This is a genomic window from Arthrobacter sp. UM1, from assembly GCF_020483305.1.
GTDB lineage: Bacteria > Actinomycetota > Actinomycetes > Actinomycetales > Micrococcaceae > Falsarthrobacter.
Map to the genome: position 1 here is coordinate 1 of NZ_JACWAB010000002.1, position 113,840 is coordinate 113,840.

The 113,840-nt window shown below is 71.0% G+C and carries 94 protein-coding genes, 3 tRNA genes and 1 riboswitch (1 of these 98 running past the window's edge); of the genes, 50 read left to right on the forward strand and 47 right to left on the reverse strand.

Annotated elements, in window-relative coordinates; all coding sequences use genetic code 11:
- On the forward strand, positions 1–696 hold a 696-nt coding region (locus H9I38_RS03385), incomplete at its 5' end, for a hypothetical protein (protein WP_226337349.1).
- Between the two features lie 151 nt (positions 697–847).
- Here H9I38_RS03385 and H9I38_RS03390 read toward each other — a convergent pair.
- From H9I38_RS03390 to H9I38_RS03400, 3 genes are read right to left on the reverse strand one after another with little or no spacing between them, the layout of a single operon-like run.
- Positions 848–1,693 (reverse strand): ABC transporter ATP-binding protein, encoded by an 846-nt coding sequence (locus tag H9I38_RS03390; protein WP_226337350.1) that lies wholly within the window; start codon positions 1,691–1,693, stop codon positions 848–850.
- On the reverse strand, positions 1,686–2,786 hold the full coding sequence (locus H9I38_RS03395) for a FecCD family ABC transporter permease (RefSeq protein ID WP_226337351.1): 1,101 nt from the start codon (positions 2,784–2,786) through the stop codon (positions 1,686–1,688). The genes H9I38_RS03390 and H9I38_RS03395 overlap by 8 nt, the downstream gene beginning before the upstream one ends.
- A complete protein-coding gene (locus H9I38_RS03400) occupies positions 2,783–3,838 on the reverse strand; it encodes a FecCD family ABC transporter permease (RefSeq protein WP_226337352.1) in 1,056 nt (351 codons plus the stop codon). The genes H9I38_RS03395 and H9I38_RS03400 overlap by 4 nt, the downstream gene beginning before the upstream one ends.
- Positions 3,839–3,890: 52 nt before the next feature.
- Between H9I38_RS03400 and H9I38_RS03405 the strand changes: the two genes are divergently transcribed.
- A complete protein-coding gene (locus tag H9I38_RS03405; RefSeq protein WP_226337353.1) occupies positions 3,891–4,946 on the forward strand; it encodes an ABC transporter substrate-binding protein in 1,056 nt (351 codons plus the stop codon).
- 32 nt (positions 4,947–4,978) lie between these two features.
- Here H9I38_RS03405 and H9I38_RS03410 read toward each other — a convergent pair whose 3' ends face one another.
- On the reverse strand, positions 4,979–7,297 hold the full coding sequence (locus H9I38_RS03410) for a bifunctional alpha,alpha-trehalose-phosphate synthase (UDP-forming)/trehalose-phosphatase (protein ID WP_226337354.1): 2,319 nt from the start codon (positions 7,295–7,297) through the stop codon (positions 4,979–4,981).
- A gap of 174 nt (positions 7,298–7,471) precedes the next feature.
- Between H9I38_RS03410 and H9I38_RS03415 the strand changes: the two genes are divergently transcribed.
- Both H9I38_RS03415 and H9I38_RS03420 read left to right on the forward strand, forming a co-directional pair.
- Complete coding sequence (locus tag H9I38_RS03415) at positions 7,472–8,380, forward strand: DsbA family protein (RefSeq protein WP_226337355.1); 909 nt, start codon at positions 7,472–7,474, stop codon at positions 8,378–8,380.
- Positions 8,381–8,456: 76 nt separating this feature from the next.
- Positions 8,457–8,533 (forward strand) — tRNA-Thr (locus tag H9I38_RS03420).
- Between the two features lie 9 nt (positions 8,534–8,542).
- On the opposite strand, the gene H9I38_RS03425 is transcribed toward H9I38_RS03420, so the two are convergent.
- Positions 8,543–9,121 (reverse strand): acyl-CoA thioesterase, encoded by a 579-nt coding sequence (locus H9I38_RS03425; RefSeq protein ID WP_226337356.1) that lies wholly within the window; start codon positions 9,119–9,121, stop codon positions 8,543–8,545.
- 103 nt (positions 9,122–9,224) lie between these two features.
- Between H9I38_RS03425 and H9I38_RS03430 the strand changes: the two genes are divergently transcribed.
- From H9I38_RS03430 to H9I38_RS03440, 3 genes are all read left to right on the forward strand, one after another.
- Positions 9,225–9,301: transfer RNA gene (locus H9I38_RS03430), tRNA-Val, on the forward strand.
- 242 nt (positions 9,302–9,543) lie between these two features.
- Positions 9,544–10,620, forward strand: a complete 1,077-nt coding sequence (locus H9I38_RS03435; protein ID WP_226337357.1) for a lipid II:glycine glycyltransferase FemX — start codon at positions 9,544–9,546, stop codon at positions 10,618–10,620.
- A 129-nt stretch (positions 10,621–10,749) separates the two neighbouring features.
- Positions 10,750–12,393, forward strand: coding sequence for a threonine/serine ThrE exporter family protein (locus tag H9I38_RS03440; protein WP_226337358.1), 1,644 nt, complete (start codon positions 10,750–10,752; stop codon positions 12,391–12,393).
- Between the two features lie 68 nt (positions 12,394–12,461).
- On the opposite strand, the gene H9I38_RS03445 is transcribed toward H9I38_RS03440, so the two are convergent.
- Entirely contained in the window at positions 12,462–13,196 is a 735-nt protein-coding gene (locus H9I38_RS03445; protein WP_226337359.1) for a uracil-DNA glycosylase, read from the reverse strand.
- A gap of 85 nt (positions 13,197–13,281) precedes the next feature.
- Between H9I38_RS03445 and H9I38_RS03450 the strand changes: the two genes are divergently transcribed.
- From H9I38_RS03450 to H9I38_RS03465, 4 genes are all read left to right on the forward strand, one after another.
- Positions 13,282–13,677, forward strand: a complete 396-nt coding sequence (locus H9I38_RS03450) for a DUF3263 domain-containing protein (protein ID WP_226337360.1) — start codon at positions 13,282–13,284, stop codon at positions 13,675–13,677.
- Positions 13,674–14,267 carry a LytR C-terminal domain-containing protein gene (locus H9I38_RS10925; RefSeq protein ID WP_226337361.1) on the forward strand — a complete coding sequence of 198 codons (594 nt, stop codon included), beginning with the start codon at positions 13,674–13,676 and terminating at the stop codon, positions 14,265–14,267. Before H9I38_RS03450 ends, H9I38_RS10925 begins: the two co-directional genes overlap by 4 nt.
- A gap of 256 nt (positions 14,268–14,523) precedes the next feature.
- Positions 14,524–16,149, forward strand: a complete 1,626-nt coding sequence (gene groL / locus H9I38_RS03460; protein WP_226337362.1) for a chaperonin GroEL — start codon at positions 14,524–14,526, stop codon at positions 16,147–16,149.
- A gap of 157 nt (positions 16,150–16,306) precedes the next feature.
- Positions 16,307–17,245 (forward strand): ribonuclease HI family protein, encoded by a 939-nt coding sequence (locus tag H9I38_RS03465; RefSeq protein ID WP_226337363.1) that lies wholly within the window; start codon positions 16,307–16,309, stop codon positions 17,243–17,245.
- Positions 17,246–17,283: 38 nt separating this feature from the next.
- On the opposite strand, the gene H9I38_RS03470 is transcribed toward H9I38_RS03465, so the two are convergent.
- Positions 17,284–17,574 (reverse strand): WXG100 family type VII secretion target, encoded by a 291-nt coding sequence (locus H9I38_RS03470; protein ID WP_226337364.1) that lies wholly within the window; start codon positions 17,572–17,574, stop codon positions 17,284–17,286.
- A 438-nt stretch (positions 17,575–18,012) separates the two neighbouring features.
- Between H9I38_RS03470 and H9I38_RS03475 the strand changes: the two genes are divergently transcribed.
- Entirely contained in the window at positions 18,013–18,888 is an 876-nt protein-coding gene (locus H9I38_RS03475; protein WP_226337365.1) for a hypothetical protein, read from the forward strand.
- A gap of 117 nt (positions 18,889–19,005) precedes the next feature.
- Complete coding sequence (locus H9I38_RS03480) at positions 19,006–19,671, forward strand: trypsin-like serine protease (protein WP_226337366.1); 666 nt, start codon at positions 19,006–19,008, stop codon at positions 19,669–19,671.
- Here H9I38_RS03480 and H9I38_RS03485 read toward each other — a convergent pair.
- The 3 genes from H9I38_RS03485 to H9I38_RS03495 all read right to left on the reverse strand — a co-directional run bounded on the left by H9I38_RS03485 (position 19,668) and on the right by H9I38_RS03495 (position 22,155).
- Complete coding sequence (locus H9I38_RS03485; protein ID WP_319002171.1) at positions 19,668–21,161, reverse strand: HAMP domain-containing sensor histidine kinase; 1,494 nt, start codon at positions 21,159–21,161, stop codon at positions 19,668–19,670. The two genes, H9I38_RS03480 and H9I38_RS03485, sit on opposite strands and share 4 nt — an antisense overlap.
- Before the next feature lie 3 nt (positions 21,162–21,164).
- Positions 21,165–21,875: a response regulator transcription factor gene (locus H9I38_RS03490; RefSeq protein ID WP_226337367.1), complete on the reverse strand. Its 711-nt coding sequence runs from the start codon at positions 21,873–21,875 to the stop codon at positions 21,165–21,167.
- Positions 21,876–21,939: 64 nt separating this feature from the next.
- Positions 21,940–22,155: a hypothetical protein gene (locus tag H9I38_RS03495; protein ID WP_226337368.1), complete on the reverse strand. Its 216-nt coding sequence runs from the start codon at positions 22,153–22,155 to the stop codon at positions 21,940–21,942.
- A 152-nt stretch (positions 22,156–22,307) separates the two neighbouring features.
- Between H9I38_RS03495 and H9I38_RS03500 the strand changes: the two genes are divergently transcribed.
- Positions 22,308–22,691 carry a cold-shock protein gene (locus H9I38_RS03500; protein ID WP_226337369.1) on the forward strand — a complete coding sequence of 128 codons (384 nt, stop codon included), beginning with the start codon at positions 22,308–22,310 and terminating at the stop codon, positions 22,689–22,691.
- Positions 22,688–23,500 carry a DUF3027 domain-containing protein gene (locus H9I38_RS03505; RefSeq protein ID WP_226337370.1) on the forward strand — a complete coding sequence of 271 codons (813 nt, stop codon included), beginning with the start codon at positions 22,688–22,690 and terminating at the stop codon, positions 23,498–23,500. Before H9I38_RS03500 ends, H9I38_RS03505 begins: the two co-directional genes overlap by 4 nt.
- Here H9I38_RS03505 and serC read toward each other — a convergent pair.
- Complete coding sequence (serC, locus tag H9I38_RS03510) at positions 23,476–24,594, reverse strand: phosphoserine transaminase (protein WP_226337371.1); 1,119 nt, start codon at positions 24,592–24,594, stop codon at positions 23,476–23,478. The two genes, H9I38_RS03505 and serC, sit on opposite strands and share 25 nt — an antisense overlap.
- 210 nt (positions 24,595–24,804) lie before the next feature.
- Between serC and H9I38_RS03515 the strand changes: the two genes are divergently transcribed.
- From H9I38_RS03515 to H9I38_RS03525, 3 genes are all read left to right on the forward strand, one after another.
- Positions 24,805–25,509 (forward strand): metal-dependent transcriptional regulator, encoded by a 705-nt coding sequence (locus tag H9I38_RS03515; protein WP_226337372.1) that lies wholly within the window; start codon positions 24,805–24,807, stop codon positions 25,507–25,509.
- A 264-nt stretch (positions 25,510–25,773) separates the two neighbouring features.
- Positions 25,774–25,947, forward strand: a riboswitch (cyclic di-AMP (ydaO/yuaA leader).
- A 160-nt stretch (positions 25,948–26,107) separates the two neighbouring features.
- Entirely contained in the window at positions 26,108–26,986 is an 879-nt protein-coding gene (locus tag H9I38_RS03520) for an NlpC/P60 family protein (protein ID WP_226337373.1), read from the forward strand.
- 165 nt (positions 26,987–27,151) lie between these two features.
- Complete coding sequence (locus tag H9I38_RS03525; RefSeq protein ID WP_226337374.1) at positions 27,152–27,646, forward strand: HNH endonuclease; 495 nt, start codon at positions 27,152–27,154, stop codon at positions 27,644–27,646.
- A 74-nt stretch (positions 27,647–27,720) separates the two neighbouring features.
- On the opposite strand, the gene H9I38_RS03530 is transcribed toward H9I38_RS03525, so the two are convergent.
- Genes H9I38_RS03530 through H9I38_RS03540 form a run of 3 tightly spaced genes read right to left on the reverse strand, consistent with a single transcriptional unit; the run spans position 27,721 to position 30,054 of the window.
- The gene (locus H9I38_RS03530) at positions 27,721–28,620 is read right to left on the reverse strand and encodes an amino acid ABC transporter ATP-binding protein (protein ID WP_226337375.1); all 900 of its coding nucleotides are present in this window, start codon (positions 28,618–28,620) and stop codon (positions 27,721–27,723) included.
- Positions 28,607–29,272, reverse strand: a complete 666-nt coding sequence (locus H9I38_RS03535) for an amino acid ABC transporter permease (RefSeq protein WP_226337376.1) — start codon at positions 29,270–29,272, stop codon at positions 28,607–28,609. The genes H9I38_RS03530 and H9I38_RS03535 overlap by 14 nt, the downstream gene beginning before the upstream one ends.
- A complete protein-coding gene (locus tag H9I38_RS03540) occupies positions 29,269–30,054 on the reverse strand; it encodes an amino acid ABC transporter substrate-binding protein (RefSeq protein ID WP_226337377.1) in 786 nt (261 codons plus the stop codon). Before H9I38_RS03540 ends, H9I38_RS03535 begins: the two co-directional genes overlap by 4 nt.
- Before the next feature lie 200 nt (positions 30,055–30,254).
- On the opposite strand from H9I38_RS03540, the gene H9I38_RS03545 reads away from it, so the two are divergent.
- The 3 genes from H9I38_RS03545 (at position 30,255) to glmS (ending at position 34,286) form a co-directional block, all read left to right on the forward strand.
- A complete protein-coding gene (locus tag H9I38_RS03545) occupies positions 30,255–32,111 on the forward strand; it encodes an ABC transporter ATP-binding protein (RefSeq protein WP_413463510.1) in 1,857 nt (618 codons plus the stop codon).
- A gap of 68 nt (positions 32,112–32,179) precedes the next feature.
- Positions 32,180–32,440 carry an HU family DNA-binding protein gene (locus H9I38_RS03550; protein WP_226337378.1) on the forward strand — a complete coding sequence of 87 codons (261 nt, stop codon included), beginning with the start codon at positions 32,180–32,182 and terminating at the stop codon, positions 32,438–32,440.
- A 10-nt stretch (positions 32,441–32,450) separates the two neighbouring features.
- Positions 32,451–34,286, forward strand: a complete 1,836-nt coding sequence (gene glmS / locus H9I38_RS03555; RefSeq protein ID WP_226337379.1) for a glutamine--fructose-6-phosphate transaminase (isomerizing) — start codon at positions 32,451–32,453, stop codon at positions 34,284–34,286.
- 17 nt (positions 34,287–34,303) lie between these two features.
- On the opposite strand, the gene H9I38_RS03560 is transcribed toward glmS, so the two are convergent.
- On the reverse strand, positions 34,304–35,212 hold the full coding sequence (locus H9I38_RS03560; RefSeq protein ID WP_226337380.1) for a DUF6314 family protein: 909 nt from the start codon (positions 35,210–35,212) through the stop codon (positions 34,304–34,306).
- A 75-nt stretch (positions 35,213–35,287) separates the two neighbouring features.
- Here H9I38_RS03560 and H9I38_RS03565 point away from each other — a divergent pair.
- A tRNA-Arg gene (locus tag H9I38_RS03565) sits at positions 35,288–35,360 on the forward strand.
- Between the two features lie 266 nt (positions 35,361–35,626).
- On the opposite strand, the gene H9I38_RS03570 is transcribed toward H9I38_RS03565, so the two are convergent.
- From H9I38_RS03570 to H9I38_RS03585, 4 genes are read right to left on the reverse strand one after another with little or no spacing between them, the layout of a single operon-like run.
- Positions 35,627–35,806, reverse strand: a complete 180-nt coding sequence (locus H9I38_RS03570) for a hypothetical protein (RefSeq protein WP_226337381.1) — start codon at positions 35,804–35,806, stop codon at positions 35,627–35,629.
- Between the two features lie 23 nt (positions 35,807–35,829).
- Positions 35,830–36,630 carry an ABC transporter ATP-binding protein gene (locus H9I38_RS03575; RefSeq protein WP_226337382.1) on the reverse strand — a complete coding sequence of 267 codons (801 nt, stop codon included), beginning with the start codon at positions 36,628–36,630 and terminating at the stop codon, positions 35,830–35,832.
- Entirely contained in the window at positions 36,627–37,694 is a 1,068-nt protein-coding gene (locus tag H9I38_RS03580) for a FecCD family ABC transporter permease (RefSeq protein WP_226337383.1), read from the reverse strand. The genes H9I38_RS03575 and H9I38_RS03580 overlap by 4 nt, the downstream gene beginning before the upstream one ends.
- A gap of 3 nt (positions 37,695–37,697) precedes the next feature.
- Entirely contained in the window at positions 37,698–38,885 is a 1,188-nt protein-coding gene (locus H9I38_RS03585) for an ABC transporter substrate-binding protein (RefSeq protein WP_226337384.1), read from the reverse strand.
- Between the two features lie 429 nt (positions 38,886–39,314).
- Here H9I38_RS03585 and ykgO point away from each other — a divergent pair, with 429 nt between their 5' ends.
- Positions 39,315–39,437, forward strand: coding sequence for a type B 50S ribosomal protein L36 (gene ykgO / locus H9I38_RS03590; RefSeq protein WP_226337385.1), 123 nt, complete (start codon positions 39,315–39,317; stop codon positions 39,435–39,437).
- An 18-nt stretch (positions 39,438–39,455) separates the two neighbouring features.
- Positions 39,456–40,274 (forward strand): inositol monophosphatase, encoded by an 819-nt coding sequence (locus H9I38_RS03595; RefSeq protein WP_319002172.1) that lies wholly within the window; start codon positions 39,456–39,458, stop codon positions 40,272–40,274.
- A 70-nt stretch (positions 40,275–40,344) separates the two neighbouring features.
- Here the strand turns inward: H9I38_RS03595 and H9I38_RS03600 are convergent, their stop codons facing one another.
- Positions 40,345–41,769 carry a helix-turn-helix domain-containing protein gene (locus H9I38_RS03600; RefSeq protein ID WP_226337387.1) on the reverse strand — a complete coding sequence of 475 codons (1,425 nt, stop codon included), beginning with the start codon at positions 41,767–41,769 and terminating at the stop codon, positions 40,345–40,347.
- Positions 41,770–41,946: 177 nt separating this feature from the next.
- Here H9I38_RS03600 and pxpA point away from each other — a divergent pair, with 177 nt between their 5' ends.
- From pxpA to H9I38_RS03625, 5 genes are all read left to right on the forward strand, one after another.
- Positions 41,947–42,696: a 5-oxoprolinase subunit PxpA gene (pxpA, locus tag H9I38_RS03605; RefSeq protein WP_226337388.1), complete on the forward strand. Its 750-nt coding sequence runs from the start codon at positions 41,947–41,949 to the stop codon at positions 42,694–42,696.
- Positions 42,697–42,782: 86 nt separating this feature from the next.
- Entirely contained in the window at positions 42,783–43,019 is a 237-nt protein-coding gene (locus H9I38_RS03610) for an acetyl-CoA carboxylase (protein ID WP_226337389.1), read from the forward strand.
- A complete protein-coding gene (locus H9I38_RS03615; protein ID WP_226337390.1) occupies positions 43,019–44,455 on the forward strand; it encodes an acetyl/propionyl/methylcrotonyl-CoA carboxylase subunit alpha in 1,437 nt (478 codons plus the stop codon). The genes H9I38_RS03610 and H9I38_RS03615 overlap by 1 nt, the downstream gene beginning before the upstream one ends.
- Positions 44,452–45,339 carry a 5-oxoprolinase subunit B family protein gene (locus H9I38_RS03620; RefSeq protein ID WP_226337391.1) on the forward strand — a complete coding sequence of 296 codons (888 nt, stop codon included), beginning with the start codon at positions 44,452–44,454 and terminating at the stop codon, positions 45,337–45,339. Before H9I38_RS03615 ends, H9I38_RS03620 begins: the two co-directional genes overlap by 4 nt.
- The gene (locus tag H9I38_RS03625; protein ID WP_226337392.1) at positions 45,329–46,306 is read left to right on the forward strand and encodes a biotin-dependent carboxyltransferase family protein; all 978 of its coding nucleotides are present in this window, start codon (positions 45,329–45,331) and stop codon (positions 46,304–46,306) included. Before H9I38_RS03620 ends, H9I38_RS03625 begins: the two co-directional genes overlap by 11 nt.
- 50 nt (positions 46,307–46,356) lie before the next feature.
- Here H9I38_RS03625 and H9I38_RS03630 read toward each other — a convergent pair whose 3' ends face one another.
- A complete protein-coding gene (locus H9I38_RS03630) occupies positions 46,357–47,259 on the reverse strand; it encodes an NADP-dependent oxidoreductase (protein WP_226337393.1) in 903 nt (300 codons plus the stop codon).
- Positions 47,260–47,512: 253 nt separating this feature from the next.
- Between H9I38_RS03630 and pcrA the strand changes: the two genes are divergently transcribed.
- From pcrA to sucD, 3 genes are all read left to right on the forward strand, one after another.
- A complete protein-coding gene (pcrA, locus tag H9I38_RS03635) occupies positions 47,513–50,188 on the forward strand; it encodes a DNA helicase PcrA (protein WP_226337394.1) in 2,676 nt (891 codons plus the stop codon).
- Between the two features lie 198 nt (positions 50,189–50,386).
- Complete coding sequence (gene sucC / locus H9I38_RS03640; RefSeq protein ID WP_226337395.1) at positions 50,387–51,559, forward strand: ADP-forming succinate--CoA ligase subunit beta; 1,173 nt, start codon at positions 50,387–50,389, stop codon at positions 51,557–51,559.
- Positions 51,560–51,578: 19 nt separating this feature from the next.
- Positions 51,579–52,493, forward strand: coding sequence for a succinate--CoA ligase subunit alpha (sucD, locus tag H9I38_RS03645; RefSeq protein WP_226337396.1), 915 nt, complete (start codon positions 51,579–51,581; stop codon positions 52,491–52,493).
- A 93-nt stretch (positions 52,494–52,586) separates the two neighbouring features.
- Here sucD and H9I38_RS03650 read toward each other — a convergent pair whose 3' ends face one another.
- From H9I38_RS03650 to H9I38_RS03665, 4 genes are all read right to left on the reverse strand, one after another.
- Positions 52,587–53,441, reverse strand: a complete 855-nt coding sequence (locus H9I38_RS03650) for a hypothetical protein (protein WP_226337397.1) — start codon at positions 53,439–53,441, stop codon at positions 52,587–52,589.
- Complete coding sequence (locus tag H9I38_RS03655) at positions 53,438–54,331, reverse strand: hypothetical protein (protein WP_226337398.1); 894 nt, start codon at positions 54,329–54,331, stop codon at positions 53,438–53,440. Before H9I38_RS03655 ends, H9I38_RS03650 begins: the two co-directional genes overlap by 4 nt.
- A gap of 5 nt (positions 54,332–54,336) precedes the next feature.
- Positions 54,337–55,254 (reverse strand): hypothetical protein, encoded by a 918-nt coding sequence (locus H9I38_RS03660; RefSeq protein WP_226337399.1) that lies wholly within the window; start codon positions 55,252–55,254, stop codon positions 54,337–54,339.
- A gap of 86 nt (positions 55,255–55,340) precedes the next feature.
- Positions 55,341–58,658, reverse strand: coding sequence for a DEAD/DEAH box helicase (locus H9I38_RS03665; protein ID WP_226337400.1), 3,318 nt, complete (start codon positions 58,656–58,658; stop codon positions 55,341–55,343).
- A gap of 96 nt (positions 58,659–58,754) precedes the next feature.
- On the opposite strand from H9I38_RS03665, the gene H9I38_RS03670 reads away from it, so the two are divergent.
- Complete coding sequence (locus tag H9I38_RS03670; protein WP_226337401.1) at positions 58,755–59,960, forward strand: LOG family protein; 1,206 nt, start codon at positions 58,755–58,757, stop codon at positions 59,958–59,960.
- 95 nt (positions 59,961–60,055) lie between these two features.
- Here the strand turns inward: H9I38_RS03670 and H9I38_RS03675 are convergent, their stop codons facing one another.
- Entirely contained in the window at positions 60,056–61,177 is a 1,122-nt protein-coding gene (locus H9I38_RS03675; RefSeq protein ID WP_226337402.1) for a VIT1/CCC1 transporter family protein, read from the reverse strand.
- A gap of 234 nt (positions 61,178–61,411) precedes the next feature.
- Complete coding sequence (locus H9I38_RS03680; RefSeq protein ID WP_226337403.1) at positions 61,412–62,980, reverse strand: MFS transporter; 1,569 nt, start codon at positions 62,978–62,980, stop codon at positions 61,412–61,414.
- Positions 62,981–63,327: 347 nt separating this feature from the next.
- Between H9I38_RS03680 and H9I38_RS03685 the strand changes: the two genes are divergently transcribed.
- Positions 63,328–63,954 (forward strand): TetR/AcrR family transcriptional regulator, encoded by a 627-nt coding sequence (locus H9I38_RS03685; RefSeq protein WP_226337404.1) that lies wholly within the window; start codon positions 63,328–63,330, stop codon positions 63,952–63,954.
- A gap of 146 nt (positions 63,955–64,100) precedes the next feature.
- Here H9I38_RS03685 and H9I38_RS03690 read toward each other — a convergent pair whose 3' ends face one another.
- Both H9I38_RS03690 and H9I38_RS03695 read right to left on the reverse strand, forming a co-directional pair.
- The gene (locus H9I38_RS03690) at positions 64,101–65,909 is read right to left on the reverse strand and encodes an amino acid transporter (protein WP_226337650.1); all 1,809 of its coding nucleotides are present in this window, start codon (positions 65,907–65,909) and stop codon (positions 64,101–64,103) included.
- 260 nt (positions 65,910–66,169) lie between these two features.
- On the reverse strand, positions 66,170–66,391 hold the full coding sequence (locus tag H9I38_RS03695) for a hypothetical protein (protein WP_226337405.1): 222 nt from the start codon (positions 66,389–66,391) through the stop codon (positions 66,170–66,172).
- 891 nt (positions 66,392–67,282) lie between these two features.
- On the opposite strand from H9I38_RS03695, the gene H9I38_RS03700 reads away from it, so the two are divergent.
- From H9I38_RS03700 to H9I38_RS03720, 5 genes are all read left to right on the forward strand, one after another.
- Positions 67,283–71,179, forward strand: a complete 3,897-nt coding sequence (locus H9I38_RS03700; RefSeq protein ID WP_226337406.1) for a Pls/PosA family non-ribosomal peptide synthetase — start codon at positions 67,283–67,285, stop codon at positions 71,177–71,179.
- Positions 71,180–71,206: 27 nt separating this feature from the next.
- Entirely contained in the window at positions 71,207–72,688 is a 1,482-nt protein-coding gene (locus tag H9I38_RS03705; RefSeq protein WP_226337407.1) for a heparan-alpha-glucosaminide N-acetyltransferase domain-containing protein, read from the forward strand.
- A gap of 131 nt (positions 72,689–72,819) precedes the next feature.
- On the forward strand, positions 72,820–73,851 hold the full coding sequence (gene speB, locus H9I38_RS03710) for an agmatinase (protein WP_226337408.1): 1,032 nt from the start codon (positions 72,820–72,822) through the stop codon (positions 73,849–73,851).
- A complete protein-coding gene (locus H9I38_RS03715; RefSeq protein WP_226337409.1) occupies positions 73,848–75,536 on the forward strand; it encodes a thiamine pyrophosphate-binding protein in 1,689 nt (562 codons plus the stop codon). Before speB ends, H9I38_RS03715 begins: the two co-directional genes overlap by 4 nt.
- A gap of 46 nt (positions 75,537–75,582) precedes the next feature.
- Positions 75,583–76,713, forward strand: a complete 1,131-nt coding sequence (locus H9I38_RS03720) for an App1 family protein (RefSeq protein WP_226337410.1) — start codon at positions 75,583–75,585, stop codon at positions 76,711–76,713.
- On the opposite strand, the gene H9I38_RS03725 is transcribed toward H9I38_RS03720, so the two are convergent.
- The gene (locus H9I38_RS03725) at positions 76,710–78,269 is read right to left on the reverse strand and encodes a succinic semialdehyde dehydrogenase (protein WP_226337411.1); all 1,560 of its coding nucleotides are present in this window, start codon (positions 78,267–78,269) and stop codon (positions 76,710–76,712) included. The two genes, H9I38_RS03720 and H9I38_RS03725, sit on opposite strands and share 4 nt — an antisense overlap.
- Positions 78,270–78,327: 58 nt before the next feature.
- On the opposite strand from H9I38_RS03725, the gene H9I38_RS03730 reads away from it, so the two are divergent.
- Positions 78,328–79,557, forward strand: coding sequence for an alanine racemase (locus H9I38_RS03730; protein ID WP_226337412.1), 1,230 nt, complete (start codon positions 78,328–78,330; stop codon positions 79,555–79,557).
- Positions 79,554–80,891, forward strand: a complete 1,338-nt coding sequence (locus H9I38_RS03735; protein WP_226337413.1) for a D-arabinono-1,4-lactone oxidase — start codon at positions 79,554–79,556, stop codon at positions 80,889–80,891. The genes H9I38_RS03730 and H9I38_RS03735 overlap by 4 nt, the downstream gene beginning before the upstream one ends.
- A gap of 852 nt (positions 80,892–81,743) precedes the next feature.
- Here H9I38_RS03735 and H9I38_RS03740 read toward each other — a convergent pair.
- Positions 81,744–82,943 (reverse strand): glycosyltransferase family 4 protein, encoded by a 1,200-nt coding sequence (locus H9I38_RS03740; protein ID WP_226337414.1) that lies wholly within the window; start codon positions 82,941–82,943, stop codon positions 81,744–81,746.
- Positions 82,944–83,181: 238 nt separating this feature from the next.
- On the opposite strand from H9I38_RS03740, the gene H9I38_RS03745 reads away from it, so the two are divergent.
- From H9I38_RS03745 to H9I38_RS03755, 3 genes are all read left to right on the forward strand, one after another.
- Complete coding sequence (locus H9I38_RS03745; RefSeq protein WP_226337415.1) at positions 83,182–84,471, forward strand: DUF6350 family protein; 1,290 nt, start codon at positions 83,182–83,184, stop codon at positions 84,469–84,471.
- Positions 84,472–84,569: 98 nt separating this feature from the next.
- On the forward strand, positions 84,570–85,895 hold the full coding sequence (locus H9I38_RS03750) for a hypothetical protein (RefSeq protein ID WP_226337416.1): 1,326 nt from the start codon (positions 84,570–84,572) through the stop codon (positions 85,893–85,895).
- Positions 85,896–86,068: 173 nt separating this feature from the next.
- Positions 86,069–88,075 carry an ATP-binding cassette domain-containing protein gene (locus H9I38_RS03755; protein WP_226337417.1) on the forward strand — a complete coding sequence of 669 codons (2,007 nt, stop codon included), beginning with the start codon at positions 86,069–86,071 and terminating at the stop codon, positions 88,073–88,075.
- 96 nt (positions 88,076–88,171) lie between these two features.
- On the opposite strand, the gene H9I38_RS03760 is transcribed toward H9I38_RS03755, so the two are convergent.
- The gene (locus H9I38_RS03760) at positions 88,172–88,711 is read right to left on the reverse strand and encodes a hypothetical protein (RefSeq protein ID WP_226337418.1); all 540 of its coding nucleotides are present in this window, start codon (positions 88,709–88,711) and stop codon (positions 88,172–88,174) included.
- A 51-nt stretch (positions 88,712–88,762) separates the two neighbouring features.
- Here H9I38_RS03760 and purN point away from each other — a divergent pair, with 51 nt between their 5' ends.
- Positions 88,763–89,392 (forward strand): phosphoribosylglycinamide formyltransferase, encoded by a 630-nt coding sequence (gene purN / locus H9I38_RS03765; protein WP_226337419.1) that lies wholly within the window; start codon positions 88,763–88,765, stop codon positions 89,390–89,392.
- Positions 89,393–89,404: 12 nt separating this feature from the next.
- Here purN and H9I38_RS03770 read toward each other — a convergent pair whose 3' ends face one another.
- Positions 89,405–90,796, reverse strand: coding sequence for an MFS transporter (locus H9I38_RS03770; RefSeq protein ID WP_226337420.1), 1,392 nt, complete (start codon positions 90,794–90,796; stop codon positions 89,405–89,407).
- A 156-nt stretch (positions 90,797–90,952) separates the two neighbouring features.
- Between H9I38_RS03770 and purH the strand changes: the two genes are divergently transcribed.
- Both purH and H9I38_RS03780 read left to right on the forward strand, forming a co-directional pair.
- On the forward strand, positions 90,953–92,566 hold the full coding sequence (gene purH / locus H9I38_RS03775) for a bifunctional phosphoribosylaminoimidazolecarboxamide formyltransferase/IMP cyclohydrolase (RefSeq protein WP_226337421.1): 1,614 nt from the start codon (positions 90,953–90,955) through the stop codon (positions 92,564–92,566).
- Positions 92,567–92,747: 181 nt separating this feature from the next.
- Positions 92,748–94,316 carry a dihydrolipoyl dehydrogenase family protein gene (locus H9I38_RS03780; protein ID WP_226337422.1) on the forward strand — a complete coding sequence of 523 codons (1,569 nt, stop codon included), beginning with the start codon at positions 92,748–92,750 and terminating at the stop codon, positions 94,314–94,316.
- Here H9I38_RS03780 and H9I38_RS03785 read toward each other — a convergent pair.
- The 8 genes from H9I38_RS03785 to H9I38_RS03820 are packed head-to-tail and all read right to left on the reverse strand — an operon-like array spanning position 94,313 to position 102,518.
- Positions 94,313–94,669 (reverse strand): hypothetical protein, encoded by a 357-nt coding sequence (locus H9I38_RS03785; RefSeq protein ID WP_226337423.1) that lies wholly within the window; start codon positions 94,667–94,669, stop codon positions 94,313–94,315. The two genes, H9I38_RS03780 and H9I38_RS03785, sit on opposite strands and share 4 nt — an antisense overlap.
- A 57-nt stretch (positions 94,670–94,726) precedes the next feature.
- Positions 94,727–95,623 (reverse strand): HpcH/HpaI aldolase family protein, encoded by an 897-nt coding sequence (locus H9I38_RS03790; RefSeq protein WP_226337424.1) that lies wholly within the window; start codon positions 95,621–95,623, stop codon positions 94,727–94,729.
- Positions 95,608–96,432, reverse strand: a complete 825-nt coding sequence (locus H9I38_RS03795) for a 2-keto-4-pentenoate hydratase (protein ID WP_226337425.1) — start codon at positions 96,430–96,432, stop codon at positions 95,608–95,610. The genes H9I38_RS03790 and H9I38_RS03795 overlap by 16 nt, the downstream gene beginning before the upstream one ends.
- Positions 96,432–97,529: a 3,4-dihydroxyphenylacetate 2,3-dioxygenase gene (gene hpaD / locus H9I38_RS03800; protein ID WP_226337426.1), complete on the reverse strand. Its 1,098-nt coding sequence runs from the start codon at positions 97,527–97,529 to the stop codon at positions 96,432–96,434. The genes H9I38_RS03795 and hpaD overlap by 1 nt, the downstream gene beginning before the upstream one ends.
- A 33-nt stretch (positions 97,530–97,562) precedes the next feature.
- Positions 97,563–99,056 carry a 5-carboxymethyl-2-hydroxymuconate semialdehyde dehydrogenase gene (gene hpaE, locus H9I38_RS03805; protein WP_226337427.1) on the reverse strand — a complete coding sequence of 498 codons (1,494 nt, stop codon included), beginning with the start codon at positions 99,054–99,056 and terminating at the stop codon, positions 97,563–97,565.
- A gap of 29 nt (positions 99,057–99,085) precedes the next feature.
- Positions 99,086–99,769, reverse strand: coding sequence for a GntR family transcriptional regulator (locus H9I38_RS03810; protein WP_226337428.1), 684 nt, complete (start codon positions 99,767–99,769; stop codon positions 99,086–99,088).
- Positions 99,766–101,277 (reverse strand): fumarylacetoacetate hydrolase family protein, encoded by a 1,512-nt coding sequence (locus tag H9I38_RS03815; protein ID WP_226337429.1) that lies wholly within the window; start codon positions 101,275–101,277, stop codon positions 99,766–99,768. The genes H9I38_RS03810 and H9I38_RS03815 overlap by 4 nt, the downstream gene beginning before the upstream one ends.
- 32 nt (positions 101,278–101,309) lie before the next feature.
- Positions 101,310–102,518: a hypothetical protein gene (locus tag H9I38_RS03820; protein WP_226337430.1), complete on the reverse strand. Its 1,209-nt coding sequence runs from the start codon at positions 102,516–102,518 to the stop codon at positions 101,310–101,312.
- A gap of 207 nt (positions 102,519–102,725) precedes the next feature.
- On the opposite strand from H9I38_RS03820, the gene H9I38_RS03825 reads away from it, so the two are divergent.
- Positions 102,726–103,100, forward strand: coding sequence for an ectoine synthase (locus H9I38_RS03825; RefSeq protein ID WP_226337431.1), 375 nt, complete (start codon positions 102,726–102,728; stop codon positions 103,098–103,100).
- A 53-nt stretch (positions 103,101–103,153) separates the two neighbouring features.
- Here H9I38_RS03825 and H9I38_RS03830 read toward each other — a convergent pair whose 3' ends face one another.
- The 5 genes from H9I38_RS03830 to H9I38_RS03850 form a co-directional block, all read right to left on the reverse strand.
- Positions 103,154–104,236 carry a Gfo/Idh/MocA family protein gene (locus H9I38_RS03830; RefSeq protein WP_226337432.1) on the reverse strand — a complete coding sequence of 361 codons (1,083 nt, stop codon included), beginning with the start codon at positions 104,234–104,236 and terminating at the stop codon, positions 103,154–103,156.
- 142 nt (positions 104,237–104,378) lie between these two features.
- Entirely contained in the window at positions 104,379–105,467 is a 1,089-nt protein-coding gene (locus tag H9I38_RS03835; protein WP_226337433.1) for a sugar-binding protein, read from the reverse strand.
- Positions 105,468–105,512: 45 nt separating this feature from the next.
- Entirely contained in the window at positions 105,513–106,793 is a 1,281-nt protein-coding gene (mmsB, locus tag H9I38_RS03840) for a multiple monosaccharide ABC transporter permease (protein WP_226337434.1), read from the reverse strand.
- A gap of 23 nt (positions 106,794–106,816) precedes the next feature.
- Positions 106,817–108,391, reverse strand: a complete 1,575-nt coding sequence (mmsA, locus tag H9I38_RS03845) for a multiple monosaccharide ABC transporter ATP-binding protein (protein WP_226337651.1) — start codon at positions 108,389–108,391, stop codon at positions 106,817–106,819.
- 171 nt (positions 108,392–108,562) lie between these two features.
- Positions 108,563–109,729 carry an ROK family transcriptional regulator gene (locus tag H9I38_RS03850; RefSeq protein ID WP_226337435.1) on the reverse strand — a complete coding sequence of 389 codons (1,167 nt, stop codon included), beginning with the start codon at positions 109,727–109,729 and terminating at the stop codon, positions 108,563–108,565.
- Positions 109,730–109,834: 105 nt separating this feature from the next.
- On the opposite strand from H9I38_RS03850, the gene H9I38_RS03855 reads away from it, so the two are divergent.
- Positions 109,835–110,977, forward strand: coding sequence for an FAD-dependent oxidoreductase (locus tag H9I38_RS03855; RefSeq protein ID WP_226337436.1), 1,143 nt, complete (start codon positions 109,835–109,837; stop codon positions 110,975–110,977).
- Here H9I38_RS03855 and H9I38_RS03860 read toward each other — a convergent pair.
- Positions 110,934–112,319 (reverse strand): alpha/beta hydrolase, encoded by a 1,386-nt coding sequence (locus H9I38_RS03860; protein ID WP_226337437.1) that lies wholly within the window; start codon positions 112,317–112,319, stop codon positions 110,934–110,936. The genes H9I38_RS03855 and H9I38_RS03860 overlap by 44 nt on opposite strands.
- A 171-nt stretch (positions 112,320–112,490) precedes the next feature.
- Here H9I38_RS03860 and H9I38_RS03865 point away from each other — a divergent pair, with 171 nt between their 5' ends.
- Positions 112,491–113,840 carry the 5' portion of a pyruvate dehydrogenase gene (locus tag H9I38_RS03865; protein WP_226337438.1) on the forward strand. The gene runs 396 nt beyond the window's last position, so only the first 1,350 of its 1,746 coding nucleotides appear in the window; it begins with the start codon at positions 112,491–112,493; its stop codon lies off the right edge, out of view.

Below are 113,840 nucleotides of genomic sequence, written 5' to 3' on the forward strand. Positions count from 1 at the left end.
CCTTGCTGGGTGGCTGTTCTGGGGGCGGGCCTTCCCCCGTTTAACACGAGCTTCGGCGTGCCCGCTACGGCGCACCCCCGCCACGAAGAGCCCCCGAGCGGCAGCCCGGTTCGTGTGGCAGCAGACCCGCGCAACCGACTGCGTAAACTCGACCCCATGGAACCGCTGTTCTCGCACGCCCCGGACCCTGTGGAAGAACCCGGCTGGACCGAGGCCCCCGTCGAAACCGAGGTCCTGCACTGCGACCTGCCCCGCGACCTCGTCGAGTGCGCATCGGGTTTCGTCGAATACCTCAACCTCTGGTGGCCTGCCGAGCTGCTCCCTGAATCGGCTGAGGGGGCGGCTCTTGAAGGGTCGGACATCATCGCGATGACCTCTGACGGGCACACTCTCCTCTGGGGCTCCGTCTCCGCAGAGCAGACCGGGGACGCGGCGAACCCGGGTCTGCTCTTCTGCATCTCACCGGCCGGCGAAGACGAGGCGCGGTCGGCCCGGCAGTCGCGTGAAGGGCTCGGGCTCGTGCTGAGTCTGTCTGAGTCGCCGGCAGCCGGGGACTCAGACACGCCTTCTGACACCACACGGCTCCATGCCGTGCTGAGAACGGGTGGAGGGCCGAATGCCGCCCTGAGCCCGGATGCGGCTCAGCGCATCGCGGCGTCGTATGCCGGATTCATGGGCTCTGCTGTGCAGGGTTAACGTCTTCTCTCACCCGTCTGTCCGCCGGAGGGAGAGCTTCGTCTGCGAGCTCCTGGGGCGCCCCCGTCAGCACTCCTTCACCGCCAGGGGCGTGCGATTCTCTGCAATGAAGGCCTTAATCGGACGCCTCCGCTCCCCGGGGGGAGGGGCGTCACCGCACCATGGCCCGTGGGCGCTCCAGCATGGACACGTCGGGGGCGCTCAGCCGCCTCGGAATGATGAGGCGGTCACCGGTCTCCGGATCCGGGAGGACGCGCGCGTCGATCTCGAACACGTCGCGCAGCAGCGTGTCCGTCAGAACCTCGTGGGGCGTGCCCACCGCGTGGATTCCTCCGCGGGCGAGCACCACGAGGTGGTCCGCATAGCGGGCGGCCTGCTGGAGGTCGTGCAGCACGGCCACGCAGGTGCGCCCCTGGTCCGCGCTCAACGCCCGGACCAGCTCCAGGAGCGCGTACTGGTGGGCGATGTCGAGGAACGTCGTCGGCTCGTCGAGGAGGATCGTGTCCGTCTGCTGGGCGAGCACCATGGCCATCCACACCCGTTGGCGCTGTCCGCCGGAGAGGTCCTGGACGCGCTCCTCCTGAAGTGAGGCGACCCCGGCGGCGTCGAGGGCGGCGGTGACCGCGGCCTCGTCGTCGGGCCCCCATTGGGAGAGGAAGGTCTGGTGAGGGTGGCGTCCGCGGCTGACGAGCTCGAAGACGGTGATGTCCTGGGGCGTCGTCGCGCCCTGGGGGAGGAGAGCGAGCCGCCGGGCGGCCTCGCGAGCGGAGAGACGGCGGAGGTCGTCTCCGTGGAGGAGCGCGGTGCCGGACACGGGCGTCAGGATGCGGGCGAAGGCCTTGAGGAGGGTGGACTTGCCGTAGCCGTTCGGGCCGATGACGGCGGTGAAGCGCCCGGTGGGGATGTCGAGGGTGACGTCCTCGAGCACGGTGCGGCGGTCCCACGCGAGCGTGAGGCTCTCGGCGCGCAGGGCCGGTGCGGGGGCGTGGTCAGTCATGCGGGCTCCTTGGTCGACTGGGGGCGGAAACGGGCCGGAGCGAGGGCCGCCGCTGCCGGGAGGCGAGCAGGGCCATGAGGTAGAGCCCGCCGAGCGTGACGGTCACGAGTCCCACGGGCAGCTGGACCGGGGCGAAGAGCCTCTGAGCGCAGAGGTCGGCGAGCAGCAGGAGGGCGGCTCCTGCGGCGGCTGTGCTGGCAAGGTGTGGCCGCGGAGAACGGGTGAGCCGCTGGGCGATATGCGGCGCGGCGAGCGCGATGAAGGAGATCGGCCCCGCGAGCGCTGTGCAGACCGCCGTCAGCAAGACGCCGGCTGCGAGGAGCAGCAGGCGAGGAGCTGTGCGGGGGAGCCCGAGGGCGGTGGCGGACTCGTCCCCGAGGCCCAGCAGGGAGAGCGTCCGTCCGGCGCCGGCACTCAAGGCGAGCAGGAGGGCCAGGAGCGCGCAGGCCGGAAGAGCGCTCTCCCAGCGGATTCCGTTGAGCGTTCCGGCGCCCCACGTGGCGGCGGAGAGGGCGGTCTCCTGGTCCCCGCGGAGGATGAGCCACCGGTTGAACGCGGAGAGCATCATGCTCACGCCGAGGCCCACGAGGATGAGGCGGAGGCCGTCGAACCCCTGCTTCCAGGACAGGACGCCGACGGCGGCCGCCGCGGCCGCGCCCCCGATGAGCGCCCCGAGCGAGACGGCCCCGAATCCGGAGTGGCCGAGGAGCAGGGCTGTCAGCACCCCCGTGTAGGCGCCGGTGTTGAACCCGATGATGTCCGGCGAGCCGAGCGGATTGCGGGTCAGCGCCTGGAACAGCGCGCCCGAGACGGCCAGCGCGGCGCCCACCGCCGCGGCCGAGAGTGCTCGGGGCAGCCGCCACTGGAGCACGACGGTTCCCGAGAAGCCCGCGTCCTCGCCGGTGAGGGCGCCCAGAGCCGTGGAGGGCGTGACGCCGGCCCCCGGCCAGAGCAGCGTGGCGCCGAGGAGGGCGACGCCGGCGAGGAGGAGCGCCGCCGTCGTCCACAGGCTCCTCGTGTGGCCCAGCCGGCTCACGGGGCCCAGGCGGACGCGGAAGCGCCCCGGGAGCGGAGGTGCAGGAGCGCGGGTCACAGGGCGGCCGCCTTTCGGCGGCGGGCGAGGCCCACGAGCACGGGGGCTCCGATGAACGCGACGACGACGCCGGCGGGCAGCTCTCCGGGGAGGAGGCATCGGCCGGCGATGTCGGCGGCGAGGAGGATGCAGGGGCCGATCGCCGTCGAGAGGAGGAGGACGCCGCGCTGGCTGGGCCCGGCGATGCGCCGGGCGGCGTGCGGCGCCATGAGCCCGAGGAACACGAGCACGCCGACGGCGGCGGTAGCCGAGCCGGCGAGCACGGTCACCGCGGCGATGCAGAGCAGCCTCGTCCGGCGGACGGGGGCGCCGAGGGAGACGGCGACGTCGCCGCCGAGAGAGAGGGCGTCAAGGTGCCGGGCGGCGAGGAGGGTGAGCGCGGATCCGGCCGCCAGCCCGGCGGCCGCCACGGGCACCGCGGAGGGGTCCGCGGCGGAGAGGCTGCCCGTCATCCAGGCGCGGAGGCGGTCGAAAGACTGCGGATCTACGAGCGCCAGCCCCTCTCCAATGCCGCTGAGGACGGCGCTGAGGGCCACGCCCGCGAGGACGAGGGGCACGGGGTCCGCGCCGCGGGTTCCGCCGCCCGCGAGCACCACGATGAGCCCGGCCGCGAGCGCGCCCGCCAGGGCGAACCACACGTAGCCTGTCGCCGAGGTGACGCCCAGGAGGGAGATGGCGACGACGGCGCTGAACGCGGCCCCCGCGTTGATCCCGAGGGCGCCCGTGTCCGCCAGCGGGTTGCGCGTCACGGACTGGACGAGCGCGCCGCCGAGGCCCATGGCGGCTCCCGCGAGCAGGGCCAGGAGGGTGCGGGGAAGACGCGATCCGAGGATGACAGCGGTCTCGGCGGACGGGGCGGAGGCGGCCTGGGCCTCGGAAGAGAGCGCGCCCGGGTTCAGGACGCCGGCGCCGAGGGCCCTGAGGACGTCCCCGGCGGGCACGGCGCGCGCGCCGAGCATGAGCCCCGCAGCGGAGAGCACGGCGGCCGCGAGGACGAGCGCCGCGAGGGCGCGCGCGATCGCGATCCGGCGGCGCCGGACGGGTGAAGACATTAGGGCATTCCTCAGTTGCGTAATGGAGTCTAATTAAGGATAGCCTTGGCTTATGACCTCAGTGAAATCGTCTGAACAGCGCCTCGGGCGCCTGCGCCGCGCGTCTCTCGCGGCCCTCGCCGCCTCCTCCCTCCTCCTTGCCGGCTGTGCCGCGCCGTCCCGGGACGCGGGATCGTCCTCGAACGGGTCCGGGGACTCGAAGGTGGCCACCGGAGGAGCCCAGTTCTCCACCGCGGACAAGGAGACCGCCAAGCTCGGGAGCGACGCGAAGCCGGGGCAGTTCCCCCGCACCGTCAAGCACGCGCTCGGCGAGACGGAGATCAAGGAGCGGCCGCAGCGCGTCGTCGTGCTGGACACGGGCGAGCTCGACGACGTCCTCAGCCTCGGCATCACCCCGGTGGGCATGGTCACCACGAAGGGCAAGAACGCGGTTCCGTCCTACCTCGCGGACAAGGTCAAGGACGTCAAGACGGTGGGCACCATCAACGAGCTCAACCTCGAGGCCATCGCGGAGCTCAAGCCGGACCTGATCGTGGGCAGCAAGCTGCGCGCGGACAAGGTCTACGGGCAGCTCTCGGACATCGCGCCGACGGTCTTCTCCATCCGCCCGGGCTTCCCGTGGAAGGAGAACTTCCTGCTCGTGGCGGACTCGCTCGGCCTGGAGAAGGAGGCCGAGGGGGTCCTCAACCGCTACGCGCAGCGCGCGGCGGGCATCAAGAAGGCCGTCAAGCCGGGGACCCGCGTCTCGCTCGTGCGCTTCATGCCGGGGCGCATCAGGCTCTACGCCAACAAGTCGCTCATCGGCGTCATCCTCAAGGACGCGGGGCTGGCGCGCCCGGAGAAGCAGGACGTGGACGAGCTCGCCGTCGAGGTCTCGCCGGAGAACATCGGGGAGGCGGGCGGAGACGTCCTCTTCTACTCGAGCTACGGGCAGCCGGACGCCACGGGGGAGTCGAAGGTGACGTCCGGGCCGGCGTGGAAGGGCCTTGCGCCCGTCAAGGCGGGCAAGGCCTACGCGGTCGAGGACGACGTCTGGTTCCTCGGCCTCGGCCCCACGGGCGCGGATCGGATCCTCTCCGACCTGGAGTCCAAGCTCGCCGGGAAGTGACGCGCCTCTGAGGGGCGCAGCGGGCCCGCCGATCAGCCCTTCCGGCCGTCTCGGCGGGCTCGGAGCACCTCCTCGAGGAAGGCCGCGACCTCCTCAGGGTCGTTGAGCCGGGCGGCGGCGGCCGTGGCGCCGGGGCCGACCTTGACGCCGACGTCCGGCTCGCCCTCGCCCTGCTCGAGGACGGCGAACGCGTTCTCGTCCGTCACGTCGTCCCCCATGAACAGGGTGGAACTCGGGTTGTAGGCCTCGCGGAGGTACTCGATGCCCTCGCCCTTGTGGGCCTTGAGGACCGCGATCTCCACGACCGACTTGCCCCGGGAGACGTGCGCCTTGGGCACCTCGACGTAGACGCGCTGCATCGCCTCGACGCTCGCGTGCTCCTGCATGTCCTGGGGCACCTGGCGCACGTGGAGGACGACGCCGGCCGGCTTGATCTCCACCCAGGCGCCGTTGTGCTTGCGGGCCACGGACTTCAGGACCCGCTCCGCCTTGGCGAGCGTCTGCTCCTGCTCGTCCGTCAGCGTCAGGCCGGAGCCCTGGTCCGAGCCGGGCAGGTGTTGCTCGGCGCCGTGCGAGCCGATGAGGGCCACGTTCCGGTGGGGGTCCGCGCAGGCGCGCAGCGAGGCGAGCGAGCGTCCGGAGACGAAGGCCACCTGGACCCCCTCGACCTCCGCCAGCGCGTCCAGCACCTCCTTGGTCTTCGGCAGGGGGCGGGCGTCTTCCGCCCGGGCGACGATCGGCGCGACGACGCCGTCGAAGTCCAGCGCCACGAGGAGGCGCTCGGCCTCCGTCAGCCGGCGGAGCGTCTCCTCCCGGAGCCGGTCCGCGAGCGGGAGGCCGTGGGTCTCGTCCGCATTGGCGACGACGGCGCGAGCCGGCTCGCCCGAGGGCTCCAGCTCGTCCTCGGGAGAGGAGCCGTCCGCGGGCGTGGTGCTCTCCAGCCGCTCGAGGAAGTCCGAGGACCAGCGGTCGATGTCATTGGCCAAGACCTGCCTCCTGAGGCGTTTCATCCGGCGCTGGCTCTCGTCAGCGGACATGGTGAGGGCGCGGACGATGTCGTCCTTCATGCCCCCGATGTCGTGAGGGTTGGTCAGGATCGCGGCGCCGAGCTCGTCCGCCGCGCCCGCGAACTCGCTGAGCACGAGCGCGCCCGAGTCGTCCTGGCGCGCGGCCACGTACTCCTTGGCCACGAGGTTCATGCCGTCGCGCAGCGCGGTCACGAGCATGACGTCCGCCGCGAGGTAGAGGGCCACCATCTCCTCCATCGGATAGGAGTGGTGCAGATAGCGGATGGCCGTGTGCTCGAGCGTGTCGAAGTTGCCGTTGATGCGCCCGACGGCGAGCTCCACGTCCTCCCGGAGCTGCACGTACGAGCTGACGCGCTCGCGGCTCGGGCTCGCGACCTGGATGAGGGCCGCGTCCTCCACCTTGACCTTGCCGTCGTTGAGCAGCTCGCCGTACGCCTTGATGCGGTGGCGGATGCCCTTGGTGTAGTCGAGGCGGTCCACGCCGAGGACCACCTTGCGGGCCCCTCCGAGGCTCTCGCGGATCCGCTTGGCGCGCTCGATGACCTTCGGGTCGTTCGCGAGGCGGGTGATGACGTCCGCGTCGATGGAGATGGGGAAGGTGTCCGCCTCCACCCGCCGGGTGCGTCCGTTGCTCATCTCGATCTCGATGCGCTTGTTCTTGACCGGGCGCTGGGCGAACCGGCGGACGCAGCGGAGGAAGTTGGCGGTGTCCGTCTGGCGCTGGAAGCCGAGGAGAGATGCGCCGAGCATGCCCTCGAGGGCCTCGCGCCGCCAGGGGAGCTGAGCGAAGAGCTCTGCCGGCGGGAACGGGATGTGGAGGAAGAAGCCGATCTTGAGGTCCGGGCGCAGCTGCCGCAGGAGGGCCGGGACAAGGAGGAGCTGGTAGTCCTGGACCCAGACCGTGGCGTTCTGCGCCGCCACCCGGGCGCACTCGCGGGCGAACCGCTGGTTGACCTCCCGATACGCCTCCCACCAGGTGCGGTGGTACTCCGGGGGAGCGATGACGTCGTGGAACAGCGGCCACAGCGTCGCGTTGGAGAAGCCCTCGTAGTAGGTGCTCACCTCGGCGGCGGAGAGGGCGACGGGGACGAGCCGCATGCCGTCGTGGTCGAAGTCCTCGAGCCGCTCGTCAGGGGCGCCGTGCCAGCCCACCCACGCGCCGCCGTTGCGCTGCATGAGGGGGTGCAGGGCGGTCACGAGTCCGCCGGGCGAACGGCGCCACTGGTCCGTCTGGCCCGCTGAGCCGGCGACTCGGTCCACGGGCAGGCGGTTGCTGACGACGACGAGGTCGAAGGTCTGTGGTGCGATGCGAGAACTCGGCATGATCCCCTCACTGCGTTGGCGGACTCCCACTGGACACACTAGTGCGAATGAACCGCCCGCGGGGTGGGACGGAGTCTCTTTTGAGATTTCTCCCGGAGATCGCTCGTATCATGGGGGAAGGCCAATCGCGCCGCCCCGCGGCGCCTCCCGACGAGAATCCGAGGTTCCCGACGCATGTCCGAGAACAAGCCGAACCCCTCGCACACGGCGAAGCCGGGTGCGAACAGCGGCCAGACCGGGCTGACGCCCCGCGAGGTGGCGGCCAAGCACAGGCAGAGCGAGCTGCGGCGCGAGCGGTCCCGCCGCGCTGTCATCGGAGGCGCGATCATCGCCGTCGTCGCGGCGATCGTCATCATCGCGGCGCTCCTGTTCAAGAAGAACAACGAGGACAGCCAGGCGGACGTCCAGTCCAAGGGCCCGGCGCCTGCGTACGGCAACCAGTACGGCGGCGTCGTGCTCGGCAAGGGCGGCAAGCTCCAGAAGGCCGGCGGCTTCCAGGTGGACCCGGGCACGGTGGGCCCTGCCGCCAAGGAGGCTTCGTCCAAGGCGCCGTCCGGCTCCGCGCCCACCAAGAAGGGCGGCCCCGGCCAGATCATCGTCTACGTGGACATGCTCTGCCCGCACTGCGGCGAGTTCGAGAAGATGTTCGGGGACTACCTCGCCGGCCTCGCGGACAAGGGCACGGCCACGGTCGAGTACCGCGTCATCTCGATCCTGGACCAGTCGGTCAACCAGAACTACTCCACGCGCGCGGGCGGCGCCATGATGTCTGTGGCGGACAAGTTCCCGGACAAGTTCGTCCCCGCCATGCGGGCCATGTTCGAGCAGCAGCCGAACGAGTCCGCGGGCGCGGGCAACGACAAGATCAAGGAGATCCTCAAGGGCGCGGGCGTCCCCGGGGAGATCGAGAAGATGGTGGACAACGGAGACTTCCGCTACTACACCACGTTCGCGAACAAGCTGGCGGCCCACGAGGGCGTCTCGGGCACCCCGAGCATCTACGTCGAGGGCTCCAAGTGGGACCCGCAGGCGGACAGCGACTTCCAGAAGTTCGTCGAGGAGCGCCTCGCCGCTCGCAAGTGAGGCCTAGGCCTCCGCTAGGATGAACGAGTCCGTCTCCGGACGGATCCCTCATCCGCCGGCGCGCTGCGCCGGACCCGCCTCCTTAGCTCAGCTGGCCAGAGCATCTGTCTTGTAAACAGAGGGTCGCCGGTTCGAATCCGGCAGGGGGCTCCACTGCCGCCGTCACACGCGGCGCTTCTCATCCGGCCGTTCCGCGTCCCACTCGTTCGGGGCGGGCCGCCGCGATCCCGGAAGGGCCACGCTCTGCCGCCAGTCGAGGAGCCACTGCGGGACGTGGTTGCGTCCCTCCGGGGCGGGATCGCCCAGGGCCAGCAGGTCCTCCACCGGAACCGGCCCCTCGTCCGAGGTCATGCGCGTGCAGATGTACCCGCGGGCGAAGACCTCGCCGTCCGCCACCATCCGCTGCTCGAAGTACACGGCCTTCTCATCCGTGCCGAGCAGGCGAGTCTGCATCTCATACCGCTTGCCGAGGTTGAGCGGCTTGCGGAAGCTGATCGTCTCGGCGGACACCACAGGGCTGTATCCGCGGCGACGCGCCTCGTCGAAGGCGCCGCTGCGCACGAGCAGGTCGAACCGGCCGAGGTCGAAGAGCGTGAAGTACACGCCGTTGTTGATGTGCACGGCGAGGTCCACGTCCATGGGGAGGGCCCGCATGCGGACGGACGAGGTGTCCCAGAGCGAGAGCGCGGGACGCCGCCGGGAGATCGCCAGGCTGAAGAGGGTGCGCAGAAGGTAGTGCATGCGCGTCAGCCTACCGGCGCGGAGGAAAGGGCTCCTGCGCGTCGGCGCACAGCCCCCGATTACCGCATGAGGGCGGCTGTGCACTATGATGGGTAACCGTTGCGCTTCCTTAGCTCAGTTGGTTAGAGCGCTCGCTTCACACGCGAGAGGTCGCTGGTTCGAGTCCAGTAGGAAGCACCACGTCACCACTCGGGGCGGTCCCTTCAGGGGCCGCCCCGAGCTGTGTGCTCTTCCGGACGGCGCAGAAGGCTGTCCGGAGCTTCCCGGACATGTGCACGCCCTGAGAGCCGGGTGGCGTTGTCCACAATCCCGGCCGGCCCCGTGGCCGGGGCACGGGCCTCAGAGTAAGCTCGATGAGGTGAGCCGTCCACGCGGCTCGCACACGTCCCCCGTCATCGGCGAAGAACGGATCAAGCAGCCCCATGGTGGAATTTTCGGCGCGCTTTGCGACAGCCCAGGAGATCGTGGCGTGGGATGACCACGTCGTGCAGAACCCCAACGGGGGCAACCTCCTGCAGTCCGCCTCGTTCGCGGACGTGAAGTCGCAGTTCGGGTGGAAGCCCCGCTTCCTCGTCCTCGAGGCGGAGGGCGCCGCGCCGAGCTTCAACCTGGTCCTGGAGAAGTCCGTGCCGCCGCTCGGCACGTTCTGGTACATGATCAAGGGGCCGGACGTGGGAGACCCCTCGCACGTGGTTCCCGCGATGGACGCGGTCAAGCGGATGATCCGCGAGCAGCGCCTCGGCGTCTTCGCCGTCAAGATCGAGCCGGACATCGTCGCGGGGGAGGAGGTCGCCGAGACCTTCGCCAAGGCCGGCTACGTCAAGGGCCCGGACATCCAGCCCAATGACCACACCGCCATCCTGGACACCACGCCGGACGAGCAGCCCCTCCTGCGCTCCCTCCACTCGCGAGGCCGCAACGCGGTCCGCCGCGCGCTCCGAGAGGGCGCGGACGCGCAGCGCGTGGAGCCCACGGAGGAGAACTTCCGCATCATGTTCGACCTGATGAACCAGGTCCAGGACCGGAACACGCTGCGCCTGCGCCCCTTCGAGTACTACCGCCGGTTCTGGCAGAACTTCGTGGACGCCGGGCAGGGCCGCCTCTACTTCGCGTATGAGGACGGCAAGCCCGTGGTCGGCGCCTTCGTCATCAACTACGGCCGCAAGGGCACGTACAAGGACGGCGGCTCGGTGAGCCGGCGCCGTCAGTACGGCGACTCGCACCAGCTCCAGTGGCGCGCCATCCTGGACCTCAAGGAGGAGTTCGGGATCACGGAGTACGACTTCTGCGGCACGCCTCCGGCGGACGAGCTGAAGAACCCGGAACACCGCCTCTACGGGCTCGGTCTCTTCAAGACGAGCTTCACCAAGACGGTCGTGGACTTCGTGGGCGCCTATGACGTCGTCGTCGACCCTCTCCGGTACCGGGCATGGAGCACGGTCGGGGAGAAGGTCGCCCGCAACCTCTGGGACCGCAAGCACCGCCAGCCGTTCTACTGATCCGAGGCGCCGTGAGAGCGGCGCGCCTTCGGACGCTCGGACGGGCGCAGCCCTGCGCTGCGCTCGCCCGCACTCTGCCCGCCGAGCCGTGAGGCCCGGACGCCACGCCGGACACGTGAGGAGGACTCCATGCACCACGATTCCCCGACATCGCCGCAGGAGCGCCTCGCTGCGCTGGCTGGGCGGGACCCCGAGCTCTCCACGGGGCCGGTGCAGCACCCGGAGGCCTCGCCGGAGGACGAGGTCCGGCCGCACTCCGCACAGACCCAGGCCGTGGCCGCCGCGGGGCCGGACCCCACTCACGCCCTGCCCACCACCCCGCAGCGCCTGGACGCCGCCGCGATGCGGGCCTCGGCGCGCTCGCGGAGCTTCCTTCTGCGCATGGTGCAGGGGGAAGCCCCGCCCACGCAGGCGATGGACATCGTGGAGCGTCTCGCCGGCTCGCCGTACGCCCGTCCCGCGGCGCGCCTGCCCGCTCCCGAGACCTCGACGATCGGCACGTACGAAGGCGCCCGCAAGACGCTGGACCTCTCACTGCAGCTCGCCGAGGTCATGTTCCGCTACGGTGCCGGCGCGCTCGAGGTGGAGACGAGCATCATCGCGGTGACGGCGGCGTACGGGCTCAAGGACGTGGACGTGGACATCACCAACCAGTCCGTCCAGCTCAACTACTCGCCGCAGGGCCAGACGCCCATGACGGTGCTGCGCGTGGTGCGCTCGTGGACCAACAACTACGCCGGACTGGTGCTCGTCCACGAGCTGGTCACGCGGATCGTCGAGGGAGGCGTGAGCCGCTCGGACGCGAGCCTGCAGCTGCGGGCCATCACGCGCCGGCCCAAGCCGTTCCCGAAGTGGATGGTGACCCTTTCGGGCGCCCTCTTCTGCGGCGCGATCGTCCTGCTCATCGGCGGGCACTGGCCTGAGAGCCTGGTGACGGCCCTCTCGATCATCGTGGCGGGCCTGACCACCCGGAAGCTCGGCCAGTGGCGGGTCCCGGACTTCTACTCCACGGCCGTCAGCGCGTTCGTGGTCACGGCGTTCGCCATGGGCATGTACTGGATCTTCGGAGACCGGTTCTCGCCGGTGGTGGCCGTGGCCGGCGGGCTCGTGCTCATGCTGCCGGCCGGACGAACGGTGGGGTCCGTGCAGGACGCCATCAACGGCTTCCCCGTCACGGCAGCCGGGCGCCTGCTTTCAGCGATGCTGACGTTCGGCGCCATCGTCGTCGGCATCGCGGTGGCGGTCTCGGTGGCCACGATCAGCGGCGTCGGGAAGCTGGACGTCACCCAGCAGGCGCTCCCGGACCTTCCCTTCTGGGCGACGGCGATCGTGGTGTTCGTCGCCGGCATGCTGATCGTGGTCTACGAGCAGAGCCAGGTGCGCCTGCTCATCCCCACCGCCGTGGTGGCCGTCTCCGGGTTCGTGGCCTACGTCTTCTTCCAGCACATCGGCTTCGGCCCGCGCCTCACGCCGGCGCTCGCGGCCACGGTGGTCGGATTCTTCGGGCGCATCTTCGCCCTGCGGATGGGGGCCCCGCAGCTGGTCATCGCCGTCCCCGCGGTGCTCTACCTGCTTCCGGGACTCGCGATCTTCCGCGCCATGTACACGCTCACCATCGAGGACTCGGCCTTCCAGGGCGTGGCCGGGCTGGCGAGCGCCTTCATGGTCATCCTGGGCCTGGCCGCGGGCACGGTGGCCGGCGACAACCTCGCGCGGCCCTTCACCCGCTCCACCGAGGGCTCCGTGGCCCGCCGCCGCGGTCGCCGCCGCTGACACCGCCTCCGGGCGCTTTTCTCCGGATACTCCCGCCGGCTCCGGAGCCCGGCCGCCGGGGAAGGTCGTCAGAAGAGGACCGGCTCGCTCTCGTGGTCCGCCTCCGCGTCGATGAGCGAGCCCACCCAGTCCACCGGAGCCCTGCCGTGCTCCTCGAGGTGGCGGTTGGCGGCGCTGAACGGCCGGGATCCGAAGAAGCCGCGGCTCGCGGAGAGAGGAGAGGGGTGCGGCGACTGGAGCCGCTTGGTCAGCGGCGACTGGGGCAGAGTGTCCCCGACCTTCTGCGCATGGCGTCCCCACTCGATGACCACGAGCGGAGTGCCCGCCTCCGCGTTGACCCCGGCGACGGCCGCCATGGCGCGCGTGGTGAGCTCCTGCCAGCCGAGACGCTGATGCGAACCCGGCGACCCAGGACGGACGGTCAGCACGGTGTTGAGCAGGAGGACGCCCTGCGCGAGCCAGCCGGAGAGGTCTGCCGTGGCGCCCCGAAGCCGCTCGCGCTCGTGGGGGAGATCCGCGGCGAGCTCGTTATAGATGTTGGCGAGGCTCTTCGGCAGCGGCGCCACGTCCCGGGCGGCCGAGAAGGCGAGTCCCATCGCGTGCCCGGGAGTGGGGTAGGGGTCCTGGCCGACGACGACGCACCGCACCGAGCCCGGCGCCAGGCTGAGCGCCGCGAGGGCCCTCTCCCTGCCCGGCAGGAAATCGGGGCAGTCCGCTTCGGCCTTTTCCAACAGCTGCTCGGCTCGCTCGGCGATGCCCGGCACGAGCCGCGACCAGTCGGGGTGCATGAGGCGGTCCGTCATCTGCTCTCCTTGCAGGCCTCTCGCCGGCCTCGGGCTGAAGGTCCGCGTCTTGGCCGGGGCGTTCTCGGATTCTAAAGTAGACCCTATGCCCTCCTCCTTCGCTCCCCGCCCCCGTGCTGACGGCCCGGAGGACGGGGGCGACGGCAAGGGGCCCCGCCCGAGCGGCCTCACGGCGCAGGAGCGCGAGGTGCTCCGGATCGAGTCCCAGGCGTGGAAGTACGCCTCGGCCAAAGAGCGGGCGATGCGAGAGCGGGCCGGCCTCTCGCCGACCGACTACTACCTCCTGCTGCGTGAACTGGTCCAGGACGACCGGGCGCGCCGTGAGTTCCCAGCCCTGCTCGCTAGACTCGCGGAGAGGATGGACCGCGCGGCGTCGAGGTACGGCCTCGGCAGGCGCGGCGCCGCTCCGCAGACGGGCGGAGCGCATCCGTGGGACGAGACGCCGGGCCGCACTCCGGCCTGGGATGAGGAGGGGCAGTGAGCGAGAGCGAGACCGGGGACCGCTATGACCTGATCCCCGAGGACCCCCGCCATGTGGGCCAGCACCGCGAGGAGCCGTACGAGCCCGCCGTCGGCTGGAAGGCATTCGTGCTCGTGGGCGCTGCGGCGCTGCTCCTTGGCTTCATCGCCGCATTCGTGCTCCCCGTCCTCGGATTCACGCCGAAGGCGCAGTCGCCCCAAGCGCAGACGGCCCAGGGGCAGAGCCCCTCGGGTGCAGCACGACCCTCGACGGCGCCGAGCGCGCACGTGGCCCCGCTGCAGACCCAGGGACCGCAGGCGAGCGCTGACCCCGCTCTGCGCAAGGCCACCGTGGACGTCTTCGACGCTTCGGGCGGAGCGCGCGAGAAGGACGTCGCCGCCGAGGTCGCCGGCAAGGGGTGGGTCGTCGGAGAGCTCGGCGCCTGGAACGGCGGGGACCCGGGGCGGACCACTGTCGTGTACGGGGCGGCGTCGTCGCGCGCGGCGGCTCAGCTGCTCGCCTCGGACCTCGGCGGAGCGGAGGTCAGCCAGGACTCCTCCGTGGGGAGCCGCCTGCAGGTGGTGGTCTCGGGCGGATACGGCGCGGGCTGACCCGGAGCCCTGGCAGGCGCACGGGAGCCGCTCTGCCCAGGGCGGACCGTTCTTGCACTCGGTGGGGGCGAGTGCTAACAATTGAATTAGCACTCTGGGCTCGGGACTGCTAAGCCAGCGGCCGCCGGACGCCCAGGGGAATCGCGATTTCACTCAGATGAGGCGGCCCGCGCAGGCGGGCGCCGTCCGTCGCGGGCATCCGGGCGGGATCCACGTTTCGCTTGCACATCACTGTCCTGAAAGGACTGCAGAACACATGGCAAAGATGATTGCTTTTGACGAAGAGGCGCGGCGCGGCCTTGAGCGTGGTCTCAACACCCTCGCCGACGCGGTCAAGGTGACCCTCGGCCCGCGCGGCCGCAACGTCGTCCTGGAGAAGAAGTGGGGCGCCCCCACCATCACGAACGACGGCGTCTCCATCGCCAAGGAGATCGAGCTCGAGGATCCGTACGAGAAGATCGGCGCGGAGCTCGTCAAGGAGGTCGCCAAGAAGACGGACGACGTCGCCGGTGACGGCACGACGACGGCCACCGTCCTCGCCCAGGCGCTCGTCCGCGAGGGACTGCGCAACGTCGCGGCCGGCGCTGACCCGCTCTCGCTGAAGCGCGGCATCGAGAAGGCCGTCAAGGCCGTCACGGAGGAGCTGCTCTCCTCGGCCAAGGAGGTCGAGACCAAGGAGCAGATCGCGGCCACCGCCTCGATCTCCGCCGGTGACAAGCAGATCGGCGAGCTCATCGCCGAGGCGCTCGACAAGGTGGGCAAGGAAGGCGTCATCACCGTCGAGGAGTCCAACGCGTTCGGCCTGGAGCTCGAGCTCACCGAGGGCATGCGCTTCGACAAGGGCTACATCTCCGGCTACTTCGTCACGGATGCGGACCGCCAGGAGGCCGTCCTCGAGGATCCGTACATCCTCATCGTCAACTCGAAGATCTCCACCGTGAAGGACATGGTGGGCATCCTCGAAAAGGTCATGCAGTCCGGCAAGCCGCTGCTCATCATCGCGGAGGACGTCGAGTCCGAGGCGCTTGCCACCCTCGTGGTCAACAAGATCCGCGGCACGTTCAAGTCCGTGGCCGTCAAGGCGCCGGGCTTCGGCGACCGCCGGAAGGCGCAGCTCGCGGACATCGCGATCCTCACGGGCGGCCAGGTCATCTCCGAGGAGGTCGGCCTCAGCCTGGAGAACGCCTCGCTGGACCTGCTCGGCCAGGCCCGCAAGGTGGTTGTCACCAAGGACGAGACCACGATCGTCGAGGGCGCGGGAGACGCGGACTCGATCAAGGGCCGTGTGGCTCAGATCCGCGCCGAGATCGAGAACTCGGACTCGGACTACGACCGTGAGAAGCTCCAGGAGCGCCTTGCCAAGCTGGCCGGCGGCGTGGCCGTTCTCAAGTCCGGCGCCGCCACCGAGGTGGAGCTCAAGGAGCGCAAGCACCGCATCGAGGACGCCGTCCGCAACGCCAAGGCGGCTGTGGAGGAGGGCATCGTCGCCGGCGGCGGCGTCTCCCTCATCCAGGCGGGCGAGGCTGCGTTCGGCAAGCTCCAGCTCACGGGTGACGAGGCCACGGGCGCCAACATCGTCAAGGTCGCCGTGGACGCGCCGCTCAAGCAGATCGCGTTCAACGCCGGCCTTGAGCCGGGCGTCGTGGCGGACAAGGTGCGCAGCCTGACCCCGGGCCACGGCCTCAACGCCGCCACGGGCGAGTACGAGGACCTCCTGGCCGCCGGCGTCGCCGACCCGGTCAAGGTGACCCGCTCCGCTCTCCAGAACGCCGCCTCGATCGCGGGCCTGTTCCTCACCACGGAGGCCGTGGTGGCCGACCGTCCGGAGAAGAACGCCCCGGCCGCCGGCGCCGACGAGATGGCGGGCATGGGCGGCTTCTAAACCCGTTCCACGGGGTTCCGGGCCGGTTGCCGGCCGGCCCCGGAACAGCATCCGGCAAGGCCGCCGCGCAGACCGCAAGGTCGGCGCGGCGGCCTCGCTGTGTCTGGAGCCGGCTCCGCTTCCCGCGCCTGGACGGGCGCCTGAAATACTGGGGTCCATGAAGATTGTTGCTGCCGCAGACGGATCCGCCCTCGGAAACCCCGGTCCCGCGGGCTGGGGCTGGTACATCGACGACGACCACTGGGCCTCCGGCGGCTGGCCCCGCGGCACCAACAACATGGGCGAGCTCATGGCCGTCCTGGACCTCCTGCGCCAGACCCGGGGCGTGTCCGAGCTGGAGGTCCTCTGCGACAGCCAGTACGTCATCAACTCGGTGACCAAGTGGATGCCCGGCTGGAAGCGCAAGGGGTGGAAGAAGGCGGACGGCAAGCCCGTGCTCAACGTGGATCTCCTCAAGGAGATCGACAAGGAGATGGCCGGGCGCAGCGTCACCTTCACCTGGATCAAGGGGCATTCCGGTCACTCGCTCAACGACGCGGCGGACCGGAAGGCGAACGGCGCCGCTCAGAAGTTCGCGCGAGGCGAGGGCGGCAGCGAAGGCCCCGGATACCGTCAGGCTGGCACGCCCGAGGTCGAGGAGACGAGCCGGGCGGCCGAACCGGACGGGCAGGAGGACCTCTTCTCCGGCTCCGGCGAGGAGCGTGCTCTGCCGCTGGAGGCCCCGTTCCCCTCGGAGGAGGACCGCAGCGACGAGCAGCAGGTCCTGCGCCTGGAGAAACAGCTCATGGATCCTGCTGTCCGAGCGGACCGCGGTGAGGCCGCCTCCCTCCTGCATGCTGACATGCAGGAGATCGGCTCTTCCGGACGCCTCTGGGGCCGCGAGGACCTTCTGGCCGCCATGGAAGGCGAGGCCCCGGGGCCGGTGCCGGAGGTGGACGTGCTCACCGCCCGGGACCTGGCCCCCGGCCTCATCCAGATCGTCTACCGGGCCACGGACGAGGACCGCGCAGTCCTGCGGACCTCGCTGTGGCTGAGGGCAGGCGGCCGCTGGCAGATGATCTGGCATCAGGGCACCGAGGAGTCAGCCGACCTCTGACTTCCTGAGACCCGTGGGGCCTCGCGTGCGCGCAGCGCTCAGGCGGCGAACAGCGCCGCGTTGCGAGCCTCCGTCTCCGCATAGGTGCGAGAGGCCTCGCTGAGGGCGGCGTTGATGTGCGCCAGAGACTCCTCGACGCGCGACTGCGTGGCGCGCCACTCGCCGATGAGGGTCTGGAACATGGCCGACGCGGAGCCGCCCCACGAGTCTTGGAGGCCCTGAAGGCTCGACTGCATCTGATTCACCTCGCTCTGCACCCTCGCAATGGTTCCCTGGACCTGCGCGCTGTGAGCGGCGAGCGCCTCGCTGTCCACGCTGAAGACGGCCATGACTTCCTCCTCGGAGTCGATTCGAGCGGCCCGCCCCTTGTCCGGAAGCCGAGCCTGCCGGGTTCCTCCCGGCCCTCTCACTGTGCCGAGACGGGCGGCCTGCGCGAGCCGCGAAGACCCGCGAATGTGGACAACTTTCTGACGCGAGGTCCTCGCGCGGGGATCCGGGTCACGGCCGAGCCCCGATCTGTACCGGTCTAGATGTCTGTTCGGATATCCTGATGCTACCGATCAGTAGCCAGCGCTCCGCCGAGGCTGGGCGCTTCTTCCGCGCGATACGGCCGCAACAGCGGGAGGCGGATTTTCGGAATCGGTCTCGAAGTGAGTGCAGACCTGGCTTTTGAAAAACGGAAATATCGTTAACAAATCGGCGTGGCTCCGATATCCATTAACCAGTCACCAGCGCCGCCCGGCGCTGAAACCCTGGGGGGAGATCCAATGCCTGCACGTCGCAGCCGCCTGCTGACGGCCGCGCTGTTCATCTGGGCCGCCGGCTGGCTGGTCGGCACAGTGAGGGCCGTGGGCTGCCTCGCGGGCCGGCAGCTGCATGCCGACCCGAACACGGCGGACGCGTTCTCACTGTGCGCAAGGTGCCTCGAGGTCGCGCTGACCGCCGCAACTCTCGTGGCGCTGACCGTCCTCACCGTGAAGACGGCCTCGGACCAGCCGATCAGCCGACTCGGCTTCTTCCTGCCCAGGACGGCGCCTCAGGTGCGCAGGACCGTGGTCTCAGCGGCCCTGTACTGGGTGGTCATCTCGCTCGGGTTCTTCGCGGCCACCTCGTTCAACGTCATGGTCAACACGCCGGTTCCGCCTCAGCACGCCGCGAGGCTCGGGGACCCGGCCACAAGCGTCCTCGACGCCGTCTCCTCGGTCATCGCCGGTCCGATGGAGGAGGCCTTTCTTCCCTCGGCGCTCGTCTTCTTCCTCGTGGAGTCGCGAGTCGCCCGTCCTCTGATCTGGGTGGTGGTCATCGCCGCGCGGGTCTCGTTCCACCTCTACTACGGGTACTCGTTCGCCGTCGGAATCGCGGTGTGGGCGGTCTTCGCGATCCTCTTCTGGAACGCGACCCGGAATGTCCTCGCCATGGCTGTGATGCACTCGGCGTTCAATCTCGTCTCAGTGCCCAATCTCCATTTCCACAACCTCATTCCGGCGCTTTCCCTTGCGGGAATCGCGATCCTCGTGCTCCTCGTCTTCCACCGTGAGGCCCTTCAGCAGATGGACCGGATCTCCTCGGCCGCCAACCTGCGTCTCGAACCGCCCTCCTTCCTGCGGAAGCCGGTCCGGAGGAGCGGGGTCCGGGTGGCCTGAGAGGCCTCGGGCGCGCGGCTGCGCGCCGAGCAACGCGAATCCCGGGGCATCGGTGACGGGGATCGTGCACGGGCATACTCTTCGACTGCACGGCCACCCCAGATGAAAGGCATCCGCATGAAACTCCAGAAGGCCGCAGCCGCTTCCGCTGCCGCGCTCCTCACAGCCTCCCTCTCCGTCGCGGCGGCGCCCGGCGCGCACGCCGAGGAGGACAGCGGGATCGACCTCGGCTCGAGCCCCCTCGCCAACGGCGCTCCCATCACCATGGTGAACAACGGTCGCGTCGTCGGCACCTGCACGGCGACGGTCACCTCGACGCAGTACGTCCTCACCGCCGGCCACTGCGCCTCGAAGGGGCTCACGGTCCGCTACAACGGCAAGGACGTCGGCACGGTCACCGCCTCCGGCATGCGCAACGGGTACGACATCGCCAAGATCACGCTCAAGCCGGGCGTCGAGGTGGAGACCGCCCCGGCGATGCCGGGCTACAGCCCCCGCCTCGGAGACAGCGTCACCAAGCTCGGCATGAACAGCGGCTTCAGCGCCGGCACGGTGACCGACCCGTCCCTGCGCTCGGTGACCTCCCGCGAGTCGGTCACCCGCCCGCTCGACGGCCCTGAGGTCAGGGTGGGGGTCTGGACGGCCAAGCTCATGAGCGTCTCGGGAGACTCGGGCGGGCCGGTCATGGTCGACGGCCAGGTCGTCGGCCTCGTCAAGGGCGGAGCCGACGCGTACACGACGACGGTCACCCCGCTCGGCCCCGGACTCGCCTCGCTGCGCTAGTCCTCGTCCGCGAAGACCTCGTCGCCGTCGTCGTCGAAGTCCTCGTCCATGGGCCGGTGGGGGAGGGCCACGGTGAAGGTGGCGCCCCCGCCCGGCGTCGAGGTGAGGCGGACGCTGCCGCCGTGCTGGGCGGTGATGGCCGCGACGATCGCGAGACCGAGGCCCGTGCCTCCTGTCTCGCGGTGGCGGGACTCGTCCGAGCGGTAGAAGCGCTCGAAGATGCGCGCCTGGTCCGCCTCGCTGATGCCCGGGCCGTGGTCCCGGATGCGGATGACGGACTCTGGCTCGGCGAGACCGTCGTTCATGAGGCCCACCCCGATCTCGATGGGGGTGCCCTCGGGCGTGTAGCGCATCGCGTTGGTGACGAGGTTCGCGATGACCTGGCGCATCCGAGCGTCGTCCGCGACGACGGGGGCGGAGCGCGGCCCCTCTCCCTCCTCGAGGCCCGTGAGGGAGACCGGGTGCGCGGATCCGGAGACCCGTGCGTCCTGGGCGGCGTCCGCGGCGAGGATGTAGAGGTCCAGGGGCTGGAGGTCGAGCGGGCGCTTCTCGTCCGCCCGGGCGAGCGTCAGGAGGTCCTCCACGAGGCTGCCCATGCGCTTGGACTCGGACTCGATCCGGCTCATGGCGGCCGCGACGTCCTCCTCGCTGCGCATGGCGCCCTTGCGGTACAGCTCTGAGTAGCCGCGGATGGTCACGAGCGGCGTGCGCAGCTCATGCGAGGCGTCCGAGACGAAGCGCCGCATGCTCGCCTCCGTCTGCGCCTGGGCGGAGAACGCCTGCTCGATGTGCGCGAGCATCGCGTTGAGCGAGCGGGAGAGACGGCCCACCTCGGTGGACGGGTTCTCCACCTCGACGCGCTGGGACAGGTCTCCGTCCGCGATCTTCGCGGCGGTCCTCTCCACGCGCTGCAGCGGCGAGAACGCGCGCGTCACGACGAGATAGGCGATGAGCGTGGCCGTCAGGGTGGTGATGAGGCCGATCGAGGAGATGAGCGCCGCCGCGTTCTTGGACACGATCTCCGTGCGGTCCATGGACTGCCCGACGACGAGCACCTTGTCCGGCGCCCCCGGCACGTCCGAGACGACCACTCTCCAGCCGGGGGAGCCCAGCTGCGTTCCCTTGACCGTGAAGCCCCGTCCGCTGTGGGAGCGGAGCTCGTTGAAGCTGTACGCGTTGAGGTCCGGGATGTCCGTCACGTCCGCCTGGACGGTCTGGGCGACGACGACGCTGTCCCGGCTCATGATGGCGCCGTAGGTGCGCAGGAGCTCGTTGTTGCTGTTGCGCCCGTTCTGGTGGCCCGAGTACAGGATCTGCTCCATCGAGTGGGCGGAGTCCTTGAGCTCGGCGTCCGTGCGCTGGATGAGGCTGTTCCTCAGCATGACCACAGAGAGCAAGCCCGTCACGGTCACCGTGGCGAACGTGAGCACCGTGGTGATCGCGACGAGCTTGGTCCGCAGGGACGTGGCCCGCCAGAAGGAGAGCAGCAAGGGCTAGCGCTTGTCTGCAGTCCGCAGGAGGTAGCCGACGCCGCGCTTGGTCTGGATGAGCGGCGGGAGGTCCTTGTTCGCGTCGATCTTCCGGCGGAGGTAGGAGATGTAGGACTCCACGATGGAGGCGTCCCCGTTGAAGTCGTACTCCCACACGTGGTCCAGGATCTGGGCCTTGGAGAGGACCCGGTTCGGGTTCATCATGAGGTAGCGCAGCAGCTTGAACTCGGTGGGGGACAGGTCGATCACCTGTCCCGCGCGGCGGACCTCGTGAGCGTCGTCGTCCAGCTCCAGGTCGTCCACCCGGAGGACCGCCTCGTCATCCTCGAACGGATGGGTGCGGCGGAGCACGGCGCGGATGCGCGCCACGACCTCGTCCAGGCTGAACGGCTTGGTCACGTAGTCGTCTCCGCCGACCGTGAGGCCCTGCACCTTGTCCTCCGTGCCGTCCTTCGCGGTGAGGAAGACCACGGGGAACTGGCGACCGGCGGCGCGCAGGCGCCGGGTGATGCTGAAGCCGTCCATGTCCGGGAGCATGACGTCCAGGACCGCGAGGTCCGGCTCGTCTGCCTCCACCGCGGCGAGGGCGTCCCGGCCGTTGGCCGCCGAGACGACGTCGAAGCCCGCGAAGCGGAGGGACGTGGTGAGGAGCTCGCGGATGTTCGGCTCGTCATCGACGACGAGGAGCTTTGCTTCGGCTGCTTGAGTGTTCACAGTCCCTATTATCAACAGGCGAAACTGTGAATCAACGGGGCGATATCAGATCGTGATCAGGGAGTCAGGTGAGTCTTCGCTGGACGGCCCCGAGGACGACCGTGAGCACCACCGCGACGAGCGCCACGGGCAGGAGAATGAGGAACGGCATCACGAGGCCGTGGGGCACGTGCTGGTGCATGAGTCCCATGACGGTGACGACGACGACCGCGACCAGGCCGAGCACGGCGCTGACCGCTGCGACGCCCATGAGCAGGCGGCGTGCCACGGAGAAGTTCATCCCCCTATGGTATTCCCTCGGACGGAGGCCGCGCCTGTCCGCTGCCGGTACGCTGGAGGGGTCAATGGGCGTGCAGCACGGCTCCGCCCCGTATGGTTTCCGCGCGCGGCCCCCAGAGGCGCCGCAGCGCGACGAAGAGTCAGGCAGGAAGAATGCCATTCGGCAGAGTGAAGTGGTATGACGCCGCGAAGGGCTTCGGCCGCCTTGCGGCGGAGGACGGACAGGACGTCTTCCTCCACGTCTCGGCCCTGGAGCCGGGCGCCTCGGCCCCGGCTGCGGGGACGCGCATGGAGTTCGACGTCGCCCAGGACCGCCGCGGCGCGCAGGCGCTGCGCGCCCGCGTCGTCGAGCAGGCGCCGAGCGTGGTGCGCAACTCCCGCAGGTCCGCCCAGGACATGGCCGCCGTGACGGAGGACCTCATCAAGCTGCTGGACGGCGTCTCCAACGGGCTGCGCCGGGGCCGGTACCCCGAGGGCCCGCACGCGAAGAAGACGGCGGCGCTGCTGCGCGCTGTCGCGGACCAGATCGACGCATGAGCCGGGAGGCGGAGCAGACGGTGACCGAAGAGCAGAGCGCGGCGGAGGCCGCGGAGAAGTCCCAGGGCGCTGTGTCGCCGGCCGGAGAGGGCCGCGCGGCGGCGGAGGAGACGGCCCCGGAGCAGGCGAAGGAGCCGAAGGGAGCCGAGGAGCCCGCGGAGGCCCCGAAGACGGGCGGCTCCACAGCCGTCAAGCGCCCCCGGCGCCGTACTCCGAAGCCGGACGCCCTCATCGCGGAGAGCGTCGAGCTCGCGCGGGCGGCGCTCGTCGAGGAGTTCCCCGGCGAGGCCATCGGCGAGCACGCGGGGGCTGCTGTCGACGACGAGCGGGTCATGACCCACCGCTTCGAGGGATCGAAGCGCGGGTACCGGGGGTGGCAGTGGTACGCGACCCTGGCCCGGGCGCCCCGCGCCAAGAAGGTCACGGTCTGCGAGCTCGGACTCCTTCCGGCCGAGGACGCCCTCCTGGCGCCGGAGTGGGTGCCGTGGTCCGAGCGGGTCCGCCCCGAGGACTCCGAGACGCCCGCAGACGCGGCGGACGCCGGCCAGGCCGGGGCCGAGGGGTCGGATCAGGGCGCGGCCGCCCCCGGCCAGGACGCGGAAGACCAGGATTCGGACGTCCGGGGCCCGGAAGGAGCGGGTCCAGACGGACCGGACTCGGGCCGGGGCGAGGAGTCCGCGGCCTCGAGCGAACCGACCGAGCAGGACACCGAAGGCGCGCACGATCCGAGCGCGGCCGAGATCGAGGCGAGCGTCTCCGTCAAGCGGCGTTCGCGCCGCCGTCGCTACCGGACCCGCTCGAGGACGTAGTCCACGCAGCGCAGCAGCGCGGCGACGTCGGACGGCTCGATGGCCGCGAACGTCGCGATCCGCAGCTGGTTGCGGCCGAGCTTGCGGTACGGCTCGACGTCGAGGACGCCGTTGGCCCTCAGCGTCGAGGCGAGGGCGGCGGCGTCCACGGACTCGTCGAAGTCCACGGTGGCGATGACGGGGGAGCGCTCCTCCGGGCGGCGCACGAACGGAGTGGCGAGCTCGTGCTGCTCGGCCCAGGCGTAGACGAGCCCGGAGGACCGGGCCGTCCGCTCCGCCGCGCCGGCGAGGCCGCCGATCTGCTCGAACCAGTCCAGCTGGGCGTCCAGCGTGACGAGCGTGGCGAGGGCGGGCGTGTTGTACGTCTGGTCCTTGCGGGAGTTGTCCAGCGCCGTCTTGAGGCTGAGGAAGTCCGGGATCCAGCGGCCCGAGGCCGCGATCGACTCGATCCGCTCGACCGCCGACGGCGAGACGAGCGCCAGCCACAGCCCGCCGTCCGATGCGAAGTTCTTCTGCGGAGAGAAGTAGTAGACGTCCGTCTGGGCGAGGTCCACGGGGACGCCGCCCGCCGCCGAGGTGGCGTCCGTGAGGTGCAACGTCCCCTCCGCGCCGGGCACGCGGGACACCTCGGCGACGACGCCGGTGGACGTCTCGTTCTGCGGCCAGGCGTAGGCGTCCACGTCAGCCGCCGCCCGGGGAACGGGGCGGGTGCCCGGCTCCGAGGAGATGACGTCCGAGGCCTCGAGGAACGGGGCCGAGTCCGTGGCCTTGGCGAACTTGGCTCCGAACTCGCCGAAGCTGAGGTGCTGGGCCTTCCGCTCCACGAGGCCGAAGGCGGCGGCGTCCCAGAAGGCCGTGGCTCCGCCGTTGCCGAGGACGACCTCATAGCCCTCGGGGGCGCTGAAGAAGCGTTCGAGCTTCTCCCGGATGCCCCCGACGAGGGACTTCACGGCGCTCTGGCGGTGGCTCGTGCCGAGGAGGCCCGGCTGGGCGGCGGCGAGGGCGTCCAGCTGGCCGTCCCGGACCTTCGAGGGACCGGCGCCGAAGCGTCCGTCCGCGGGGAGGAGGTCAGCGGGGATCTCGAGTGCGCTCATGGTGGTCCTTCGCAGGGTCGTGCGTCGTCGTTCACCCCTATTCAGCCACAGAGGCGGGGGCGGATGCAGGAGGCGTCCAGCCGGTGAGCGCTTCTGCGGGGTGTGTAGCCTTGGCTAGAATGCCGAGAAGGAGTCGAGCCGCGCGGCCGCGCCGCCGCTGCGAGGCCGCTTCGGCGATCGGGACCCACTTCTTCGTGAGGAGCACGACAGGTGTCTGAACTCATCGACACGACCGAGATGTACCTGCGCACCATCCTTGAGCTCAAGGAAGAGGGCATCCCGGCGCTGCGGGCGCGCATCGCAGAGCGCCTGCACCACTCGGGCCCGACGGTCTCGCAGACGATCGCCCGCATGGAGCGGGACGGCCTCGTCGAGGTGACGAGCGACCGCCACCTCGAGTTCACGGACGAGGGCCAGCGGCTCGCCACGGAGGTCATGCGCAAGCACCGGCTCGCGGAGCGGCTGCTCGCAGACGTGATCGGGCTGGACTGGGAGTACGTCCACGATGAGGCCTGCCGCTGGGAGCACGTCATGAGCGAGCGCGTGGAGCGCCGGCTCATGGAGCTCCTCGAGTCGCCCACGGAGAGCCCCTACGGCAACCCGATCCCGGGGCTCGAGGCGATCGGCGGACGCAGCGCCGGCGCGTTCGGAGAGGGCGTGGTGACGGCCACCGCCGCCGTGGCGAAGCGGGGCTCCGCCGCGGTGCGGGGCACGGTCGCACGCCTCGCCGAGCCGATCCAGGTGGACATGGAGCTGCTCGGGCAGCTGCGGGAGTTCGGGATCTGCCCGGGCGCCTCTGTGAGTCTCGTCTCCAACGGCGACTACGTGACCGTGGAGAGCGAGGGCGCGAAGGACGCGCTGGACCTCCCGGTCGAGGACGCCTCGCACCTCTTCGTCCGGCTTGACCGCGCCTGAGGGCGCGCTCTCGGCCTCCTGACGGGCCGGTCCGCCCCGCTTCCTGCTGGGCGCAGTCTGCACCGGCGCGGTGACACGGCAACGGATCGTAACCATAATGTGACAATTGGGGGCGGGGTGTTGTAGCTTTGATACTTGGAAGTCATCCGATCGGATGACATCCCGCCCGCCGGATGCCGAGCCTTGTCAATCGGCGGGATGACCTCGGAATCCTCCGGAGTGCACGCATGGCTCGGGCCCTGGCGGCTCAGGCCCAGTGTGCGCCTCCAGGGGATTCCGGCCCTGACAAGGGCGGGGGACCCAATCACGGCCGAACTTCGGCCTAGGGGTGAAGCCGTAAGGTCACGAAACGGTAACGGCCGTTCCGGGGCCGAATCCGGCCGGGTGACTCCCATCCGAACCCGACAGCTCACCTCGCAGGCATGTGGGAGGCAAAGCTTCGCAGTGGAAGCTCTCAGACAGAGGGCTTTGGGCGGACCACGGCTTCTGACAACAACAACTCCATAGGCAAATGCACACTCGGCTGGATCCGGACTAGAACTCCACGGACCAGCTCCGCAGCGAAACTGCTGCGTGAACAAACGAAAGAGAGCTCACGTTGTCGAAGAGCACCAACAACTCGCTGTCCGCCATCGCGAAGGCAGTGTCTGAGAACGCAGGCGGCGCCACGCGCCAGGCCGCCGTCATCGCCGCCGCATCCGGCCTCGTCCTGTCCGGCGGCCTCGCAGCCCACGCTGCGACCACCCCGGAGGCCGCCCCGGCCGCTCCGGTCGCCCACAAGGCCGCCGCCCCGCAGCAGAGCGCCCCCAAGGCCGCTGCGAAGACCCAGGCCAAGCCCGCCGCCAAGAAGGCCGCCCCGAAGAAGGCCGCTCCGAAGCGGGCCGCCCTCAAGGCTGTCTCCGAGGCTCCGGTCCAGGCCCCGCAGGCCGAGGCCCCGGCCCAGGCCCCCGTCCAGAAGCAGGCCGCTTACCAGGCCCCCGCGCAGCCGCAGGCCGCCTCCCAGGCTCCGGCTCAGCAGCAGGCCCCGGCCTACCAGGCCCCGAAGCGCGCCGCCTACCAGGCTCCGGTCCAGCAGCAGGCCCCGGTGGCCAAGACGGCCAACTACTCCGCTCCGGCCCAGCCGGCTGCGGCCAAGACCGCCGGTTACTCGGCGTCCGGCAAGGGCGCCACGATCGCCGCGTCCGCCCGCTCCCAGGTCGGCGTCGCCCAGGACTGCACCGCGCTCGTCTCCAACGCGCTCGCTGCCGCCGGCATCCACCACCACGGCTGGCCGGCCAGCTACATGAGCCTCGGCTCGGTCACGTCCAACCCGCAGCCGGGCGACCTCATCTACTACGACAACGCCGGTGCGGGCATCCCGCACATCGCCGTCTACATCGGCAACGGCCAGGCCGTCCACGGCGGCTGGAACGGCGGCCAGACGGTCATCGCCCCGGCCAACCTCGGCTCCGGCCCGGTGTACATCCACGTCGGCTAAGACGCCCCGGCGCGTCAGCGCTGTTCACGGAAAGGCCCCGCACTGTTCAGTGCGGGGCCTTTCCCATGCCTGCGGGACGTGCAAGACTCCAGGTGTCGGCTTCGGCCGTCCGTTCCTGACCCGCGCCCGTCTCTGCCAGGCGGAGCGCCCATCGAGGGAGACCGCATGCGCACGCTAGTCCTCAACGCAGGCTTCGAGCCGCTGGCCGTGGTGACCTTCAAGAGAGCCATCGTGCTGGTGCTCCACGGGAAGGCCACCGTGATCGCCCAAGACGACACGCCCGTCGTCGGGGTACGGGCCGACTACGCCCGGCCGAGCGTCATCCTGCTCAACCGGTACGTGCGCAGACCCTACCGGCGGGCCGTGACCGTGACGCGCCGCGGCGTGCTCCGGCGGGACCTCCACCGCTGTGCCTACTGCGGAGGGCATGCGACCACCGTGGACCACGTCCAGCCCCGCTCCCGCGGTGGAAAGGACGCATGGGAGAACCTTGTGGCCTGCTGCCTGCCCTGCAACAACCGCAAGGGGGACCGAACGCTGGAGAGCCTCGGCTGGAGGTTGGGGTTCGAGCCGAAGGAGCCGCACGGTCCCGTCTGGCACATCAAGGAGCTCGAGAAGCCCGCCGAGGCCTGGGAGGAGTTCCTCGCCCCGGCGGCGTGAGGTCCGCGCCGTGCGAGGTGCCATCCGCGCCGTGTGAGGTTCGGGCCTGGTGCCTGCCTGCGGCGTGTGAGGCGTTACTCGCCGGGGTGCGTGAGGCGGCGGACGAACTGCTGGGTGCGCGCCTGCGCGGGACGGCCCAGGACCTCCGAGGCCGCTCCGCTCTCGACGACGACGCCCTGGTCCATGAACACGACCTGCGAGGCCACCTGCCGGGCGAACTGCAGCTCGTGGGTCACGATGAGCATGGTCCAGCCCTGTTCGGCGAGCTCCCGGATGACGCGCAGGACGTCCCCCACGAGCTCGGGGTCCAGGGCGGAGGTGGGCTCGTCGAAGAGGAGGAGCGCAGGCCTCAGGGCGAGGGCGCGCACGATGCCCACGCGCTGCTGCTGTCCTCCGGAGAGCTCGTGCGGGTAGGCGTCCGCCTTGTCCCGCAGCCCCACGCGGGCCAGGAGGTCGAGGGCCTCCGCCTTCGCCTCCTCCCGGTTCCGCTTCTGGACGAGGATGGGCCCCTCGATGACGTTCTGGAGCACGGTGCGGTGGGGGAAGAGGTTGTACTGCTGGAAGACCATCGCCGTCGCGCGCTGGAGGTCCGCCTCGCGGCGCCTCCGCTCCCTGGGGGAGACCCGCTCCGAGAAGTCCACGGAGACGGGCTCCGCGACGCCCTCGGCCCCGCTGAAGCGGATGACCCCGGCGTCCGGCTCCTCGAGGCCGATGAGGCAGCGGAGGATGGTCGTCTTGCCGGATCCGGAGGGGCCGATGAGGGCGACGACGTCGCCGCGCTCGACGGTGAGGTCGATGTCCCTCAGGACCGTGTGGTCTCCGAAGGACTTGGCGAGGCCGCGGACGGAGAGGAACGGCTCGCCGCCGTTCGGGCGGGAGGCGTTCTCGGCGGCGCCGTTCGGACGGGCGCCGTCCTCGCGGGAGACGCCCCTCCGGCCGCGGGCGGACGGGGATGCTGCGCTACTTGGCGACATGGCGGGAGAGCCTCCGCTCGATGAAGGGCTGCGGCACGGACAGGGCCATGCAGATGATCCAGTAGATGAGGCCCGCCTCCATGTAGATGAGGAGGAACTCGTTGGAGAAGGCCGCCACGTCCTGGGCCTTGCGGAACAGCTCGGCCACGGTGACGAGCGAGGCGAGCGAGGTGTCCTTGACGAGCGAGATGAACGTGTTGGACAGCGGCGGCACCGAGAGGCGCGCGGCCTGCGGGAGGATGACGCGCCGGAGCGTGAGGGAGCGGCTCATGCCGATGGTGTGCGCTGCCTCCCACTGCCCGCGGGGCACGGACTCGATGGCCGCGCGGATGACCTCGGCCGCGTAGCCGCCCACGTTCATGGACAGCGCGATGGTGATGGTGGTCCAGGGGTCCAGCGTGATGCCGAGGTTCGGCAGCCCGTAGAAGATGACGAAGAGCTGGACGAGCATCGGCGTGCCCCGGATGACCGAGACGTACGCGCGGGAGAGCCACGCGAGCGGCGTCACGCGGCTGATCCGCATGACGGCCAGGACCAGCGCGATCACGAGTCCCAGCGCGAAGGACAGGAGCGCCAGCGGGATGGTGACGAGCAGGCCCGCCTTGAGGATCGGCCAGAAGGACTGGAGGACCAGCTCCCAGTTCGGGGTCACGCCTTCTCCGAGACGTCCGTGCCGAAGTACTTCTTGGAGAGCTTGGCGAGCGTGCCGTTCTTCTTGAGCGTCTCGAGCGCCTTGTTCACGGCGTCCCGCAGCTCCGTCTCGTCCTTGCGGAACATGAGGGCGGAGGCGCTCTCCGTCTTGTCCTCGGCCACGATCTTGACGCCGGCGGCCGGGTTGGACTTGAGGTAGTCGAGGACCGTCAGCTTGTCGTTGACCGTGGCCTCGACCCGGCCCTGCTTGACGAGCTCGACCGACTGCGCCCACCCCTCGACGGGGGTGATGACGGCGCCGGCCTCCTTAGCCTGCTTGCCGAAGTTCGAGGTGGAGGACTGGGCGAGCTTCTTGCCCTTCAGGTCCGCGAAGCTCGAGATGGAGGAGTCCGCCTTGGCCACGACCACGCCCTTGGAGTGCGAGTACGGGGTGGAGAAGATGTACTTCTGCTCGCGCTCGGGGTTGATGCCGACCTGGTTGGCGATGACGTCGAACCGCCGGGCGTCCAGCCCTGCGAAGATCGCGTCCCACTGCGTCTCCTGGTACTCGGCCTTGACGCCGAGCTGCTGGGCGACGGCGTTCATGACGTCCACGTCATACCCGGAGAGGGGCGATCCCGCCTGGGCGTGGAACGTGAAGGGCTTGTAGGTGCCCTCGGTGCCCACCTTGATGGAGCCCGCCTTCTTGATCGAGTCCACGCTGGCCTTGTTCTGGCCGCACGCCGCGAGGGCCAGGGAGGCGATCGAGGCGAGTCCGAGCGCGGAGAATTGACGGCGGTTCATGCGAGCTTCTTTCTGAGCGGGGGCGCGGTGCTCCGGGCGGGTCCGGAGCGCGACAGCGAGCAAACGTCGCTGAGGGAAAACCACGTCAACCCTAGCCCTATTCCCCGCGGCTCAGACAGTCAGTGTTACGAAATGTTACGAGCGTTCGGCGGGGGCGGAATCCCGCCGGCTGGCCCGACGCGGAGCGGATAATGGTGCCGGTGAGCATGGAACGCGCGGCAATGCACCAGATGATGAGGTCGAGCCGGGACGGCGAGGCCCGTCCCGTCTCCCGCGAGACCATGCGGCGGATCTTCGCGTTCGCCAAGCCCTACCGCGGGCGGCTCGCGGCCTTCCTGGCGGTCTCCCTCCTCTCGGCTCTGCTCTCCGTGCTGACGCCTGTCCTGGCCGGCCGCGTGGTGGACCAGATGGTCCTGGGCGGGGACCGCGGGGTGATCGTGCTCATCGCCTCGGTCATCGCCGTCGTCGCCCTCGTGGACGCCGGGGTGGGGCTGCTGGGGCGCTGGCTGTCCGCGGCGATCGGCGAGGACGTCATCCTGGACCTGCGGACCCGGGTCTACGACCACGTCCAGCGCATGCCCGTGGCGTTCTTCATGCGGACCCGGACGGGCGCGCTTGTCTCCCGGCTCAACGCGGACGTGCTCGGGGCGCAGCGGGCGTTCGCGACGACGCTCTCCGGCGTGGTCACCAACGCCGTCACCGTGCTCCTGACGCTCGGGGTCATGGTGAGCAAGTCCTGGCTCGTGGCGGTCCTGACGCTCGTGCTGCTGCCGGTGTTCCTGCTGCCCTCGCGCCGGATCGGCGGGCGGCTCGCGGGCCTGCGGCGCGAGGCGAGCGACCACAACGCCGCGATGACCACCCAGATGACCGAGCGCTTCTCCGCGCCGGGCGCCACGCTCGTCAAGCTCTTCGGCAGCCCCCGCGCCGAGTCCCGCGAGTTCGAGGCGAGGGCGCGCCGCGTGAGGGACATCGGCGTGAAGTCCTCCCTCATGCAGCAGGTCTTCCTCACGCTGCTGACGCTCGTCTCCGCGCTGGCGCTCGCGCTCGTCTACGGCGTGGGCGGCTGGTTCGCGGTGGACGGGACGCTCAACCCCGGCGACGTCGTGGTCCTGGCCCTCCTCCTGACGCGCCTCTACGGCCCGCTGACGCAGCTCTCCAACGCCCGCGCGGACCTCATGGGCGCGGCGGTGAGCTTCGAGCGGGTGTTCGAGATCCTCGACCTCGCGCCCCTCATCCGAGAGCGCGACGACGCCAGGCCGCTCCCTCCCGCGCCCCTCGGCCTCGCCTTCAAGGATGTGCGCTTCGCCTATCCCAGCGCCCAGGACGTGTCCCTCGCCTCGCTCGAGTCCGTGGCCGTGCTGGACACCCGCGGCGGCGAGGAGGTCATCCACGGGGTGGACTTCGAGGTGCGCCCCGGCCAGACGGTGGCGCTCGTGGGCTCCTCGGGTGCGGGCAAGTCCACGATCGCGCAGCTCGCGGCACGGCTCTACGATGTGACGTCCGGCTCGGTGCGGCTCGGCGGCGTCGACGTCCGGGACCTCACGTTCGAGGCCCTGCGCGAGGGGATCGGCATGGTGACCCAGGACGGTCACCTCTTCCACGAGTCCATCCGCGCGAACATCGCGCTCTCGAAGCCGGACGCGAGCGACGGCGAGCTCTGGGCCGCCCTCCGCGGAGCCCGGCTCGAGGACCTGGTCCGCTCCCTGCCGGACGGCCTGGACACGATCGTGGGCGAGCGCGGCTACCGGCTCTCCGGGGGCGAGCGCCAGCGCATGACGATCGCCCGCGTGCTCCTCTCCCGTCCCGGCGTGGTCATCCTCGACGAGGCGACGGCGGCGCTCGACTCCACCAACGAGGCCGCGGTCCAAGCCGCCCTGGGGGAGGCGCTCGAGGGCCGGACCGCGCTCGTCATCGCCCACCGCCTCTCCACGGTGCGGACGGCGGACGAGATCCTCGTCATCGAGGGCGGCCGCATCGCCGAGCGCGGCACGCACGCGGAGCTGATGGCCCGCGGAGGCCGGTACGAAGAGCTGTACCGGACGCAGTTCGCGGAGTAAAAGATCCGTTCTGCCCGAATTCGGGCAGATTCTTGGAGATTCCGGATCCCTCTCCAAGAATGGCAGTCATGTCAGACCGGGAGCTCGTCGAGCGGATCGCCCAGACCACGGGCCTGCCGCCGAATGTCGCGGAGCGAGTGGTGGACGACGTGCTCGCGTGGCACTCCGAGTCCGTCGAGGACTACGTGAGGCGCCGCCACGCCCGTCTCCAGCTGTTCGGGACACGGAACGCCGAGGCGTTCCGGACCATCGCGGAGGAGCTGAGGCAGCGGCCCTTCGCCGCGCCCGAGCTCTCGGAGCGCCAGCTGCGGCGCATCGTCTACGGGTGAGGAGAGACCCATGTGCGGAATCGTCGGATACATCGGCGGCCAGCCGGCCGCGCCCTTCCTGGTGGAGGGCCTGACCCGCCTCGAGTACCGCGGCTACGACTCGGCGGGCATCGCCGTGCTCAGCCGCGACGCGAAGGCCAAGGAGAAGACCACGGCGGTGCGGACCGTGGGCCGCGTCCGGGAGCTCGAGGCCGCTCTGCCGAAGCGCCTGGCGGGCCGGGTCGGGATCGGGCACACCCGCTGGGCCACGCACGGCCCCGCCGCGGAGCGCAACGCCCACCCGCACCGGTCCGCGGACGGGCGCATCTCGGTGGTGCACAACGGCATCATCGACAACGCCGCGAGCCTCCGCGCCGCTCTCGAGGACGCGGGCGTCGAGTTCGCGAGCGACACCGACACGGAGGTCGTGGCCCACCTCGTGGCCCGCTCCGAGGCGGACAGCCTCGAGGCGGCCGTTCTCGAGGCGCTGGGGCGGGTCTCCGGGACCTATGCCCTGGCGGTCATGGACGAGCGGCACCCGGACAGGATCGTCGTGGCCCGCAGCGGCTCGCCGCTCATCATCGGGGTGGGGGACAAGGAGATGTTCATCGCGAGCGACGCCGCCGCCCTCGTCCGGCACACGGACCGCGCGGTCCATCTCGACGACGGCGAGCTCGCGACCGTCACCGCCACCGGATTCCACACCTTCGACCAGTACGCCAACGCCACCGAGCGGACGCCGGTCCAGCTCGCCGTCGCCGTCGAGGACCTCGAGCTGAGCGGTCACGAGCACTACATGTCCAAGGAGATGAGGGAGCAGCCCGAGGCGGCCGAGACGGTGCTGCGGGGGCGGCTCGACGAGCGGTTCGCCACCGCTCGGCTCGACGGGCTCATGCTGGACCCCCGCGAGCTGCGCTCCTTCCGGCGGGTCAAGATCCTCGGCTGCGGCTCCGCGTACTACGTGGGGCAGATGGGCGCGCAGATGATCGAGGACCTCGCCCGCATCCCCGCGGACGCCGAGGCCGCCTCCGAGTTCCGGTACCGGCAGCCGATCATCGAGACGGACACCCTGTATGTGGTGGTCAGCCAGAGCGGCGAGACGGCGGACACGGCGTTCGCGGTCAACGAGATCCGGCGCAAGGGCGGCCGGGTGGTGGGGCTCGTCAACGTCGTCGGCTCCACGATCGCGAGGGAGGTCGACGGCGGGATCTACCTCCACGCCGGCCCCGAGATCGCGGTGGCGTCCACGAAGGCGCTCACGAACATGGGCCTCGCGTTCGGGCTCCTCGCCCTGCACCTGGGGCGCCTGCGGGACCTCTCCCACGCGGACGGCCTGCGCATCCTGCGGGGGCTCGAGCGGATTCCGGGGCAGATCCGCGAGGTGTTCGAGTCCGAGGAGCGGATCCGCGAGGTGGCCGGGCGCATCGCCGGCGCGCAGAGCGCGTTCTACATCGGGCGGGTCCGGGGCTTCCCGGTGGCCCGCGAAGGGGCGCAGAAGTTCAAGGAGATCAGCTACGTCCACGCGGAGGCCTACCAGACGAGCGAGCTGAAGCACGGGCCGCTCGCGCTCATCACGCCCGAGATGCCGACCATCGCCGTCATCCCCGACGACGAGCTCGCCGAGCGCAACATCGCCGCCGCCGAGCAGGTCCTGGCGCGGAAGGGGCCGCTCGTGGCCGTCTCCCATCCGGGGGTGGACCTGGCCCGGCTCGGCGTCGAGACGATCACCGTGCCGAAGAACGAGCCCGAGCTCGATCCGATCCTCCTCACCATCCCCACGCAGCTGCTGGCCTACCACGCGGCGGTGGCGCTGGGGCACGACGTGGACAAGCCGAGGAACCTCGCCAAGTCCGTGACGGTGGAGTAGGGGCCGTCGTCGTCGGCTCAGCCGAGGAGGTCCGGGAGGATGCGCTCGCGGAGCAGGGGCGCGAGGGCGTGGTCCTGGCCGTCCGAGCCCGCGACGCGCCCCGAGTCCAGAGCCTGGCGCTGAGCCGCGGGGGACAGGACGACAAGGTCCTCGATTTCGGCGGCGGGGCTGTACGGGGTGCCGGCGGGCACCTCGGCGGCGAAGTTCTCCGAGTAGAGCTCGAACCCGGCCTCGTTCGCGGGGCGCCCGCGCCAGGCGGTCTGGAAGCGGAAGGCCTCCGCGGGAAGGTCCAGGCCGAGCTCCTCGGCAAGCTCGCGGCGCGCCGCCTCGAGCGGGGTCTCGCCGGGCTCGGGCTTGCCGCCGGGCTGCATGAACGCCGTGGTTCCGCGCTTGCGGACGAGGACGAGCCCGCCGTCCGCCGTCGTGAGCTGAACCGCCGAGACCGCGATGACCGGCAGCTCGCGCGTCAGGCGCGTGGCGAGCGTGAGGTTCTTGGCGGGGCCGGAGACGCTCCACGTCCACTCGAGCTCCGCCGGGCCGGGGGCCGCGAACTCGCCCGTGTACTGGTCCGGCTCGCACCAGTGGCTCGGCGTGTCCGCGCCGCTCGCGAGGGAGAGGCTGTGGAAGCGGCGGCCGTCGTCGAAGCAGACCTCGGCGCGCTCGCCCCGGACGCGCCACGTGTGGTTCCGGTAGACGGGCCGCGGCTCCTGGCCCTCGAGGGCCAGCTCGCCCTCCTCCCGGGACTCGAGGACGACGACGCCGGTGCCGTCTCCGGTGGGCGCCGCCGGGTCCGCGGACGGGACGCGCGTGAACGCGACCGTGCCCGTGAAACGCCCGTTCTGGCCGGTTCGCCGGTCCTCGATGCGCCGCTCCGCGCGCCACACGCCCTCGAGGTATCCGGCGAGATCGGCGACGGGGTAGGGCATGGGCGGTTTCCTTTCGGCGGGCCTCATCCGAGTAGACTGGACACTTGCGACGCTACCGCAGCGGAAGCGCCGCGGGCCCTAGTAGCTCAGTGGATAGAGCACGGCTCTCCTAAAGCCGGTGTCGGAGGTTCGATTCCTCTCTGGGGCACTATCACGCGGAACACGGCTCGTCTCCACCCCCTGGAGGCGGGCCGTTGCCAATCTAATGCCAACTTTGGGAGAGTCCCGGGCCGGGGCGGGTCTCCGCTCATGCGCGTTCGTTCATGGGGGCCACGGACATTGCGCACGATCTCCGGAAACTGTGCACGATTCAGCCGAGGACTCGCGGGAGGCGGGGTTAATCGTGTCCAGTTTCAGGGAAATCGGTCTCGTTTCCAGAATGCGGGGGCGGGGGAAAGAGGGCGCAGATCCCGCTCAGGGCGCCCCGTCGCCGAACTCGCTGTCCCCGAACTCCCAGCCGTCTCCGGACGGCCGAATCCAGATGGGGCGCCCCGTGAAGTGGCGGATGAAGGCCTGCAGGGTGGACTCCGGGTAGTCCTCCCGCTTGAGGAGGGCCACCGCGTCGTCCATGCTGATCTGCGTCCAGGTGCTCACACCCCACAGGGTAGCCCCACCGGCTAGTCCCCTTGGGCCGAGGCTCCCGAGCGGGCGTGGGCGGAGACCACGGGAACGCCGTCGTCGTCGAGGATCCGCGCGCTCACGCCGTACGTGGACTCGAGGACCTCGGGGGTGAGGATCTCGGCGGGCGGTCCCATCGCGGCGCAGCGGCCGTCCCGGAGGATGACGAGCTCGTCGCAGAAGCGGGCGGCGAGGTTGAGGTCGTGCAGCGCGAGCAGCGCCGTGCCCTCCCTCGAGCGGATCCGGTCCGTGACGTACTCGAGGACGCGGATCTGGTGGCGGAGGTCGAGGGCGCTGGTGGGCTCGTCGAGGAGCATGAGCTTCGGCGCCCGCACCGTCATCTGCGCGAGTCCCACGAGCTGGCGCTGCCCGCCGGAGAGCTGCCCCAGGAACCGGTCCGCGAGGTGGTCCACGCCGAGCTCGGCCAGGCACTCGACCGCCCGTGCGGCCTCCTCCGGGCTGGTCCGCCAGCCGCCCCGGCGCCGCAGCCCGATGAGCACGGTCTCGAGCACCGTGAGCGCCACATCCCCGGGGGCGTCCTGCGGGACGTAGCCGAGCGCCGCGCTCAGCTGGGAGGGGGTGAGCGGGCGGCCGCCGTCGTGCACCGAGACGGAGCCGGAAGGCCGGAGGTGGCCCGCCACGCACCGCAGGAGCGTGGACTTCCCCGAGCCGTTGGGGCCCAGGAGGCCGACGACGCCGCGCGCCTCACGCGGCAGCGTCACGTCCCGCAGCACGGGCGTCTGCCCGTACGCGAAGCCGAGGCCCTCGACCCGGAGGGCGAGCTGCGGAGCGCGGCTCATCGGCCGCCTCCCGAGACCCTGCGCCGCGAGAAGACGATGAGGAGGAAGACGGGAACGCCGCTGGTCGCGGTGAGGATCCCCACGGGCACGGCGACACCCGGCACGATCACCTGGCTGAGCGCGTGCGCGGCGCTGAGGAACGCGGCGCCCGTGAGCACCGAGGCGGGGAGGAGGAAGCGCTGGTCCTCGCCGACGAGCATCCGCGCGATGTGCGGCCCCACGAGCCCGATGAACCCGATGATCCCCACGAAGGACACGGCCACCGCCGCGAGCACGGAGACCGCCACGAGGGTCACGAGCCGCACCCGCGGCACGTTCACGCCGAGGGCCTGCGCCCGCGCGTCCCCGAACTTGAGGGCCGTGAGCTTCCAGCCGTTGGCGGCGAAGAACGGGAGGAGGAGCGCGACGACGGCGGCCACGATGACCACGGCCGGCCACGTGGCGCGCTGCATGGACCCGAGGCTCCAGAAGACGATCTGCTGCAGGCTCTCGGTGCTCGCGTTGTACTGCATGAGCGCGAGGAGGGCCTGGAAGAGGAAGACCATCGCGATGCCGAAGAGCACCACGGTCTCCGTGCCCGCGCCCTTCCAGAGGGAGACGCCCGCGATGACGAGAGCCGTGGCCACCGCGGAGACGGCCGCGAAGACGGTGAGGGAGTAGGGGCCGACGCCGGGGACGACCGCGCCCGTCACGATCCCCACGGACGCGCCGAACGCGGCCGCCGCGGAGACGCCAAGCGTGAAGGGCTCGGCGAGGGGGTTGTCCAGGATGGTCTGCATCTGGGCGCCGCCGAGGGAGAGGGCGGCGCCGACGAGCACGGCGAGCAGGGCGGGCGGAAGACGGAGGTCCCAGACGACGGTGGCCATCCGGGTCTCGGCGCTCGCGGGATCGAGGATGGTCCGGACGACGTCGGCGAAGGAGTACCCGAGCGGGCCGATCGCGATGGAGAGGACGAACGTGAAGAGGACGAGGGCGAGGAGGGCGGCGAGCGCGGCCGCTCGCCGCACCGTGCGCCGGCGGACGCTCGCGAGGGCGTCCGCCGGCGACAGGGCGGAGGAGGACATGGGTCAGCTCTTCGCTTCCTCGATGTCCACCCACATGGCGCCCTCAGCGGGGAACGGCATGAAGCGCTCGTGGAACTCGGCCCAGGTCTTCTCCGGGTCGATGCCCGGCGTCTTGCCGAAGCTCCACTGGGAGAAGAGCTGGTAGACGATGAAGTTGAACGGGCCGTCGTAGAACTGGTGGTAGAGGCCGTGGACGCTGCCGTTGCGGAAGGCGTCCAGCTCGGCGAACCCGGGCTGCGAGGCGAGGGCGCGCAGGGAGGTCCGGGCCTCCTCGGCGGAGGTGTTGTAGCCGATGTTCAGGTAGCCCGTCTTGGACTTGGCGTCCGGCTTCTTGTGGCCCCAGTCACCGCCCGTGGCCACGATCTCCTGCGGCTGGGAGGCGATGACCTGCTCCGCGGTGATGTCCCCGGACTCGCCGGAGAGGAGCGGATCCGCGATGCTCTGGCCGCCGGAGGCGTTGAGGACGGCCGCGAAGTTGGAGTTCTTCCACGTGGCGCAGCAGCCCTTGGCGCCAGGAGCGCGCCAGAGGAGGAAGCTCGGCTTCTCCTTGGCCTTCTTGGCCTGCTCGAGGACCGGGTCCACGGCCTTGCGGTAGAACTCGAGGAACTCGTCCGCCTTCTTCTCCTGGCCGAGCACCTGGCCGAGGACCTTCATGCTCTTCTCGGTGTTCTTGACCGGGTCGATGCGGAAGTCCGTCACGACGTACTTGATGCCGGCCTTCTCGAACTTCTCGAGCGTGCCGTTCTTCTGGCCCGCGCGCCAGGCGTCGAGGGACATGACGTAGACGTCCGGGTTGTAGGTGAGCAGGCCCTCGACGGAGAGGTCTCCCTTGGGGATGGCGCCGAGGATGGGCAGGTCCTTGGCCTCGGGCGCCTTCTTGACCACGCGCTCGTAGAGGTCCGGGGCGTTCGCCTTGAGGTCGTTGCCCCAGGCGACCACCTTGTCCAGCGGCTTGTCCTTGTTGAGGATCATGGTCCCGTAGACGGCGCGGGACTCGCCGAGGGCCACCTTCTCCGGGAGCTTCTCGAAGGTCACCTCCCGTCCTGCGACGTCCTTGACGGTGACCGCAGAGGCGGTCTTCTCGGGAGCGCTGTTCGCGGAGGAGGCCGGCTTGGAGGAGCCGCATGCGGAGAGGAGGAGGGCCGAGGCCACGAGACCGGTGACGGCGGTGGTCACGCGCGACATGTTCATGTTCGCCTTTCGAGCAGAGGGGGTTGAGGTTAGGCAAACCTCAGTCGATTAAGGTATATGGATGTTGCGTAATGGTCAAAACGGGTGTTGTCCCGCTGTGTCCGGGGTGGACGGCGAGGGGTCCGGCCGCCGTCGTCGCGATGCCGCCACGGGGAGGGGTTCTCGGGAAGGCGAGACCGAAATTGAACCCGTTTGGGGGATCGCGTAGAATGCATGGGTACTCCCGTGTCATCCGTGTGTCCTCGTTGACGGACGCGTCCGGGGACGGTGCAGGCACGCTGACACCGGGGAGCACCGCAAGCAAAGATTTTGGGAACCACTGCCTGACTGGGCCTCGTGAGCTTCCCGGCTGCTGCGCCAGGGCTTCGCAGACTGAGTCTGCGCCGGCTCCGGGGGCGGCGGCGCATACGGCCCACCGAAGGAGAACTCATGAAGGTCCGCAATTCCATCCGCGCGCTCAAGAAGATCGACGGCGCCCAGGTTGTCCGCCGCCGCGGCAAGACCTACGTCATCAACAAGAAGAACCCGCGCATGAAGGCTCGCCAGGGCTGAGACCGCGTGGAAGCGCGTGTGAACGCCTTGTCCCAAGAGACCCCGGACCGTCTGGTCGCGGGGTCTCTTGCTGTTTCGGCGGGCCTAATGGCGGCCAGGATGCGGCGGGAGGGGCTCACGGCCCGCTCCAAGGCCAACGTAGCGGACGTGGTCACCGCCGCCGACTCCGCCGCCGAGGAGCTCGTCCGCTCCGAGCTCGCCCGGCTGCGCCCTCGCGACGCCGTGCTCGGGGAGGAAGGCACGCTCGTCGAGGGGCGGAGCGGGCGCCGCTGGGTCATCGACCCGGTGGACGGCACCTACAACTTCTTCTCCGGCGCGGGCCCGTGGTGCTCCGCCCTGGCCCTTGAAACCCCCGGCGGCCTCGCGGCCGCGGTCTTCATCCCCGATTCCGGCGAGCTCTTCACCGTGGCGGACGGCGTGGCGATGCGGGGCTCCGCCGACGACGACGGCCTGGACCTCGGCGCCGAGCTCGAGAGGCTGGACGCCGTTGAAGCCGGCCGCGATTCGCTGGGGCTCGTCTCCGGCATGACGTATCTGCACCCGAGCTTCATGGCCCGGGACGAGATCCGCCGGCCGTGGGAGGCGGCGGTCCGGGAGCTCGCGACGGTGCGGATGCTCGGCTCCGGCTCCGTAGAGCTGAGCATGGTGGCGGACGGCCGGGCCGGCGTGTGGTTCCAGCACTCCGTCAAGGAGTGGGACTGGCTGCCCGGCAAGGCCCTCGTGGAGGCGGCGGGCGGCGCGACGGCGCGGGTCGAGGCCGGGGGAGTCGTCTGGAGCCTGGCCGGACGGGCGCCGCTCGTGGAGGAGTTGACGGGGCTGCTGGCCGGAGGGGAGTGAGCCCGGGCGGCGAGCGCCACGCGGACGCGGAGGCCGCTGCGGCCGCAGAGACCGCTGCAGGCGTGCGGTCTCAGCCGCGGTCGGCGGAGGCCTCCTCTCCGCCGCCCTCCGAGAGCGCAAAGGCGAGCTGCGCCAGGAAGCGGTCCTCCCCGCGCTCCAGATCGAGGCCCGTCAGCTCCTCGACCCGGCGGAGACGGTAGCCGAGGGTGTTCCGGTGGATCCCGAGCCGCGTGCAGGTGCCGCTCACGCTGCCGGCCTCCTCGAGGTACACCCGCAGGGACTCTCGGAGCGGCGCCGAGCTGGCCCCGGTGAGTCCGGAGAGCACCCGTTGGGCCCTCCGGTGCAGGGTCGGGCTGACGTGCGAGGAGAGAGCGGCGCGGACGCTGAGCTGCGGCGCCTCGGCCACGCCGGGCCTGCGGGGAGCGTCCCTCAGGGACTCCAGTGGCAGGGCGGCGTCCTCCTGCTCGTCGAAGGCCGTGTGGGCCGCGCCGAGCCCGGGGATGCGCTGGGCGAGCGCGCGGGCTGCGCCCAGGAGGGGCTCGGCGCTCCCGAACGCCAGGAGGTCCCCGTCCGCCTTCACGGCGACGGCGGATGCGTCCGCGCGGGCCACCGCGTCGACCGCGGCGACGAGGACATGCGGGGGCAGCGAGCCGCCCTCGGCCCGGAACACGCGGAGACCGAGCGTCTTCTGCCCGGGCGGGGCCTGCGCAATGAGGCGCCCGAGAAACGCCGTCAGCTCCCCGTCCCACGCGAAGACCCGCTCCGGCGGCACGGGCGAGCGCAGGGCATGGGTCAGCTGCAGCGAGAGCAGCGAGGCGGCGGGCCCGAGCAGCGGCTGGAGCAGGCGTGAGGGCGGCAGCCCGCGGACCCGCAGAATGCACCCCTCGCGCGGCTGTCCGGGCAGGCGGAGGGTCGAGCCGGGCCCCGCAGCGGAGGCCGTTCCCCGCGAGGCCAGGACGACGCCCTCCGCCTCGATGCCCACGCACGCCTCCGCCTCCGCCGCGACCGCGCTGAGCATCCGGCCGAGGACGGCCACCTCGTCGTCGTCGGACGCAGTGCGGGAGGCGAGGTCTGCGATGTGCCACCCGCGGCTGGAGGACGCGAAGCGCTCGCGCTCGAGGCGGTCCTGGACGAAGCGCAGCACCGCGATGAACGGCGTGCTCTCCTGGACGGCCACGAGCGGCACGCCGTGCGCCCGGCACGCCTGGGCGAGCTGCGGCGGGACGGCGGTGTGGACCGGCCCCAGCCCGAACGCGAGCCCGCAGACGGGCACCCGGGCGAGCCGCTCGGCGTAGGCGTCCCAGGTGGCGGCGCTCTGGACGTTGAGGCCGAGGCCCGTGGTGAGGAGGAGCGCCTGGGGGCTGAGGAAGCGGGAGGGGTCGATGCCCTCGGCCGGAGCGCACCAGGTCACCTCGGCGCGCTCGGCGTCCTCGCGCGAGCCGGACTCGAGGGTGACGGCGAGGGCCGGGGCGTCGAGGAGATCGGAGAGCTTCACCCTGCCGATTCTCGCCGCTTTTGTGCAGCTGCACCAAAACCGGGCGTGGATTCTGGCCGGACGTCGAATGACGGAGCCTGGATTCGGCACTACGTTGTAAGTCAACCTCGGAGTGTGACTCAGGACACGGGATCTCACTCGGAGGGCGGCAGCGAACGCGAACCCCGAAGGAGCACCATGGCTGGCACCGCCGCAGGCACCGGAACGGTCACCCTCAACTCGGACATGGGGGAGGGCCTCGGCCTGCACCGCTTCGGCAACGACGAGGCGCTCATGGACCTCATCGACGCGGCCAACGTGGCCTGCGGCTTCCACGCGGGAGACCCGGACGTCATGGACGCCACCGTGGGCCTCGCCAAGGACAAGGGCGTGGCCGTCGGCGCCCACCCGGGCCTGCCGGACGTCTCCGGCTTCGGCCGCCGCCGCATGGCCCTCACGCCGGACGAGGTCCGCTCGCTCATCGCCTACCAGACCGGCGCGCTCACCGGCTTCCTGCGCCTCCACGGCATGGAGCTCAGCCACATCAAGCCGCACGGCGCGCTCTACGGGATGCTCGCGGGCGATGCGGACCTCATGGAGGCCGCCGCGGGCGTGGCGCGGGAGTACGGCGTCCCGTTCTTCGGCCTCGCGGGCACCGAGCACCAGCGGGTGTGCGAGCGGCTGGGCGTGGAGTTCGTCGGCGAGCTCTACGTGGATCTGGACTACGACGACGATGGCGGCCTCATCATCCAGCGCGTCCCGCACACCACAGACCCCCGGGCGGCCGCCGAGCGGGTGTCCGCCGCGATGTCCGGGAGGCCCGTGAAGTCCACGGGTGGGGCGGACCTGGACATCCCGTTCCAGAGCGTCTGCGTCCACTCGGACGCCTCCAACTCTCCCGATGTGGCCCGGGCCGTCCGCGAGGCGATCTCGCGGGCGGGGGCCTGACCGCCCCCGGCCTCATCCCCAGTCCCCAGGCAAGACCCTCCAGGCAACACCCCACAGACAAGACCCCTCCAGAAAGGACCCCTCCCATGGCCGAGATCCAGTCACCCCTCCCCGGCGTCTTCTACCGCCGCCCCGCCCCGGACAAGGACCCGTTCGTCTCCGAGGGGGACTCGGTGGAGAAGGGGCAGACCGTGGGCATCGTCGAGATCATGAAGCAGTTCACCGAGGTGCAGGCGGACGCCGCGGGCACGGTCGAGTCCTTCCAGGTGGAGGACGGTGACATGGTGCAGCCCGGCCAGACGATCCTCACCCTCGCGGAGTGATGCCCGTGAAGACGCTGTTCATCGCGAACCGCGGGGAGATCGCGGCCCGCATCATCCGCACGGCCCGGGAGCGCGGCGTGAAGACGGTCCTCGGCGTCTCGGAGGCGGACGAGGGCTCGTATCCGGCGAGCCTCGCGGACGCCGTCGTCGTCATCGGCCCGGCTCCGGCGGCCAAGAGCTATCTCAACGTGGAGGCCGTCGTCGCCGCCGCGCAGGAGGCAGGGGCCGACGCCGTGCACCCGGGCTACGGCTTCCTGTCCGAGAACGCGGGCTTCGCCGAGGCCGTCGAGGCCGCGGGGCTCACGTGGGTGGGCCCGAGCGCGGAGACCATCCGGCTCATGGGCGATAAGTCCGCTGCCCGAGAGACCGCGAAGAAGGCGGGCGTGCCGGTGCTGCCGGGCACCGAGGGCGCGCTGCCCGCGGACGCGGACCCGCTCGAGGCGGCCCGGGAGATCGGCTTCCCGCTCATGGTCAAGGCCTCGGCGGGCGGCGGAGGAAAGGGCATCCGCGTGGTGCGCTCGGAGGACGAGCTCGCCGCCGCCGTGGACACCGCGCGGGCGGAGGCCGGCAGCATCTTCGGCGACTCGGCCGTGTACCTGGAGCGGTTCGTGGACCGCGCCCGGCACGTCGAGGTGCAGGTGCTCGGGGACGGCGAGCGGTTCGTCCACGTCGGGGACCGCGACTGCTCCCTGCAGCGCCGCTCCCAGAAGGTCATCGAGGAGGCGCCCGCCCCCGAGCTGCCCGAGGACGTCCGCGAGACCATCCGCACCTCCTCCGTGGAGCTGGCCCGGGCCACGGGCTACCGCGGCGCGGGAACCGTGGAGTTCCTCTACGACCCCGCGAGCCGCGAGGCGTTCTTCATCGAGATGAACACCCGCCTCCAGGTGGAGCACCCCGTAACGGAGATGGTCACCGGCCTGGACCTCGTGGCGGAGCAGCTGCGCGCAGCCGCGGGCGAGGGGCTGTCCGTGCGGCAGGAGGACATCCGGCTCGAGGGCCACGCGCTCGAGTTCCGCCTCAACGCCGAGGACCCGGACAACGGCTTCTTCCCGTCCCCGGGCACGGTGAGCGGCCTCGCATGGCCCGAGGGCGAGGGTGTCCGGGTGGACTCCGGAATCGCCGAGGGGTCCGTCGTCGCGCCGTTCTATGACTCGATGATCGCCAAGCTCATCGTCTGGGCACCCTCGCGCGAGGAAGCGATCGCGTCCGCTGAGGAGGCGCTCCGGGCCACCCGCGTGGAGGGGATCGCGACGACGGTCCCGTTGCACCTGCGCGCCCTCCGGACCCGTGAGTTCGCGAGCGTGGGCCACTGGACCACCTTCCTCGAGTCCATGCCCGCGGGGGCGGAGGCCGGCGCAGACTCCGCCAACGACGGCGCTGGCGCCGAGGAGACTGACACAGCAGACACCGACACCGCCGCTGAGGAGGCGCGATGAGGCAGAAGGCACGCTATTCGTTCGGAGGGGACGAGTTCCTCTTCGTGGAAGTGTACGAGGCGATGAGCCTCGAGGCCTATTTCAAGGTCATGGCGCTCGCGGAGGCCGTCAAGGAGGCCGGGCTGCCCGGGCTCGTGGACGTCTGCCCCGCCAACGCCTCGCTGCTCATCCGGTTCGACCCGGACGGGATCCGGCCCGAGGAGCTGCGCTCGCGGGTCCAGGAGCTCGAGGAGAGCGCCGTCGAGGAGGCGGGGAGGACGGTGACCGCGCGCGTCGTCGAGATCCCCGTCTGGTATGACGATCCCTACACCTCCGAGGTGGAGCAGCGCTTCCGCAAGGGCTACCACCAGGATCCCGAGGGCACGGACCTGGACTACGCGGCCAAGGTCAACGGGCTCAAGGACGCGGCGGAGTTCATCGAGCGCCACCACAGCCAGCCGTGGATGGTGACGATGGTGGGATTCGTGGCCGGCCTGCCGTTCATGTTCCAGCTCGTGGACCAGGACCAGCAGATGGAGGTGCCCAAGTACCTCTCGCCGCGCACGGACACCCCGAAGCTCACCGTGGGCCACGGCGGATCCTTCGCCTGCATCTACTCGGTGCGGGGCGCGGGCGGCTACCAGATGTTCGGCGTGGCGGCGGCCCCCATCTTCGAGCCCGAGCAGAAGCACGCGGACTTCGAGGACTTCATGATCTTCTTCAAGCCCGGCGACGTGGTGAAGTTCCGGCCCGTGGACGAGACCGAGTACCGCGAGATCCAGAAGAAGGTCGAGGACGGCAGCTTCCGCTTCAAGACCGCGGAGGCGACGTTCGACGTGGACAAGCTCCTCGCCAACCCCACCGAATACAACACTGTGCTGACGGAGGCTCTCGATGTCGCTTGAGGTTCTCGTTCCAGGCCTGTCCACCACGGTCCAGGACCGCGGGCGCACGGGCTACTACCACGTGGGGCTGCCCCAGGGCGGCTCGCTCGACCAGTACTCGGCGCGGCTCGCGAACGCGCTCGTCGGCAACGGCGAGGGCGAGGCCGTGCTCGAGTGCACCTACATGGGCCCCAAGCTCAGGGCGGACCGTCCCGCGCTCGTGGCCGTCGCGGGCGCGCCGGTGCCCGTCAAGGTCAACGGCGAGGAGCGCGGCGAGTGGGAGTCCCTCCTCCTGAATGAGGGCGACGAGCTGGAGTTCGGCGTCATCCAGGGCGGAACCCGCTACTACATCGCCGTGGCGGGCGGCGTGGACGTACCCGAGGTGCTCGGCTCGCGCTCCACGTACGCGCTCGGCGCCCTCGGCGGGCTCAACGGCCGCAAGCTCGAGGCCGGGGACAGCGTGCCCGTGGGAGCGCCGGCCGGCGACCTCCAGGTGCTCGCGGGGCGGCGCGTCCCGGAGGAGTTCCGCCCCGAGTTCTGCGGCTCCCAGGAGCTGCGCTTCCTCTTCGGCCTCTACGACCACCGCCTCACCGAGGAGGGCCGCCGCCGGATCGCCGAGGAGACGTGGACCCTCACGCCCGTGGCGGACCGGATGGGCATGCGGTATGACGGCCCCGGCGTGGAGTGGGTGGAGCGCGAGCAGCCCTTCGGCGCGGGCTCGGACCAGTCCAACATCGTGGACGCCGGCTACGCCGTGGGCTCCATCCAGATCCCGGGCGGCACGCAGCCGATCATCCTCCACCGGGACGCCGTCTCGGCCGGCGGTTACGCCATGGTGGGCACCGTCATCAGCGCGGACATGGACGTCGTCGCCCGGGCCACCCCGGGAACGCAGACGCGGTTCGTCGAGGTGACCATGGAGGAGGCCCTCACGGCTCGCGCCGAGGCGAGGGAGCGCCTCGACGCGGCCGTGGCCGCGATCGGCTGAGCCCGCGGGGACGCCCGGGGGCGCTGGGCGGTGTCTGGATGGGCCCGGCCTCAGCCGGCGAGCACCACGCGGCCCCGGAGGCCGCTCTGCCCGAACCGCTCGTAGGCGGCCTTGAAGTCCTCCAGGGGGTAGACCGAGTCGATCCGGGGCGCGAACGTCGGCGAGAGCGAACGCTGGAGCAGCTCGGCGAGCCGCTCGCCGTCGGGCTCCACGAGGTGGAAGACGTACCGGAAATCCATCGGCAGGTCCTGCCGCCAGGGGCCGCGGATGCCTGTGAAGACGCCGCCCTTCTCGAGGGAGGCGAGGGCGGCGTCCGGGATGTTCGCGGTGTCGAAGACGGCCGCATAGGCGCCCTCCTCGATCTCCGTGACGTGGCGGGCGCCGGCCGCCTCGACGAACTCGCGGTCGCCGGGGCGCGCCAGGCCGTCCACCTGCCAGCCGGCCTCCACGGCGAGGTCGATGGCGTATCCGCCCACGCCACCGGCCGCGCCCGTGATGAGGAGCCGTTTGCCGGCGATCTCGCCGTCCAGCTCCGCCGCCGTCAGGGCGAGCGCCTGGTCCGCGGTCAGGGTGTTGAGCGGCACGGTGCCGGCCTCGAGGAGGGAGATGCCCTCCGGCACGAGCGCCGCGTCCTCGGCGGGCACGGCCACGAAGTCCGCCTGCCCGCGGATCGGCAGGGCGACGGGCGCGACGAGCGCCGCCACCCCGTCCCCCTCCCGGAATCCCGTGACGCCCTCGCCGAGCGCCTCGACAGTGCCGCTGAGGTCCCAGCCGATGCCGGTCTCGTCCGCGAGGTCGAACCGGGCGCGGGCCGCCCCGCTCGCGACCATCGCGTCCGAGGGGCTGATGGCCGCCGCCGCCCGGCGGATGAGGATCTGCCCGGGGCCGGGCGTCGGGGTCTCGAGCTCCTGGAGCTGCGGGGAGTCGGTCAGGGTTCCGCGGAGAGCGCGCATGAGGGTCCTTTCCGGGGTCTGGGCTCGGCGGTGCCCCGTGCGGGGCGGTGCTGCTCCGTGCAACGGCTCTCCTCCCGCCTCTATTTCCGGGGGACCCCCTCCGCCGGGGTCTTCGCTCCTTCCGGGGGCTTCCCGCCGGGCCCGCTGTCCCCGCCGCCCTTGGACGACGACGGCGGCCGGCGCGGACCGGCCCGAGCCTGTCCGTGAAGCGCAAGCTTAGAGTGTCCACCCCTCTGCCTAGACTGGGAAGACCATGGACTTCCTCTTCGATCCGCATTTCGACGCTCTCAAGAAGGACAGCTCGTCACCGGAGGCGCGCCTGCCCAAGCTGGCGCCGGGGTTCGGCCCCGGCTTCGGCGAGGACTCTCTGTCGGGGGAGGATCCGTTCGCAGAGCCGACTGCCGAGCGGGGTCCGAACGCGGCGCCGGGATCGAGCGCTGAGCCCGGTGCGGGGCTGCTCGAGGGGCTCAACGAGCACCAGCGGGAAGCCGTGGTCCACGCGGGATCGCCGCTGCTCATCGTGGCCGGCGCGGGCTCGGGCAAGACGCGGGTCCTCACCCACCGGATCGCCTATCTCCTGGAGACGCGCCGCGCGCACCCGGGGGAGATCCTGGCCATCACCTTCACCAACAAGGCGGCGGCGGAGATGCGGGAGCGCATCTCGGAGCTCGTGGGCCCCGCGGCGGAGCGCATGTGGGTGAGCACCTTCCACTCGTCCTGCGTGAGGATCCTGCGGCGCGAGGCGAGCGCCATCGGGCTCAGCCAGAACTTCTCCATCTATGACTCCGCGGACAGCCTCCGGCTCATCACCCTCGTGGCCAAGGGCCTGGACCTGGACCCCAAGAAGTTCCCGCCCAAGCAGATCCAGCACAAGATCTCGGGCCTGAAGAACGAGCTGATCGACGCGGAGGACTTCAGCAGCGAGGCGAACCCGGAGGATCCCTTCGAGGCGGCCGTGACGGAGGTCTACAAGGGGTACACGCAGCGCCTGCGGCAGGCGAACGCCATGGACTTCGACGATCTCATCGCTGAGACCGTCTACATGTTCCGGGCCTTCCCGCAGGTGGCGGAGAACTACCGCCGCCGCTTCCGCCACGTGCTCGTGGACGAGTACCAGGACACCAACCACGCCCAGTATGCGCTCGTCCGGGAGCTGACGCAGTCTGACTCCGGCCCGGGCGCCGAGCTGACCGTGGTGGGAGACTCGGACCAGTCCATCTACGCGTTCCGCGGTGCGGACATCCGCAACATCATCGAGTTCGAGAAGGACTACCCCAACGCGCGGACCATCCTGCTGGAGCAGAACTACCGCTCCACGCAGAACATCCTCTCCGCCGCCAACGCCGTCATCTCCCGCAACCCGGAGCGTCCGCCCAAGAAGCTCTGGACCGCCTCGGGGGACGGGGAGAAGATCATCGGCTACGTGGGCGAGTCCGAGCACGCGGAAGCGGAGTTCATCGCCCGGGAGATCGACAGGCTCGGGGATGACTCCCTGGCCCGCCCCGGAGACGTGGCCGTCTTCTACCGGACCAACGCCCAGTCCCGCAGCATCGAGGACATCCTGGTCCGCTTCGGCCTGCCGTACCGGGTGGTGGGCGGCACACGCTTCTACGAGCGCAAGGAGATCAAAGACGTCCTCGCCTACCTCCGCACGCTCGTCAACCCGGAGGATGACGTCAACCTCCGCCGCATCCTCAACGAGCCCAAGCGCGGCATCGGAGACCGGGCTGAGGCGGCCGTGGCCGCGCTCGCGGACCGGGAGCGGATCAGCTTCATGTCCGCTCTGCGCCGCTCGGCGGACGCGCCGGGGCTCGGCACCCGTGCGGTCAAGCTGACCCAGCAGTTCGTGGAGCTTATCGACGAGCTGAAGCAGACCGCGGACCAGGAGGGTCCCGTGGCCGCCGTCCAGGCCGTGCTCCAGAAGACCGGATACCTGGAGACGCTGCGCCTCAGCAATGACCCGCAGGACGAGTCCCGTGTGGAGAACCTCGCCGAGCTCGTGGCCGTCATCCGGGAGTTCGAGCAGGACAACCCCGAGGGAACGCTGGGGGAGTACCTCGAGCAGGTCTCCCTCGTGGCGGACGCGGACCAGATCCCGGATGCCCCTGAGGGCAGCGCGGCCGAGGTGGCGGCCGCCGTGGAAGAGGCCCGCCGCCAGGGCGTCGTCACGCTCATGACCCTGCACACCGCCAAGGGCCTCGAGTTCCCCGTGGTCTTCCTGACGGGTCTTGAGCAGGGCGTCTTCCCGCACAGCCGCTCCGCGGTGGACGCCAAGGAGCTCGCGGAGGAGCGGCGGCTCGCCTACGTAGGCCTCACCCGAGCGCGGCAGCGCCTCTACCTCACGCGCTCCGAGGTGCGCTCCATGTGGGGGCAGAGCCAGTACAACCCCGGCAGCCAGTTCATCGAGGAGATCCCCGAGGACCTCATCGAGTGGAAGAGGGAGGGCACCGCGCGCCCCGGCGGCTTCGGAGGCTCCATCGTCGGCGGCATGGGCGGGTTCAGCGGGTCCCGCTACGGCTCCGCCTGGGGCTCGGGCGGCGGCCAGGGCGGGGGCCGCGGCGGACGCGTCGGCTCCGCCTCTGGCGAGGAGCTCGTCTCCCGACTGCCCAAGGGGCCCGGCGTGGGCGCGCCCAAGTCCTTCCCCGGACGCCCGGACACCCCGGACAAGCCCGGGCGCGGTGCGGCGGGCGCGGCCAGCCGAGGCAGCGGCTCGGGGCAGGCGGGTGGCGGCAGCGCAACGTCGTCGGGCCCTGCGGAGGACGCCAACGGGCTCCAGCTCTCCGTGGGGGACACGGTGCGGCACGCCAAATTCGGCCAGGGGACCGTGCTGGCCCTCGAGGGGAGCGGGCCCAAGACCGTGGCCAAGGTCCGGTTCGCGGATGCGGAGAAGCGGCTGCTGCTCCGGTACGCGCCGCTGGAGAAGGCATGACCGCCGTCCATCGCAGTCCAGAGAGCCCGTCCTGAACCCGTTCTGGACGCCGCCTGTGGCATTGCGCACAAGCGGGTAGCCTAGACGGTGGCCTCCGGCCCAACAGGGCTAGAGTTCCCCATAGAGGCACCGGGCCCCGTTCGCGGGATTCCGGGGGCGCCTCGAACAAGATGACTTCGACGTAGAAGGACACAACCCGTGGACCTGTTTGAATACCAGGCGCGCGATCTCTTCGAGGCACACGGCGTTCCCGTGCTCGCCGGCATCGTGGCGCAGACTCCGGAAGAAGCGAAGGCAGCGGCTGAGAAGATCGGCGGAGTGACCGTCGTCAAGGCCCAGGTCAAGGTTGGCGGCCGCGGCAAGGCCGGCGGCGTCAAGGTCGCCAAGACCGCCGACGAGGCCTACGAGCACGCCAAGGCCATTCTGGGCATGGACATCAAGGGCCACACGGTCAACAAGGTCATGATCGCGCAGGGCGCGGACATCGCCGAGGAGTACTACTTCTCCGTCCTCCTGGACCGCGCGAACCGCAACTACCTCGCCATGTGCTCCGTCGAGGGCGGCATGGAGATCGAGCAGCTCGCCGTCGAGCGTCCCGAGGCGCTCGCCCGCGTGGCCGTCGACCCGGCCGTCGGCATCGACGCCGCCAAGGCCAAGGAGATCGTCGAGGCCGCGAAGTTCCCGGCAGACCTCCAGGACAAGGTCGCCGAGGTCATCGTCAAGCTCTATGGCGTCTACAAGAACGAGGACGCGACCCTCGTGGAGGTCAACCCGCTCGTGAAGACGGGCGACGGCCAGATCCTCGCCCTCGACGGCAAGGTCACGCTGGACGACAACGCCTCCGAGGTCCGCCACCCCGAGCACGAGGAGCTCGAGGACAAGGGCGCGGCCGACCCGCTCGAGGCCAAGGCCAAGGCGAACGGCCTCAACTACGTGAAGCTCGACGGCGAGGTCGGCATCATCGGCAACGGCGCGGGCCTCGTCATGTCCACGCTGGACGTCGTCGCCTACGCCGGCGAGAAGCACGGCAACGTCAAGCCCGCCAACTTCCTCGACATCGGAGGCGGCGCCTCCGCCGAGGTCATGGCCAACGGCCTCGACGTCATCCTCGGCGACGACCAGGTCAAGAGCGTGTTCGTCAACGTCTTCGGCGGCATCACCGCCTGTGACGCGGTGGCCAACGGCATCGTGAAGGCCCTCGAGATCCTCGGCGACAAGGCCACCAAGCCGCTCGTCGTGCGCCTCGACGGCAACAAGGTCGAGGAGGGCCGCGCGATCCTCGACAACGCCAACCACCCGCTCATCACCCTCGCCGAGACGATGGACGCCGGTGCCGACAAGGCCGCCGAGCTCGCCCACGCGGCCAAGTAGATCTCGAAGGAAGAGAAGAATGTCTATCTACCTGAACAAGGACTCCAAGGTCATCGTCCAGGGCATCACGGGCGGCGAGGGCACCAAGCACACCGCTCTCATGCTCAAGGCCGGGACCCAGGTGGTCGGCGGCGTCAACGCCCGCAAGGCCGGGACCACCGTCTCCCACAAGGACAAGCAGGGCAACGACATCGAGCTCCCCGTCTTCGGCTCCGTCCAGGAGGCCATGAAGGAGACCGGTGCTGACGTCTCGATCGTCTTCGTCCCGCCGAAGTTCACCAAGGACGCCGTGGTCGAGGCCATCGAGGCCGGCATCGGCCTCGTTGTGGTCATCACCGAAGGCGTGCCGGTGCAGGACTCCGCCGAGTTCTGGGCGCTCGCCCAGTCCAAGAAGGACGCGGACGGCAACCAGGTCACCCGCATCATCGGCCCGAACTGCCCCGGCATCATCACGCCGGAGGAGTCCCTCGTGGGCATCACCCCCGCGAACATCACGGGCAAGGGCGGCGTGGGCCTCGTGTCCAAGTCCGGCACGCTCACTTACCAGATGATGTTCGAGCTGCGTGACCTCGGCTTCTCCACCGCCATCGGCATCGGCGGCGACCCGGTCATCGGCACCACTCACATCGACGCCCTCGAGGCGTTCGAGAAGGACCCGGAGACCAAGGCCATCGTCATGATCGGCGAGATCGGCGGCGACGCCGAGGAGCGCGCGGCCGAGTTCATCAAGGCCAACGTCACCAAGCCGGTTGTCGGCTACGTCGCGGGCTTCACCGCGCCGGAGGGCAAGACCATGGGCCACGCAGGCGCCATCGTCTCCGGCTCCGCCGGCACCGCGCAGGCCAAGAAGGAGGCCCTCGAGGCCGCGGGCGTCAAGGTCGGCAAGACCCCGTCCGAGACGGCTCGACTCCTCCGCGAGGTCTACCCGGCCTGAGGCTGATTCAGCACGGTGCAGCACAGCTGCGGCGATGCAGAGAAAGGGGCGGCGTCCGCACGGAGTGTGCGGGCGCCGCCCCTTCTGTGTGAGTCAGGGCTTGGCCCTTTCCAGGGCTCGCTTCTCGATCTCTTGATGCGCGAGAACCTCCTTCTCGTGCTTTTTCATCTCGTGGGCGAATTGCCGAGCGAACTTCTCCGTCCAGAACTGCCTGAAGCCGATCTCCTGCCGACACTCGGCGTCTTTGACTGCGAGCTCCTTCAGGCTGCTCTGGTTCTTGAGTGCTTGAATGTTGGTGTCCACCCATGACTGGAACCGGGTTTCGCCTCTGAGCGCCATGCACTCTTGCCATTTCTCTGCAAGCCGATCGATCTCGTCTGCGTTGTGCGTGTTCGCTTCGTTCATGGCCTTCTCGGCCAGTGTGGACGGAAACGCCGCGTAGAACAATCCGTCTGGAGCAGAGCCGAAGGCCCTGTCCAGTGCTTGAGTACGGCACCCGTCCGCAGGAATTGAACCGAGCTCCATGATGCTGGCTTTAACCACGGCGCCTCGAAAAGTGCCGAAATAGGCGTCCTTGGCCTCCTGAGACCAGGATGAGAGAGGGGAGTTCTCCGGCACGAATTCGTTCGAGCCGTACCCGACGTCTCTTGCCTTCTCCACTGTGAGATCCGCGCCGATTCGGGCGAGGATTTCACCGACGCTGGCCGTCTGGATCAAAGGCAATGGGCCGTGCACCTCGAACCCTCGTTCCTTCATGCATTTCTGCCCCTCGTTGATCATGAGCTCTTCGATCCGAGGGTCTCGGTGGAGGAGGGCATCGGCTTGGCGGAGGACCACCTGCGTGTCCACGACGTCTGTGGCGGCCTTGTCCGGACTGGATGCACACCCGGTCACTCCCAGTCCGAATAGAGCCAACACGGCCCAGAGAAGCTGCGGTGAACGTTTCACGGCCGCTTCGTCCCCTCCAAGGCTCGCTTTTCGATCTCCTGGTAGACGAGGACCTCCTTCTCGTGGGCCTTCAGCTGCTGCGCGAACTGCTGTGCGAAGAGCTCCTTCCAGACTCGGGTCCACGAGGTCTCCTCCCTGCACTCGACGTCCTTGACCGCGACATCCTTGAGCTTGTCCGGGGTGCCCTGGGCGAAGTGTTCGGCCTGTGCGGGGCTCTGGAAACGGGTCTCGCCCTTGCGGGACATGCAGGAACTCCACGCCTTGAAGAGCTCGGTCAGCTCAGGGGCGTCTCCGGGGATCTGGTTGCGCGCCAGCATGGCGAGGTGGGAGGGGACGCTGCGATAGGCCATTCCGTCCTGGGCGGACCCGAAGGCGCGGCCCAAGGCAGTGGCCTGGCAGCCGTTCGCGGGCATGGCCCCGCTGGGGAAGACACTCGCTCGGATGTCTCCCTCCTCCACCGCGCCCCGATACGCGTTGAGAGCCCGGATCTCCTCCGGGGCCAGCGGCTTCCCCTCTGCGGCGGCCCCTGGGCCTGCCGGGGCTCCATAGCCGACGGTCCTGGCGCGCTCAGGCGTCATCCCTCCCGTGAGGCGGGAGAGGAGCTCGTCCACGTTCTCGGGCTCCTGGCTCTCCTCGCCGCTCCACTCGAAGCCCTTCTCCCGCATGCACGCCTGCTCCTCGCGCAGGATGAGGGCCTTGATCTGCGGATCGCGGTGCAGCAGGGCGTTGGCCTGGTTGAGCGCGGCGGCTGTGTCCCCGGGGGCCGGGGCCTGCTCCGCCGGCCCGGCGCAGGCGGTGGCCGCCAGGGCCGTGCAGGCTGCCAGGCAGGCGAGCCCGCGGAGACCGCGATGTGCGATGGCAAGGGGCAGCATTCTGCCGGAGGGGCTCATGGCTCTCATCCCTTCGTCAGCCGCTCGGCGGCTTTGGCCTTCATCTCCCGGTAGGCCTCGATCTCGCCCGCGAACTCAGTGAGCATCGGCGCCAGCTGAGCGGCGAGGGCCTCGTGATACCGCCGCGTGTAGTCCGTCTCCGCCCGGCATTCCAGGTCTTTGACGGCCACGTCCTTGAGACCGTCTTCGGACTCGCTCCCCTTGAACTCGGCGTCTGTGGGGGAGGGGAACCGGGTCTCGCCCTTGTCCTTCATGCACTCGGCCCAGCGTTGCACGGCCTCTTTGGCGTCGGAGGAGTCGCGGGCCCGTTCCCGTGCCTCATCGACGAGCCTCACTCCCAGCCGCTGGTGGATGAAACCGCCGCCGGGAGTGCCGAAGACGGCGACGCTCGCCTCGTGCAGACAGCTGTCTGGGGCATACCCCTGGCTTCGGCTTCCGAGCAGGACGGGCCCCTCGGCTTGGTCGTCATGCAGGCCCATCCAGGCAACCGCGTCCTGCTCCGAGAGGCCCTGGCCCGGCGCGCTGCGGGCGTGCTCCCGAGCGGTCACGTACCCGGTGGACCGCGCGGCCTCGATGCTCTCAGGGAGCGCCTGCACGCCGCTCTCGGCCGCCCTGGCGAAGCTGCCGGCCTTGAGCGGCCACAGATACGCCCGGTCCGGGCTGGCGCCCTTCTTCACCATGCAGGCCCGCAGGTGCCGGATGAGACCCTCGTCCACCACGGGGTCCGGGGCCAGGAGGGCGTTGACGGCGGCGATGGTCTGAGCCGGGTCCGCCTTCGGCTCAGGCGGGCCGCTGGCGCAGCCTGCCAGGAGCGCGGCCGCGAGGCCTCCGGCGCAGGCGCGGAGGCCGGTCAGAGCGCGGCGAGGCCGCCCCGAGCGGGTCGGGGAGGCGAGTTCGGGATGACGAGGGTGCTGAGAGACCACGGTGTCCGCCTTTCACGAGGTGGAACAACCGTAATGGAAACGGCGGGGTGCGCGCTCGCCGTCGTCGTCATTTCGTCACACGGGAGCTAGGAGATGAGCTCCCGGATGTCGTCCGCGGTGAGCTTGGCGCCGAAGGCGTCCTCGCCCTCGCTCATGACGGCGGAGACGAGCTGGCGCTTGGCCTCCTGGAGAGCCACGACCTTCTCCTCGATGGTGTCGCGGGAGACGAGCCGGTAGACCATGACGTTGCGCGTCTGGCCGATGCGGTGCGTGCGGTCCACGGCCTGGGCCTCCGCGGCGGGGTTCCACCAGGGGTCCAGGAGGTAGCAGTAGTCGGCCTCGGTGAGGTTGAGGCCGAACCCGCCCGCCTTGAGGGAGATGAGGAACACGGGCGCGGTGCCGTCCTTGAACTCGTCCACGGCGGCGCCGCGGTCCCGCGTGGCGCCGTCGAGGTAGGCGTAGCCGATGCCCTCGGCCTCCAGTCGGTCCGCGGTCCGCTTGAGGAAGGACGTGAACTGGCTGAACACGAGCGCCTTGTGGCCCTCGGCGATGACGTCCTCAAGCTGCTCGAGCAGGACGTCCAGCTTGGCGGAGCCGATCTCCTCGTACTCCTCGGAGATGAGCGCCGGGTCCAGGGACATCTGCCGCAGCAGCGTGAGGGACTGGAACACGGTGAAGCGGTTCTTGTCCATGTCCGTGACAAGCTGGAGCACCTTCTGCCGCTCGCGCTGCAGGTGCGTGTCGTAGACCTTCCGGTGCTTCGGGTTGAGGTCCACGCCGAGCACCTGCTCCTGCTTCGGCGGCAGATCGGTGACGACGGCGTCCTTGGTGCGCCGCAGCATGAACGGCCGGATGCGCTTGCGCAGGCGGCGCAGGACCTCCGGGGCCTCGCCCTGCTCGATGGGCCGCGCGTACTGGTCCGTGAAGCGGACCGCAGAGGAGAACAGGCCCGGGGAGACGATCGAGAAGATCGAGTAGAGGTCCATGAGGTTGTTCTCCATGGGCGTGCCCGTGATGGCGAGCTTGAACGGCGCGTCCAGCTCCGCCGCGGCCTGGTGGGCCTTGGTCTTGCGGTTCTTGACGAACTGCGCCTCGTCGAGGAGCAGGCCGGCCCAGGAGAGGCCCGAGTACGCGTCCGCGTCGAGGCGCAGGAGCGTGTAGGACGTGATGACGATGTCCGCGCCCTCGACCGTCTCCGCGAGGGGGACTCCGGCCTTCTTCTGGGTGTCGCGGACATGAACCACGGAGAGGCCCGGTGCGAACTTCTGCGCCTCGAGGAGCCAGTTGGGCCCCACGGAGGTCGGCGCCACCACGAGGAAGGGCTGCCGGGAGCGGGGGTCGCGGGCGGCCGCGTCGTCGTCGCCCTGCGCGAGGGACTCGCGCGCCGCGACGATCATCGCGAGGGACTGGAGGGTCTTGCCGAGGCCCATGTCGTCCGCGAGGATGCCGCCGAGGCTGTGGGAGCGGATGAAGTCCAGCCAGCCGAAGCCCTCCACCTGGTACTTGCGCAGGGTGGCGTCGAGCCCCTCGGGGACGGCGGGCGGCTCGGCCTCGTCCAGCGTGAGGAGGCCGGCGACGGCGTTCTTCCACGCCTTGGACTCCGTGGACTCGGCGGCCATCTGGCGCAGCTCGTCCCAGAAGTCCACCTGGTACTTGGTGATCTTGATGGTGCCGTCCTTCTCCGTGAGGTGCGAGGCCTCCTCGACGAGCTCCCGGAGGCGGGAGAAGAGCGGCTGGTCCAGGGACACGTAGGACTTGTCCCCGAGCAGCAGGCGGGACTGGCCCGTGGTCAGGGCGCGGAGGATGTCCGCGAGGGGAATGGAGTGCTCGCCCACCCGGATGAGCAGGCTGAGGTTGAACCAGTCCCGGTCCGTGGACTCCACGGTGTTGATGATGAGCTGCGGGTCCTCGGTGAGCTCCTGGAAGCGGGGCTCCTCGCCCTCGGCCTCCACGCTCACGTCCGGGACCGCCTTGAGCCGTGGGAGGGCCACGCGGACGAGGTCCATGAGCGCGAGGCCCTTGAAGACCGCGGGGGAGAGGTCCCCGAACGGGTACGCGCGCAGGGCCTTCTGCGCGATGTCCTGCTCGGCGACGACGTCCCGCGTGGCCACGTCCTCGCCCTCGGCCGGCTGGTCCGCGGGGTAGGCGGCCGCGCTCTGGCCCTCGCCGTACGCGAAGACGAAGGACACGTGGGCGGTCCTGTCCTTCGCATAGACCACCTTGGCCACGAGCCGCGGCGGGGTGAGCTCCGGGACCTCGAACGAGTCGTCCGAGGAGACCACCTGGACCACGCGGCCGAGGCGGGGGAAGTCCTCGGCGAGGAACGTCCGGACGTCCTCAGCGGGGATCTTGAAGGACTTGGCGTCCGTGACGGCCCGCGCCGCCGCGTCTGTGACCGGGCGCTGCGCAGGACCGAGGAGGATGTCCTCGCCGTCCACCGCGTACGCGCCGTGCCGTCCGATGACGCCCGCGCTGGAGGCCGGGAAGCGGCGTCCGGCCACCTCCACGGTGGGGGAGAGCGTCAGCTGGTCCGGGCTGAGCGCCGCGTCCAGCTCGACGGCGGCCTCCGGCGCGAGCGTCACGCTCGTGTTCTTGCGGGTGCCCACGAAGGAGATGCCGATGCGGCCGGCCTCCTCGAGGAGCGGCCAGAGCAGAGGCGAGGAGAAGTGGTCCAGGTAGATCCACTCGTTGTCCTCGCCGAAGTACAGCTGGCCGTTGGCCCGGTACAGCGGGACGATCTGGGCGAACCAGCGGTGCTGCTGCGGGTCGAACTGGTAGCCGTACGTCTTGAAGCTGATGGAGTTCCAGCGGAGGTTGCCGCGGGAGACGCGGCCGTTCTCCTTGATGAGCACGGGGCGGATGCCGAGGCGCGGGCGCGAGTTGACGCTGCGCTGGCTCGGGTTGGAGGCGAGGCGGCGGGTGCTCGAGACGTTCGCGTCATGCACCTCGAACTGCAGGCCCAGGGCCACGTTCGGCTCGGTCTTCGGCTCGGCGCCGCGGCCGCCCGTGACGAGCTGCGTCAGGTCCGTCCGCCAGCTCGGGGCGAGCTGCGAGAACGCGGACGAGTGGGTGGGCTCCTCCTGGTCCTCCTGCTCCTTGTGCAGGGCGTTGGAGCGGATGAGCATGGCCGCCGCGCGGACCTTGGCCTCGGCGGAGTCGTCCGCGCCGAAGTCCTCGATGGCCCAGTCGCCCGCGCCCTTGCCGGAGGTCCGCGAGAGCGTGACAGTGAGGGCGTGCGCGCCGTCGTCGTCGTTCACCTCGCCGCGCAGGACGCCCGACTCGGGCTCGAACTCGAGAGCCGCCACGTTCTCCTCGCCGGCGAGCCCCCGCCCTCGGGTGAACGCGACCCCGCCCAGGACTCGAAGGATCTCCCTGGCGTCGACGAGCGGCATCCGAGCAGTCATTCGTCCATCGTCCCACGAATCCGGGAGTAAGTCAGGCGACCTAGAGGCAACACGGGGGTGAACGCGCCTGTGAATCCGGGCGCGTACGCTGAGGGAATGGCCGCCCCTCATCCCCAGAGCCGCCCCCAGCACGAGAGCCGCCGCGTCCTCGAGGTGGACACGCTCGAGCACTTCGACCTCCTCGCCCGGGACTGCCCGTCCGCCCGCGGCTGGCACGTGGGCCAGATCGACCTCACCGCCCGCCGCGAGGAGCTGGAGAGGCTGGACGTGCGCGGCGCCCTGTTCCTCGGGACCGCCCTGCCGGAGGGCTTCGCGGACGAGGCCCGGGAGCGCGGCGCGCTCGTCTTCCCGGCGCTCGCGGGGGTGCCGTTCGAGCCGTACCGCGCGAGCGCCTACGCCCCCGAGGAGCTGTACCGCGGGCTGGCCGGCGCCGGATCCTACGAGCAGACCCCGGACGCGAGGATCTACCAGTGGTACCGCGAGAACACCCGCGCGGGAGAGGCGGACACCGCGGGCGCCACGCTCGCGATGGCCATCCACGACCACGGCATGGGCACGGCGCTCGCGGAGCTCCGCGCCGAGGCGGACGCGGCGTGGGGGTACGCAGGGGTCATGGGCGGCCATGCGGCCGAGCGCGGCTCGCGCGAGTACGCGGAGGCCGCGAAGCTGGGCCGGCTGCTCGCCCGGGACGGCTACGGCGTGGCCACCGGCGGCGGGCCCGGCGCGATGGAGGCCGCCAACCTCGGCGCCTTCCTCAGTCCGTTCGAGGAGCCCGTCCTCGAGGAGGCCCTCCGGCTCGTGGCGGCCGTGCCCGGCTTCCGCCCGAGCGTGGGCGCGTGGGCCGAGGCGGCCCTGCGCGTGCGGCGCGGCGAGGGGCTCGGCTCCGTTCTCCCCTCCGGTGCCGTCCTGCCCGACGACGGCGGCCGCAGCCTCGGCATTCCCACGTGGTTCTACGGGCACGAGCCTCCCAACGCGTTCGCGGGGGAGATCGCCAAGTACTTCGCCAACTCCCAGCGGGAGTCCGTCCTGCTGGAGCTCTGCCAGGGCGGGATCGTCTTCCTGCCCGGCGCGGGCGGCACGGTCCAGGAGGTGTTCCAGGACGCGTGCGAGAACTACTACGCGGCCGACGCCAAGGCGGTGAACCCCATGGTGCTCGTCGGCCGCGAGCACTGGACGCGGACGCTGCCGGTGTGGCCGCTGCTCTCCGCGCTCGCGCGGGAGAGGGAGATGGAGCACGCCGTCTTCCTCGTGGACACCGTGGAGGACGCGGCGGCGGTGCTGCGGGAGGCGCGGGGGCGCTGAGGCCGTCTGAGCCGGGGCGCGGCGCGGCGCCGGGCGGCGGGTGCTGAGCCGCGTCCGCCGTCGGGAGGATCCGCGAGGGGCCCGTGCGGGAGAGGCTAGGCCGCGCCCGTGCCGAAGAGCGAGCCGATGGCGTAGGTGATGCCCGCCGCGCCCAGGCCCACGCCCATCTGGCGCAGGCTCGGCAGCAGCGGCGCGGTGCCGGAGAGGATGCCCGTGAGGCCGCCCGTGAAGAAGAGCGTCACCGCCACGAGGCCCGCGGCGATGAGGATCGCGGGCAGCCCGGCCACGCCGAAGAGATAAGGCAGGATCGGGATGAGCGCGCCCGTGGCGAAGCAGAGGAAGCTGGAGATCGCCGCGCCCCATGCTGAGTTGCGCATCTCCCGCTCCTCCTTCTCCGGATCCTCCTCGGGGCGGTAGGAGAGGCTGCGGTCGCAGTCGCAGTCCAGGTAGCCGAGCCGCTCGAGCGCGCGGTGCTTGGCCGTCTCCTCGTCCATGCCGCGGGCCCGGTAGACGAGCTCGAGCTCGTTCGCGTCGAAGTCCAGGTTCGGCGCGGCCGCGAGCGTGGCCTGCGTGGGCTTGGAGGCGCCGAGCAGCTCGGTTTGGCTGCGGACCGAGATGAACTCGCCGGCGGCCATGGAGAGCGCGCCCGCGAGCAGGCCCGCGAAGCCCGTGAAGAGGACCATCCCGGACGCGGCCCCCGTGGCGCCCACGCCGAGGACGAGGGCGAGGTTGGACACGAGGCCGTCGTTCATCCCGAACACGGCGGCGCGGAAGTTGCCGGAGAGCTTCTCGCGTCCCCGCGTGGCGAGGCCGCGGACCACCTCTTCGTGGATCATCTCGTCCGCCGCCATCTGAGGGGTGGCGGACGTGTCCCGGGCGTACGGCGAATCGCTCTCGGCGCGCTGGGCGAGGGCCAGGACGAACACCGAGCCGAACACCGCCGCCATGAAGCGCATGAGGGAGCGGCGCAGGCTGGGCCGCACGGGCTTCGCATGGGGGCCGAGGAGGGTGCGCCAGTGCTGGGCGTGGCGGTCCTCGGCGTCGGCGAGGCCGTCGAGGATGGCCTTCTCATCCCCGGACTTCTTCTTGGCGAGCTGCCGGTAGAGGGCGCCCTCGGCGATCTCGTCGGCGAGGTAGCGGCGCCAGCGGCGGATCTCGCGGCGGCTGGGCTCGGAGGGGGACTGCTCGGAGGGCGGGGTCTCAGGTGCTGGACTCACGTGCCCCCATTCTTCCGGCGTGCAGCCGCCTTGGCTATTGCCCGGCTCTAAATCTGTGCTGTGCCGGGTCCGCGCCCCTCCATCGTCCGCCCGGCACCCCTTCACCGTTCACCCGGCGCCCCCTTCACGCGTTTGTGGCGCGTTTCGTGCGATTTCGGCCTTGAAATCGCACGAAACGCGCCACAAACCGTGTGGGTGTGGGTGGGTGTGGGTGGGTGGGTGTGGGCGACCCCCTTAGCCCTCGTGCTCGTCCGTGGAGGTCGAGTCCGTGAGCGTCCGGACCCCGATCGCCGCCATGACCACGACGATCCCCGCGAGCACCCAGAACGAGATCTGCTGCGCGTGGACGAACTGCGCCGAGAGCGCAGCACTCCACGCCCCCTGCGGGAGGTGCGAGCCGACGACGGCCGCCGTGACGGTGCCGATGAGGGCGACTCCGAACGCGGTGCCGAGCTCCTGGGCGGTGTCGTTCATCGCGGAGCCGATCGACGTGTGGTCCTCGGGCAGGGCGTTGATGAGCGCCACCGCCCCCGTGGTCATGATGATGCGCATGCCCACGGTCATGACGAGCATCGCCACGGCGCAGAGCAGGTATCCGGTGCCGACGCCGGCCACCCACAGAACCAGGCTGACGACGACGAGCGCGCTGCCGACAGCTGCGGTGCGGCGGTGTCCCCACCGGGCCACGAGCGCGTCCACCAGGGGCGAGGCGCCGAGCATGCCGACGACGAACGGCAGGTTGGCGAGACCCGCCCGCCAGGGCTCCCAGCCCCAGGCGAACTGGAAGAGCTGGGTCGAGGCGAACATGGCGCCGGCCATGGCCACGGTGACCGCCGTCTGCAGCAGCGCCGAGCCGCGGACCGTCGGCAGGGTGAGCAGGGAGAGGTCGAGCATCGGGTCCGCGGTGGTCTTCTCCCGCCAGACGAATCCGCCCAGGGCGAGGAGTCCGGCAGCCGCCGTGAGGAGGGTCCCCGTGGACGTCCAGCCCTGCTCCGTGCCGAGGGTGAACGAGTAGAGGATGAGGCCCAGCGCGGCCACAGAGAGAAGCGCGCCCGGAATGTCCGTGCCGCCGGTGCGGCGGTCCTCCGGCCGGTCCGGCTGGATGCCCCAGCGCACGCCGACCCAGGCGATGAGGGCCATCGGGGCGTTGAGGACGACGAGCCACTGCCACGGCATGTGCTCGACGGCGAGGCCGGACAGCGTGGGGCCGAGGGCGAAGCCGATCATGGACACGGTGACGATGAGGCCGATGGCCCGGTGGCGCAGCCCGTCGTCGTCGAACAGGCGGAAGATGAGGGACATGGTGAGCGGCGCGATGAGAGCCGCGAACGCGCCGAGCGCCGCCCGGACCGCGATGAGCTGGGCGGGGGAGTGCGCCAGCAGGACCCCGAGCCCTGCGGCGCCGAAGAGGCCCAGGCCGATGAGGAGCGTGCGGCGGCGCCCGATCTTGTCTCCGAGCGTGCCGCCGACCATGAGCAGGCCGCCGAAGGTGAGGGAGTAGGCGCCGACGATCCACTGGAGGTCGGTGGGACTCGCCCCGAGGTCCCGGCCGATGGTGGGGAGCGCGACGTTGAGGACGGAGTTGTCCATCATCTCGACGAGCATCGTGAGGCAGAGGGCGAGGAGAGCCGGCCAGGCGGCGCGGAGGGACTGGGGCTTCGGGGAGTGCCCGGCGCTGGGGTTCGTTGCGGTGCTGTTCCGGGAGCCGCTGTGCTCTGAGGCGGTCTGGACCGGGGAAGTGTGCTCCGGGGTGCGATGCTCGGCGGCATCTGTCGGAGCGGCGGAGGTCATGCTGCTGGACATGGCATCTCCTTTCGGGGATGGGGAACGGGGAGAGAATCGAACGCGCTTCGATGATGGAACGCTGTTCGAGATCGAACATGATTCGAGAATAGAACAATGTTTGATCCTTGTGCAACTCCGGCTACGGTGGAGGCATGACCGAGCATCCCGGCACCCGCCCCGATCCCTCAGAATCCCGCCGAGGAGGCGACCCTGGGGCAGGGCCCCGCCGTGGAGGCCCGGGCCGGGGAGCCGCGGGCCCCGGAGCCGGCAGGCAGGGCGGCTTCAGCCGAGGAGGCGGCGCTCGCGGCGCGTCTGGCCGCGGACCCGGACGGCGCCCTCGGGCCGCGCTGTCCCTTGAGGCCGTCGTGGAGGCGGCGGTCAGCGCCTTGGACGCGGAGGGCGTGGAGCGGCTGACGCTCCGAGGGCTCGCGGCCGAGCTCGGCAGCGGCGTGGCGAGCCTCTACTGGTACGCCTCCGGCAAGGGCGAGCTGCTCGATCTCGCCACGGACGCCGTGCTCGGCGAAGCCATCGAGGTCTATGGGCGCCAGCGCACCCCCGAGAGCGAGCCGCTTGAGAATCTGCGGACCTTCATGCTGGCTCTCTTCGACCAGATGATGGAGCACCGCTGGCTCGCCCTCCAGCTCATGGAGTCCTCGCCGCGGCTCGACAACTCCCTGCTCACCTGGGAGCTCGTGGGCCGGGAGCTCGCGCGCATGGACCTCACGCGGCAGCAGCAGTTCAACGCCTCGATCATGCTCGTCAACTTCGCCACCGCCATGGGTGCGGAGATCACGGTGCGCCCGGAGCCGGAGGGTGCGGCCCGCGAAGAGGCCATGCAGGAGCAGATCGACGAGTGGAGGCAGGGAACGGATCCCGAGCGGTTCCCCTTCATCCACTCGATCATGGGGGAGTTCGAGAACCACGACGACCGCTCCCAGTTCCTCGCCGGAGTCGACCTCATGCTGAGCGGCATCGAGCGGCAGGCCGGCTGAGCGGCGTCGCCCGCCGTCGTCGCCATCCCCGCCCGTCTCCATGCGGTTGTGGCGCGTTTCGTGCGATTTCAAGGCCGAAATCGCACGAAACGCGCCACAAATCGTGAGAGGCGCCCGGAGGGGGCCCGGGGAGGGGAGGGGCCGCGTCAGCCGACGTGGACCCAGGGGCGCTTGCGCGGATCCTTCTCCGCCTCGCGCAGGACCTCGCGGGTCACCGGCGCCACCTCGCCCTGGCCGAAGAGCAGGTACTTGAGGAGGTTCGTGAGCGGGTTGCCCTCCGTCCAGCGGAAGTAGACGTGCGGCATCTTCCCCGTCTTGTTGCGGATGTGGATGAGCACGGCCGCGATGGTGTTGGGGACGTTGGAGGAGTGCACCTGGAGGACGCGGTGCTGGCCTCGCCGGAACCCGTGGACCTCGAGGTGGTTCTCGAAGTCCGAGGAGTCCTCCACGAACACCTCGATGAAGAACGGGTGGATGTGCTCCGGCAGGTGGTTGGCGAAGTGCGCGTGCTCCGTCTTCTGGGAGTAGCGCGTCTCGGCGTCGGCGTCCTCCTTCGGCTCCCGGGCGATGATGTGGATGCTCTCGGCGTCCTTGATCATCGCGTAGGCGGAGTCGTCGAGGTGCACCGTCGTCGCGCGCAGCTCGAAGGAGCGGCGGGCGCGCGAGATGATGCTGATGCCGATGATGCCGGCGATGAAGAACGAGGCGATCTTCACGCCGTCCGGCTTCTCGATGACGTTGGTGATCGTCGTGAAGGTGAAGATGGCGGAGATGACGCCGAACGCGCGCGCCCAGCCCTTCTTCCCCTTCTGCTTGAGGGAGACGGCGACGGCGAACGCGGCTGACGTGATGAGGACGAGGACGCCCGTGGCGTACGCGCCGCCCTGCGCCTCGACGTCGGCGTTGAAGATGAGCGTGATGATCCACGCGACCGCCGTGAGCACGAGCACGAGCGGGCGGAGGGCCGAGGCCCAGGCCGGCGCCATGCCGTAGCGGGGGAGGTAGCGCGGGATGAGGTTGAGCAGGCCCGCCATGGCGGAGGCGCCGGCGAACCAGAGGATGGCCACGGTGGAGAAGTCGTAGACGGTGCCGAATCCCTCGCCGAGGTACTCGTGCGCCAGGTAGGCGAGCGCGCGGCCGTTGGCGGGTCCGCCCGGCTGGAACTTCTCGAGCGGGATGAGCCAGATGGTGAGGAAGCTCGAGGCGATGAGGCACGTCGACATGATGATCGCGGCCGTCGTGAGCAGGCGGTGGGCGCCCTTGATGCGGCCCATGGGGCGGTCAGGGTCGTCTGCGATGTGGCCCTTGATCTGCGGGATGACGGCCACGCCCGTCTCGAAACCGGAGAGGCCGAGCGCGAGCTTCGGGAACGCGAGGACCGCGAGGCCGATGAGGAGCAGCGGGTTGGACTGTCTGGCTGTGAGCGCTCCCCACCAGTCGTGGATGACCACGGGGTGGTCGCCCACGTGGAGGGCGGCGGTCACGATGACCACGAGGTTGAGGACGAGGAAGAGCCCGACGAGGACCACGGCCATGCCGATGGCCTCGGAGAAACCGCGGAGGAAGACGATGCAGAGCCCCGTGAGGAGCAGGAGGGTGATGACCACGCGGAAATCGCCCAGCCAGTGCGGCATGAACGGGTTCTCGACGATGTGCGCGGTGGCGTCCGCGGCCGAGAGCGTCATCGTGATCATGAAGTCGGTGGCCGCGAAGCCGATGAGCGCCAGGACGAGCAGCTTGGCGTTCCACTTGCTGAACAGGCGCTCCAGCATGGCGATGGAGCCCTGGCCGTGGGGAGACTCGAGGGCCACGCGCCGGTAGACGGGCAGGGCGCCGAAGAGGGTCACGAGGACGAGGACGATCGTGGCGATCGGCGCGAGGAGGCCGGCGGCCGAGGCCGCGATGGCGGGCTGGTAGCCGAGGGTGGAGAAGTAGTCGAGGCCGGTGAGGCACATGACCTTCCACCAGGAATAGGTCTTCTCGGTCTCCTCGGTGTGCGAATACGCGCCCCCGTGGTCCGAATCATAGGTGGTGTCTTGGAAAAGCCACCGGCGGAGGCGTTCGCGACGAGTTCGCTTCGACTGGATTCGGGGAGGCCCGAACACGGACGACTTGATCTTCACGAGGCACGACAATACGCCCGATTCACGTCGCCGGCGTTAACAGCCCGGGCGGCTGCGCCGGCGACGTGAATCGCTGCGCGAGCGGGGAGGGGTCAGCCTTCCGCCTCGGCGAGCTGGACGAGTGCGCGGGCGACGGCGACGTGCTTGTTCGAGCCGAGGTCCCGCACGGTCTTGATGCCGACCTGCGCGAGGGCCTCGTCGTGCCTCTCCGTGAGGCCTGAGAGAGCCGAGGGCGGGGCGTTCAGGATCTCGGTGAGGGACGAGTTCTCGTAGGCCTTGTCGAGCTTCTTGTCGAGCGTGACGGACACGGGCATGGGGATCTCCTCTGGTCTCGGGCGGCGCCGCGGAGGGTCCGCGACACCTTCTCTCTGTGATGTTCCTCTCACATTCAGTGCGCTGGCCACCCCGATCTCTTGTGAGTTTTCGCTGTGTTCGCTGGATGCGCCGTCCCGAAGCCTCCTGTCTGTTGTACGCGGGGGCGGTATCGCGCGGTTTCACGGCCTGAATGTGACAAACGGGTGCCGAGTGGGCGGGCGGGGTTCAGGCGCGAGGCGTTTTTGTCACAGGGCGTCTGCCAAACGCGCCGCACTCGCGGCCGTGCAAGAGGTGCTTCACAGCAGACCGGTCTGCTCACAGCGTTTGGATTTTCAGATTTAGAAAACATATCTAACTAATCGGACAATTTCCGCCTGGAAAAGAACGGGCGAGTGTTTGTGTCATTGTGTTTTCTTTTTCGAGCGAGAGTTCTCAATAGGGTTCGCGTCATTCAAAAGGGGACGTAGGACAAATAGTTATAATGATTAGTTTTTGAACCATCAACACCATGCCCAGATCCCTGTCAAGCCAGGGATCCGACGCTTTGTGAATTGACCCGGAGGCTGCCGTCTCGGCGCGTATATGGTGATTCAGCTCAGTGATTCCGTTGGTTTACCGAATCCCTGTGCGTGATGTATTCAATTCACCAGTCGAATGCCTGACCGGGGGCTCTCCCGGCGATTCGACGCGTCTTTTTCTGGAGTTGATCCATGGGTGCGCACGCAGTGTTTCCCGGCGATGACCCGCTGAAATCCGAAGGGCGCGGAGCGGCTGCTCCGCCGCCTCTCGCTGACCGCTCGACCCCGCCTCCCTCTGGCCGCACGACCCCGCCATCCGCTGACCGCTCGGCCTCGTCGGTCGCCTTCGAGGCGCCGCCCTGGGCGGACGGCGTGACGCTGAAAGACCTCGCCCTCTATCCGGTCGCCGAGGCTCCGGCTCCCCGGACCCTCGTCGACATCTTCCGCGCCACGGTTGCGGCCCACCCGCAGGCGCCGGCGGTCGACGACGGCTCGACCGTCCTGACCTACGCCGAGTTCGCGGAGCGGGTGGAGGAGCAGGCCTGCATCCTCCGCTCCCACGGGATCGGCCCCGGCTGTTGCGTGGGCATCCGCGTGCCCTCGGGGTCGGCGGACCTCTACACGGCGATCCTCGGCACCATCGTCTCCGGCGCCGCCTACGTGCCGGTGGACTGGGACGACCCCGACGAGCGGGCGGCCACCGTGTGGGAGGAGGCGGACGTCGCCGCCGTGTACGGGGAGGGCCTCGGGCTCGAGCTGCGCGGTCCGGCCCGGCCCGCCGTGCCGGACTCCGCGGTCCCCGGACTCGAGGACACCGCCTGGGTGATCTTCACGTCCGGCTCGACCGGAAAGCCCAAGGGAGTGGCGATCTCGCACCGCTCGGCCGCCGCCCTCGTGGACGCGGAGAGGGTGCTCTACCTCGCGGCCGCTCCCCTCGAGCCGGGGGACCGCGTCATGGCCGGCCTCTCGGTGGCGTTCGACGCCTCCTGCGAGGAGATGTGGCTCGCCTGGCGCTCGGGCGCGGCCCTCGTCCCCGCCCCGCGCTCCGTGGTGAGGTCCGCCGTGGACCTGGGGGACTGGATCCGCTCCTCCGGGGTCACGGCCATCTCGACCGTGCCCACCCTGGCCTCCCTCTGGCCGGAGGACGCGCTCGTGAACATCCGGCTGCTCATCTTCGGCGGGGAGGCCTGCCCCAACTCGCTCGCGCGGCGGCTCTCCGTGCCCGGGCGCGAGGTCTGGAACACGTACGGGCCCACCGAGGCCACGGTCATCGCCACCGGCGCCGTCCTCACGGGCGAGCCGCCCGTCCGCATCGGGCTGCCGCTCAACGGGTGGGAGCTCGCCGTCGTCGACGAGGACGAGAACCCCGTCCTCTGGGGCGAGGAGGGCGAGCTCATCATCGGGGGAGTCGGCCTCGGCCGGTACCTCGATCCGGAGAAGGACGCGGAGAAGTACGCGCCGATGCCCTCCCTGGGCTGGGACCGGGCCTACCGGACCGGCGACCTGGTGCGGGCGGACCGTGAGGGCGTCGTCTTCGTCGGCCGCGCTGACGACCAGGTCAAGATCTCCGGCCAGCGGATCGAGCTGAGCGGGATCGACGAGGACCTCACCCGGGTCCCCGGCGTCAGGGCCGGCGCGAGCGCCGTGCACTCGACGGAGGGCGGGAACCAGATCCTCGTCTGCTACGTCACCGAGTCGGAGCCGGGGACGCTGGAGCGCGCCCGCGTCCGCGAGGCCGTCGCGGCGAACCTCCCCGGCACGCTCGTGCCGAGCGTCGTCGTCATGCCCGAGCTGCCCATGAAGACGTCCGGGAAAGTGGACCGGAAAGCCCTTCCGTGGCCCGTGGACACGGGCGAGGAGAGGGACTTCGGGGACGAGGAGCTGACGCGCCTCGCCCGCCGCTGGACGGAGCAGCTGGGCCCCGTGCCCCTCGAGGAGGACACGGACTTCTTCGAGGTCGGCGGATCGTCGATCGCGCTCGCGAAGCTCGTCTCCGTGCTCCGCCAGGACCACCCGGACGCCGAGATCGGCGAGCTCTACAAAGCCCCGACCCTGCGAGGGATGCGCGACTACCTGCGCACGCTGACCACCGAGCGGGAGGCGCGCCCGGCCGTTCGCCCCCGGCCCGCGTGGAACGGGCCGGTCCAGGCCGCGTTCGTCCTGGCGCTCTACGTGGTCTCCGGGGCCAGGTACGCCTACGGCGCGACGATCGTGGTCTGGTTCCTCGCCGCTTTCCTCAAGGCGACCTGGGTTCCCACGCCTCCGCTCCTGCCCCTCGTCGCGGCGTGGCTCTGCCTGTTCTCCCTGCCCGGACGCATGGTCTTCTCCTCGCTCGCGATCCGCGCCCTCATGGCCGGGTTCGCACCGGGCGAGTACCGCCGCGGCTCGTGGGCCCACATCCGCCTCTGGATGTCCGAGCGGATCCTCGAGTTCAACAAGTTCGAGGGCATCCAGGGGGCGCCGGCCATGACGCTCCTCTTCCGGATGCTCGGCAACCGGGTGGGACGCGGGGCCCAGCTGACCACGCTGCCGCCCGTCACCGGCCTCCTCCGCATCGGCGAGCGCTCGGTCCTCGAGCGCGAGGCCGACGTCGCGGGCCACTGGATCGACGGCGACCGCCTCATCGTCCGCGGCATCACCGTGGGCGACGACGTCCGCATCGGCGCCCGCTCCGTCGTGGACGGGGGCGTGGTCCTCGGAGACCGCTGCGAGGTGAGCGCGGGCTCCCACGTGGCCGGAGACGTGCCCGACGACACGCTCGTCTGCGGCGCGCCGGCCGCCCCGATCGGCCCCTCCGGCCTCACCTGGCCGGAGGAGCGCCCGGAGGCGGACTTCAGCTTCGGCGTCCGCCTGGCCTACACGGCCGCACAGGTCTGGATGGGCGTCATGCTCTTCGTCGCCATGATCCCGGCCGGGCTCCTCGTGTTCGGCCGGGTGCAGGGGACGGAGCGCTTCGAGGACGTCGTCCCGGTGGTCGCCTCGTGGGTGCCGGTCTTCGTCATCCTCACGTCGGCGGTCTGGCTGGGCCTCGTGGTCCTCTCCGTCCGGCTGGCCGCGACGCTCATCCGCCCCGGCTACTTCTCCCTCTACGGGATCCAGATGTGGGCGGTCTGGTTCACGGAGACGCTCCTCGACCGGACGAGGGTCTCCGCCTACCCGGTGTACGCCTCCAGCTTCACGCCGCTCTTCATGCGGCTGCTCGGGGCCCGGGTGGGGCAGCACGTCGAGATCTCCACGGTCGAGGTCATCCCCCACCTGACGACCTTCGCGTCCGGGTGCTTCGCGGCCGACCACACCATGATCGGCAATCCCCGCCGAGGCCGCGGTTGGCTGCACGTGGGCGAGGCCGTCGTCGGCCCCCGCGCCTTCGTCGGCAACTCCGCGATCATCAGTGCCGACCACCAGTCGCCGGCGAGCTCGCTCATCGCGGTGCTCTCCTGCTCCAAGGCGGACGCCACGGTGGGCTCCTCCTGGCTGGGGCGCGTCCCGGCCAAGATCGCCCGGAGCGTCACCGAGTCCGACGACGCGACGACGTACTCGCCGAAGCGCTCGCGGCTCGTCATGCGCTCGCTCGTCGAGGCGCTGCGCGTCTTCCCCATGATGGTCACCGCCTGGGTGGACCTGGCCATCGTCGCGGTCTTCAACCGCATCTACATGGACCACCTCTGGAGCATCGGGGAGAGCGCGGCGTTCTTCACCGTCCTGGCCTGGTCCCCGCTCGTGGTCCTCGCCGCGGGCGTGTTCTCGGCGCTGCTGCCCATCGGTGTGAAGTGGGCCCTGGTGGGCCGGTTCCAGGCGGGGGAGCAGGCGCTGTTCAGCTCCTTCATCTGGCGCAACGAGCTCATGGACGTGTTCGTCGAGTCCCTCGCGGTGCCGGGGATCATCCGGTTCTCCATCGGCTCGCCCCTCTTCAACGTCTGGGCGCGGCTCATGGGGGCGAGGATCGGCCGCGGCGTGTGGTGCGAGACCTGGTGGCTGCCGGAGTTCGACCTCGTGGTCCTCGAGAAGAACTCGACCGTCAACCGCGGCACCGTGCTGCAGACCCATCTCTTCCACGACCGGGTCATGCAGATGTCCGAGGTCCGGCTCGAGGAGGGCGCCACCCTCGGCCCCGGCAGCTTCATCCTGCCGGGCGCGACCATCGGCGAGCGCACGACGGTGGGCCCGGGCTCGCTCGTCATGCTCCACGAGCGGCTGCCCAGCGACTCGCACTGGGGCGGCAACCCCGTCCAGCACATCGCCGAGCCGTCCTCGGCCGCCCGTGCCTGACCCGAACCACGACGAACGGAGACCACTGTGACCACGTACAGCGAATTCCCGCCTCCGGGCGGCGGCACCGGCGCCGGAGGGAGCTCCGCCGTGGAGAGCCCCTCGGACCGGCTCCTGCGGCTCGGGCCCGAGGCGACGCTCGAGCACCTCGCCCACGGCCGCCCCAAACCCGGGCTGCGGTCGGCGTCTCGGAGAGCCGCCTCCCTCGGCTCGGCCCTCACTCCCCAGCCCGTGGACGGCCCCCTCCCCGAGGACCGCGAGGCCGCGGTGGACGAGGCCCCCGCGAGCGAGGGGGAGCAGACCGCGCCGAGGAAAGGGCGCATTCTCGCGATCGACGCCGCCCGCGGCCTCGCCTTCCTGGGCATGGTCGCGGTCCACACCCTGCCGGCCCTCACGCCGGACCGCCAGAGCGCGAGCCTCGAGTGGACCCTGTTCGCGGGCCACGCGGCGGCGCTCTTCGCGCTGCTCGCCGGCGTCTCCCTCGCCTTCTCCACGGGCGGCAGCCGGGGGCTCTCCCGCGAGCGGGCGGCCTCGGCGCGGACGGCCGTCCTCGTGCGGGCGCTCGTCATCTTCCTCATCGGACTGACGATCAGCCTGGCGCCCCTGCAGCACGAGAGCATCCTCATCTACTACGGCGCGATGTTCCTCATGGCGGTCCCGTTCCTCCGGGCGCGGGTCCCCGTCCTTCTCGGGGCGGCGGCCGCGGTCATGGCCGGGATGCCCTTCGCGATGCAGGCGGCTGTGCCCTTCGCGGCGCGGATGCCGGACAACCCGACGTTCGCGGACCTCGCCCGCGATCCCGCCGGGTGCCTGCTCCACCTCCTGCTCACCGGGGTCTACCCGGCCGCCTCGTGGATGGCGTTCGTGCTCGTCGGCCTCGCGATCGGCCGCCTCGACCTCCGGGCCCGGGGAGCGGGCGCGTGGCTGTTCGTGAGCGGAGCCGTCGTGGCGCTCCTCGCCCACGCGGCCTCGATGTCCTGGCTCCTCCGGTTCGGCGGCTATGACGCGATCGCCGGAGCGACGCCGGGCATGTCGGAGTCCGAGATCGACGACGTCATCGTCTTCGGCCCGAACGTGCACCTTCCGACGACGACGCCCGCGTGGCTCGTCATCGACGGTCCGCACACGAACACGCCGTTCGCGCTCGCCTTCAGCCTCGGCCTCGCCGTGGCCGCCGTCGGGCTCTTCCTGGCGGTGGCGGACCGGTTCCCGGCCGTCTTCCGCCTGCTCGCCTTCATGGGGTCGATGACGCTGACGCTCTACACGTCCCACCTCCTCCTCATGACGGTCATCCCGTGGGCCAGCGCGCCGCAGCTCTGCTATTGGCTGCAGGTGCTCGGGGCGCTCGTCTTCGCCTCGGCGTGGATGAACGCGCTCGGGCGCGGGCCGCTGGAGGCGGTCGTCACGTTCCTCGCCAAGGGCTCGAGCCGGATCGTCGATCGGCTCGGCGCACGACGGCGGCAGGGGCGGGCCGCAGCGCGGCGGCGCCTGAGGCGCGGCGGGGACTGACCCGGCCGCTGCCCTCGGAGACCGCCTCGGCCGACAGGAGCCGGGGCGGTCTCCACTTATGATGTAGAACACACCGCGATTCCCGGCTATGCAACGACGCTGGCCCGCGTGATCCTCAGAGAGGAGACCTCGTGGAGGAGATCCGCATCCGCGAAGGGGGCCGGCTTGGCCCGATCGACTCGTCCCAGACTCCCCGCTACGCAGGCCCGGCCACATTCGCCCGCCTGCCTCGGCTGGAGCAGGTGGAGCGCGCCGACGTCGCCGTCGTCGGCGTCCCGTTCGACTCGGGCGTGTCCTACCGCCCCGGCGCCCGCTTCGGCGCCAACCACGTCCGGGAGTCCTCGCGGCTCCTGCGGCCCTACAACCCGGCGCAGGACTATTCGCCCTTCGCCGCCGCCCAGGTGGCGGACGCGGGGGACATGTCCGTCAGCCCGTTCAACATCAACGAGGCCATCGAGTCGATCCAGGAGAGCGCGCTCGGGCTCACGGAGGACGGCACGCGGCTGCTCACCGTGGGCGGCGACCACACGATCGCGCTGCCCCTGCTGCGCGCCGCGAAGGAGCGGGCCGGCGAGCCGCTCGCGTTCCTGCACTTCGACGCCCACCTGGACACGTGGGACACCTACTTCGGCGCCGAGTACACGCACGGCACCCCCTTCCGCCGCGCTGTGGAGGAGGGCCTCCTCGACACGGACGCCATCAGCCACGTGGGCACCCGCGGGCCGCTCTACGGCAAGAAGGACCTGGAGGACGACCGGCGCTTCGGGTTCGGCATCGTCACGAGCTCGGACGTCTACTACCAGGGCGTCCGGGAGACGGTGGCCAAGCTCAAGGACCGCCTCGGGGACCGCCCGCTCTACGTGTCCGTGGACATCGACGTCCTGGACCCCGCCCACGCCCCCGGCACCGGCACGCCCGAGGCCGGCGGCCTGACGAGCCGCGAGCTGCTCGAGATCCTCCGCGGCCTGCGCGGCTGCAACCTGGTCGGCGCGGACGTCGTCGAGGTCGCCCCCGCCTACGACCACGCCGAGATGACCGGCGTCGCCGCGAGCCACGTGGCCTACGACCTCGTCACCCTGCTCGCCGAGCGGGCCGAGCTCGAGCGGGAGGCCCCTGCCGATGCGGGCGCCGGCCGCGAGACCCCGGGGGAGGAGGCCCGATGAGCGAGGCTCCGCACGCGAGCGCCGACGTCGTCGGCCCCTCTGATCCGCAGGGCCGCCGCAACGGCGGAGATCTCGTCGTGGAGACGCTCGAGGCCCTCGGCGCCACGACGGTCTTCGGCATCCCGGGCCAGCACGCGCTCGGCCTCTTCGACGCGCTGAGCCGGTCGAGGCTCGAGTTCGTCTCCTCACGCGTCGAGAACAACGCCGCGTTCGCCGCGGACGGGTTCTCCCGCGCCACGGGCCAGGTGGGCGTGCTCTTCCTCTCCACGGGCCCCGGCGCCCTCACCGCGCTCGCGGGCCTCCAGGAGGCCTACGCCACGGGCGTGCCGATCGTCGTCGTCGCCTCCCAGATCCCCGTGGACGGGATCGGCGCCCGGCGCAAGGGCATGCTCCACCAGCTCGACGACCAGAAGCTCTCCGCGTCCAACGTGACCAAGAGCCAGCGGCTGGTGCAGCACGCCTCCGGCATCCCCTCGGCCGTCCAGGACGCGTGGACGGACGCGATCTCCACGCCGCAGGGCCCGGTCTGGGTCGAGGTGCCGCAGGACGTGCTCCTCGACTCGACGATCGTCCCCCAGGTGGAGGACGCGCTCGCCGAGCCGTTCGACAACCCGCCCCGCGTGGAGCTCGTCCGCGAGGCCGTGCGGTGGCTCGCCGCCTCCGAGCGCCCCGCGATCGTGGCAGGCGGAGGCGTCCGCCGCGGCCGGGCCGAGGCCTCGCTCCTGTCCATCGCGGAGAAGCTCGGCGCGCCCGTCATCTGCTCGCCGGGCGGCAACGGCGCGTTCCCGTGGGACCACGGGCTCTCCCTCCAGTCCTGGATCGAGGACCGCCACACCACCGAGGTCCTCGAGGACGCGGACGTCCTGCTCGCGGTGGGCACCTCCCTCGGCGAGGTGACGAGCAACTACTTCACCCTCGAGCCCCGCGGCCGCCTCATCCAGATCGACGCCGAGCCGCGCGTCCTCGAGTCCAACAAGCCGGGCCTCGGCATCCGCGCGGACGCCGGCCAGGCGCTCGCGGCGCTCGACGACGCCCTCACGCCCGCCGCCCTCGAGGGCCACCGGGCCGACTGGCACGGGTCCGCCCCGCAGGAGCTCGTCCGCGAGACGCTGCGGAAGGTGCAGGAGCGGCTCGACGGCCAGGACCTCGCGCGGGAGCGGCGCTTCATGGCGGACCTCCGCGAGGCCGTGCCGGACTCCATGCAGACGTTCTGGGACATGACCATCTCGGCCTACTGGGCCTGGTCCTGCTGGGACTCCCGCGGCGGCGAGTTCCACTCCGCCCAGGGCGCGGGCGGCCTCGGCTACGGCTATCCCGCCGCCCTCGGCGGCGCGGCCGGCCTGGGCGAGCGGGTCTTCGCGGTCTCCGGGGACGGCTCCGCGATGTACTCGATCGCGGAGCTTGCCACCGCGCGCCAGCACAGCCTTCCGGTCACGTGGCTCATCGTCGACGACGGCGGCTACGGCATCCTCCGCGAGTACATGGAGGGGGCCTTCGGGCAGGCGACGGCGACGGAGCTGGCCCGGCCCGACTTCGTCGCGCTGGCCGAGTCCTTTGGGGTCCCGGCCGAGCGGGTCCCGCCGGAGGAGGTCGGGGACGCCCTGCGGCGGGCGTTCGCGGCGGACGGTCCGAACGTCGTCGTCGTGGAGGCGCTCATCCGGCTGTTCGCGCCGACGCACCTCTGACCGCGGCTCCGCGCCCTCGTGCCCGCAGGCGTGCGAGACTTGGGGCATGACTGCCGAGCACCAGAACGCCTCGTCCGTGAAAGCTCCGAGCAATCTCTTCATGATTGCGGAAGACCGCTTCCAGAACTGGCGGGCCCACCGCCGGCTCGAGCGCGGTGCCACGCCCGTGGCCAAGGGGTTCATGGGCTACGGCACGCAGAGCTGGGTCCGGGTCCTGGCCCGCGTGGTGGTGACCTCGCCGCTCGACGATCAGACGGCCTCCCTCGAGGCCGCCTCCAAGGTGGTGCGGGACGGCATGCGCGGGTGGCGGAACTTCGTCAACCCGCCGCTGCCGAACTGCCGTGTGACCATCGAGGTCGGCGGGCGGAGCTTCGAGGCCGTGGCAGACCGCGGAGGCGTGGTGGACGTCCGGCTCGAGGTGCCCATGGAGCTCGGGTGGCAGACCTACCGGATCACGCCGGAGGGCGGCCGCCCGGGCGAGGGCGAGATCCGCGTGGTGGACGAGACGATCAAGTTCGGCGTCGTCTCCGACATCGACGACACGGTCATGGTCACAGCCCTCCCGCGCCCGATGCTCGCCGCGTGGAACACGTTCATCCTCGACGAGCACGCGCGCACGCCCACGCCCGGCATGCCGGTGCTCTACGACAGGCTGACCGCGTCCACCGATGTGGGCCTGCTCGTCTACCTCTCCACGGGCCCGTGGAACGTGGCGAGCACGCTCAAGCGCTTCCTCGCGCGGAACCTCTACCCGAAGGCGCCGCTGCTCCTCACGGACTGGGGCCCCACGCCCACGCGCTACTTCCGCTCCGGCAAGGAGCACAAGATGGCGCAGCTGACGCGGCTCGCGGAGGAGTACCCGGACTACAAGTGGTTCCTCTTCGGGGATGACGGCCAGCATGACGAGGAGATCTACGGCTGGTTCGAGCGGACCTACCCGGGGCGCGTGGAGGCCGTGGTCATCCGCCAGCTCTCCGCCGGCGAGGCCGTCCTGGCGGGCGGCCGCTCGCAGCACGCGCGGGACCTCGCCGCCCGCGGGGACGTCCCGTGGATCTATGCGCCCGACGGCGCCGGCGTGGCCCAGCAGCTCGCGGACCTCGGGTACATCGTGGACGGCAACTCCACCACCGAGGACTTCGAGCCGGTCGAGGACACCTCCCCGAAGCTGCGCTTCTAGAGGCGCAGGGCGCGCAGCAGGCGCAGGCCCGCCGTCATCGCGTCCATGAACCCCTGGCGCGAGACGCCCTCGGGGACGCCGAAGCCGAGCGCGTTCTGCACGGCCACGGTCTGCGTCCAGGTCAGGTGCTCCAGGGCCTCGCGACCGTGGCGTCCGCCGTTGCCGGAGAGACCGTAGCCCTGCATGGGGGAGTCGACGGCGCCGAACGCGGCCGCGAACATCTCGTTGACGTTGACCGTCCCGGACTCGATCCGGGCCGCGAGGGCGTGGCCCGCGCGCCGGCTCCCCGCCCAGACCGAGGCGTTGAGGCCGTAGGGCGTGGAGTTCATCTGCTCGACGCCCTCCTCGACGGAGTCCACCGGGTACAGGCTCACGAGGGGGCCGAACGTCTCCTCCGCGAAGCATGCGGCCTCCGGCGTGACGCCCTCGAGGATCGTGGGCTCGTACGCGAAGGGGCCGATGTCCGGGCGGGCGCGGCCTCCGGCCACCACCGAGGCGCCGTGCGAGCGGGCGTCCTCCACGTGGGCCTCGACGCGCTCGAGCTGCTTCGGCCCGGTCAGCGTGCCGATGTCGTAGTCCGCGCCGTAGCCCGCGCCGAGGACGGCGTCCGCCGTCGCGCGCCGGAACGCCTCGCGGAAGCGCTCGTACGCCGGACGCTCCACATACACCCTCTCCATCGAGACGCAGAGCTGGCCGGCGGAGGAGAAGCAGCCGCGCACCGCGGCCTTCGCCGCCGCCTGGAGGTCCGCGTCCGCCGTGACGAGCATGCCGTTCTTGCCGCCGAGCTCCAGCGAGGTCCCGATCATCCGCTGCGCGGCGCGGGTGGCCACGTCCACGCCCGTCTTCGTGGAGCCCGTGAAGGCCACGAAGTCGCAGCTCTCCGAGATCGCGGGGCCGATGACGGAGCCCTCGCCGACCACGACCTGCCAGAGGTTCGGGTCCAGGCCCGCCTGGACGGCCAGGCGACGGCAGAAGAGCGTGACGAGAGCGGTCTGCGAGTCCGGCTTGTGGAGGATCGCGTTGCCCGCGACGAGCGGGGCGATCGCATCCGAGATGCCGAGGGAGAGCGGGTAGTTCCACGGCGAGATGTGGCCCACGACGCCGTGGGGGTGCCGGTGGAGGAAGGCGCTCGTGAGGCCCGGGACGGCCGCACGGCGGCGCTCGGTGCGCAGGGCGCGCGGGGCCGTCCGCGCGTAGTAGGCGACGACGAGGAGCACGTGCATGAGCTCGTCGAACGCGTGGATCCGGGACTTGCCCGTCTCCGCCTGGACGAGCGTCAGGATCTCCTCGCGGTGCTCGGCGAGCAGCCCGTGGAGCCGTCCGAGCCAGCGGGCCCGTGAGCGGGCGCTCCGCGCGGCCCACGGGGCCTGGGCCCTGCGGGCGTCCTCGAGAGCCGAGGCGACCGTCTCCTCCGTGGCGGCGGCGTAGCGGGCGAGCGTCTCCCCGCTGAACGGCTCGATCGAGGAGGCCTGTCCAGAGCTCTCCTCGCCGCGGGCCTCGGCGGCGAGGGCGGCGATGCGGTCGGGCGGGAATCCGGGGATCCGAGGTGCGCTCATGCCCCCAGTCTGCCAGGGGTGTCCCCGGCAGGCGAGGGGATCGAGTAGTCTGCGTCACATGGACTCCGCCGCCGCAGCACGCCTCGCCACCGCCCTCGAGCAGGCGGGGATCGCATCCCGGCCCGTCGGCGTCCTCGACCTTGACGCCTTCGACGCCAACGCGCAGTCCCTCCGAGACCGCATGGCGCCCGGCGCGGAGCACAAGCCCATCCGCGTGGCCAGCAAGTCCCTCCGCGTCCGCCGCGCCGTCGAGCGGGCCCTCGGCCGCGAGGGCTTCGCCGGCGTCCTCGCGTTCACGGCCGCCGAGGCCCTCTGGCTCGCCCGCGGCGGGGTCGACGACGTCGTCATCGGATACCCCACCGCGGACGCCGAGAGCGTCCGGAGCATCGCGGAGGACGAGCAGGCCCGGGAGCGCATCGCGTTCATGGCGGACTCGCCCGAGCACCTGCGCTTCCTGGCGGGCTGCACCCGGGACGGCGCGCCGCTGCGCGTCTGCCTCGAGCTGGACGCCTCCTTCCGCCTCAACTCCCAGCGGCTCCTGGCCCGGCTGCCCGGATCCCTCGCCGTCGGAGCGCTGCGCTCGCCGTGCCACACGCCGGAGAGCCTCGAGCAGCTCGCCCGCGAGGCCCTCGCCGAGCCCCGCCTGCACCTCGTGGGGATCATGGCCTACGAGTCCCAGGTGGCGGGCGTCTACGATTCGGGGCGCTCCCCGCGCGCCGCCGTCATCCGCGCCATGCAGAAGGCGTCCCGCCGCGAGATCGCCGAGCGCCGCGCCGAGGCCGTGGCCCGGGTGCGGGCGCTCGCGGACCTCGAGTTCGTCAACGGCGGCGGCACCGGATCCGTCGAGTCCACGTCCGCGGAGGACGCCGTCACGGAGGTGGCGGCCGGATCCGGGCTCTTCGCCCCGGGACTGTTCTCCCGCTACCGGGGGTTCCGGCCGCAGCCGGCGCTGCACGTCGCGTTCGACGTCGTCCGGCGGCCGTCCGCCCGCGTGGCCACCGTCCTCGGTGGCGGGTGGATCGCCTCGGGCGTGCCCGCGGCGGACCGGCTCCCGGCCGTGGAGTGGCCGCAGGGGCTCTCCTACGCGCGGGACGAGGCCGCCGGCGAGGTGCAGACGCCGCTGTCCGGCGAGGGCGCCTCCCGGCTCAAGCTGGGGGATGCGGTCTGGTTCCGCCACGCCAAGGCGGGAGAAGTGTGCGAGCGGCTCAACGAGGTCGTCGTCGTGTCAGGGAACGCGGTCGTGGACAGGTGGCCCACGTACCGCGGTGAGGGAAAGGCGTTTCTGTGAAGCTCTTCGACGATGCACCGGGCATCTCCCCGCGGGGGACCTGGCGGAACTGGGCGGGCAACTACCGGCGCCAGCCGGCCGCCGTCGTGCGCCCCGAGACCGTGAGCGGGGTGTCCGAGGCCCTGCAGGACGCCGCGCGGATGCACCGCGGGTTCAAGGTGGTGGGCGGATCCCACTCGTTCACGGACATCGCGGCCACGGACGGCGTCGTCGCCTCCCTCGACGCGCTCTCGGGGCTCGTCTCCGCGGACCGCGAGACCGGTCTGGCCACGTTCCGGGCCGGGACGCGCCTGCGGGACATCGCCGGGCTGCTGCAGCCGTACGGTCTCGCGCTGCCGAACATGGGGGACATCGACCACCAGTCGCTCGCGGGCGCCGTCTCCACGTCCACGCATGGCACGGGCCTCGAGTACACGGGGTTCGGCGGGGCGGTGCGGGCCTTCACCATCGTCCTCGCGGACGGCGAGGTGCGGCATTGCAGCGCCGACGAGAACCCCGGCCTCTTCCAGGCCGGCCGGGTGGGCCTCGGCGCCGTCGGCGTCATCGTGGAGGTGACGCTGCAGTGCGTGCCGCGCTTCCTCCTCAGCGCCGTGGAGCAGCCCGAGCCGCTCGAGGACGTCCTCTCCGGGTTCACGGAGCGCTGCGAGCAGTCCGACCACTTCGAGTTCTACTGGTTCCCCGGCACCCGCGTGGCCCTCACGAAGACCAACACGCGCCTGCCCGGGGACGGGCAGCGCAGCCCCGTGACCACGGCGCGGCGCCTCGTGGACGACGAGCTCCTCGGCAACGGCCTCTTCAGCCTGACCTGCCAGGTGGGCGCGCGGTTCAACGGCGTGGTGCCGGGCGTCAACGCGCTCGCCACGCGGCTCGTCTCCAAGCGGACGTACACGGATGAGTCCCACGCGGTGTTCGTCTCGCCGCGTCGGGTGCGGTTCCGCGAGATGGAGTACGCCCTGCCGTTCGAGGAGGCCGAGGAGGCGCTGCGGAAGGTCGTTGACGCCGCGAACGCCTTCGGCGAGTCCGTCTCCTTCCCCATCGAGGTCCGCTCCGCCGCCGCGGACGACGTCTGGATGTCGACGGCGAACGGGCGCCGCAGCGTCTACATCGCCGTGCACCGGTACCACCGGGAGCCGCATGCGGAGTACTTCGAGGCGATCGAGCGCATCTTCTGGGAGCACGGCGGCCGGCCGCACTGGGGCAAGCTCCACACCCTCGACGCCGCGCGGCTGCGCGGGCTCTACCCGCACTTCGACGACTTCCTCGCCGTGCGCGAGGAGGTCGACCCCCAGCGCCGCTTCCTCAACCCCTACCTCCGCCGGGTCCTGGGGGCGTAGGGAGTTCTGCGGCGTCCCGGGGCTCTCGGCGGGGTTTCGGGCGCGGACCTGAGGGTCGCACCTTCCTGCCCTGCCCGCGCAGATCTGCACCTTCCGACCCCGGCCACACCCGTTTCCGCTCGGGTCTGGGCCGGTCGGCCTCCGTTTCCGCTCGAGGCGCGTCCGGTTCGCACCCGTTTTCGCACCTTCTTGCCCGGCCCGCACCCGTTTTCGCCAACGCACCCGGTTTCAGGCGAATACACCCGTTTTCGTGCGGGATTTTGAGCGGAAACGGGTGTGGATTCGTGGGGCGTGCAGATGCGGGTGCGGTTGGAATGCGGCGCGCGGAAACGGGTGTCGCTCGGCCGTCCTGCGCGGCAACGGGCGTGCTTTGGATGTGAGTGCTCCGCGGTCACCGTTGGGTGAGGTGACGGGAGGCTGATCTGGGCGATGTTGCCGTGGTGAGCACGTGATTTCGCAGCCAGGGCCTCGCATGCCTGCCGACCTGGCCCGATGGCGCCCGGCCCACTCCGCTGCACACCCCTTTTCGCCATCGCACCCGGTTTCAGGCGAATACACCCGGTTTCGCACGGGTTTTTGAGCGAAAAGGGGTGTGATCCGCTGGGGTGTGCAGAAATGGGTGCGGCAGCCGCTAGAGGGTCTCGACGACGACGGCGGCCGGAACCGGGGCGAGCGGAAACGGGTGTGTGGGCGTAGAAGTGAGCGAAAAGGGGTGTGGATCGGGAGAGGGGGTGTGCAGAAACGGGTGTGGATCCGCGGGGGACGTGCGGAAGCGGGTGCGTTGGGCGGCGGGGCAGGGGCTGGGGCAGGCCGGGGCAGGGGATGACGACGACGGCGGCCCCGCCCGCGCCCCTACGCGTACAGGCTCAGGATCGCCTTCGCGGTGCGGTCCAGGTGGCGGCGGTTCATCGCGATGGCCCGGGTGTAGTGGCCCACGAGCTCCTCGCCGAGGGACTCCCAGGTCCGCCCGCGCACCGAGTCCAGGGCGGCGTCGGCGAAGGCCTCGCGCTTGGCGTCGTCGCCCACGAGGTCCCGGACGTGGCCTTCCATGGCCTCCAGGTCGCCCGGCCGGTACAGCCACCCGGTGCGGGAGTGGTCCACGAGGTCCAGCGGGCCTCCGCGCCCCACGGCCACCACGGGCACGCGCGCGGCCATCGCCTCCTGGATGGTCTGGCAGAAGGTCTCGGACTCGCCGGGGTGCACGAACACGTCGAAGCTGGCGACATGCCGGCCGAGGTCGTCGCCGGAGCGGAATCCGGCGAAGTGCGCGCCGGGGAGGGCCCGCTCGAGGTCGGCGCGGAGGGGGCCGTCGCCGACGATCGCCAGCTTCACGCCTGAAATGCGGCCGAGCCGCGTCAGGTCCTCGACCTGCTTCTCCACCGCGAGCCGCCCCACGAAGCCCACGATCTTCTCGCCGTTCGGGGCGATCTCCCGGCGCAGGGCGTCGTCGCGCCGTCCGGGGTTGAACCGGCGGGCGTCAACGCCCCGGCGCCACAGGCGGACCCGCCGCACGCCGATCTCCCGGAGCTGGTTCCGCGCGAAGGACGAGGGGGCGAGGTTGACCGTGGACGCCTGGTGGATCTCGCGCACGCGCTGCCAGAGGACCTCCTCGAGCAGCGGCAGGCCGTAGCGGGCGGCGTAGGTGGGCACCTCGGTCTGGTAGATCGAGACGGTCGGGAGCCCGAGCTCGTTGGCCGCCTGGATGGCCCGCCACCCGAGGACGAAGGGCGAGGCGACGTGGACGACGTCGGGCCGGAAGCCCGCCAGGATCCGGCGGACGCGCGCCACGGTGCCCGCCGCCACGCGGACCTTGGCGTACCCGGTCAGCGGCAGGGACGGCAGGCGGTGGACGGGGACGCCGAGCTCGGCGTCGGAGGGGCCCTGCGGCGGCGTCGGGTCCGGGTGCACCTGCCCGAAGATCCACGCGGTGTCCGGTGCGATGACGATGACCTCGTCGCCGCGCTGCTTGAGATGGTCCAGGACCCGCAGGAGGGAGTTCGTGACCCCGTTCATGTGCGGGAGGAATGACTCGGCAACCAGTGCGATCTTCACAGTCTCCAGTGTGCGCCCGCGGAATCAACGGGCAGGGAAGGGAAGGTTAAGAGGCGGCGAATCCGCGTCCAACTCACGCGCGCCCGCGCTTCATGGCAGTGCCGGGGAGGGGGTGCGAGAATGTTGCCTGATGCGCACTTCCCCGTCCTCCCCACAGTCAGGGTCGCCGAAGACCAGAGTTCGACGGCGGCTGGGCCGTCCGCGCGCCGGATCCGCCACGGCAGCCTCTCTGCGCCGCATGAGCCCCCGTGCTGCGGGCCGGCGCGCGAGCGAGGCCGCACAGCGCCGGGTGACGCGGCTGCCGCTGCCGCTGCGCGCCGTCTGGGAGGCGGTGGGGCCGCTCATGGCCATCGCGCTCGCGGCTGTCCTGCCGGTGGCGGCGCTCGGCCTGCGGGACGGGCTCGCGGGCCTCTCCCGCGCGGACATCGCCGGCGTGGCCGGGATCAACTTCCTCGTCAATCAGGGCGTCCCCGTGCAGGTGGCGCTCCCGGAGCAGCGCGGCCTGAGCGCGGTGAGCGGGACGCTGACCCTCACTCCGCTGCTCATGGTGCTCGTGCTCGTCTGGCTCTCGGCGCTCGCGGGGCGGCGTCTTCTGGCCGTGGCCGGATCGACGTCCCGGTTCGCGGGCGCCGCGCTCGTGTTCGCGGCGACGGTCGGGGCGGTGGACGCCCTCGTCGCGGTCTTCTCCTCGTTCCCGGCGGCCCAGGCGCACGTCCTGGGCGCCGCCGTCATCCCGGCGCTGTGGAGCCTTCTGGGGCTGCTCCTCGGCGGGATCGCCGAGGCGGGCGGCCTCGTGGCGTTCGCCGGCCGCCGCCGCTGGCTCCAGGCCAAGGGCCAGTGGTGGCGCTGGGGCGCCGACTACGCGAGCGCCGTCTTCCGCGGCATCGGCGTGGCCCTGCTCTGCCTGCTCGGCTGCGCGGCGCTGTTCCTCTCCGTCTCGATCGCCGCGCACTGGGCCCCGATCCTCGCAGGCTACGAGGCCGTCTCGACGTCGGCCGTGGGCGCCGTCGCCGTGACGCTCGCGCACGCCGCCTACCTGCCCAACCTGCTCGTCTGGACGGCCTCCTGGCTGACCGGCGCGGGCTTCGCCTTCGGCACGGACACCCTCGCGAGCCCCATGGCGACGACCATGGGCGCCGTGCCCCCATTCCCCCTGCTCGCCGCGATGCCGACGCACGTGCCGGGGTGGGCCATGGCCGCCATGCTCGTGCCGGTGGCGTGCGGCGGCGTGGCCGCATGGTGGTTCGTCCGGGAGGGCGAGGACCATCTGGGGGAGTGGCTCGAGCTGCGCATGGGGCCGGGCGCGGCGGCCGCGTCCCTCGGGTTCGTGCTCAACTCCCTCATCCTCGGCCTCGGCACGGGCATCGCGGGGGCGCTCGCCGCGCTCGCGGCGCGGGGCTCGCTCGGGGTGGGCCGCTTCACCGATGTGGGCCCCGACCCCGTCCAGGTCCTCTGGATGCTGGGCCTGGAGGTGTTCCTGGGGGCGCTGGTCGGGTTCGTCGTCGTGCCCTGGCTCGAGTCCGACTGACGGTCTTTCGGCGGACGCCTCGCGGAACGGGCTTGCCCTGATATAGAAAGCGTCTGTTATTCTGACGGCCACTCCTGTCTCTCGAGAAGGGTTGGCCCATGGCTTCCAGACCACAGGGCGGGCGCTGGCGCGTGCTCGCCGCCGGCGTGATTCTTGCCGCGGTGACCGCGGGGACGTGGTTCACGGCGCAGTCCGTGCAGTCCCCAGAGCAGAGGCGCCAGGCCGCCCAGCCGCCTGAGCGGACGCAGCTCACCGCCGCGGTGGAGCGCGGCGTCATCCAGGAGAAGGTGCAGCTGACGTGCCGGGCCGGGCACCTCGCCACGGCGGAGCTCTCGGTGGGAACACCGGGGCAGGTCGTGACGCGGAGCTTCGCGAAGACGGGGCAGAGGGTGGTCCCGGGATCGGTCATCGCGGAGGTCCAGGGGCGGCCGGTCTTCGCCGTGCCCGGCGAGTTCCCCTACTACCGGGACATCGGCATCAAGGACGCCGGTCCGGACGTGGACCAGCTGAGGCGGGCGCTCGCGCGTCTCGGCTACCTGTACGTCAGCGGAAGGGAGGGCGGCACGCCCGCCGGAAAGCCCGTTCTGGACGCGTTCGCCCGGATGGCGGGCCGCGCCGGATACGCCGTCAAGGAGGCGGAGCAGGTCCCCGCGTCCATGCTCGTCACCGTGCCCCCGCTCGGCGGCACGTATCTCACCGCGCAGGAGGAGCCGGGCCCCGCCGCAGCTCCCTTCGCATCCTTCGGCCTCGGGGAGGAGAGCTGGCTCTGCACGGGCTCGGACGGAACGGTTCCCGTGGGCGTGGCCGAGGGGCAGACGGCGCGGCTCAGCCACGTGCAGGAGGACCTGAGGATCGTCCTCGGCCGCGAGGAGCGCCGGGAGGCAGGCTCCGCCGCGGGCGTGCAGAGCGTCAGCGAAGGCGGCAGTACCGGGCACGGTGCTGGATCGGGCGCAGGAGCCCCGGTCGGAGGCGGTGCTGCGGGAGGCGGCCAGGGCGTTTCGGGGCCCAGCGGAGGGCCCGGGGTCGGAGGCGTCGCCTCGAAGGGCCAGGGCGCGTCGAAGACGGTCGTGGTCCTGCCCCGCAGGGCCGGCGAGAAGCTCACGCACGCCCAGGCTGAGGCCGTGGTCAAGGCCGGGCCTCCCGGCTCGCTCATCGTTCCGGCGAGCGCCCTGTGGACCCAGGACGGCCGCACGGTCGTCAGCGTCGTCGAGCAGGGGAAGCGGGACGGCGCAGCGGCGGGCGGGCCATCGACGAGCGGAGCATCGGCGAGTCCGCGGCCCGTCCGCACGGTTCCCGTGAAGCCGGGGCTCGCGGTGTACGGCCGGACCGTGGTGACGCCGGAGGACCCGGCGGCGCTCGCCGAGGGGGACCAGGTCGTGGTGTCCGAGGACCCGTCCTCCCGCCGCGGAACGGGCGGCCGGTGACGCCGCGGCGCAGGCGAGGAGACGCGGAGGAGCCGCCGCCGCGTGCTGAGGCTTCAGCCGCCTCCGGGCGCCGTGCTCCTGACCGCGTTCACTCTTGTTCGCCGGCCCCCGACGCTGTCCTCCGTGCGCGCGGCCTCGTCAAGTCTTTCGGCCGCGGCGAGGGCGCGCAGAGAGTGGTCGACGGCGTCGATCTCGACCTCCGCCCCGGCGAGACGGTGGCGCTGCTCGGGGCCTCGGGCTCCGGCAAGTCGACGCTGCTCAATCTCATCGGCCTGCTCATGGAGCCGGACGAGGGCGCGATCGAGATCTGCGGCGAGCCCGTGGCCGGAGGGCCGGCTGCCGGAGGGACCGCCGCACAGCGGTCCCGCGCGCGCCTGGCCCGCATCTCCCACGTGTTCCAGGCGTTCCACCTCATCGAGCACAAGACGGTGGCCCAGAACGTCGAGCTGCCGCTCATCCACGCGGGCGTGCCCCGGAGCGAGCGCCGCCAGGCGGTTCAGGAGGCGCTGGACTCGCTGGGCATGGGCCACCGCGCGGAGGCCCGTCCCTCGACGCTCTCCGGCGGGGAGAAGCAGCGCGCGGCGATCGCCCGGGCCATCGTGACCCGCCCGAGCGTCCTGCTCTGCGACGAGCCCACGGGATCGCTCGACTCCGTCCGCACCGCCGAGGTCGTGGGCCTGCTCAGGGCAGTGACTCGCTCGGACTCGGCCACGGTCATCGTGACCCATGACCAGAGCGTCGCCGCCCGGTGCGACAGGGTCCTGAGGCTGGTGGACGGGCGGATCGCGGACGGCGGGCTTCCGGCCGGTCCGGACGAGCCGACGCACCCGGGTCTCGCCGAGACGGCTCGCCTTCCCCTGGCTGAGGTCCCTGCCCTGGCGTCTCACACCCAGGCGAACGTCCCGTCACGTCAGACCGCAGGGAGGCCTCGTGGCGAGGCCGGCAACCCGTCTCGTCGCCGGCTCGGCGGCTCATCTCCTCGTCGCGCCCGCGGTCCCCGGTGGGCGGGGGTCGCCTGGGGACAGGCCTGGAACGCGTTCTCCGGGAGGCTCTCCCGCAACCTCTTCACGATGTCCGGGGTGGCGCTCGGCGTGGCCGCGCTCGTACTGTCCGTGGGCTTCGCGGCGACGGTGGCGGCCCAGGTCTCAGGGGCCTTCGACGCGTTCCGGGCGGACCGCGTGACGGTCTCAGCCCACCCGGACACGGAGCTCACCCCCGCGGAGGCTGTCCGGTGGGCGGAGACCATGCGCCGGGAGCGCGTGCTGCAGATCGAGGGGGCCGACGACGCGGCGCCCGTGCACCGCCTCACGGACGCCGGGGACCTGCTCTTGGCTGCGGACGTCGGGCAGCGCGCGGACCAGGTCTCGGTAGACGGGACCACGCCAGACGGCCTCAGGGTGCTCGGCGTGCAGGTGTCCGCCGGGCGGGCCTTCGACGAGGGCCATGCGGCCCGCCGGGACCAGGTGGCGCTCGTCAGCGAGAGGGTCTTCCAGCGGTGGGGCGTGGAGTGGACGCCGGGCACGGGCGTCGTCGTCGGCGGGGCGGTCCACGAGGTCATCGGCGTGGTCCGGGCCGGGGGAGGCTCCGCCGGGTCCCACGCCGAGGTGTATCTGCCGCTCGGCTCGGAGGCGGGCTACCTCAAGGGGAAGGCGTCGATGGTCGTCGTCGTGCGGCCCGGAGCGGCTACGGCGGTGGCCGCGCAGATCCCGAGGGCGCTCGACCCCGCCCGGCCTGAGCGCATCGCGGCGGGCGCTCCGCCCGAGCCGGCCAGCCTCAGGCTGGCGGTGGACCGGCAGCAGCAGTCCCTCCTCGTGGGGATGTCCGCCCTGACGCTCTTCATTGCGGGGATCGGGATCATGAACACGTTCGTCGTCGCCGTTATGGAGCGCAGGGCGGAGATCGGGCTGCGCATGGCGCTCGGCGCCCCGCCGCGAGCGGTGGCGGCCCAGTTCTGCTGGGAGGCGGTGCTCACCGCGCTCGGAGGATCCGTGCTCGGGGTGGCGGTCTCGGTCAACGCGCTGTTCGTCATCGCTGCGGTGAACGGCTGGACGCCGGTCCTGGACCCGTCCACGGTGCTCCTGGGGCTGGGATCAGGGCTCGTCGTCGGCACCGGGGCGGGAATCCTGCCGTCCGTCCGGGCCGCCCGCGTGGAACCGGTCGCCAGTCTGCACCAGGGGTGAGCCGGCCGAGGGCCGAGCCGCGACGGGAGGGGCGACGGGCGCCGACTGGTCAGAGCGGAGCAGCGGTGACTGAGCCGGGACGCGGCGAGAGGCGGCTCAGCGCTGCTGGACCGGCACTCCGGTCATGCGCTCGATGCTGCGCTCGTACTCCGTCTGGCAGCCGTGCACGCCGGACAGCGTCACCGAGTCCCGGATGCAGCTCTGGAAGGGGCCCACGATGGGCTGCAGCGCGATGGCTCCCACCGTGAAGAGGGAGCTGAGCGAGGCGAACACGAGCATGGTCACCGCCCACGCCCTGATGACCCCGCGCACCCGGGCGCGGCCCATGAGCACCAGCAGGTAGACGGCCACTCCCACGGATGCGAAGGACAGGGCCAAGGGGAGGAACAGCCACGGCAGCGGCGCGGACGAGTAGAGGATGACCCCGGTCATGAGGACCACGAGGAGCAGCATCCAGCCCCTCAGTGCCTTGGGGATCTCCACCGGGCCCTGCGGCCGCTGGGGCTTCTGCGGACGCTGAGGCTGCCGAGGGCCCTGCTGCTGCGGTCCCTGCTGCTGTGGGCCCTGGCGCTGCTGCGGCTGCTGCGGGCCCTGCGGCTGCTGCGGCTCGCGGGGAGGGAGAAAGGGGTGTGACACAGCCTCGAGCCTATCGAGGCCCGCCGGGAGAAAGCTGGATAGGCTCGGGGCATGAGAATCGTCGCGCTCGTCTCCGGCACCGGCTCCAACCTCCAGGCCGTCATCGACGCGGTCCGGGCGGGGGATCTGCCCCTCGAGATCGCCGCGGTGGGCGCGGACCGCCCCGGCACGCGCGGGATCGAGCGCAGCGCGGAGGCGGGGCTGGAGACGTTCGTCGTCGACTTCAAGGCCTTCGCCTCGCGGGCGGAGTGGGACGCGGAGCTGGCCCGCGTGTGCGCGTCCTATGAGCCGGACCTCGTGCTCTCCTCCGGTTTCATGCGGATCGTCTCGGCAGAGTTCATCGCCCGCTTCCGGGGCCGCTACCTCAACACCCACCCCGCTCTGCTTCCGGCCTTCCCCGGAGCGCACGGCGTCCGGGACGCCATGGCGTACGGCGTCAAGGTCACGGGCTGCACCGTGCACTGGGCGGACGCCGGCGTGGACACCGGCCCCATCGTGGCCCAGCGCGCCGTCGAGATCCGGCCCGAGGACACGGAGGACTCGCTCCACGAGCGGATCAAGGTGCAGGAGCGGGAGCTCCTCATCGAGGTGCTGCGCGGCCTCGCGGAGGGAGGCATCCCGTCCGTCGACCTCCCGGAGCAGTCGCCCGGAGCGGACGACGCGGACCAGTCGCGCCGCTGACCCGGGCTCAGGTCACTCCAGCTCCGCCCCGCGCGTCTCCGGGGCCCACGCGAACATGAGCCCGAGCGCCAGGACGATGAGCGCGCCCATGATCCAGAATCCAGCCGTGATGCCGAGGGCCGGCCAGATGACGCCCGCGAAGAGCATCGGCCCGAAGCCGGCCGAGATGCGGGAGGCGGCCGAGGCCCAGCCGAAGCCGCTCGCGCGCAGCTCCGTGGGGTACAGCTCGGACGCGTACGCGTAGAGCACGGGCACGGAGACCTGGATGAGGAACCCGTAGGCGAGCAGCCAGCCGATGACCCAGCCCGGCTCGGTCAGCCGCAGGCTCGCGAGGATGACGCACCCCACGGCGAGCGGCGCGCTCACGGCGAGCAGGATCCGCCGCCCCACGCGCTCCACGAGCAGCGCCGCGGCCACCACGCCGAGGATGCCGGTGAGCGCGGTGCCCGACGTCGTCATGAACGCCTTCGCCTCCCCGAACCCTGCGCCGACCAGGATCTTCGGCATCCACATGAGGCAGATGTAGTAGGCGAGCAGCACCGTCATGAAGAGCGCCCACGCCACGGCGGTGTGCCTGGGCGCCTGCGTCCAGAGGCGGGCGAGGAGGGAGAGGGGGCTGCGCGGCGTCGTCGTTCCCTCCGCGCTCCCGGAGGGGAGGGCCGTGTACTCGCGGCGGGGAGCGCCGGTGCGCTCCACGAGGGTGTCGACGACGGCGCGCGCCTCCTCCTCTCGTCCCTGGCGGGCGAGGAAGAGCGGGGACTCGGGGACGGAGCGGCGCACCCAGGCGATGAGGAGGACGGGGAGCACCATGAGGGCCATGAGGGCCCGCCAGTCGGCGAGCGTGGACATGAGCCACGCGGAGCTCGCCCCGCAGAGGGCGGCGCCCACGGGCCACCAGCCGTCCATCGCGGTGAGGACGCGGCCGCGGACCCGCGAGGGCGTGAACTCGCCGACGAGCGCATAGTCCACGGGGACGCAGCCGCCGAGGCCGAGGCCCGCGAGGAAGCGGAACACGAGGAAGAGCCCGTAGCCCGGGGCGAGCGCGCCGAGGGCCGTGAAGACGCCGAACACCCCGAGCGTCAGGGCGAAGGCCTTCTTGCGGCCGACGCGGTCCGCCACCCCGCCCCAGAGGAAGGCGCCGAGGCCCATGCCGATGAGGTTGGCGAGGCCGATCCACGAGGCGTCCGCCACGGAGAGGCTCCAGTGCTTGATGAGCAGCGGGGCGAGGACGCCGTTGAGGGTGACGTCCCAGGCGTCGAACATGAAGCCGAGGCCGCCGATGAGGAAGATCCGGCCCTGCACGCCCCAGCGGAAGGGGAGGGTCTGGACGATCTCGGCGGCGTCGGGGAGAGCGCCGGCGCGCGGGCCGGCCTCGGGAGGAACAGTGGGGAGAGCGGAAGTCATGGGGCACCTGGAGAGACGGGGCAGAGTGAAATTGTAGGAATGACAAGAAGGAGCCTACTCCTGTGTCCCCGAAAGGCAAGAAGCGTCCCCGGGCGGGCGAGTCGCGGCACGTAGACTGGGGACGTCCGAGAGCACAGAACCCCAGGAGCCTCATCCATGACTGCCGTCCTCGACCGCGTGCCCCTCAAGCGGGCCCTCATCTCCGTCTTCGACAAGACCGGGCTCCCCGAGCTCGCCCAGGGCCTCCACGCGGCGGGCGTCTCGATCGTCTCCACGGGGTCGACGGCGAAGACCATCTCCGAGGCCGGCGTCCCCGTCACGGAGGTGTCCGAGGTGACCGGGTTCCAGGAGTGCCTCGACGGCCGCGTCAAGACCCTGCACCCGCGGGTCCACGCGGGCATCCTCGCGGACCGCCGCAACAGCGAGCACGTCTCCCAGCTCGAGGCCATGGAGATCGAGCCGTTCGACCTCGTCGTGGTCAACCTCTACCCGTTCCAGGAGACGGTCCGCTCCGGCGCGGACGAGGCCGCGATCATCGAGAAGATCGACATCGGCGGCCCCTCCATGGTCCGCGCGGCGGCCAAGAACCACGCGTCCGCGGCCATCGTGGTGGACCCGGCGTCCTACGGGCGCGTCGTCGAGGCGGCCCAGGGCGGCGGCTTCGACCTCAAGGAGCGCCAGCGCCTGGCCTCCCTCGCGTTCGCCCACACCGCGGCGTACGACAACGCCGTGGCCGCCTGGACCTCCGCCCAGTTCGGCGAGGAGTCGGGGGAGACGGCCGAGTTCCCGCCGTACGCCGGCGTGGCGCTCGAGCGGGCGGACGTCCTGCGCTACGGCGAGAACCCGCACCAGGGCGCGGCCATGTACGTGGACCACGCGGCGCCCGAGGGGATCGCCCAGGCCGAGCAGCTCCACGGCAAGGCGATGAGCTACAACAACTACGTGGACGCGGATGCCGCCCTGCGCGCCGCCTTCGACTTCTCCACGCCGGCCGTGGCCATCATCAAGCACGCCAACCCGTGCGGCATCGCCACGGTCTCCGAGGGCGGCGACATCGCCGAGGCCTACCGCAAGGCTCATGCGTGCGACCCGGTCTCCGCGTTCGGCGGCGTCATCGCCTCTAACCGTCCCGTCACGGCCGCGATGGCCGAGGCGGTCAAGGACGTGTTCACGGAGGTCGTCGTCGCGCCCTCCTTCGAGGACGAGGCCGTGCGCCTTCTGACGCAGAAGAAGAACATCCGCCTCCTCACCCTGCCCGAGGCGTTCGAGCGGGACGCCGTGGAGATGCGGCAGATCTCCGGCGGCATGCTCCTGCAGAAGGCCGACACGATCGAGGCCGACGGCGACGACCCCTCGACCTGGACCCTCGCGGCCGGGGACGCGGCGGACGAGGCCGTGCTCGCGGACCTCGCCTTCGCCTGGCGCGCCGTCCGGGCCGCCAAGTCAAACGCGATCCTCCTGGCCAAGGACCAGGGCGCCGTGGGCGTGGGCATGGGTCAGGTCAACCGGCTGGACTCCTGCAAGCTCGCGGTGGAGCGGGCCAACACGCTGTTCGTGGAGGACGGCGAGGCCGTGGAGCGCGCTCGCGGGTCCGTGGCGGCGTCCGACGCGTTCTTCCCGTTCGCGGACGGCCTGCAGATCCTCATCGACGCCGGCGTGACGGCCGTGGTCCAGCCCGGCGGCTCCGTCCGGGACGAGGAGTCCGTGGAGGCGGCCAAGGCGGCCGGCATCACGATGTACTTCACCGGGACCCGGCACTTCTTCCACTAGTCCGAGCCCCTCCTCCAGCTCGTTTGTTGCGAGTTGGAGGAATACGAGGCTCCATTCCTCCAACTCGCAACAGATGAGGGGCGGGGCGGGGGCAGGGGGTCAGGGAGAGAGGCAGCGGCGGAGGCCGGCCCCTCCCGGCCCCTCCCAGCCCCCTCCCTGGCTCCCGTGTGAGCCTGGAGGTATGAAGGACACCTCTCAGATCCCGTCCCGTCCCGGCACGGCGCACCCCGCTTCTGAGCCGGCCGCCTCGGCCGCGCGCTCCTCCGCAGCCGAGCGCCCCGCACGCTCCGAGGCGGACGTCGTCGTCATCGGGCTGGGTCCGGGCGGGGACGGCCTCGTCATGGACCTCGCCGCCCGGACCGGCGTGGGCGGCGGCGGGCAGGACGGCCGCCTGGAGGTCGTCGGGATCGACGAGCACCTCATCGGCGGCGAGTGCCCCTACTACGGCTGCATCCCGAGCAAGATGATCCGCCACGAGATCGAGCACTCGCGCGAGGCCGGCCGCAGCCCGGAGTGGAGCCGCGTGGCGCACCGCATCCGCAGCGAGGCCACGGACAGCTGGGATGACGCAGCCGCCGTCGAGCGCCTCGAGACGGCCGGCGTCCGCGCTGTCCACGGCACGGCCCGCGTGACCGGCGAGCGGGAGGTCACGGTCCAGCTCAACACGGGCGGCGTCGAGGTCATCCGAGCCCGGCGCGCGGTGGTGCTCAACACGGGGTCGGAGAGCATCGTCCCGCCGATCGGGGGCGCGGAGGAGGCCGGCGTCTGGTCGCATCGGGACGTGCTCACGGCCGCGGTGCTGCCGAGGCGCCTGGCGGTGGTCGGCGCGGGCGTCATCGCGTGCGAGCTCGGCCAGTACCTCGCGGGCTTCGGCGTCGAGGTGACCATGCTCGTCCGCGGCGGGGAGCTCATGAAGACCGAGGAGCCCGCCGCGTCCGAGATCCTCGCGGAGGCCTTCCGCCGCGAGGGGATCGACGTCCGCTTCCGCACCGAGATCCGCCGCCTGAGCCGGGCCGAGGGCGGTCCCGTCACCGCCGAGCTCACCGACGGATCCGAGCTCGAGGCGGACGGGATCCTCGTGGCCACCGGCCGACGCCCGCGCCAGAAGGTCACCGTGGACGGCCTCTGCCGCGTGCTCGTCCCGCAGGGCCACGCCTTCATCGGCGAGGACGCCGTGCCCGCCCGCGGCACCGAGCCGTCCGGCTGGCTCTACGCCATCGGCGACATGACCGGCCACGGCCCCTTCACGCACGTCGCGGACGCGGAGGCCCGGATCGTGGGCGGCGAGATCGCCGCGGGCGGCTCCCGCAGCGCTCAGCGCCCCTCCCCGGCGAACGACGACGACGGCCTCCCGGCCCCCACCCCTTCAGCGACTCCCTTCCCCGTCCACGCCGTGCCCCGCGTGACCTTCACGGAGCCGGAAATTGCCGGAGTGGGGGTCACGGAGGCCCAGGCCCGGAAGCAGGCCGCCGAGAAGGGCTGGGAGATCGCTGCCGTGACCAAGGACCTCGCCGAGGTCTCGCGCGGCTGGATCGACCAGGTCCGCGGATCCATCACCCTCGTGGCGGACGCGAACGAGGGCGTGCTCGTCGGGGCGTCCGTCGTCGGGCCGCACGCGGGCGAGGTCATCGGGGCACTGACGCTCGCGGTCCATGCGAAGACCCCGCTCGCCGAGCTGCGCCGCGTGGTCTGGGCGTTCCCGACGCTCCACCGCGGAATCGGGGACGCGCTCAGGGAGCTGGGGGCTTAGGGCCGGGGAGGCCGTTTCGCTTCAGCCTCGTCGAGACGGCAGCAGAGGTCGTCGATGCGGTCTTGAAGAGTGCGAAGCTCCTGACCGTCCCAGAGATCAGTGTCCGGATCCGCGCGCGTCAGTCGGAGCTCGGGGAAGATCAGCTCGAGCTGACTGCGCACGCGGAGCCAGTGTTCGCGGGCGTCCTCTACCGCACGGTCCATGTGAACGAGCTCGATGGCAAGCTGGTTCAGCAGGGCAGGTCGGGCCTCATCAGGCGAACCGTCAGCCGATGCCTTCCCATCTGGCCCCACGGCGCCGACGACGCTGTGCCGGACGCGCCGCTGACTCTTCCAGTGCGAGAAGAAGAACATCGTGCACCCCTTGAAAACAGACGTGCTTCATAGTACTCGTCTTTGTTGTCAAGCGGCCTAATACTCCTCCGCCGCACCCGCCTCGCGCTGTGACGCCTCGGCGACCGCCGCATCCGAGCCCTTGACCATGAGGGTCACGTCTGCGCTGACGAAGACGAAGTCCGCCCCCGCGGCCCGGTACCGCGCGGCCACGCTCGGGTCGAACGCGTTGACGCCCGTCTTCACACCGGCTTCCGCGCATGCACGGATCGTCTCGACGACAGCGTCCTGGACCGTCGCATCCGCGGGGGTCGAGGCGAGGCCCATGGAGCCCGCGAGGTCCGCAGGGCCGATGAACACGGCGTCCACCCCCTCCACGGCGGCGATTTCGCGGACGTTGCCCATGCCCTCGACCGTCTCGATCTGGACCACGAGGCTGACGAGCTCGCGGGCCCGGCCCACATAGCCGGGCACCCGGCCCCACCGGGAGGCGCGGGCGAGGGCCGAGCCGATGCCTCGCACGCCGTTCCGCGCGGGGAGGGCACCGGCGTCCGCGGCGCTGCGGGCCGCCCGGTCACCGTCCCGGCCGTCCCCGGAAGTCCCCGCATCCGCAGAGGCCCGCTCGTCCGGGTAGGACACGGCGGCCACGGCGGCGCGCGCCTGCTCCGCCGTGGACACCATCGGCACCAGGAGGTTCTGCGCCCCGGTGTCGAGGAACTGCTTGATGAGCACGGGGTCGTTCCACGGCACGCGGACGATCGCCGTCGCGTCATAGGCCTCGAGCGCCTGGAGCATCGGGACGAGCCCGTCCAGGCCGACGGGGGAGTGCTCGCCGTCGACGAGGACCAGCTCCGCTCCCGAGCCCGCCATGATCTCGGCCGCCACGGGGGAGCCCGAGGCCGCCCAGAGGCCCGTCAGCGGCCCGGTCGCGGCGGCGAGGCGCTCCCGGAGGGTCGGCTTCAGACGAACCGGCATGCGATCTCTCCCAGGTCGAGGCCGTTCGCGGCGCGGTAGGCGCAGCGGATGTCGTCGCCCCGCTCCACCCAGAGCGGGCGGGTGAAGGATCCGGACAGGATGACCTCCCCGGCCTTGAGGGTCTCGCCGTGCGGGGCGAGCCGGTTGGCCAGCCAGGCCACTCCGAGCGCGGGGTCGCCGAGCACCGCCCCGGAGACCCCGGACTCCTCCACCGTGCCGTTGCGGCTCAGCATGGCTCCCGCCCAGCGCAGGTCGAACGCGTCCGGAGCCACGCGCGTGTCGGAGAGGACCATGGCGCCGAGGGCCGCGTTGTCGCTGATCGTGTCCACGATCGTGCGCCCGGTCAGCTGGATGTGCGAGTCGAGGATCTCGAGGGCGGGGATGACCGCCGTCGTCGCCTCCAGCACGTCCTCGCGCGAGCAGTCCGGGCCGGAGAGGTCCCGGCCGAGCTCGAACGCGAGCTCCACCTCGATCCGGACGTTGGACCAGCGGTCCCACGGCAGCTCGTCGCCGGAGCGGACCACCTGGTCCTCGAAGATCACGCCGTAGTCCGGCTCGGTGATGCCGGTGGCGTCCTGCATCGCCTTGCTCGTCAGGCCGATCTTGCGCCCGGCGATCCGGCCGCCTGCCTCGAGCCGGCGCTGCGCCCAGATCCGCTGGACGGCGTAGGCGTCCTCCACGGTCATCTCCGGGTGCCGCTCGCTGATGAGCGGGACGGTCCCGCCCGACGACGTCGCGGCGGCGAGCTCGTCGGCGAGGCCGCGGACGGCGTCGTCGTCCAGGGTCCGCGCTCCCGTGGGCGCGCCCATCAGAGCTGGTGTCCCATCTTGAAGCCGACCTCCTCGCCCGGGTCCCCGCTCATCGCGTCGCCGGGCTTGCGCGTGTAGGAGAAGCCGTCCGCGCCGATGGTCACGTCCATCTCGCGGGACTCCTCGCGCGTCACGATCTCCTGGACGTTCCCGTCCAGGTCGAGGACCGGCGAGGCGTCCGTGTACCAGGAGGGGACCACGGGGTTGCCCCACCAGTCGCGGCGCTGGTTGTCGTGGACGTCCCAGGTGATCGTGGGGTTGTCCGGGTCTCCCGTGTAGTAGTCCTGCGTGTAGATCTCCACGCGGTGCCCGTCCGGGTCCCGCAGGTAGAGGTAGAACGCGTTGGAGACGCCGTGGCGGCCGGGCCCGCGCTCGATCTGGTCGCTGATGCGCAGGGCGCCCATCTTGTCGCAGATCTGGATGATGTTGTGCTTCTCGTGCGTGGAGAACGCGATGTGGTGCATCCGCGGGCCGTCGCCGCCCGTGAGCGCCGTGTCGTGGACCGTGCCCTTGCGGTGCATCCACGCCGCGTACGTCACGCCGGCCTCGTCCTGGATGTCCTCGGTGACGCGGAACCCGAGGTTCTCGAGGTACGTCCGGCCGCGCGGCACGTCCGGCGTGACCTGGTTGAAGTGGTCCAGGCGCACGAGCTCGCCCGCCGAGTAGAGGTCGTAGCGCATGTGGAGGCGCTCCACGTGGTCCACCTCGTAGAAGAACTCGTAGGGGAACCCGAGCGGGTCCTCGACGCGGACGGCGTTGCGGATGCCCTTGACGAACCCCTCGGCGCGGCGCTCCGTGCGGCAGCCGAGCTCCCGGTAGTACGCCTCCGCTCGGTCCACCTCCTCCTGGGAGCGCACCCGGAAGCCCATCGCGGCCACGGCGGCCACGGGGCCCTTGCGCAGGACCATGTTGTGGTGGATGAACTCCTCGAACGAGCGCAGGTAGACCGCGTTCTCGTCCTCCTCCGTGACGTGCAGGCCGAGGACGTCCACGTAGAACGCCCGGGAGGCCGCGAGGTCCGTGACCACGTACTCGGCGTAGGCGCAGCGCAGGATGTCCGGCGCGGGGACGGAGGGCTTCGGGATCTCGGTGCTCATGGTCTTCTCCTTCGAAGGCTCGCGGTGGGCGCGTCAGGCGCCGAACTTGGGGGTGTGGACGTCGCCGAGCGTGATGTGGACGGCCTGCTGGTCCGTGTAGAAGTCGATCGAGCGGTAGCCTCCCTCGTGGCCCAGCCCCGAGGCCTTGACGCCGCCGAACGGCGAGCGCAGGTCCCGGACGTTGTGGCTGTTGAGCCAGACCATGCCCGAGTCCACGGCCTGCGCGAACGTGTGCGCCCGCTTGAGGTCGTTGGTCCAGATGTACGCCGCGAGCCCGTAGCGCGTGTTGTTCGCGAGCTCGAGCGCCTCCTCCTCCGTCTCGAACGGGGTGATGGCGACGACGGGCCCGAAGATCTCCTCCTGGAAGATCCGGGCGTCGGGCTTGACGTCCGCGAAGACCGTGGGGGCCACGTAGTTGCCCTCCTCGAGCCCCTCGGGGCGGCCGCCGCCCGCGAGCAGGCGGCCCTCCTCCTTGCCGAGCTCCACGTAGGACATGACCTTCTCGTAGTGCTCCGGGTGGACGAGCGCGCCCACCTGCGTCTTCGGGTCGTGCGGATCGCCGACGACGACGTTCTTCGCCCGCGCCGCGTACTTCTCCAGGAACTCGTCGTAGACGCTCCGCTGCACCAGGATGCGGCTGCCGGCCGTGCAGCGCTCGCCGTTGAGGGAGAACACGCCGAACAGCGTCGAGTCGATCGCGGCGTCGAGGTCCGCGTCGTCGAACACGACCGCCGGGGACTTGCCGCCGAGCTCCATCGACATGCCCTTGAGGTGCTCCGCGCAGTTGCGGAAGATGAGCTTGCCCGTGTTGGACTCGCCCGTGAAGGAGATGAGCGGGACGTCGGGGTGCTTGACGAGCGCGTCTCCCGCCTCCTCGCCGATGCCGTTGACCATGTTGAACACGCCCTGCGGCAGGCCCGCGTCCTCGAAGATCTCAGCCCAGAGCGAGGCGGAGAGCGGCGTGAACTCGGCCGGCTTGAGCACCACGGTGCAGCCGGAGGCGAGCGCCGGCGCGAGCTTCCAGGACTCGAGCATGAACGGCGTGTTCCACGGCGTGATGAGGCCGGCCACGCCCTTCGGCTTGCGGTTGACGTAGTTGAGCTGGCTGCCCGGGACCTTGAACGCGTTGTCGTGCTGGGCCACGATCAGGTCCGCGAAGAAGCGGAAGTTCTCCGCCGCGCGGCGCGCCTGGCCGCGCGCCTGCGTGATGGGCAGGCCGGTGTCGAACGTCTCCATCTCCGCGAGGCGGTCCTCCTGCGCGACGACGGCGTCCGCGATCCGGTTGAGGACCGTGGCGCGCTCGCGGGGCTTCATGCGGGGCCACGGGCCCTCCGTGAAGGCTCGCGTCGCCGCCTGGACGGCCTGGTCCACGTCCGCCTTCTTGCCCGCGGCGCCCTGGGCGTAGGGCTTGTTGGTGACCGGGTCGAGGACGTCGAACGTCTCGCCGTCGAGGGAGTCGACGAACTGCCCGTCGATGTAGTGCTGGATGGTGCTCGGAAGGTTCTCGGGGACGTAGTGCTCGCTCATGGTGCGCTCCTCGTCGTCGTTCTCAGGGGTCAGGTGGTCTGTCGGTTCTCTGGACTGTCGGCGGCCGCGTGGGCCTCCTGGAAGGCCGCGAGGGTGTTCCAGCGGTGCCGCCGGGCCGCCTGCTCCACGGCTTCGTAGCCGGCGCGCTCCTCGATGAGCCTCAGGATCTCGTCGTGCTCCTCGACGGAGCTGCGGGCGCGGTTCGGGATGAACGCGAACGTGGAGCGCCGGAGGCGGTCCAGCCGGGCCCATCCCCGCTCCACGAGGTCGGAGAGGTGAGGGTTGCAGCAGCGCCCGTGGAGCACGCGGTGCAGGGCCGCGTTGAGGTCCGTGAAGCGCTGCGGGTCGAAGTCCTCGAGCCCCGCTCGCATCTCCTCGTTGAGCCGGTGCGCCTCGCGGAGGTCCTCCGGGGTGAGCAGGGGAGCGGCGAGCGCCGTCGCCGCGGCCTCCACGACCCCGAGGGTCTGCATCGTGTGCATGTACTCCTCCGGGTCGATCGAGGCGATCGTGGCGCCCACGTTCCTCTGGAAGGTCACCACGCCCTCGGCCTCGAGCCGCCGGACCGCCTCGCGGACGGGCACCACGGACATGCCGAGCTCCGCGGCCACGCGGCCGAGGACGATCCTCTCGCCGTGCGCGTACGAGCCCGCCGCGATGCGCTCGCTGAGGAACGCGTGGGCCTGCTCGGACTTGCTGAGGGCCGCCGAGCTCATGCCCGGCTCCGCTTCCACTCCTCGAACTTCGCGGTCCACTCGGCGTTCGGCGGGAACAGGCCCTCCACGGAGTGGCCCTCCTTGACGCGCTCGAACACGAACTCGTCCTGCAGCTCGTGCTCGACGGCGGCCGTGGAGACCTCGTCCACGAGGTGGGGCGGGATGACGATGATGCCGTCTGCGTCCGCCACGATCACGTCTCCCGGCTGGACCGCGGTGCCGCCGCAGGCCACCGTCTCGTCCACGGCCCAGGGGACGTGCTTGCGGCCGAGGACCGCCGGATGCGCGTTCTGGTAGAAGGCGGGGATGTCCAGGGCCGCCACGGCGTCGAGGTCCCGCACGCCGCCGTCGGTGATGACGCCGGCCGCGCCGCGCACCTGGGCGCGCAGCGCGAGGATGTCGCCGAGCGTTCCGGAGCCCGACTCGCCGCGCGCGTCCATGACGAGCACCTCGCCCTCGCCCACGGACTCGATGGCCCGCTTCTGCGCGTTGAACCCGCCGCCGAACTCTGTGAAGAGGTCCTCGCGGTTGGGCACGTAGCGCAGGGTCCGCGCCGTGCCGATGACCTTGGCGCCCGGCTTGGTGGTGCGCAGGCCGTCGATGCTCGCGTTGTTGATCCCGCGCTTGCGCAGCTGGACCGAGAGGGTGGCCGTGGCCACGCGGCTCAGGCGCTCGCGGATCTCGTCCGTGAGGACCGAGGCGGGGGAGGGGGCGGGCGTCGTCGTGCCCTCCGCGGGGGCCGTTGCGGAGTCCGCGCCGCTCGCGGTCGAGGCCGCCGGCCGCCGGGAGCCCCAGGCCTCCTCGCGCTGCTTCTCATCCGGGGCGGGCCGGGCGCCGAAGTCCGCGAACGGCTGGGCGCCCTCGACCACGCGGGAGACGAGGCGCCCGCTCGTGCGGCCCGTGCCGGGCACGTCCACCTCGACCTCGAGGGTCTGCCCCGGCTCCGCCACGGACGCGCCGGCGGGGGTGCCGGTCAGGATGATGTCGCCCGGCTCGAGCGTGATGACCTGGGAGAGGTCCGCCACGAGGAGCGGCAGCGGGAAGAGCAGGTCCGCGGTGGTGTCCTCCTGGACGAGCTCGCCGTCCAGCCACGTCCGCACGCGCAGCCGCGCGGGGTCCGCCTCGGCGGCCGGGATGAGGTCCGGCCCCACGGGCGTGTAGCCGTCCCCGCCCTTGGAGCGGAGGTTGGAGCCCTTGTCCGCAGCGCGGAGGTCGTAGACCCCGAGGTCGTTGCTCGCCGTCACCCCGGCCACGCAGTCCCAGGCCGTCTCCGGGGACACGCGCCGGGCGGTCTTCCCGATGACGACGGCGATCTCGCCCTCGTAGGCGAACAGCTCGCAGCCTGCATGGCGCTCGACGTCCCCGCCGCTGCTCAGCGAGGTGGTCGGCTTGAGGAAGTAGGAGGGGACGGACGGGGTCCGGCCGCGCTCGGCGGCGCGGGAAGGGTAGTTGATGTGGACGGCGATGACCTTGCCGGCCCGCTCGATCAGATCTGTGCCCTGCGTCATAGTGTGATCGTATACGATCGTGGGCCGCTCGACTAGGCCGTGGGCGAAGCGGGGCAGAGCTCCTCCGTTGTCGTGGCCGTCAGGAGCCTGTGGGAGGCGACGTAGCGCTGTCGCCGGGTGAACGCGGAGCCTCGTCCCGTGGCGGTGTGACGGATGGGCGCCGGCAGGGTGATGTGTTTCGGATGGGCTGGGCCGGAAAGGACGAAGACCTGAAGGCGTCCAGCTCGTCCCGAGGGTCTTGGGGAATCCGATCCTGAGGCCGTGTCGCGTTGGTCGGCTTCACCGGTGAACTGGGCGTCCCAGCCGTAGCGGGCGCCGTCGCCGAACGTCCAGCTGATGAATCGGCCGATCTTCCGGAGTGTGCGGTCCTCGGATCCGGAGAGGCGGTCTGCGTTCTCCTGTGTCCACTCGACATCGTCCTGAACGTGGAGGATGGCAGGCACCTCCGGCATGACCTCTCGGTCGCGGTAGAAGCCGAGATGACTCGTGTCTCGGAAAAAGCGGCCTGGTTGGCAGACATACATCCCCGCGCCGATGTCCGGCGAGTCCACCGTGCTTCGGTAGATGTCCCAGGCGTCCGCTGCCGGAACGATGACGGTGTCCTGCTTGACTTCCGGGCATCGAGAGTACGTCTCGTTCCAGGCGCTGCCCTGGCGGATCCAGTCGGCGAACGGCGGGCTCATCGCATGGGCCAGTCCCAGGATGTTCTCGATTTCGGCCGGGATCCGCACGGAGAGCGGCGAATCGTGGTGTGCAACGCGATTTCGGAACTTCCGCACCTTCTCGAGGCGGGCTGCCGCTTCCTTGCGCTGGGCGATGAAGGACTTGTCGAACACCGTGTGAAGGCTTTGCCGCCAGAGCTCTTCATTGGCGGGTTTGAACATACTCTGCCAGAAGCCGAAGGGGAGTCCGGCGATGACCTGGTCCCTCGAGAGCCGGTTCTCCTTCTTGAGACGGCTGACGACCTCGGCGATCCGCTGGTTCGACTCCTCTCCGAGCGAGGTGAGGGAGAGGAACCACGGGATTCCGATCCGCGCTTCGTCCGCATACACGCTGAGAGCCTCGTCGATACGGTGTCGGAGCAGAACCTCAAGGTGGGCGATCACAGTCCAGCAGTCGGAGGCCATCTCGTTCGTCCACTCGTAGTATTCGAGTGCGCGGTCGGCGTCGTGATCCGCTTTGGCAAGGTACGGCTCAATGCGGCCTGGCGGCAGCGCCGCCACGATGTCCTGTGTCCCCATTGGCGTAGTGTACACTGCCTGGTGTAAATGCCCCCCTGAGTGCCTCTGAAGCAAGCGCCGGGGGGCTTCTTCGTGTCACCTTCTTGTCCGCGCGCTGGCCGGAGCCGCCCGCTGCGAGATACACGCTGCGGCTTGCTCTCCCCTTGAAGTCCTGCGCTCCCTTCGGTTGAGTGGGCCGTGAGTCAACCCATTTGGAGGTTTCCTGACATGTTCGAGCGCAACAAGGACGAGATCACCCCGGTCGAGTGGGGCAGCGGAACGAGCCACCGCCTCCTCGTGGAGAAGGACAACATGGGCTTCGCCGTGGCGCACACCCTGGTCCGGGCCGGCACCGAGTCCCCGCTCCAGTACCGCAACAACCTCGAGGCCTGCTACTGCATCAAGGGCTCGGGCAGTGTCGAGGACACCGAGGGCAACCGGATCGAGCTCAAGCCGGGCGTGCTCTACGCGCTGGACCAGCACGACGCGCACTATCTCCGGGCCTCGGAGCACGAGGACATGGAGCTCGTCTCGATCTTCAACCCCGCCATCACGGGCGATGAGAAGCACACCCTGACCGAGGACGGCTTCAGCTCCTACTGACGGTCGCCTCCGCCGGCCCCGGCCCTGAGCGGCGCCTCCGTCAGGAGGCGCGCTCAGGCGGCGTCGTTCGGGTACCGCACCCCGATCTGGCGCCGGAGGTTGTCGAAGAGCTCCATCTGGCGCAGGGTGTCGTCCCAGCACATGACGGGGGACTCGAGGTCGCCCCGCTGGATCCGGGTGGTGGCCTCGCGCATCTCGTAGACATAGCCCACGCCGGTGAAGGGGAACTCGAGCGTCTCCTCGGATCCGGCCTGGCCGGACTCCTGCGCGTCTCCGGAGAGAGAGACCACGGCCGAGCGCGGAGAGTGCATCGGCGCGCCCACCCGGATGCTGCCCTTGGTTCCGGAGATGGTGGCGGTGGAGGGGCAGCTGCTCACGAGGGACATCTGCATCTGGGCCACCCCGCCCCGGTAGGAGCCGGTGATCGAGGAGAGCTCGTCCACACCGTCCCGCAGCCGTGCGGTGATGTCCGCGCCGGAGGGGAAGCCCATGGCGCCCCACGGCCAGAGCATGACGTAGGCGCCGAGGTCCAGGAGCGCCCCGCCGCCGGCGTCCTGACGCCAGATCCGGTGCTCCGGGTCCTCCGGCGCCGCGAAGCCGAGGTCCGTCTGGACCCATTCGACCTCGCCGATCGCCCCGTCCGCGATGAGCCGGAGCAGGCGCTGGACGCCCGGCTGGAAACGGGTCCAGACGGCCTCCATGACGAACACCTTCTGCTCCCGCGCCGCCTGGAACACCTCGCGCGCCTCGCCCGCGTTGACGGTGAAGGCCTTCTCGCACACCACGTGCTTGCCGGCGCGGATCGCCGCGAGGGCGTGGTCCCGGTGCTGCCCGTGCGGGGACGCCACGTAGACCACGTCCACCTCGGGGTCCGCGAGCATCCGGTCCAGGCCGCTGTGCCCCTCCGCGTCCCCGTAGGCGCGCTCCGCTCCGACGTCCCGGGCGAACGCGTCTGCCTTCTCCTGGGAGCGGGAGCTGACGGCCACCAGGCGGGAGTCCTCGAGGGAGGCGATGTCCGGCGTGACCTTCCGGGCGATCCGTCCCGTGGAGACGACGCCCCAGCCGAGCGTGCGGCCGGTGGCCGTGCGGGGGTCTGCGTCGAGGGGAAGCAGCGGGGCGGCGATGTGCGTGGTCATGCCCCCATCCTCGCAGACGCGGAAGCGGCGCCGCCCTGGTCAGGACGGCGCCGCCGGTGCGCCTCGCGGGGGCGCGGCCCGAGGGGGTTGGGCCGCGGCGCCGCGGGGGAGGCCCGGGAGGCGGTGCTCCCGGACGGCTCGCCTACTTGGCGATCTTCGAGAGGGTCGGATCGTTCTTGTAGACCTCAGCCGCGTTGTCCTTGGTCACGATGACCGGCTTGAGCAGGAAGGCCGGGACGGTCTTCTTGCCGTTGTTGTAGGACGAGTCGTCATTGGTCTTGGCCTTGCCGTCCGCCTGCAGCTCGTTGACCATGGTCACGGCCTGCTTGACGAGCTCGCGGGTGTCCTTGGAGATCGTCGAGTACTGCTGGCCGCTCATGATGAGCTTGACGGACTCCACCTCGGAGTCCTGGCCCGTGATGACCGGGGTCGGCTTGCCGGCGGACTTCACGGCGGTGAGCACGGCGCGGGCCAGCGTGTCGTTGGGCGAGAGGACGCCGTCGAGCTTCGCGGAGGAGTAGGAGCCGGAGAGGATCGTGTCGAACCGCTTCTGCGCGTTCTCGGCCTTCCAGCCCTGCGTCACCACCTGGTTGAAGTCCTTCTGGCCGGACAGGACCTTGATCTGGCCGCTCTCGATGGCCGGCTTGAGCTTGCTCATCGCGCCGTCGAAGAACTTGCGGGAGTTCGCGTCGTCGGGGGAGCCCGCCATGAGCTCCACGTTGTACGGGCCGCTGCCCTTCTTCTTGAGGCCGTCGAGGAGGGCCTGGCCCTGGAGCTCGCCCACCTTGTAGTTGTCGAAGGCCACGTAGTAGTCGACGTCGCTCGTGTTCTCCACGAGGCGGTCGTACGCGATGACCGTGGCGCCGGCGTCCTTGGCCTGCTTGAGCTGGGTGCCGAGCTGCTTCGAGTCGATGGCGCCCACGATGATCACCTTGGCGCCCTTGGACACCATCGTGGAGATCTGGTTCTGCTGCTCGGCCACGCCGCCGTTGGCGAACTGGATGTCCGTCTTGTAGCCGGCCGACTCGAGGTCGTTCTTGAAGAGCTTCTCCGCGAGGACCCAGTTCTCCGAGGTCTTCTGCGGGAGGGCGACGCCGATGAGCGAGCCCTTCTCGAAGCCCTTGGACTCGCCGCCGGAGGAGGACGAGGACCCGCCCTGGCGGCCGCAGCCCGTGAGGGCGAGGGTCGAGGCCGCAGCGATGACCGTTGCGGTCTTGATGATCTTGCGCATGTTTTCTCCTGAGTGAGAGGGGGAGTGCCGGAGGGCCGAATCGCCTTAGGCGGCGGGCTTCGGGTCCGTTGCCGCGGCCGGGGCCGAGGCGGGTTCGGTGGAGGGCGCGGCAGCCTGCGGCTTGGACATGCCCTTCATGAGGTGGCCGATGATCGAGGGCCGTCCCTGCGTCTTGTTCCAGACGTCGACGGCGACGGCGAGCAGGAGCACGAGGCCCTTGATGATCGCCTGGGCGTCGGCGCCGACGCCGAGGAGCTGGAGGCCGTTGTTGAGCACGGCCATGACGAGGCCGCCGACGATCGAGCCGACGACGGTGCCGACGCCGCCCGAGACGGCCGCGCCGCCGATGAACACGGCCGCGATCGCGTCGAGCTCCCAGCCGGTGCCGTCGAACGGGCCGGACGCGCCGGAGCGGGCCACGAACATCATGCCGGCGAGCGCCGCGAGCACGGACATGTTCATCATGACGAGGAAGTTGACGCGCTTGGAGCGGACGCCGGAGAGCTCGGCCGCATGGCGGTTGCCGCCCACGGCGTAGACGTGGCGGCCGAGGATCGTCTTGGAGGAGACGAAGGAGTACACGAGCACGAGCACGCCGAGGATGATCGCGGCGACCGGCACGGACGTGCCCTGGCGGCCCGTGGCGAAGAGGTACGTCACGTAGAGGACCGCGCCGCAGAGCAGCACGAGCCGGGTGACGACGATCGGCATGGGCAGCGGCGTCAGACCGATGGCGCGGTCCTGCCTGCGGACCTTGAGCTCGTTGGCCACGATGAACGCGCAGAGGGCCAGGCCGAGGAGCAGCGTGAGGTTGTTGTACCCGGTGTCCGGGCCCACCTCGGGCAGGTAGCCCGCGCCGATGACCTGGAATCCGTCCGGCACGGGGACCGAGTTGGACTGGCCGATGTACTGGTTCACGCCGCGGAAGATGAGCATGCCCGCGAGCGTCACGATGAACGCCGGGATCCCCACGTACGCCACCCAGAAGCCCTGCCAGGCTCCGATGAGCGCGCCGAGCCCGAGGCCGAGGAGGATCGCGAGCGGCCACGGCACGTTCCCGTCCTGCATGGCGAGCGCGACGACGATGCCGACGGCGGCCGCCACGGAGCCGACCGAGAGGTCGATGTGCCCCGCGATGATGACGAGGACCATGCCGACGGCGAGCACCAGGATGTAGGCGTTGCCGTTCATGAGGTTCATGAGGTTGGTCGGCGTGAGGACGCTGCCGCCCGTGGCCGCCTGGAAGACGGCGACGAGGGCGATGAGCGCCAGGATCATGCCGAGCTGGCGGAAGTCGCCGCCGAAGATTTTCTTGAGGGTGTCCATGGGTCCTGCTTGGTCTCGTGGGGCTAGGTCGTCGGAAGAGCGGCGGCGTCGGCCGTGGCGGGGGCCGCGTGGGAGCCGGTGCGGGCGGCCCGGGGGTTGGAGGTCATGAGGCGCATGAGCGTCTCCTGCGTGGCGTCCTCGCGGGCCACCTCGCCCGTGACGGCGCCCTCGAAGATCGTGTAGATCCGGTCCGAGAGGCCGATGAGCTCGGGCAGCTCCGAGGAGACGACGATGACGCCCTTGCCCTGCTCCGCGAGCTTGTGGATGATGCCGTAGATCTCGTACTTGGCGCCCACGTCGATGCCGCGGGTGGGCTCGTCGAGGATGAGGAGCTCCGGCCCGGTGAACATCCACTTGGAGAGGACCACCTTCTGCTGGTTGCCGCCGGAGAGCTTGGCCACCCCCTCGCTGACGCTCGGCGCCTTGGTGCGCATGGAGACGCGGTACTCCTCGGCCACGCTGGCCTCCCTGCGCTCGTCGAGGACGCCGTTGCGGGCGATCTTCCCGAGGGCGGCCGCGACCGTCGTCGCCTTGATGTCGTCGAGGAGGTTGAGGCCGAGCGCCTTGCGGTCCTCGGTCACGTACGCGAGGCCCGCCTTGATGGCGGCCGGGACTGACTTCAGCTCCACGGGCTTGCCGTCGAGGAAGACCTGTCCGCTCAGGTACGTGCCGTAGGAGCGGCCGAAGAGCGAGCGGACCAGCTCGGTGCGGCCCGCGCCCATGAGTCCGGCGAAGCCGACGATCTCGCCGCGCCGCACGTGGAAGGAGCTGCCCTTGGCCACGAGGCGGTCCGGGACGGTGGGGTGGGCGACGGTCCAGTCGCGGACCTCGAAGAACGTCTCGCCGATCTGCGGCGTGCGGTCCGGGAAGCGCGAGCCGAGCGAGCGGCCCACCATGGCCCGGATGATGCGGTCCTCGTCCACGCCGTCGGCCCGGACGTCCATCGTCTCGATCGACTGGCCGTCGCGGATGATCGTGATCGAGTCGGAGATCTGCTCGATCTCGTTGAGCTTGTGGCTGATCATGATGGCGCTCATGCCCTGCGTCCGCAGGCCGTCGAGGAGGGAGAGCAGGTGCTGGGAGTCGGTCTCGTTGAGCGCGGCGGTCGGCTCGTCCAGCACGAGCAGCTTGACGTCCTTGCTCAGCGCCTTGGCGATCTCGACGAGCTGCTGCTTGCCCACGCCGATCTCGGAGACCGGGGTGGTGGGGTCCTCGTTGAGGCCGACGCGCCGCATGAGCTCGATGGCCTTGATGTTGACGGCCTTCCAGTCGATGCCGCCGAACCGTCCCCGGACCTCGTTGCCGAGGAAGATGTTCTCGGCGATGGAGAGCTGGGGGATGAGCGCGAGCTCCTGGTGGATGATGACGATTCCGGCCGCCTCCGAGGAGCGGATGTCCTTGAACCGCTGGACCTCGCCCTCGAAGACGACGTCGCCCTCGTACGTGCCGAACGGGTACACGCCGGAGAGGACCTTCATGAGGGTGGACTTGCCGGCGCCGTTCTCGCCGCAGATCGCGTGGATCTCGCCGCGGCGGACGCTGAGGTTCACATCGGACAGCGCCTTGACGCCGGGGAACGTCTTGGTGATGCCCCGCATCGCGAGGATCTCGTCGTGGGCCACATCGCCCCTTTCAGTCACCAACCAACCGGTCGTGTTCAGTGGATAGAACCACATTGAACGCCAGCGGGGTCAATGCCGTCAAGTCTTGAACACAAGGAAGATGTGTTTCAGATCATGTGGCGTGGATGACAGCGCTCGGCTGGGCGGTCACATCTCGCGGAGCACGACGGCGACGGCGCCGAGCGCCTCCGCCTGGTCCCCGAGGCTCGCCGCCTCGAGGCGCACGCTCTCGCGGATGAGCGGCACGCTGTGGCGGCGCATGGCCGCCTCCATGGGGTCCAGGAAGACCCTGCCGAGCGGGGCGAGGGGGCCGCCGAGGAGGATGGCCTCCGGGCCGAGCATGTTGGCGATGTGCCCGCACGCCTCGCCGACGGACCGCGCGGAGTCCTCGAGCAGGCGCAGCGTGGCCAGGTCCCCTCGCTGGGCGAGCTCGACGATGTCCTCGCTCGTCGAGGCGTCCCTTCCGGCCTGGCGCAGCTGCTCCAGGACCGCGCGCGTCGAGGCCACCGTCTCGAGGCAGCCGCGGTTGCCGCAGTGGCAGACGACGTCGGACGCCTGGAGGCCGAGGTGCCCGATCTCGCCGCTCACGCCGAGCGCCCCGCTCAGCAGCTGCCCCTCCACGGCGATGCCCGCGCCGATGCCCGTGGCGACCTTGAGGTAGACGAGGCTGCCCGCGCCGTCGTGCCGGCCGAAGGCGATCTCGCCGAGGGCGCCGAGGTTCGCGTCGTTCTCCAGCGCCACAGGGCGCCCGAAGGTCTGCTCGAGCCTCGGGTGAAGGTCGATGCCGACCCACTCCGGAAGGATCGCGCCGTCGATGACGGTGTGCGTGCGCTGGTCGATCGGGCCCGGGATGCCGACGCCGATGCCGATGACGTCCTCCATCGAGCGCGAGACGTCCTCGAGGAGCCCCGCGTACTCCCGCGCCGCGAGCGCGAGCGTGCGCTCGGCCGTGTGGCCCACGGGCAGGGGCGAGAACCGCTCGCCGAGGATCTGCCGGTTCTTCGCGGCGACGACGAGCCTCACGTGCCGCCGCCCGATGTCCACTCCGACGGCGACGGCGCGGCTCGCCGTGAGCGAGACGCTGACGGCGCGGCGGCCGGAGGCGGTGGTGGGGCTCTTCTCGGCCTCGCCCGCGGAGACGAGCTGCCGGACGATGTTGCTCACCGTGGCGGGGGAGAGGCCGCTCAGGCGCGCGAGCTCTGCCTGGGTCGAGGGGCCGTGTTCGCTGAGGACCTCGGAGATCCGCTCGCGGTTGCGCGCGCGGAGGGCGCTCTGCGAGCCGGGGGCAGGAGAGTCGTGGCGAGGGGAGGGCACGCCCCTAGTAGTTCACACCCAGCCCATTCCGTCAAGAAATGAACTCAAGGCGTGCGTCAGGGTGAGACAGGGATGAAACGCGGCGGCGGGCGCGTTGGGCTGGCTGTGAGCGCAGAGAAGACAGCGGAGGCCGGTCGGCTGGAGGCCGGCGAGGGCGTGTGGGACTCGCTCGTGGTCGGCGCGGGGCAGGCGGGGCTCGCCGCCTCGCGCTTCCTTCTGCACAAGGGCATCCGCCACACGGTCCTCGACGCGGAGCCGGGTCCCGGCGGGGCGTGGAGGAACCGGTGGGACAGCCTGAGCATGGCGGACGTCCACGGCGTGGCGGACCTGCCTGGGCTCCCGGCGCCCAAGGCGTCCGCCGAGCCCGCGAACCGGGCCCTCCCTGCCTATTTCGGGGAGTACGAGCGGCGATTCGGGCTCCCGGTGGAGCGTCCGGTGACGGTCCGGCGCGTCGAAGACGAGGACGGCTTGCTCCGCGTGACGTCTCTGGACGGCGAGGGCCGCGAGTCCGTCCGTCTCACGAGGACCCTCGTCAACGCCACCGGCACGTGGCGGGGGCCGTTCGTGCCGGCGGTTCCGGGCGCGGGGGAGTTCCGCGGTCGGCAGTTCCACACCGTCTCCTATCCGGGGCCGGAGGCTCTGCGGGGGAAGCGGGTCGCCGTCGTCGGCGGCGGGGCCTCGGCGGTCCAGTTCCTCGGGGAGCTCGCGGAGGGCTCGGAGCTGCTCTGGATCACGCGCCGTCCCCCTCAGTGGCGCTCGGGGCCGGTGGACGGCCTCGCCGTCGTCTCCCGGATCGAGGCGCACGTGGTGCGCGGGCTGCCGCCGGAGAGCATCGTGAGCGACACGGGCATCGGGCTGCGGCCCGCGGAGGAGGCCGCGCGGCGCTCCGGGGTGTTCGAGCGCCGGCTGCCCATGTTCGAGCGGATCCTCCCGGAGGGGCTGCGCTGGGCGGACGGGCGCGAGGAGCGCGTGGACGCCATCCTGTGGGCCACGGGGTTCCGGCCCGTGCTCGGCCACCTCGCCCCCCTGGGGCTGCGCACGCCGGAGGGAGGCATCGAGCTGCGGCGGGAGCCCGGTCTCGTGCAGGGCGCCACCACCTCGGTGCGGGACCCGCGGATCAGCCTCGTGGGCTACGGGCCCTCGGCGAGCACCATCGGGGCGGGGCGCGCCGGGCGCCGCGCCGCGGTCAGCGTGGAGCGGTTCCTCAGTGGAAGAGGGGCTTCTTCGGCGCCTTCGCGGGAGGCGTGACGGCGGGATGGCTCGGCGTCTCCAGACCGAGCCGCCCGCTCAGCCACTCGAGGCCCCGCGGCAGCGTGGCGTTGGGGACCTTCCACGTGTGCCCCACGCCCGGAATGGGGTAGACGGCCGTGAGCATCCCCGCCTTCCTGGCGGCCGCCGAGGTCCGGGCCATGTAGCCGCTGTACTCCTGGTCGAGCTGGCCCGCGGAGAAGTACACGGCCGAGCCCGGGTACCGCTGCTCGCGCAGGAGCGTGAGGGGCACGAGGCTGTCGAACTGGCGCGCGTTCCCGTTGAACGCCGCCTGGATCGTCTCGTTCCGGTCCGAGTAGATGCCGGGCTCCGCCTCGCCGCTCATGACGATCGCGTTCGGGAACTGCTGCGGGAAGCGCGTGGCCATCTGCAGAGCGCACGTGCCGCCGAAGGAGAACCCGGCGGCGGCCCAGCGCCGCGGGTTCTCGTCCACCGTGAGGGTGCTGCGGATCCAGTCCGGCACGTCCTGGGACAGATAGGTCTCCGCGCGGGCGATCTGCGAGTCCATGCACATGTTCTCCTCGTCGTCCGGGCCCGTTGCGTCCGGCATGACGACGATCGGCGCGAGCCCGCGGTGGCGGGACGCGTAGGAGTCCATGATCTTCTGGATGTTCCCCGTGCCGAGCCACTGGTTCGGGTTCCCCGGCTGGCCCGTCATGAGCATGAGCACGGGGAGCTTGGGACGGTCCTTGGTGCGGTAGGCCGGCGGGAGGTAGACGAAGCCGGTGCGGGACTGGAACCCGGACTTGGTCCCGGGGATCTGCACGGAGAACACCTGGCCGTGCTTGGGGAGGCCGAGCGGCTCCTTCCAGCGCTCCGCCACCGGTCCCGGCCGGGACTGCTCCTTCTCCACCGTGGCGAACCGCTTCGTCATCGAGGCGGGCAGCGGGGCCACGTTGTCGGCGCTCGCTCCCGTGATGTCTCCCACGGTCAGGTACAGGCCGTAGTACGCGTTGATCTGCAGGAAGGCCATCGCGGTGACGAGGGCCGCCGCGACGACCGTGCCCAGCTTGTGGTGCCAGCGGCTCAGCACGAGGTGGGCGAGTGCCAGCACCACGGCCAGGATGGCGGCGCCGCCGTTCAGGAGGACCTCGGCGGGCAGGTCCCCCTCTGAGAGGTCCGTCTGGTGCACCACGAACCAGTTGGCGGCCCACGTCAGCACCGCCGCGGCGGCCGCCAGGGCCAGGGCCACGAGCGCCCACCGCTTCCAGCTCACGCGGCGAGGGCGCCAGAGCAGCACGACGGCGCCGATCAGCGCGCCGAGCCCGACCGCCAGGGGCAGGGGGCCGGCGACGAGGTCGAGACGGTTCAGCTGGTTCATGGGGCGGAGGGCGTCCTCGGGGATCTGGGGCGGATGCTCCTAGGAACCTATCGGACGAAGCTGAGAGGCCGGGCACGGGCGGAGAGCACGGCGATCCGTTCGTCACACCCCCCTTGGCACGGGCGGGCCGCGGTGCTGTGATCGGTGGAGACGGCGAAAGGAGTCCCCCGCATGAACCTCGCAGACCAGCTCATCGAGCAGCTCGTCAACGCCGGCGTCCGCCGCATCTACGGCATCGTCGGAGACAGCCTCAACCCCATCGTGGACGCGGTGCGCCGCACCGGCGGATCCCGCCGCGGCGGGATCGACTGGATCCACGTCCGCCATGAGGAGGCCGCCGCCTTCGCCGCCGCCGCCGAGGCGCAGGTCACGGGCGAGCTCGCCGTCTGCGCGGGATCCTGCGGCCCGGGCAACCTCCACCTCATCAACGGGCTCTACGACGCGAACCGCTCCGGCGCCCCGGTCCTCGCCATCGCGAGCCACATCCCGAGCGTCCAGATCGGCCAGGGCTTCTTCCAGGAGACCCACCCGGACCGCCTCTTCACGGAGTGCAGCGTCTACAGCGAGCTCATCAGCACCGCCGAGCAGTCCCCGCGCGTGGTCAAGGCCGCCATGTCGCACGCACTCGGCGAGGGCGGCGTCGCCGTCGTCACCCTGCCCGGCGACATCGCAGGCCAGGAGGCCGTGGGGAAGACCCCGCGGTTCGTCCGGCCCGCCCGGGGCTCCATGGTTCCGAGCCCGGACGCCGTGGAGGAGGTGGTCGAGGCCATCGGCTCCGCCAAGCGGATCGCGATCTTCGCGGGCGCGGGCGCTCGCGGCGCGCACGACGAGCTCATGATGGTCGCGGACCTGCTCGGCGCGCCCGTGGGGCACTCGCTCCGCGGCAAGGAGTGGGTGCAGCACGACAACCCCTTCGACGTCGGCATGACGGGCCTCCTCGGCTACGGTGCGGCGGCGAGCGGAATCGACGACGCGGACCTGCTCCTGCTCGTCGGCACGGACTTCCCCTACGACCAGTTCCTCCCCGAGGGCACCCGGACCGTGCAGGTGGACCGCCGGGCCGAGGTGATCGGGCGCCGCATGACGGTGGACATCCCCGTCCAGGCGGACGTCAAGCCGTTCCTCGAGGCGCTCATCCCACGGCTCTCGCCCCGGAAGGACCGCTCGTTCCTGACGAAGATGCTCAAGAAGCACGAGCGGCTCATGACCAAGTCCGTGGGCGCCTACACCCGCAAGGCGGAGAAGCTGAAGCCGATCCACCCGGAGTACGCGGCGGCCCTTCTCGACGAGATGGCGGACGAGGACGCCGTCTTCACCGCGGACACCGGCATGTGCAACGTCTGGACCGCGCGCTACATCACGCCGAACGGCAAGCGGCGCCTCATCGGTTCGATGCTGCACGGCTCGATGGCCAACGCCCTTCCGCACGCCATCGGCGCGCAGCTGGCGGACACCTCGCGGCAGGTGGTCTCGGTGAGCGGCGACGGCGGCCTCTCCATGCTGCTCGGCGACCTCCCGACG

Bases quoted from the DNA above. Each gene is read 5' to 3' on its own strand.
- H9I38_RS03390 (WP_226337350.1), bottom strand. From the start codon at position 1,693: ATGACTGACCACGCCCCCGCACCGGCCCTGCGCGCCGAGAGCCTCACG.
- H9I38_RS03400 (WP_226337352.1), bottom strand. From the start codon at position 3,838: ATGTCTTCACCCGTCCGGCGCCGCCGGATCGCGATCGCGCGCGCCCTC.
- H9I38_RS03405 (WP_226337353.1), top strand. From the start codon at position 3,891: ATGACCTCAGTGAAATCGTCTGAACAGCGCCTCGGGCGCCTGCGCCGC.
- H9I38_RS03410 (WP_226337354.1), bottom strand. From the start codon at position 7,297: ATGCCGAGTTCTCGCATCGCACCACAGACCTTCGACCTCGTCGTCGTC.
- H9I38_RS03415 (WP_226337355.1), top strand. From the start codon at position 7,472: ATGTCCGAGAACAAGCCGAACCCCTCGCACACGGCGAAGCCGGGTGCG.
- H9I38_RS03425 (WP_226337356.1), bottom strand. From the start codon at position 9,121: ATGCACTACCTTCTGCGCACCCTCTTCAGCCTGGCGATCTCCCGGCGG.
- H9I38_RS03435 (WP_226337357.1), top strand. From the start codon at position 9,544: ATGGTGGAATTTTCGGCGCGCTTTGCGACAGCCCAGGAGATCGTGGCG.
- H9I38_RS03440 (WP_226337358.1), top strand. From the start codon at position 10,750: ATGCACCACGATTCCCCGACATCGCCGCAGGAGCGCCTCGCTGCGCTG.
- H9I38_RS03445 (WP_226337359.1), bottom strand. From the start codon at position 13,196: ATGACGGACCGCCTCATGCACCCCGACTGGTCGCGGCTCGTGCCGGGC.
- H9I38_RS03450 (WP_226337360.1), top strand. From the start codon at position 13,282: ATGCCCTCCTCCTTCGCTCCCCGCCCCCGTGCTGACGGCCCGGAGGAC.
- groL (WP_226337362.1), top strand. From the start codon at position 14,524: ATGGCAAAGATGATTGCTTTTGACGAAGAGGCGCGGCGCGGCCTTGAG.
- H9I38_RS03465 (WP_226337363.1), top strand. From the start codon at position 16,307: ATGAAGATTGTTGCTGCCGCAGACGGATCCGCCCTCGGAAACCCCGGT.
- H9I38_RS03470 (WP_226337364.1), bottom strand. From the start codon at position 17,574: ATGGCCGTCTTCAGCGTGGACAGCGAGGCGCTCGCCGCTCACAGCGCG.
- H9I38_RS03475 (WP_226337365.1), top strand. From the start codon at position 18,013: ATGCCTGCACGTCGCAGCCGCCTGCTGACGGCCGCGCTGTTCATCTGG.
- H9I38_RS03480 (WP_226337366.1), top strand. From the start codon at position 19,006: ATGAAACTCCAGAAGGCCGCAGCCGCTTCCGCTGCCGCGCTCCTCACA.
- H9I38_RS03495 (WP_226337368.1), bottom strand. From the start codon at position 22,155: ATGAACTTCTCCGTGGCACGCCGCCTGCTCATGGGCGTCGCAGCGGTC.
- H9I38_RS03500 (WP_226337369.1), top strand. From the start codon at position 22,308: ATGCCATTCGGCAGAGTGAAGTGGTATGACGCCGCGAAGGGCTTCGGC.
- H9I38_RS03505 (WP_226337370.1), top strand. From the start codon at position 22,688: ATGAGCCGGGAGGCGGAGCAGACGGTGACCGAAGAGCAGAGCGCGGCG.
- serC (WP_226337371.1), bottom strand. From the start codon at position 24,594: ATGAGCGCACTCGAGATCCCCGCTGACCTCCTCCCCGCGGACGGACGC.
- H9I38_RS03525 (WP_226337374.1), top strand. From the start codon at position 27,152: ATGCGCACGCTAGTCCTCAACGCAGGCTTCGAGCCGCTGGCCGTGGTG.
- H9I38_RS03530 (WP_226337375.1), bottom strand. From the start codon at position 28,620: ATGTCGCCAAGTAGCGCAGCATCCCCGTCCGCCCGCGGCCGGAGGGGC.
- H9I38_RS03540 (WP_226337377.1), bottom strand. From the start codon at position 30,054: ATGAACCGCCGTCAATTCTCCGCGCTCGGACTCGCCTCGATCGCCTCC.
- H9I38_RS03550 (WP_226337378.1), top strand. From the start codon at position 32,180: ATGTCAGACCGGGAGCTCGTCGAGCGGATCGCCCAGACCACGGGCCTG.
- glmS (WP_226337379.1), top strand. From the start codon at position 32,451: ATGTGCGGAATCGTCGGATACATCGGCGGCCAGCCGGCCGCGCCCTTC.
- H9I38_RS03560 (WP_226337380.1), bottom strand. From the start codon at position 35,212: ATGCCCTACCCCGTCGCCGATCTCGCCGGATACCTCGAGGGCGTGTGG.
- H9I38_RS03575 (WP_226337382.1), bottom strand. From the start codon at position 36,630: ATGAGCCGCGCTCCGCAGCTCGCCCTCCGGGTCGAGGGCCTCGGCTTC.
- H9I38_RS03580 (WP_226337383.1), bottom strand. From the start codon at position 37,694: ATGTCCTCCTCCGCCCTGTCGCCGGCGGACGCCCTCGCGAGCGTCCGC.
- H9I38_RS03585 (WP_226337384.1), bottom strand. From the start codon at position 38,885: ATGAACATGTCGCGCGTGACCACCGCCGTCACCGGTCTCGTGGCCTCG.
- ykgO (WP_226337385.1), top strand. From the start codon at position 39,315: ATGAAGGTCCGCAATTCCATCCGCGCGCTCAAGAAGATCGACGGCGCC.
- pxpA (WP_226337388.1), top strand. From the start codon at position 41,947: ATGGCTGGCACCGCCGCAGGCACCGGAACGGTCACCCTCAACTCGGAC.
- H9I38_RS03610 (WP_226337389.1), top strand. From the start codon at position 42,783: ATGGCCGAGATCCAGTCACCCCTCCCCGGCGTCTTCTACCGCCGCCCC.
- H9I38_RS03615 (WP_226337390.1), top strand. From the start codon at position 43,019: ATGCCCGTGAAGACGCTGTTCATCGCGAACCGCGGGGAGATCGCGGCC.
- H9I38_RS03620 (WP_226337391.1), top strand. From the start codon at position 44,452: ATGAGGCAGAAGGCACGCTATTCGTTCGGAGGGGACGAGTTCCTCTTC.
- H9I38_RS03625 (WP_226337392.1), top strand. From the start codon at position 45,329: ATGTCGCTTGAGGTTCTCGTTCCAGGCCTGTCCACCACGGTCCAGGAC.
- H9I38_RS03630 (WP_226337393.1), bottom strand. From the start codon at position 47,259: ATGCGCGCTCTCCGCGGAACCCTGACCGACTCCCCGCAGCTCCAGGAG.
- pcrA (WP_226337394.1), top strand. From the start codon at position 47,513: ATGGACTTCCTCTTCGATCCGCATTTCGACGCTCTCAAGAAGGACAGC.
- sucD (WP_226337396.1), top strand. From the start codon at position 51,579: ATGTCTATCTACCTGAACAAGGACTCCAAGGTCATCGTCCAGGGCATC.
- H9I38_RS03655 (WP_226337398.1), bottom strand. From the start codon at position 54,331: ATGAGCCCCTCCGGCAGAATGCTGCCCCTTGCCATCGCACATCGCGGT.
- H9I38_RS03665 (WP_226337400.1), bottom strand. From the start codon at position 58,658: ATGACTGCTCGGATGCCGCTCGTCGACGCCAGGGAGATCCTTCGAGTC.
- H9I38_RS03670 (WP_226337401.1), top strand. From the start codon at position 58,755: ATGGCCGCCCCTCATCCCCAGAGCCGCCCCCAGCACGAGAGCCGCCGC.
- H9I38_RS03680 (WP_226337403.1), bottom strand. From the start codon at position 62,980: ATGTCCAGCAGCATGACCTCCGCCGCTCCGACAGATGCCGCCGAGCAT.
- H9I38_RS03690 (WP_226337650.1), bottom strand. From the start codon at position 65,909: ATGTGCCTCACCGGCCTCGACTACTTCTCCACCCTCGGCTACCAGCCC.
- H9I38_RS03695 (WP_226337405.1), bottom strand. From the start codon at position 66,391: ATGCCCGTGTCCGTCACGCTCGACAAGAAGCTCGACAAGGCCTACGAG.
- H9I38_RS03715 (WP_226337409.1), top strand. From the start codon at position 73,848: ATGAGCGAGGCTCCGCACGCGAGCGCCGACGTCGTCGGCCCCTCTGAT.
- H9I38_RS03720 (WP_226337410.1), top strand. From the start codon at position 75,583: ATGACTGCCGAGCACCAGAACGCCTCGTCCGTGAAAGCTCCGAGCAAT.
- H9I38_RS03725 (WP_226337411.1), bottom strand. From the start codon at position 78,269: ATGAGCGCACCTCGGATCCCCGGATTCCCGCCCGACCGCATCGCCGCC.
- H9I38_RS03730 (WP_226337412.1), top strand. From the start codon at position 78,328: ATGGACTCCGCCGCCGCAGCACGCCTCGCCACCGCCCTCGAGCAGGCG.
- H9I38_RS03745 (WP_226337415.1), top strand. From the start codon at position 83,182: ATGAGCCCCCGTGCTGCGGGCCGGCGCGCGAGCGAGGCCGCACAGCGC.
- H9I38_RS03750 (WP_226337416.1), top strand. From the start codon at position 84,570: ATGGCTTCCAGACCACAGGGCGGGCGCTGGCGCGTGCTCGCCGCCGGC.
- purN (WP_226337419.1), top strand. From the start codon at position 88,763: ATGAGAATCGTCGCGCTCGTCTCCGGCACCGGCTCCAACCTCCAGGCC.
- H9I38_RS03770 (WP_226337420.1), bottom strand. From the start codon at position 90,796: ATGACTTCCGCTCTCCCCACTGTTCCTCCCGAGGCCGGCCCGCGCGCC.
- purH (WP_226337421.1), top strand. From the start codon at position 90,953: ATGACTGCCGTCCTCGACCGCGTGCCCCTCAAGCGGGCCCTCATCTCC.
- H9I38_RS03780 (WP_226337422.1), top strand. From the start codon at position 92,748: ATGAAGGACACCTCTCAGATCCCGTCCCGTCCCGGCACGGCGCACCCC.
- H9I38_RS03785 (WP_226337423.1), bottom strand. From the start codon at position 94,669: ATGTTCTTCTTCTCGCACTGGAAGAGTCAGCGGCGCGTCCGGCACAGC.
- H9I38_RS03790 (WP_226337424.1), bottom strand. From the start codon at position 95,623: ATGCCGGTTCGTCTGAAGCCGACCCTCCGGGAGCGCCTCGCCGCCGCG.
- H9I38_RS03795 (WP_226337425.1), bottom strand. From the start codon at position 96,432: ATGGGCGCGCCCACGGGAGCGCGGACCCTGGACGACGACGCCGTCCGC.
- hpaD (WP_226337426.1), bottom strand. From the start codon at position 97,529: ATGAGCACCGAGATCCCGAAGCCCTCCGTCCCCGCGCCGGACATCCTG.
- hpaE (WP_226337427.1), bottom strand. From the start codon at position 99,056: ATGAGCGAGCACTACGTCCCCGAGAACCTTCCGAGCACCATCCAGCAC.
- H9I38_RS03810 (WP_226337428.1), bottom strand. From the start codon at position 99,769: ATGAGCTCGGCGGCCCTCAGCAAGTCCGAGCAGGCCCACGCGTTCCTC.
- H9I38_RS03815 (WP_226337429.1), bottom strand. From the start codon at position 101,277: ATGACGCAGGGCACAGATCTGATCGAGCGGGCCGGCAAGGTCATCGCC.
- H9I38_RS03820 (WP_226337430.1), bottom strand. From the start codon at position 102,518: ATGGGGACACAGGACATCGTGGCGGCGCTGCCGCCAGGCCGCATTGAG.
- H9I38_RS03825 (WP_226337431.1), top strand. From the start codon at position 102,726: ATGTTCGAGCGCAACAAGGACGAGATCACCCCGGTCGAGTGGGGCAGC.
- H9I38_RS03830 (WP_226337432.1), bottom strand. From the start codon at position 104,236: ATGACCACGCACATCGCCGCCCCGCTGCTTCCCCTCGACGCAGACCCC.
- H9I38_RS03835 (WP_226337433.1), bottom strand. From the start codon at position 105,467: ATGCGCAAGATCATCAAGACCGCAACGGTCATCGCTGCGGCCTCGACC.
- mmsB (WP_226337434.1), bottom strand. From the start codon at position 106,793: ATGGACACCCTCAAGAAAATCTTCGGCGGCGACTTCCGCCAGCTCGGC.
- mmsA (WP_226337651.1), bottom strand. From the start codon at position 108,391: ATGCGGGGCATCACCAAGACGTTCCCCGGCGTCAAGGCGCTGTCCGAT.
- H9I38_RS03860 (WP_226337437.1), bottom strand. From the start codon at position 112,319: ATGAACCAGCTGAACCGTCTCGACCTCGTCGCCGGCCCCCTGCCCCTG.